General features: G+C 32.4%; 94 protein-coding genes, 1 other RNA gene and 1 riboswitch. Of the genes, 14 read left to right on the top strand and 81 right to left on the bottom strand.

Annotated elements, in window-relative coordinates; all coding sequences use genetic code 11:
- Positions 1-241: 241 nt before the first annotated feature.
- The 5 genes from LQ686_RS05570 to LQ686_RS05550 all read right to left on the bottom strand — a co-directional run bounded on the left by LQ686_RS05570 (position 242) and on the right by LQ686_RS05550 (position 3082).
- The gene (locus LQ686_RS05570; protein ID WP_025905496.1) at positions 242-1366 is read right to left on the bottom strand and encodes a THUMP domain-containing class I SAM-dependent RNA methyltransferase; all 1125 of its coding nucleotides are present in this window, start codon (positions 1364-1366) and stop codon (positions 242-244) included.
- 84 nt (positions 1367-1450) lie between these two features.
- Positions 1451-1820, bottom strand: an RNA gene (rnpB, locus tag LQ686_RS05565) — RNase P RNA component class B.
- A 47-nt stretch (positions 1821-1867) separates the two neighbouring features.
- Positions 1868-2182 (bottom strand): cell division regulator GpsB, encoded by a 315-nt coding sequence (gene gpsB, locus LQ686_RS05560; protein WP_025905495.1) that lies wholly within the window; start codon positions 2180-2182, stop codon positions 1868-1870.
- A gap of 13 nt (positions 2183-2195) precedes the next feature.
- Positions 2196-2759: an SLOG family protein gene (locus LQ686_RS05555; protein ID WP_182461918.1), complete on the bottom strand. Its 564-nt coding sequence runs from the start codon at positions 2757-2759 to the stop codon at positions 2196-2198.
- Positions 2753-3082, bottom strand: a complete 330-nt coding sequence (locus LQ686_RS05550; protein WP_107566021.1) for a DUF1798 family protein — start codon at positions 3080-3082, stop codon at positions 2753-2755. The genes LQ686_RS05555 and LQ686_RS05550 overlap by 7 nt, the downstream gene beginning before the upstream one ends.
- 168 nt (positions 3083-3250) lie before the next feature.
- Between LQ686_RS05550 and recU the strand changes: the two genes are divergently transcribed.
- Together recU and LQ686_RS05540 are read left to right on the top strand one after the other, a co-directional pair.
- The gene (gene recU / locus LQ686_RS05545; RefSeq protein ID WP_037588134.1) at positions 3251-3877 is read left to right on the top strand and encodes a Holliday junction resolvase RecU; all 627 of its coding nucleotides are present in this window, start codon (positions 3251-3253) and stop codon (positions 3875-3877) included.
- On the top strand, positions 3874-6204 hold the full coding sequence (locus LQ686_RS05540; RefSeq protein WP_107566020.1) for a transglycosylase domain-containing protein: 2331 nt from the start codon (positions 3874-3876) through the stop codon (positions 6202-6204). The genes recU and LQ686_RS05540 overlap by 4 nt, the downstream gene beginning before the upstream one ends.
- Positions 6205-6264: 60 nt before the next feature.
- Here LQ686_RS05540 and LQ686_RS05535 read toward each other — a convergent pair whose 3' ends face one another.
- The 32 genes from LQ686_RS05535 to cmk form a co-directional block, all read right to left on the bottom strand.
- Complete coding sequence (locus tag LQ686_RS05535; RefSeq protein ID WP_107591060.1) at positions 6265-6612, bottom strand: YpoC family protein; 348 nt, start codon at positions 6610-6612, stop codon at positions 6265-6267.
- Positions 6609-7277 carry an endonuclease III gene (gene nth / locus LQ686_RS05530; protein ID WP_025905489.1) on the bottom strand — a complete coding sequence of 223 codons (669 nt, stop codon included), beginning with the start codon at positions 7275-7277 and terminating at the stop codon, positions 6609-6611. The genes LQ686_RS05535 and nth overlap by 4 nt, the downstream gene beginning before the upstream one ends.
- Positions 7267-7959, bottom strand: a complete 693-nt coding sequence (locus LQ686_RS05525) for a DnaD domain-containing protein (protein ID WP_103361640.1) — start codon at positions 7957-7959, stop codon at positions 7267-7269. Before LQ686_RS05525 ends, nth begins: the two co-directional genes overlap by 11 nt.
- Before the next feature lie 69 nt (positions 7960-8028).
- Positions 8029-9321: an asparagine--tRNA ligase gene (gene asnS, locus LQ686_RS05520; protein ID WP_025905487.1), complete on the bottom strand. Its 1293-nt coding sequence runs from the start codon at positions 9319-9321 to the stop codon at positions 8029-8031.
- 62 nt (positions 9322-9383) lie between these two features.
- Positions 9384-12077 carry a helicase C-terminal domain-containing protein gene (locus LQ686_RS05515; protein WP_103361639.1) on the bottom strand — a complete coding sequence of 898 codons (2694 nt, stop codon included), beginning with the start codon at positions 12075-12077 and terminating at the stop codon, positions 9384-9386.
- 10 nt (positions 12078-12087) lie between these two features.
- A complete protein-coding gene (locus LQ686_RS05510; RefSeq protein WP_239733201.1) occupies positions 12088-13056 on the bottom strand; it encodes a biotin--[acetyl-CoA-carboxylase] ligase in 969 nt (322 codons plus the stop codon).
- The gene (locus tag LQ686_RS05505; RefSeq protein ID WP_107565216.1) at positions 13043-14254 is read right to left on the bottom strand and encodes a CCA tRNA nucleotidyltransferase; all 1212 of its coding nucleotides are present in this window, start codon (positions 14252-14254) and stop codon (positions 13043-13045) included. The genes LQ686_RS05510 and LQ686_RS05505 overlap by 14 nt, the downstream gene beginning before the upstream one ends.
- A 1-nt stretch (position 14255) precedes the next feature.
- Positions 14256-15377, bottom strand: coding sequence for an N-acetyl-alpha-D-glucosaminyl L-malate synthase BshA (bshA, locus tag LQ686_RS05500; protein ID WP_049318836.1), 1122 nt, complete (start codon positions 15375-15377; stop codon positions 14256-14258).
- 19 nt (positions 15378-15396) lie between these two features.
- Positions 15397-15711, bottom strand: a complete 315-nt coding sequence (locus LQ686_RS05495; RefSeq protein ID WP_025905482.1) for a nucleotide pyrophosphohydrolase — start codon at positions 15709-15711, stop codon at positions 15397-15399.
- 180 nt (positions 15712-15891) lie between these two features.
- Positions 15892-16578 carry a zinc metallopeptidase gene (locus LQ686_RS05490; RefSeq protein WP_037588148.1) on the bottom strand — a complete coding sequence of 229 codons (687 nt, stop codon included), beginning with the start codon at positions 16576-16578 and terminating at the stop codon, positions 15892-15894.
- Positions 16579-16631: 53 nt separating this feature from the next.
- Positions 16632-17225: a DUF1405 domain-containing protein gene (locus LQ686_RS05485; protein ID WP_025905480.1), complete on the bottom strand. Its 594-nt coding sequence runs from the start codon at positions 17223-17225 to the stop codon at positions 16632-16634.
- 57 nt (positions 17226-17282) lie between these two features.
- Positions 17283-18071 (bottom strand): menaquinol-cytochrome c reductase cytochrome b/c subunit, encoded by a 789-nt coding sequence (locus tag LQ686_RS05480; RefSeq protein ID WP_119594268.1) that lies wholly within the window; start codon positions 18069-18071, stop codon positions 17283-17285.
- A 37-nt stretch (positions 18072-18108) separates the two neighbouring features.
- Positions 18109-18783 (bottom strand): menaquinol-cytochrome c reductase cytochrome b subunit, encoded by a 675-nt coding sequence (gene qcrB, locus LQ686_RS05475; protein ID WP_016912349.1) that lies wholly within the window; start codon positions 18781-18783, stop codon positions 18109-18111.
- Between the two features lie 13 nt (positions 18784-18796).
- Entirely contained in the window at positions 18797-19300 is a 504-nt protein-coding gene (locus LQ686_RS05470; protein ID WP_025905478.1) for a Rieske (2Fe-2S) protein, read from the bottom strand.
- A gap of 376 nt (positions 19301-19676) precedes the next feature.
- On the bottom strand, positions 19677-19925 hold the full coding sequence (locus tag LQ686_RS14340; RefSeq protein WP_080690523.1) for an IS3 family transposase: 249 nt from the start codon (positions 19923-19925) through the stop codon (positions 19677-19679).
- Positions 19926-19984: 59 nt separating this feature from the next.
- Positions 19985-20311, bottom strand: a complete 327-nt coding sequence (locus LQ686_RS05465) for a helix-turn-helix domain-containing protein (protein ID WP_107565214.1) — start codon at positions 20309-20311, stop codon at positions 19985-19987.
- 263 nt (positions 20312-20574) lie between these two features.
- Positions 20575-21006, bottom strand: coding sequence for a DUF2487 family protein (locus tag LQ686_RS05460; RefSeq protein WP_025905476.1), 432 nt, complete (start codon positions 21004-21006; stop codon positions 20575-20577).
- On the bottom strand, positions 21006-21542 hold the full coding sequence (locus LQ686_RS05455; RefSeq protein ID WP_103361590.1) for a YpiB family protein: 537 nt from the start codon (positions 21540-21542) through the stop codon (positions 21006-21008). The genes LQ686_RS05460 and LQ686_RS05455 overlap by 1 nt, the downstream gene beginning before the upstream one ends.
- 12 nt (positions 21543-21554) lie before the next feature.
- Positions 21555-22793 (bottom strand): tetratricopeptide repeat protein, encoded by a 1239-nt coding sequence (locus tag LQ686_RS05450; protein ID WP_025905474.1) that lies wholly within the window; start codon positions 22791-22793, stop codon positions 21555-21557.
- 15 nt (positions 22794-22808) lie between these two features.
- Entirely contained in the window at positions 22809-23882 is a 1074-nt protein-coding gene (gene aroB, locus LQ686_RS05445; RefSeq protein ID WP_345772674.1) for a 3-dehydroquinate synthase, read from the bottom strand.
- A gap of 8 nt (positions 23883-23890) precedes the next feature.
- Positions 23891-25057 carry a chorismate synthase gene (gene aroC, locus LQ686_RS05440; protein ID WP_037588158.1) on the bottom strand — a complete coding sequence of 389 codons (1167 nt, stop codon included), beginning with the start codon at positions 25055-25057 and terminating at the stop codon, positions 23891-23893.
- A 598-nt stretch (positions 25058-25655) separates the two neighbouring features.
- Entirely contained in the window at positions 25656-26108 is a 453-nt protein-coding gene (gene ndk, locus LQ686_RS05435) for a nucleoside-diphosphate kinase (protein WP_025907103.1), read from the bottom strand.
- Positions 26109-26183: 75 nt separating this feature from the next.
- A complete protein-coding gene (locus tag LQ686_RS05430) occupies positions 26184-27146 on the bottom strand; it encodes a polyprenyl synthetase family protein (protein WP_025907101.1) in 963 nt (320 codons plus the stop codon).
- A 12-nt stretch (positions 27147-27158) separates the two neighbouring features.
- Entirely contained in the window at positions 27159-27863 is a 705-nt protein-coding gene (locus LQ686_RS05425; RefSeq protein WP_025907099.1) for a demethylmenaquinone methyltransferase, read from the bottom strand.
- A 40-nt stretch (positions 27864-27903) separates the two neighbouring features.
- On the bottom strand, positions 27904-28374 hold the full coding sequence (locus LQ686_RS05420) for a hypothetical protein (protein WP_025907097.1): 471 nt from the start codon (positions 28372-28374) through the stop codon (positions 27904-27906).
- Positions 28375-28505: 131 nt separating this feature from the next.
- Entirely contained in the window at positions 28506-28778 is a 273-nt protein-coding gene (locus LQ686_RS05415) for an HU family DNA-binding protein (protein ID WP_016912122.1), read from the bottom strand.
- A 127-nt stretch (positions 28779-28905) separates the two neighbouring features.
- Complete coding sequence (locus tag LQ686_RS05410) at positions 28906-29631, bottom strand: hypothetical protein (RefSeq protein WP_103361591.1); 726 nt, start codon at positions 29629-29631, stop codon at positions 28906-28908.
- Positions 29624-29830: a DUF2768 domain-containing protein gene (locus LQ686_RS05405; protein ID WP_025907089.1), complete on the bottom strand. Its 207-nt coding sequence runs from the start codon at positions 29828-29830 to the stop codon at positions 29624-29626. Before LQ686_RS05405 ends, LQ686_RS05410 begins: the two co-directional genes overlap by 8 nt.
- Positions 29831-29847: 17 nt before the next feature.
- Positions 29848-30852 carry an NAD(P)H-dependent glycerol-3-phosphate dehydrogenase gene (locus LQ686_RS05400; RefSeq protein ID WP_107565212.1) on the bottom strand — a complete coding sequence of 335 codons (1005 nt, stop codon included), beginning with the start codon at positions 30850-30852 and terminating at the stop codon, positions 29848-29850.
- Between the two features lie 19 nt (positions 30853-30871).
- Entirely contained in the window at positions 30872-32182 is a 1311-nt protein-coding gene (der, locus tag LQ686_RS05395) for a ribosome biogenesis GTPase Der (RefSeq protein ID WP_025907085.1), read from the bottom strand.
- A gap of 127 nt (positions 32183-32309) precedes the next feature.
- Positions 32310-33467 (bottom strand): 30S ribosomal protein S1, encoded by a 1158-nt coding sequence (gene rpsA, locus LQ686_RS05390; protein ID WP_107565211.1) that lies wholly within the window; start codon positions 33465-33467, stop codon positions 32310-32312.
- A 78-nt stretch (positions 33468-33545) separates the two neighbouring features.
- Positions 33546-34199, bottom strand: a complete 654-nt coding sequence (gene cmk / locus LQ686_RS05385; protein WP_025907081.1) for a (d)CMP kinase — start codon at positions 34197-34199, stop codon at positions 33546-33548.
- Between the two features lie 74 nt (positions 34200-34273).
- On the opposite strand from cmk, the gene LQ686_RS05380 reads away from it, so the two are divergent.
- Positions 34274-35242, top strand: a complete 969-nt coding sequence (locus LQ686_RS05380) for an asparaginase (RefSeq protein WP_025907079.1) — start codon at positions 34274-34276, stop codon at positions 35240-35242.
- 45 nt (positions 35243-35287) lie between these two features.
- Here LQ686_RS05380 and LQ686_RS05375 read toward each other — a convergent pair whose 3' ends face one another.
- The 5 genes from LQ686_RS05375 to LQ686_RS05355 form a co-directional block, all read right to left on the bottom strand.
- Positions 35288-36274, bottom strand: a complete 987-nt coding sequence (locus LQ686_RS05375; protein ID WP_025907077.1) for a YpdA family putative bacillithiol disulfide reductase — start codon at positions 36272-36274, stop codon at positions 35288-35290.
- Between the two features lie 301 nt (positions 36275-36575).
- Positions 36576-37214: a CBS domain-containing protein gene (locus LQ686_RS05370; RefSeq protein WP_103361594.1), complete on the bottom strand. Its 639-nt coding sequence runs from the start codon at positions 37212-37214 to the stop codon at positions 36576-36578.
- Positions 37215-37238: 24 nt separating this feature from the next.
- Complete coding sequence (locus tag LQ686_RS05365) at positions 37239-38720, bottom strand: LysM peptidoglycan-binding domain-containing protein (protein ID WP_239733200.1); 1482 nt, start codon at positions 38718-38720, stop codon at positions 37239-37241.
- Between the two features lie 86 nt (positions 38721-38806).
- Positions 38807-40180: a RecQ family ATP-dependent DNA helicase gene (locus LQ686_RS05360; RefSeq protein WP_025907072.1), complete on the bottom strand. Its 1374-nt coding sequence runs from the start codon at positions 40178-40180 to the stop codon at positions 38807-38809.
- A complete protein-coding gene (locus LQ686_RS05355; RefSeq protein ID WP_119594326.1) occupies positions 40161-41117 on the bottom strand; it encodes a helix-turn-helix domain-containing protein in 957 nt (318 codons plus the stop codon). The genes LQ686_RS05360 and LQ686_RS05355 overlap by 20 nt, the downstream gene beginning before the upstream one ends.
- Positions 41118-41221: 104 nt before the next feature.
- Between LQ686_RS05355 and LQ686_RS05350 the strand changes: the two genes are divergently transcribed.
- Positions 41222-41470, top strand: a complete 249-nt coding sequence (locus tag LQ686_RS05350; RefSeq protein ID WP_016913182.1) for a ferredoxin — start codon at positions 41222-41224, stop codon at positions 41468-41470.
- Between the two features lie 41 nt (positions 41471-41511).
- Here LQ686_RS05350 and LQ686_RS05345 read toward each other — a convergent pair whose 3' ends face one another.
- The 9 genes from LQ686_RS05345 to LQ686_RS05305 form a co-directional block, all read right to left on the bottom strand.
- Positions 41512-42060 carry an ECF transporter S component gene (locus LQ686_RS05345; RefSeq protein WP_025907065.1) on the bottom strand — a complete coding sequence of 183 codons (549 nt, stop codon included), beginning with the start codon at positions 42058-42060 and terminating at the stop codon, positions 41512-41514.
- A 79-nt stretch (positions 42061-42139) separates the two neighbouring features.
- Positions 42140-42269, bottom strand: a riboswitch (FMN riboswitch).
- A gap of 75 nt (positions 42270-42344) precedes the next feature.
- Positions 42345-44087 (bottom strand): ATP-binding protein, encoded by a 1743-nt coding sequence (locus LQ686_RS05340; RefSeq protein ID WP_107565210.1) that lies wholly within the window; start codon positions 44085-44087, stop codon positions 42345-42347.
- Positions 44087-44794: a response regulator transcription factor gene (locus LQ686_RS05335; protein WP_025907062.1), complete on the bottom strand. Its 708-nt coding sequence runs from the start codon at positions 44792-44794 to the stop codon at positions 44087-44089. Before LQ686_RS05335 ends, LQ686_RS05340 begins: the two co-directional genes overlap by 1 nt.
- A 27-nt stretch (positions 44795-44821) precedes the next feature.
- Entirely contained in the window at positions 44822-46039 is a 1218-nt protein-coding gene (ccsB, locus tag LQ686_RS05330; protein ID WP_037588178.1) for a c-type cytochrome biogenesis protein CcsB, read from the bottom strand.
- The gene (gene resB / locus LQ686_RS05325) at positions 46032-47675 is read right to left on the bottom strand and encodes a cytochrome c biogenesis protein ResB (protein WP_107565209.1); all 1644 of its coding nucleotides are present in this window, start codon (positions 47673-47675) and stop codon (positions 46032-46034) included. Before resB ends, ccsB begins: the two co-directional genes overlap by 8 nt.
- A gap of 13 nt (positions 47676-47688) precedes the next feature.
- Entirely contained in the window at positions 47689-48225 is a 537-nt protein-coding gene (gene resA, locus LQ686_RS05320; RefSeq protein ID WP_107565208.1) for a thiol-disulfide oxidoreductase ResA, read from the bottom strand.
- 114 nt (positions 48226-48339) lie between these two features.
- Positions 48340-49077 carry a pseudouridine synthase gene (locus tag LQ686_RS05315; protein WP_025907054.1) on the bottom strand — a complete coding sequence of 246 codons (738 nt, stop codon included), beginning with the start codon at positions 49075-49077 and terminating at the stop codon, positions 48340-48342.
- Positions 49077-49637, bottom strand: coding sequence for an SMC-Scp complex subunit ScpB (gene scpB / locus LQ686_RS05310; RefSeq protein WP_037588190.1), 561 nt, complete (start codon positions 49635-49637; stop codon positions 49077-49079). Before scpB ends, LQ686_RS05315 begins: the two co-directional genes overlap by 1 nt.
- Positions 49624-50358, bottom strand: coding sequence for a segregation and condensation protein A (locus tag LQ686_RS05305; RefSeq protein WP_103362137.1), 735 nt, complete (start codon positions 50356-50358; stop codon positions 49624-49626). Before LQ686_RS05305 ends, scpB begins: the two co-directional genes overlap by 14 nt.
- Positions 50359-50455: 97 nt before the next feature.
- On the opposite strand from LQ686_RS05305, the gene LQ686_RS05300 reads away from it, so the two are divergent.
- Positions 50456-50959: a DUF309 domain-containing protein gene (locus LQ686_RS05300; protein WP_107572749.1), complete on the top strand. Its 504-nt coding sequence runs from the start codon at positions 50456-50458 to the stop codon at positions 50957-50959.
- Between the two features lie 86 nt (positions 50960-51045).
- On the opposite strand, the gene xerD is transcribed toward LQ686_RS05300, so the two are convergent.
- The 3 genes from xerD to LQ686_RS05285 all read right to left on the bottom strand — a co-directional run bounded on the left by xerD (position 51046) and on the right by LQ686_RS05285 (position 53135).
- A complete protein-coding gene (gene xerD / locus LQ686_RS05295) occupies positions 51046-51960 on the bottom strand; it encodes a site-specific tyrosine recombinase XerD (protein ID WP_107565206.1) in 915 nt (304 codons plus the stop codon).
- Between the two features lie 91 nt (positions 51961-52051).
- Entirely contained in the window at positions 52052-52492 is a 441-nt protein-coding gene (gene fur, locus LQ686_RS05290) for a ferric iron uptake transcriptional regulator (RefSeq protein WP_025907044.1), read from the bottom strand.
- Between the two features lie 100 nt (positions 52493-52592).
- Entirely contained in the window at positions 52593-53135 is a 543-nt protein-coding gene (locus LQ686_RS05285) for an NUDIX hydrolase (RefSeq protein WP_107565205.1), read from the bottom strand.
- 77 nt (positions 53136-53212) lie between these two features.
- On the opposite strand from LQ686_RS05285, the gene LQ686_RS05280 reads away from it, so the two are divergent.
- Positions 53213-54124 (top strand): aldo/keto reductase, encoded by a 912-nt coding sequence (locus tag LQ686_RS05280; protein ID WP_103362134.1) that lies wholly within the window; start codon positions 53213-53215, stop codon positions 54122-54124.
- A gap of 42 nt (positions 54125-54166) precedes the next feature.
- Here LQ686_RS05280 and LQ686_RS05275 read toward each other — a convergent pair whose 3' ends face one another.
- Complete coding sequence (locus LQ686_RS05275) at positions 54167-54922, bottom strand: SDR family NAD(P)-dependent oxidoreductase (RefSeq protein ID WP_103362133.1); 756 nt, start codon at positions 54920-54922, stop codon at positions 54167-54169.
- Positions 54923-55061: 139 nt separating this feature from the next.
- On the opposite strand from LQ686_RS05275, the gene proC reads away from it, so the two are divergent.
- Positions 55062-55877 (top strand): pyrroline-5-carboxylate reductase, encoded by an 816-nt coding sequence (proC, locus tag LQ686_RS05270; RefSeq protein ID WP_025907039.1) that lies wholly within the window; start codon positions 55062-55064, stop codon positions 55875-55877.
- 56 nt (positions 55878-55933) lie between these two features.
- Here proC and rnz read toward each other — a convergent pair whose 3' ends face one another.
- Positions 55934-56851, bottom strand: coding sequence for a ribonuclease Z (gene rnz / locus LQ686_RS05265; RefSeq protein ID WP_119594015.1), 918 nt, complete (start codon positions 56849-56851; stop codon positions 55934-55936).
- A gap of 195 nt (positions 56852-57046) precedes the next feature.
- Here rnz and zwf point away from each other — a divergent pair, with 195 nt between their 5' ends.
- Both zwf and LQ686_RS05255 read left to right on the top strand, forming a co-directional pair.
- A complete protein-coding gene (zwf, locus tag LQ686_RS05260; RefSeq protein WP_025907035.1) occupies positions 57047-58531 on the top strand; it encodes a glucose-6-phosphate dehydrogenase in 1485 nt (494 codons plus the stop codon).
- A gap of 28 nt (positions 58532-58559) precedes the next feature.
- Positions 58560-59420 (top strand): effector binding domain-containing protein, encoded by an 861-nt coding sequence (locus LQ686_RS05255; RefSeq protein WP_107572748.1) that lies wholly within the window; start codon positions 58560-58562, stop codon positions 59418-59420.
- 50 nt (positions 59421-59470) lie between these two features.
- Here LQ686_RS05255 and gndA read toward each other — a convergent pair whose 3' ends face one another.
- Together gndA and LQ686_RS05245 are read right to left on the bottom strand one after the other, a co-directional pair.
- Positions 59471-60874, bottom strand: a complete 1404-nt coding sequence (gene gndA, locus LQ686_RS05250; protein WP_037588204.1) for an NADP-dependent phosphogluconate dehydrogenase — start codon at positions 60872-60874, stop codon at positions 59471-59473.
- Between the two features lie 110 nt (positions 60875-60984).
- Positions 60985-62100: a M20/M25/M40 family metallo-hydrolase gene (locus LQ686_RS05245; protein WP_103362130.1), complete on the bottom strand. Its 1116-nt coding sequence runs from the start codon at positions 62098-62100 to the stop codon at positions 60985-60987.
- 95 nt (positions 62101-62195) lie between these two features.
- On the opposite strand from LQ686_RS05245, the gene prli42 reads away from it, so the two are divergent.
- Positions 62196-62297 (top strand): stressosome-associated protein Prli42, encoded by a 102-nt coding sequence (prli42, locus tag LQ686_RS05240; protein ID WP_150527395.1) that lies wholly within the window; start codon positions 62196-62198, stop codon positions 62295-62297.
- 213 nt (positions 62298-62510) lie between these two features.
- Here prli42 and LQ686_RS05235 read toward each other — a convergent pair whose 3' ends face one another.
- From LQ686_RS05235 to LQ686_RS05195, 9 genes are all read right to left on the bottom strand, one after another.
- Entirely contained in the window at positions 62511-63476 is a 966-nt protein-coding gene (locus tag LQ686_RS05235; protein WP_103362029.1) for an aromatic acid exporter family protein, read from the bottom strand.
- Between the two features lie 18 nt (positions 63477-63494).
- Positions 63495-63932, bottom strand: coding sequence for a BrxA/BrxB family bacilliredoxin (locus LQ686_RS05230; protein ID WP_025904925.1), 438 nt, complete (start codon positions 63930-63932; stop codon positions 63495-63497).
- Positions 63933-64006: 74 nt separating this feature from the next.
- Entirely contained in the window at positions 64007-65281 is a 1275-nt protein-coding gene (locus LQ686_RS05225; RefSeq protein WP_103362031.1) for a dihydrolipoamide acetyltransferase family protein, read from the bottom strand.
- Positions 65282-65292: 11 nt separating this feature from the next.
- Entirely contained in the window at positions 65293-66276 is a 984-nt protein-coding gene (locus LQ686_RS05220) for an alpha-ketoacid dehydrogenase subunit beta (RefSeq protein WP_025904927.1), read from the bottom strand.
- Positions 66269-67267, bottom strand: coding sequence for a thiamine pyrophosphate-dependent dehydrogenase E1 component subunit alpha (locus LQ686_RS05215; protein WP_025904928.1), 999 nt, complete (start codon positions 67265-67267; stop codon positions 66269-66271). The genes LQ686_RS05220 and LQ686_RS05215 overlap by 8 nt, the downstream gene beginning before the upstream one ends.
- A gap of 14 nt (positions 67268-67281) precedes the next feature.
- Entirely contained in the window at positions 67282-68694 is a 1413-nt protein-coding gene (gene lpdA / locus LQ686_RS05210; protein ID WP_103362032.1) for a dihydrolipoyl dehydrogenase, read from the bottom strand.
- 11 nt (positions 68695-68705) lie between these two features.
- On the bottom strand, positions 68706-69767 hold the full coding sequence (gene buk / locus LQ686_RS05205) for a butyrate kinase (RefSeq protein ID WP_103362033.1): 1062 nt from the start codon (positions 69765-69767) through the stop codon (positions 68706-68708).
- Positions 69767-70867 (bottom strand): Glu/Leu/Phe/Val dehydrogenase dimerization domain-containing protein, encoded by a 1101-nt coding sequence (locus LQ686_RS05200; protein ID WP_103362034.1) that lies wholly within the window; start codon positions 70865-70867, stop codon positions 69767-69769. Before LQ686_RS05200 ends, buk begins: the two co-directional genes overlap by 1 nt.
- A 209-nt stretch (positions 70868-71076) precedes the next feature.
- The gene (locus LQ686_RS05195; protein WP_107565201.1) at positions 71077-71967 is read right to left on the bottom strand and encodes a phosphate acyltransferase; all 891 of its coding nucleotides are present in this window, start codon (positions 71965-71967) and stop codon (positions 71077-71079) included.
- Between the two features lie 120 nt (positions 71968-72087).
- On the opposite strand from LQ686_RS05195, the gene LQ686_RS05190 reads away from it, so the two are divergent.
- Positions 72088-72345 (top strand): DUF2627 family protein, encoded by a 258-nt coding sequence (locus LQ686_RS05190; RefSeq protein WP_025904933.1) that lies wholly within the window; start codon positions 72088-72090, stop codon positions 72343-72345.
- 2 nt (positions 72346-72347) lie between these two features.
- Here the strand turns inward: LQ686_RS05190 and LQ686_RS05185 are convergent, their stop codons facing one another.
- From LQ686_RS05185 to LQ686_RS05125, 13 genes are all read right to left on the bottom strand, one after another.
- Positions 72348-73052 carry a response regulator gene (locus LQ686_RS05185; RefSeq protein WP_119594279.1) on the bottom strand — a complete coding sequence of 235 codons (705 nt, stop codon included), beginning with the start codon at positions 73050-73052 and terminating at the stop codon, positions 72348-72350.
- A 23-nt stretch (positions 73053-73075) separates the two neighbouring features.
- A complete protein-coding gene (recN, locus tag LQ686_RS05180; RefSeq protein WP_103361411.1) occupies positions 73076-74752 on the bottom strand; it encodes a DNA repair protein RecN in 1677 nt (558 codons plus the stop codon).
- A 17-nt stretch (positions 74753-74769) separates the two neighbouring features.
- Positions 74770-75222, bottom strand: coding sequence for a transcriptional regulator AhrC/ArgR (gene ahrC, locus LQ686_RS05175; protein ID WP_025904936.1), 453 nt, complete (start codon positions 75220-75222; stop codon positions 74770-74772).
- 148 nt (positions 75223-75370) lie between these two features.
- Positions 75371-77239, bottom strand: a complete 1869-nt coding sequence (dxs, locus tag LQ686_RS05170) for a 1-deoxy-D-xylulose-5-phosphate synthase (RefSeq protein WP_239703077.1) — start codon at positions 77237-77239, stop codon at positions 75371-75373.
- 56 nt (positions 77240-77295) lie between these two features.
- Positions 77296-78174, bottom strand: a complete 879-nt coding sequence (locus tag LQ686_RS05165; RefSeq protein WP_107565200.1) for a polyprenyl synthetase family protein — start codon at positions 78172-78174, stop codon at positions 77296-77298.
- Positions 78167-78346: an exodeoxyribonuclease VII small subunit gene (xseB, locus tag LQ686_RS05160; protein ID WP_267919497.1), complete on the bottom strand. Its 180-nt coding sequence runs from the start codon at positions 78344-78346 to the stop codon at positions 78167-78169. Before xseB ends, LQ686_RS05165 begins: the two co-directional genes overlap by 8 nt.
- Positions 78347-78378: 32 nt before the next feature.
- On the bottom strand, positions 78379-79704 hold the full coding sequence (xseA, locus tag LQ686_RS05155; RefSeq protein WP_025904940.1) for an exodeoxyribonuclease VII large subunit: 1326 nt from the start codon (positions 79702-79704) through the stop codon (positions 78379-78381).
- A 12-nt stretch (positions 79705-79716) separates the two neighbouring features.
- Positions 79717-80109, bottom strand: a complete 393-nt coding sequence (nusB, locus tag LQ686_RS05150) for a transcription antitermination factor NusB (RefSeq protein WP_025904941.1) — start codon at positions 80107-80109, stop codon at positions 79717-79719.
- A gap of 56 nt (positions 80110-80165) precedes the next feature.
- Positions 80166-80525 (bottom strand): Asp23/Gls24 family envelope stress response protein, encoded by a 360-nt coding sequence (locus LQ686_RS05145; protein ID WP_025904942.1) that lies wholly within the window; start codon positions 80523-80525, stop codon positions 80166-80168.
- Positions 80526-80537: 12 nt separating this feature from the next.
- Positions 80538-81896, bottom strand: a complete 1359-nt coding sequence (gene accC / locus LQ686_RS05140) for an acetyl-CoA carboxylase biotin carboxylase subunit (RefSeq protein ID WP_103361416.1) — start codon at positions 81894-81896, stop codon at positions 80538-80540.
- A 1-nt stretch (position 81897) separates the two neighbouring features.
- Entirely contained in the window at positions 81898-82347 is a 450-nt protein-coding gene (accB, locus tag LQ686_RS05135) for an acetyl-CoA carboxylase biotin carboxyl carrier protein (protein WP_103361417.1), read from the bottom strand.
- A gap of 181 nt (positions 82348-82528) precedes the next feature.
- Positions 82529-83086, bottom strand: coding sequence for an elongation factor P (gene efp, locus LQ686_RS05130; RefSeq protein WP_025904945.1), 558 nt, complete (start codon positions 83084-83086; stop codon positions 82529-82531).
- 25 nt (positions 83087-83111) lie between these two features.
- Positions 83112-84167: a M24 family metallopeptidase gene (locus tag LQ686_RS05125; RefSeq protein WP_107565199.1), complete on the bottom strand. Its 1056-nt coding sequence runs from the start codon at positions 84165-84167 to the stop codon at positions 83112-83114.
- 99 nt (positions 84168-84266) lie between these two features.
- On the opposite strand from LQ686_RS05125, the gene LQ686_RS05120 reads away from it, so the two are divergent.
- Positions 84267-84857, top strand: a complete 591-nt coding sequence (locus LQ686_RS05120) for a hypothetical protein (RefSeq protein WP_103361419.1) — start codon at positions 84267-84269, stop codon at positions 84855-84857.
- Positions 84858-84912: 55 nt separating this feature from the next.
- Entirely contained in the window at positions 84913-85125 is a 213-nt protein-coding gene (locus LQ686_RS05115) for an SA1362 family protein (RefSeq protein ID WP_025904948.1), read from the top strand.
- 26 nt (positions 85126-85151) lie between these two features.
- Here the strand turns inward: LQ686_RS05115 and LQ686_RS05110 are convergent, their stop codons facing one another.
- Positions 85152-85982, bottom strand: coding sequence for a lipoate--protein ligase family protein (locus tag LQ686_RS05110; RefSeq protein ID WP_103361420.1), 831 nt, complete (start codon positions 85980-85982; stop codon positions 85152-85154).
- A gap of 120 nt (positions 85983-86102) precedes the next feature.
- Here LQ686_RS05110 and LQ686_RS05105 point away from each other — a divergent pair, with 120 nt between their 5' ends.
- Positions 86103-86483, top strand: a complete 381-nt coding sequence (locus LQ686_RS05105) for a rhodanese-like domain-containing protein (protein ID WP_025904950.1) — start codon at positions 86103-86105, stop codon at positions 86481-86483.
- The last annotated feature ends 335 nt before the right edge of the window (positions 86484-86818 follow it).

Genomic DNA, 86818 nt, shown 5'->3' with positions numbered 1-86818 from the left:
GCTTATCTCCCAAAAATTACAGGAGACAAACCTTTGAAATAATATACTAATTAAGGTTTAGATTTTTGGGTTCAGTACAGTCATGGCTTAACGCTCTAATTAAGCCGAGAGATTGTCCAAGTCATAGCTTAACTCCCTACTTAAGCCAAGAGATATTAGATCTAGTCCAAACCATACATCCCCACCTTTCTCCAAACCAAAAAACCACCTGCTCTGCAGGTGGTTTCCTCTTTCCTACTATCTATTTATTTCGTTTGCCCCAATATTGATAGTACGTACATTCGATATAGCCGTTAAAGAGTTTTCTTCTTTTTGTGGCTTTCTTACCTACTAATGGTTCAAATTCTTTATAGCTTGTAAGCATATATAATGATGCTTGGTCGTTTTGTTTCATGATTTCGCCTAAGTGTTTGTACATTGCTTCTACTTCACTTCGTTCACCGATACGTTCGCCATATGGTGGGTTCCCGATTATTGAAACGGGTCCTTCTGGTACTTCTAGGTTATGAACATCTTGGACTTTAAATTGAATGATGTCCCCTAACCCAACTTCTGTTGCGTTGTCTTTCGCAATTTCAACCATTTTAGGATCGATATCACTTGCTATGATATTAATTTCTTTATCATATAATGCCGCATCATCTGCTTCTTGTCTTAATTGGTCATATAATCCTTCTGGTATGATATCCCAATCTTCACTCGCAAAATCACGGTTAAATCCTGGTGCAATATTTTGAGCGATGAGTGCTGCTTCTATTGCAAGTGTACCTGAACCACAGAATGGATCGATAAATGGTGTTTCACCGCTCCAGTTTGTTAATCTTACAAGTGCTGCAGCTAATGTTTCTTTCATTGGTGCGTCACCTTGTGCTAAACGGTAACCTCTTTTATGAAGTCCTGAACCTGAAGTGTCGATTGTTAATAAAGCTTCGTCTTTCAGCAATGATACTTCAACTTGGTATTTACTACCTGTTTCATCGATCCAACCTTTAATTTGATACGCATGTTTCAATCTCTCAACTATCGCTTTTTTAACGATTGCTTGACAGTCGGATACGCTGAATAATTTAGATTTAACACTTTTACCTTGAACTGGGAACATACCTTGAGCGCCAATTACATCTTCCCATGGTAATGATTTCGTCTTTTCGAATAATTCGTCAAAAGTTGTTGCATGGAAACGTCCTACTACGATTTTGACTCTGTCAGCAGTTCTTAACCATAAATTTGATTTAACGATTGCTGTTTCATCACCTTCAAAAAGTACGCGACCGTTTTCTACTTTTGTTTCATATCCTAATTCTTGAACTTCTCTAGCAACAATTGATTCTAATCCCATTGGACTAGTAGCGAGTAATTGATACATGCATATACTCCTTTATATTTAAATTATAATTATTTACAAATAAAAAGCTCTCCTACTTGGGAGAGCGACACTAGTAAGTGATAAATCTGTAAGCCATGTTTTGTCCTTTAGTACTGCTAACGTGTACTAGTTACACTCGTACGCCAGTGATAATCATCTGTCTGTATGATTACATACCTTCTTATTCCGTTCATTTCCGTCAAAGAAGTGCTCCTACCAATTTTGGATTGCTCACTCGAGGGGTTTACCGCGTTCCACCTTTTACATTTCTGTAAAAGCTACGTCACTGTGGCACTTTCAAACTACTTTAACCATATTATTACTAACTTAGGTTATTTCGTTGCCGTCAATTAATTGCCCTGGCTTATTGTTTCGCCAAGCACGAACACTACATTCATCTCAGAATGTGTGAGCATGGACTTTCCTCTACTTAACGTAGCGATTATCCGAAATACCACTCAACAAAGAATTATAGCATAAACAGCGTTAAATAACTATCATTTATTCGCCAAATACTGCTTTTTCAAGATTAGAAATTCGTTTCAAGATATCTACATTATTAGAATTGTATTGTTGAGAACCTTGTGGTCTGCCTGACGCGACACGGATTCTTAACTGTTCGATTTCTTTTTTAAGTTTAGAATTTTCTTCTGTTAATTTGATGACTTCGTTATTTAATTCAGCCATTTTTTGATAGTCTGAAATAATGTCATCTAAAAAAGCATCTACTTCTTCAGTTTTGAAACCTCTTAAACCTCTTTCAAATTCCTTTTCATAAATATCTTTTGCAGATAGCTTTAATGTTACATCAGCCATTTTTACACCTCATTTAATATGATTCGTTGTCATTATTATAATTAAATTCCATAAAGTCTTGTAAATCCATGAATGTAATAACATTATAAGTATAGTTTGTCTTTTCAGCAAAATCAACTAACTTACTTTTGAAGTATTTAGGTGATGCTTCTTGTTCATCATCATAAAATAATATCGTCTTATCCGTATTATCGAGTATAAATTCATTGGCTTGTTGAAATTGGAACCCACCTTGATACTCACTTTGATGAATCGCATTGACATAGTCTGCATGTGTAACAATATTTTGGTAAGCTTGTTGGTTTGTTTCGTTCCATTTATTATAATGGTTTAAAAATGGTGTCAATATCGCAAGTTTCAATTGAGGGAATTTATTTTTCATTTCAATTGTCACTTCTGCTGCCCAAAGCTCAAATCCTAATTGACCTGAAATGATGACCCACTCCATACCTTCTTCTATTTCTTGCTCAATGATTTCTTTAAGATATGCTTTGATGACTTTTACTTCAGCCTGATCATTTTTGAAAATATTCAGTTCGAACGGTTTGTATCCTGTAAAATATACAGACGTCATGATAAATCACCTATATGGGTATAAATATAATTTAAATCATGTTGTACGGCTTTATGCTTTTCAAAGAAGAGTTTCTTACTTGTACGTTTATAATGGCATTCTACAGACAATTCTTTGTAGTTACTAATTAAGAGTTGGAATTTCTGTTCATTCATATATTGTAATTTCAATACGGCATCTTGATGTACAGCAAGTTTGTCTAGCAGAACATCGACTTGTTCTACAAATGGTACGACATCTTTATAAAAGTCGTATTCATGATCGTCCTTCGCATGTTGGAAAATATCTAGCATGTCATTTAATTTATTTAAAAGTTCTTGTATCATCGCTACACCTACTATTAATGAAGTTTGTATTTTAAATGTGCTCACGATAAAATGATAACATAACTAGAAAAGTTCTAGAATATTTATGTATCATAAAAAACTTTTGTAACTTATAATGAAATAAGGTATAATATTTAGAGTTTTATGATATGAAGCTAGGTGATGAATTTGAATTATCCAAACGGAAAAAAAGTAACAAAAAATACTTCTAAAGTCTCAATCCAAGATGACCCTAAATATAGTAGAATACAATATGGTAAACGGGGTATGAGATTAGAGGAGGAAATTGATAAATCCAATGAATACTTCAGATTAGAAAATATAGCAGTTATTCATAAGAAACCGACACCTATTCAAATTGTTGATGTTGACTACCCTAAAAGACAAAAAGCTGTCATTAAAGAAGCTTATTTTAGAAAGCCTTCAACAACAGATTATAACGGTGTTTATAATGGATACTATATTGATTTTGAAGCTAAGGAAACGAAAAATAAAACAAGTTTCCCTTTAAATAATATCCACGATCACCAAGTATCACATATGGAACAAGTATTAAACCAAAAAGGTATATGTTTTTTGTTGATAAAATTTAGCTATCATGATAGCGTATTTTTATTGCCTTTTAGGAAGTTTATGGTATATTGGGACAGATATAAATCTGGAGGCAAGAAGTCCATCACGCTTAAAGAGATTGAAACTGATGGTTACTTAATACCAATCCAATTTAAACCAAGAATTAACTACATAACAATAGTTGATCAATTGATAAAAACAGAAAGTGAGGCGCTCAAATGAGTCAATCAAAAGCTTCTAATAGTAAAAATGGTAAAGAACAACCTAAGAAGAAGAGGAATATCAAAAGGACGATAATTAAGGTGTTCGGTATTCTCGTGCTAGCATTCTTAGCAATGGTAATCATAGGTGTTCTCGTATTTGCATATTATGCTTGGAAAGCTCCTGCTTTCAATGAAAGTGCGCTTAAAGACCAATTACCAACTAAAATTTATGACAAAAATAATAAACTTGTCACGACCCTCTATATGGGACAAAAGAGAGAACATGTTAAATTTGACGATGTTCCAGACCAAATGAAAGATGCTGTACTCGCAACTGAAGATAATCGCTTCTACGATCATGGTGCATTAGACTACAAACGTTTATCTGGAGCAGTTATGAAGAACTTTACAGGTGGCTTTGGTTCACAAGGTGCATCTACATTAACACAACAAGTTGTAAAACGTTCATTCTTAACAGATAAGAAATCCATCGAAAGAAAAGCTCAAGAAGCTTACCTTTCTTATAGATTAGAACAAGAATATTCAAAAGATGAAATCTTTGAAATGTACTTAAACAAAATCTATTACTCAGATGGTATTTACGGTTCTCAAACAGCAGCTAAATATTACTTCAATAAGAAATTAAAAGATTTAAACTTAGCTGAAACAGCTTACTTAGCAGGTTTACCACAAGTGCCAAACCAATATAACATTTATGATAATCCTGAAGCGGCTGAAAAACGTAAAGACACTGTTCTTTATTTAATGGAAAGACACGGTAGAATTACTAAGAAAGAAATGAAAGAAGCACAAGATACACCTATCGATAAGAACTTAGTTAAACGTACAGTTGAAGAAAGAAACGATGCAATGACTGATACGCCTGACAATGAGTACGCTTCTTATATTAACTACGTTAAACAAGAAATTACTCAGAACAAAGCGTTCAAAGGTCAATCATTAAATGATATTATGACAAGCGGTCTTAAAATCTACACAAACATGGATAAAGATGTTCAAAAAACATTACAAGAGTCAGTTGATAACGGTACATTCTACAAGAATAAAGACCAAATTACTGGTTCATCTATAGTAGATACGAAGACTGGTAAATTAGTCGGTATCAGTGGTGGTAAAGATTACAAAGATGTAGTTGATAGAAACCAAGCAACAGACGTTCATCCTACAGGTTCATCACTTAAACCGATATTAGCCTATGGTCCAGCAATTGAGAATATGCAATATGCGACAAACCATAAGTTCCAAGATGAAAGCGAGTATAATATCAATGGTAGTATCTTCAAGAACTATGATGGTCAAGGTCACGGCTCAGTTACAATGGCTGATGCATTAGCAAGATCATATAACATTCCAGCATTGAAATCTTGGCAAGAAACAAACCAAAACGCTGGTGAAAAAGCAGTTAAAGACTTTGCTTCTAAAGTGAATTTAAATTATAAAGATGAAATTGGACCTTCAGAAGTACTGGGTGGGTCACAATCAGAATTCTCCCCTACTCAATTAGCGTCAGCATTTGCGACTATGGGTAATGGTGGTACTTATAACGAAGCAAAATCAATTAGAAAAGTTGTCACTCAAGATGATGAAACAATCAAATTCTCAAGCGAAAGCCATAAAGCTATGGAAGATTACACAGCATACATGTTAACTGAAATGCTGAAAGGAACATTCCAAGCATACGGTTCAGCTTATGGATATGGCATTAACGGTGTGAACGTAGCAGCTAAAACAGGTACTGGTACTTATGGTGATGAAGTATATACTGAATATCAATTACCTGAAAATGCAGCGAAAGACGTTTGGATTACAGGTTATACACCACAATACACTATGTCAGTATGGATGGGCTTCAACAAAGTTAAAGAATACGGTGAGAACTCATTCTTAGGACATGATGAACAAATTAAACCACAAATATTATTCAATGAAGTTATGTCAGAAATCTCTAATTATGACGGTGCAGACTTCGAAAAACCAGATTCAGTAACAGGAAGCGGTAAAAGCTTAAGTGTTGCAGGTAATGAAGACAATAATACAACATCAAGCTCAGCACCTAGCTCTGGTAATAGTAGTAATCAGCAAAATAACTATAACTTCTCAAATAATAATAATAATGTAACAACAAATGAACCACAGACGAATTCAAATTCATCTACAACACAACAAAATAATACACAACAACAGTCATCTACTAATCAGAACGTAACAACTGAAGAACAAACGACAGAAACACCAACATCCGAAGATTCAGATTCAGACTCTGACAATAGTAGTTCAACCTCAGATGCAGCAAAACAAGCTGCGAAAGAAGAGAAAGATGACTAAGATATAGAAAAAGCATCACATCCCGCAAAGGATGTGATGCTTTTTTGATTATAATATTTTCTATTCTCCGCTTTCACGTTGTGCGGCTCTTTTAAGTTGAATCTGATATCTCGCGTTCATTCTAATTAATTCTTCTTTCAATGTTACCATTTGTCTATATCCCATAAAGTGATATATTCTCTCGTTTATATAGTGGTAGCGTTCTTCAAAATTCATTGGTATAACTGGATATTCTTCGATATGCGCTATATCAAACGTTTCTATTTGATTGATTTGTTCTATATAAGCAATGATCAAATGATAATATTGATCTAACAATTGATGTGCTTCATTTGTTTTAAGCTTTTTATTTTTAACAAGTGGTTCTATTTGTTGTTCAAGTTCTATGAAATCATTTTTTTGTATCATGCGCCTTCAACCTTTACTAACCCAGCTTTTAATCGTTTTTGCCCTTCTCTACAATCTGCAAATAATGGACATACTTCACATTTCGGTTTACGTGCTACACAGTGATAGCGTCCAAAGAATATAAGCTGATGGTGACTTTTTGTCCATCTTTCTCTTGGAATGATACTACATAAACGATCTTCAACTTGGCGCACATTGTCTTTAATTCTACATATTGCAAGACGTTTAGATACGCGTTCTACATGTGTGTCTACTGCTAATGATGGTTCCCCGAATGCTACACTCATCACAACATTCGCTGTTTTACGCCCTACACCAGCTAATGATTCTAATTCTTGATGTGTACTTGGTACGACACCATTAAAATTATCTAACAATGACTGACAAAGTTTTTGAATATTTTTAGCTTTATTGCGGTATAAACCGATTGAGCGAATGTCATTTTGAAGTTCTTCTAAACTTACATTTAAATAGTCTTCAGGAGTTTTATACTTTTCAAAAAGCGATTTCGTCACTTTGTTGACGAGTACGTCTGTACACTGTGCAGAAAGTAATACTGCGATTGTTAGTTCAAATGGATTATCATGAACGAGTTCACATTCAGCATCTGGAAACATTTCATCAATAACATCCATCATTTCTAATGCTTTCTTTTTACTTATCATAAGGATTCTCCCCATTTACCCAATCAAAAGTCGGGATTAAATTAACATTTTGCTTTACTTTTTTAGTTTGATTAAACTTTTCACTTTCTTCTTTGGAAGATTCAACAGTCGTGATGTTCTTCTTCTTCCAGTTCAATAAGATACGGTCGATATATTTGATGCTGAGTTTATCTAAACTATGCGCTTCGTTAAGTGCGCTCATAATGAGTTCGTTTGAATGTTTATCAGTATCAATCCAGTGGTTTAATGTTTGCACTTCTAATGGTGTTAATGGTCGACCGAAAGTGGATTCGAATTCTTGGAATAGTTTCTTGAATTGTAAGTTTTGATCTTCTACTGTACCTTGTTGCATTACTTCGTTTTTGATTAATGCGAGTTGTTCATACATAGGATCAAATGATATGAATTCATTATATTTATGTTGGTCATCTTTTTCAATTTTAATGTCTATAATTTTTAATTGAGAAAGTTGATTAATGATATGACTTACTTCTTGTATAGATAATGTCGTGCCACGTTGGATATCTTCTAATGGAGGTTGTAAGTTACGATCATTCTCTTGATCCAACAATTTAATAAGGATAACGAATTGTTTTTCATTTAATCCTAAATTGGCATAATGATCAAACAAAGCTCTTTGAACAACGACTGGCTTTTCTTTTAACATAGCACTTGTATACATTTTTTCACCTACTTCATTATAAAAATATAGAGTCTGGGATCACTATTCAGCTCCCAGACTCGCATATTATTATGGATATAATCGATTTAATAAACGTGGGAATGGTGCAGTTTCTCTAACGTGTTCTACGCCACTTAACCATGCTACTGTTCTTTCAAGTCCTAAGCCAAATCCACTATGTGGTACACTTCCGTATTTTCTTAAGTCAGTGTAATAACTATATGCTTCAGGATCTAAACCATGTTCATTAATTCTTTGATTAATTAAATCTAAATCACTAATTCTTTCAGAACCACCAATGATCTCTCCGTAACCTTCTGGTGCGATTAAATCTGCACATAATACAGTGTCTGGATTTTCAGGGTTTGGTTCCATATAGAATGGTTTAATTTTTGTTGGATAATTAATGATAAATACTGGTTTATCATAATGGTTTGCAATTGCAGTTTCATGAGGAGAACCGAAATCGTCGCCCCATTCAATATCATCGAATCCTTCTTGATGTAAGAATTTAATGGCATCATCGTAAGTGATTCTTGGGAATGGTGTTGAAACTTGTTCTAACTTAGAAGTATCTCTTTCAAGAAGTTCTAATTCTAATTTACAATTTGCCAACACAGCTTTAACGATGTGGTGTACGTAATTTTCTTGAACTTCTAAGCTTTGGTCATGTTTCATAAATGCCATTTCGCCTTCGATCATCCAGAATTCAATTAAATGTCTTCTTGTTTTTGATTTTTCAGCTCTGAAAGTTGGACCGAAACTAAATACTCTATTATGCGCCATAGCTGCAGCTTCTAAGTATAATTGACCACTTTGAGATAAGAATGCATCTTCATCGAAATATTTCGTATGGAACAATTCACTTGTACCTTCAGGTGCACTACCTGTTAAAATTGGTGGATCAATTTTAGTGAATCCACTTTCGTTAAAGAATTCATATGTCGCACGAATAATTTCGTTTCTAATTTTCATAACGGCATGTTGACGTTTAGAACGTAACCATAAATGTCTGTGATCCATTAAGAATTCTGTACCATGATTTTTCGGTGTGATTGGATAATCATGTGATTCTGAAATGACTTCTACACCACTTACTTGCATTTCATAGCCAAATTTAGAACGGTCATCTTCTGTAATTGTACCCGTAACATAAACAGATGTTTCTTGTGTTAATGATTTAGCTAATTGGAAGATGTCTTCTGATACTTCAGCTTTTACAACGACACCTTGCATAAATCCTGTTCCGTCTCTTAATTGTAAAAATGCTATTTTCCCACTTGATCGCTTGTTTGCAATCCAAGCACCGATTGTCACTTCTTGATTGACATAATCTTTAGCTTGTTTAATCGTAATATTCATTATTATTTCTCCTATTCAAATAAATTACCTATAGTTATTTTATCAAATTATGCATACAACTGCTATCTGTTTGGATATTTTCTTAGTTTATCTTGGAATTTATTTAAATCGCCTTCGATAACAGGTATTTCACCTAATGCATTAATAAAGTATTTACTGTAATTACTATCTAATATTCGTCTATCAAAGCAAATTAATAAACCTTGGTCATGTTTGTTTCGAATTAATCGACCGATGCCTTGTCTAAATTTAGTTACAGCGTCTGGCAAGACAAAGTCTTTAAATGGATTGTCAAATTCATCTTTCATTAAATGGTATCGTGGATCATCTTGATGTATAAACGGTAACTTCGTCATCATGACACATTTAATACCTGAAGATTGATAATCAAATCCTTCAAAGAATGATAAAGTACCTAGTAAAATCGTCTTATCAAATTGATTAAACTGTTGTACGAGTTTGTATACGTGTGAATGTTGTTGCTGCATTAATACGACATAATCATCAAAGATTTCAAGTTCTTCCATGTATCGATATGCTTGATACAACATCGCATAGTTCGTAAACAGTACTAAACATTTTTGATTTGTTTCACTTACAAATGTAGATAAATAACTAACAATCGTTTCTATATAGTCATCTTGTTGATGATATTGATAAGTCGGCATATTTTCCGGTACAAAACATGTTGCTTGATTTTTCAAGTCGTAAATATCATTTAAATAATAAGTGTTAAATTGAATGTCTTCAGGAAACATAGATTTAAATGATGTAAATGAATGATTAACGGTTAATGTCCCAGAAATGAAAATATTGCTATTGAATTGCTCTATAAACACTTCATTCAGTAAATCTTTAACTTCTGCTTTTTTAACAAATAGTGAAAGTGTAGATTTCTGAGATATTTTCTTAATGGATACGAATGGCACTTGACCAGACTTAATCATGTTATAAATTTTAGTATATTGATGATAAATATAAATTAACTCTTTCTTGAACGCTTTAACATGTGCGTGTGAGTAAGATTTAAATCTAGATAATATTTGATTGATTGTACTAATTTGTCGTTTAAATATTTCAGATATATTCGCGACATCAATATCATAGAAGTAATGAATTTGTTTATCATCTTCATGTGATTCTTGATGCTTATCTGAAATTTGAGCCATTAAATCATCAAATAATTGTTCGTTTTGTTCGTGCAGTAAATCAATATCACGTTTCAGTTGATAAATATCGATTGGTTCAATAGGATATTGTTCAATGACTCTTCTATTTTCTAATTTATCTAATCGCTTAAATAATTTTTCTTGCTCATTTTTACCTAATAAACCGAGATGATATTTAATATGTTGGTAACTTAAATCATCTGTTACTTGATTAAGTGCGTAATCTTGAATACGATGTGCTTCATCAACAATGATATGTTTGAACAATTGATATACGGTATCTTCTGTACTATGTTGTAACAAATGCGCGTGGTTTGTTATACCGATCTCTACATGCTGCGCACTCTCTTTAATAAATTGATAGTAATGTATATCATTTTTAAACGGTACATAAGTCGTGCGTTTTTGTTCAAAGAAGACTTTTTGACCACCTTTAAGATGAAGCTCTTCAATGTCACCTGTTTCCGTTTCAAGAATCCATACAAGCAACTGCATTTTTAAAATAGTCGCTTCATAGTTGTCTGTATCATCTTGTAATATATTTAAGATTAAACCAAGCGAAATATAATGATCTTTACTTTTAATAATCATCGCTTTTAAATCTAAATCTAATGCATTTAAGACTTTATTAAATTCTTGTTCTAGCAGTTGATTTTGAAGTAACTTCGTATGTGTTGAAACGAGAATATGTTCACCAGTTTCTAAATAATACAACAATGCAGCGAGCACAAAGCTCATCGATTTCCCACTACCAAGCGGTGCTTCAATTAAAGCATTCTCATTGTGCATTAATGAATCGAACAATTGTTGAACGAGTTGATATTGTTCTTTACGATAATCGAAATTAAACGTTTTAAGTATTCTATCATAAGCTTCATCGAGTGTAATTGATGTACGATCACTAGAATGTCGTATTGGCATTTGCTTTAAATAATGGATGTTCTGGTACTTTTTAATATTGCGATTATGCGTTTCGGCACCTTGATGTGTTCTTACAATTTCAAATAGAACGTCCTTTAAATCATGCTTTAAAGATTTAGATAAATAATAAAGTTGTTTAATGGTATCAATCGGAAGACCATTTATTTTTTGAATGGCTTTGATAAATAATAATGCAGTTGCTTTAGCATCCTCATAAGCACTATGCGCTTGGTTTAAATCAACTTTTAACGATTGACTCAATTCACTTAACTGATAACTTTCTTCGTTTGGAAATGCGATTTTAAACAATTCCATCGTATCAATTGTTAATTTAGGTTCGAATTGTATTTGATGCTTTTCGAAATGGGATTTGAGAAAGTTTAAATCAAATAGAACATTATGCGCGACAAATACACAATCTTTCAACAAGTTAAACAATGATTGACTGATCTCTTCGAAGTATGGAGCTTCTTCTAAGTCTAATTCATTGATATTGGTTAATGCTTGAATGAAAGATGGAATTTCCAAATCCGTTTTGACATATGAATGATATGTATCGGTAATTTGGTTATTTTCTATAAATGTTATCCCAATTTGAATGATTTCATCATATTGAATTTGGTTTCCGGTTGTTTCTAAATCTACAACAGCGTATCTTTGCGCCATATTATCTCTCCTATATTTCGATATCTGCACTCATAAATTGGTGTAATTGACCATCATCAGATATCACGGTTAAGAACCCATTATCTTGTATATCAATTGCTCGACCAAATACTTGCTTTTTACCCTCTGTATAAGTTAGTTTTTTGTCCCAAATCATACTTTTACTTTTATATAACTCTTTAATGTCACTGAATGGTAATTCTAAAAATTGATCATATCTCAGTTCAATAGCCTCTATTAATAATTTCAAAAATTGATAAGGTTCTATAGATTGTTCATTCTCTATTTTTAAACTTGTCGCACGTGATTGACCAGCTCGATCGAAATCTTCTTGTGTTTGGTTTAAATTTATACCAATGCCACAAGTAATCGCATTAACGCCATCTGTATCTGCAATCATTTCTGTTAAAAAGCCACAAACTTTTTTATCGCCTATATAAATATCATTAGGCCATTTAATTCTACTTTGAATGCCATAATGCTGTTCAATCACTTCTTGAATAGCAAGGCTTATAAATAGATTAAATGTCGACATTCTTTGAATTGGAATATCTGGGCGTAATACAACTGACATCCAAAGCCCTTTACTTTTAAGAGATGACCATTCTCTTTGGAAACGCCCTCTCCCATTTGTTTGTTCATCACTCAAAACAATAAAGTCATGATCAATGTCATTAACACGAGACTTGGCTAACAATTGTGTTGAATCTACTTGTGTTTGAACAATTGCGTGATTCAATATACTTTGATCTTGAAGTGTAATATTCACAATGCCTTCTTGCCAAGTTGTGGGGATTTCTGAGATTTTATATCCCTTATTTGAAATAGACTCAATTTCAAAGCCTTCTTTTCTCAATTGATCGATGACTTTTTTAACTGTTACACGTGAACAATTTAACGTTTCAGCTATATGTTGTCCTGACAAATATTCATTATTTTGATATAAATATTTAATAATTTCACGTTTATATTTTGACATTCTCTCGCACCCATTCTATTAAATCATTTTCTGTATTATCCACTTTAAGGTTAATAACAGCTTGTTCAACTTTATTTAAAATATCTTTGATCCATGGTCCACCTTTTTTATTAAATGTAGCCATCAATATTTGACCGTTAATTTGTAATTCTGATTTATCATATATAGGTAGTTTATCATATATTTCATCAATTACACGGTCATTCATAATTGTAGGATGGATAGAGATATTCAGTTGTGCATTATGCTCAGAAATAAAGTGAATGATTTCTTTCATTTTATCACGATGATACGTATATACGAGATGAATCATATCTTGCTTTGAAATATTATTTTCAGAAAGTGTTATCAATGATTGAACGTAAGATGAGATATCACGCTTTTCTTGATTACTGATTTTCAAACTGTTCAAGCTTGTTAAATCTAATTCGTATAAATAACATAATGCAGCCACCCATAAATCGAAATGGGCATGTTCCGGCATGAAGATACTAGTTTGATTAATTTCTTTGAAAAATGGAATATATTTAAATATTTCTAGTTCATGAGCAGTCTTTTTTGTATCATGAATATATTGACCTTGAATCATTTTTTTAAGTTCAACAACAATTCTTTCAATTGCAATGGCACTTAAAGAATGTGCTGTTTGATGCATGGCGTCTTTAGTATCGTGATCAAGTGCAAAGCCTGTCTGAGCTTGGAATCTTACACCTCTCATAATACGTAATGCGTCTTCTTCCATGCGATCAATAGGTGTTCCGACAGCTTTTATAATTTTGGATTGTATATCGTTTAACCCGTTGAAATAATCATGGAGTTGATACGACTTATCCATAGCGATAGCATTCATTGTGAAATCTCTTCTTGCTACATCTTCATATAAATCCGTTACAAACTGAACAGATGTAGGTCTTCTATGATCAACATAATCCCCATCTTTTCTAAATGTTGTCACTTCATACTGTTGATTTTCACCCATCACAATCATCGTGCCGTGCTCTTTGCCTATTGGTAAAGTCTTATCAAATAATTGTTCAACTTCATCAGGTAAAGCACTTGTTGTAATATCAACGTCTGAAATTTCTTTCTCCATTAAATAGTCTCTTACTGAACCACCAACAAAATATGCTTGATGCCCATTACGTTCAAGTGTTTCAATTATCCATTTCGCATCTTCAAATACTTGATATTCACGCATATTATTCTCCTAACATATCGTTGTAGCAAGATTCGTACTGATCAGCAATCACTTTAGATGAGAATCTTTCACGTACATCTTGAATCATAGCGTTTTGCATTTTGCGATAAAGTTCTGAATCTGTTAATAATTTGACCGCATATTCACTCGCTTTATCTGTATCACCGACATCAACCGTATAACCCGTTTCACCGTTTTTGATGACTTCTTTAATGCCACCTGCATTTGTACCAATCGGCACAACACCTGTAAGCATAGCTTCAAGTAATACAAGTCCAAAGCTTTCTTTTTCACTTAATAACAACGTTAAATCAGACATTTGATAGAAGATATTCACTTCATCTTGTTTACCTAAAAATAGAACTTGGTCTTCTATATTAAGCTGTTTAATTTGTTCTCTGGCCACTTGTAACTCTGGACCATCACCGATCAGTAATAGTTTAGATTTAATTTGTTTGTTAATTTTGTAAAACGTATCTACGACATCAGGCACGCGCTTAACTTTTCTAAAATTTGATACAAACGTGATGACTTTTTCATCTTCTTCTATGCCATAACGGCTTCTTAAATCTGTATTATAAATTTGTGGGAAACTTTCTTCTTGTACAAAATTGTATATAGTTTTGATTTCTTTATCAGGTTCTATAATGTCATATGTTTCTTGTTTTAGACTATCACTGACACTTGTTACAACGTCACTCTTTTCAATTCCGAATCGAATGGCACTTTGTAATGATGTATCATAACCTAATACTGTAATATCTGTTCCATGCAAAGTCGTCATGATTTTGACATCTTTTCCGGATATTTGACGCGCTAAAATACCACAAATTGCATGCGGTACCGCGTAGTGCATATGTAATATATCTAAGTCGTAATCGTTAATGACGTCTGCAATTTTAGCACTTAATGTAATATCATATGGTGGATATTGGAATACAGAATATTGATTTACGTCAACTTGATGAAATGTTACGTTTGGAACAGGCTCTCTCATTCTAAAAGGCATATTAGAAGTTATAAAGTGAATTTCATGCCCTCTTTTCGCCATCTCCAAACCAAGCTCAGTTGCAACGATACCTGAGCCCCCCATTGATGGATAACAAGTTATACCGATTTTCATATTAATCCTCCATTATGACTTATTTACGTTCAAATCTATCTTTATCTCTTACATTGAATTTATTCATTGTATCTTGGAAACTTTTATTTAAATCTATGTCTAAAGAATTTGCTAAACAAATTAAGACGAATAAATTATCGCCTAATTCAGCTTCAATTGTATTGTCTTCTTCTGTTGGTTTCTTTTTCTTTTCACCATGACTATGATTAATTTCTCTAGCTAGTTCTCCAACTTCTTCTGTTAATCTCGCTAAATTTGCTAAGGGCGAAAAATAACCTGCTTTAAACTGAGAAATATATTGATCAACTTCATGTTGCATCTCTTTCATGTCCATAAAATTTCCTCCCTACATATCTTTTATATCTCTATATAAAAGAACTCACATAATAAAATTATATATGATAATCATGCATAATGACAACGTAATAAGCTTATATCTACAAACCTCATAAATATTTAAAAATAAAAAATACCAACAAAGTCAAAAGACTTTATTGGTATTAAAATGATTTCATTAATTATTACGTGCCATTAGAATAAATCTTGCTAATTCAGCTACCGCTACAGCTGTTGCTGCAACGTATGTCATAGCAGCTGCAGATAATACTTTTTTAGCATGTCTATATTCTTGTTGGTTAACGATATTTAATTTTTCAATTTGTCGCATTGCCCGTTTACTTGCATCGAATTCAACTGGTAATGTGATGATTGAGAATAATACAGCGAATGACATAAATACGATACCAACCCATAATAATGTTGTACCGAATGTACTACTCATTGCTGTTAATACGATACCAGCTAAAATGATAATGTATGATAACGAACTTCCTAAATTAGCAAGCGGTAAAAGCGCTGATCTAAATTTAAGGAATCCATATCCTTGAGCATGTTGAATAGCATGTCCTACTTCATGTGCTGCAATTGCTGTACCCGCAACACTTGGTTGTTGATAGTTTGCCGGTGATAATACAACACGTTTCTTAGTTGGATCAAAATGATCTGATAAGAATCCTTCACCTTGTAACACTTCTACATCATGAATTCCATTTGCAGCTAAAATTTCTTCTGCAACTTGTTTACCCGTCTTCCCACTTGTTGAACGTACTCTTGAGTATTTATTGTATGTTGATTTTACTCTAAATTGGAAGTACATAGGGACAATCATAATGATAATAAAATATATGATATATGAAAACAAATAACTTCCTCCTTTTTATCCCTGTTATTTATTATATTACGGAGTGACGGCTCTTACGTCAAATATTTTGAACGTAATTCGATGTTTTTTTGGAAATATAGTAATAACAGAAAAGCGATAACACTTAGCCAAAAAGCAAAGTATCCTATATGTGACTCATACTGACTTAACATACTATAAACAGGATATTGATGATACACATAATCAATAACATCATTGTGAAATACCCAAATCATAGTTACGACAATGTGCCACTTTTTAATATTGAATAAAGGATAAAACATCAATGCTTGAATAGCCATAATGCCGTGTGAAGTCATCAGCATAATTGCCATTGGAACAAGTTGATCATAATGAATCATTACAAATATATTCATAACAACCGCCCATACACCATATTTAATTAATGTAATAAATGCTAAACATTCAAACAAACCTAAATGCTTATTGAAAATGATTGCAGCTATCGCAATCACTAAGAATAATGTTGCTGTTGGACTGTCGGGTATAAATGGCCAAAAGTACCATTTGCTATCAAGTAATTGACTACCATACCATATGTATCCATAAATGGTGCCGAGAAGATTTGCAATAAATAGCGTAATGAGAATAGATTTCTGCCCCATTACATATCTCCAAAATTCCATTTTATTACTCCTTTGAAAAGAGCCCAGGGCACGCATATGCCCCAGGCTCAAATTTAATTATTTTTTCAATTCTTTACCGCTTGCATCTGTTTCATGTAAATCTGCAACGTATTTAGCAACTTTGTCAATTTCATCTTTAGAAAGTGTGTCTTTGAAGCTAGGCATTTTACCTGCACCATTTTCTACGAATCCTTTAACGCCATCTTTAGGTAGTTTCGATTCAACTAAGTTTGGACCTTGTCCACCTGTTAACTCACCACCGTGACAACTTGTACAGTTTGACTTGATGATGTCAGTATAAACTGGGTCTGACTTGTCTAAGTTAGAGAAGACGATTTCACCTTGTTTAGCTTGTTGCTTCCAATCATGGTAATAACTTGATTCCCATGTTGTATAGAATAAGATTGCAATTGCGATTAACATAAATCCAGAAGCAAATGGTCTCTTTGTCCATTTACGTTCAGGGCCTCTATCTAACCAAGGTGCTAATAATAAAGCACCGAATGCGATACCTGGTAAGATAATTGCTCCGAATGTGTTATAAGGACCAGATGCGAATGAATATTTAAGTATTTGATATAAGAATAAGAAATACCAGTCTGGTAATGGTGTATAACCAGTATCAGATGGATCTGCCACACGTTCAAGTGGCGATGGATGAGCAACTGTTAAACATAAGTACGCGATTAAGAATACCGCACCAGTCATCCATTCTTTTAGTAGAAAGTCAGGCCAGAAACTTTCTGTACGACCTGGAAATTCTGAATAATCTCGATTTAATTTCGGTTTGTCGTATGACTTTATTCTTGAATCACCAACAAACTTCATCCCTTTACCGCGATGCATGTCGCATGACCTCCTTTTTCATTTATTCACGTTAATTTTATAGTGGACCTGAAATACCTTGTTTTCTGATCATTATAAAGTGTGCTGCTAATAACGCGAATAGTGCAGCTGGTAGGAAGAATACATGTATCGCAAAGAAACGAGTTAGAGTTTGTGCACCAACTATCTCTGCATCCCCTGCTAGTAATGTCTTAACCCACGGCCCAATGATAGGAACAGATTCTGCAATTTGTAAACCTACTTTTGTTGCGAATAGTGCTTTCATATCCCATGGTAATAAATAACCAGTAAAACTTAATCCAAGCATTACGAAGAATATTAATACACCGACAACCCAGTTTAATTCTCTAGGTTGTTTATAAGATCCTGTAAAGAATACACGAAGTGTATGTAAAAACATCATTACTACTACTAAACTTGCTCCCCAATGGTGCATACCACGTACGATAACACCAGCAGCTACATCGTGTTGTAGATAGTAAACTGATTTCCATGCATTAACGATATCTGGAACATAGTACATCGTTAAAAACATACCTGATAAAACTTGTATTACTGTAATGAAAAACGTTAGACCACCAAAACAATAAACGAAAGCTGAAAAGTGATAAGCAGGGTTAACATGCTCTGGCACCTCATGATCAGCAATATCTCGCCAAATTGGTGTAATATCAAGTCTGTCATCGACCCAATCATAGATTTTATCTATCATTGTTAATCCCTCCTTATTTAGCTAATTCGTTCTCGTGCTTTTTACCGATTTGAATAATGCCACCTTTAACTTTTACTTCGTATTGATCAAGTGGTGCTAATGGCGGCGTACCTGGAATATTCTTACCGTTCTTTTCATAACGACCGTTATGACATGGACAAAAGAATTGATTTGGATTTGATTTATCGCCATTCCACTGTACTGTACATCCTAAATGTTTACAGACCGGTGATAATGCTACGATTTCATTTCCATCTTTGTACACCCAAGCAAATTCTGTAACTTCACTTGTGTACCAAGCATCTTCTTGCTCGAATTTAAAGTCCACTTTAATAGGCTCTTTACCAAGTTCTGACTCCTTTACGCCTGTAGCAATCATATCGCCTTGTGCATCAGCTTTGAATACAGGATCAAGCGCAAATCTACCCATAGGTAAAATCATACCAGCAGCCATAAATGACCCAACACCCATCAATGAATAGTTTAAAAATTGGCGTCGTGTGACACGTTGGCTCATTTAGATTCCCCCCTCTATTAATCGTTCTTTTATAACTAGGACAACTTAATTTTAGCCTATTATTTCAAGACGGTCAACGCTTTGTCACAATTTAAATGTTTATTTATTAACCTTTTATCTAGGAATTTTTAAAAAAATGAAAAGGCTTTATTATAAAGGCGAAAATATTGATGAAAAACTGTGAAAATAAGCCTATTTTCCACATAGAAAGGACAATTGTATTTTGGAAATAAAAAAAACGTAACAAATCTTATTTAGTTAAGATTTGTTACGGATATTATGATGTGAAGTTATCTAGAAGTTGGTTATTATCGCACGAAGACTCAAAGATATCGTGCATCTACCAACTATTTATTCCATGTTCTAATGATAAACTTCATAAATTGTTTGAGGCAATTAATCCATATTTTTTCATGATTCTATAGACACGCTTATGATTAACCTGGAATTTAGTATGTGCCCTCAAATACTTATGTATTCTTCTAGATCCATATTTGCCATCATGTTCATGGTAAATTCTGAATATCTCATCTTTTAATTCATTATTGAATCTCTCGGATTGTGATTCTTCTCTGTTTTTCCATTTATAATAACTTGCCCTTGATATTCCAAGAATGGTACACATTTGATTCGTTGAATATTTATCTTTTAATGATTCAATTGTCTGATATTCTACTATTTGTCTTACTTTCGATTCATCAACTGCCTCTCTATTTCTTCCTGCTTTTTTAATACCTCATTCTCCATTTGGAGAAATTTATTTCTTTGTTCAAGTGCTTTTATTTTTAATTCAAGTTCTTCTTCTCTAGTTAAAGCTTCAACTGGTTTTCCTTTACCTCTACCATCTACTAAACCAATATCACCATGTTTTTCATATTTTTTTATCCAATTATAGACTTGTGAATAGTTAACTTGGTACTTTTCAGCTGTCTTATTAAAGTCTCTATTATTTTCAATACAATATTTAGCTATTTCAATTCTCTCTTCAAATGTTGTTTTTCTAGTATTCATAGTGTCTACCTCTAGATATGGAAAATAAGATTTATTTTACTTTCCTTCAGTATACTTTACCACCCAATTTTTTAAAGTAGCATGATGTAAAATAATATATTAAGACACTATATCTGAATAAGTTTTTTAAAGTTATTGAATTTGCCTTGTTTAAGTTCGACAGGTAGTCTAGCTTTATGTATAAAAATATCCCTATAGAGTTTTAGTTTTTAAATACTTACTCTATAGGGATAATACACTATAATCTATCGTGCATCTACCTACTATTTATTCCATGTTCTTATGATAAACTTCATAAATTGTTTGACTTCGTCTTCGATGAGTGTGCGTTTCATATCATCGTCTAAGTCACCCATTGGAATCGTGTTTACTTTATACAATTCGTGATCAACGTTCAGTTCTACTTGATCACTGCTTAAAATAATTATATTGTTCAAGCCATACTCTTTTAAACTTTGTATAAAAGATACGACGTGATCGTATTGATTACCACTTGTGAAAAATGTTGGTGTAAGTAGTAATCTACCTTTAAATTGTTTTTCTGCTAACATGCCAACAAGTTGAACTGTTTCATTTTGATCGCATGATGTTAATAATTGATGATTCATATCAATATTAGATACAGGTATGATGGCTGTATCGATATATTCTAAGTTGTTTTTTAATTCTTTTAAGTCAACATGATTAAATAACATTATCGATGTTCCTCCAACTCATTAATGAATTGTAATATTTTAGACATTTCTATAAACATGTCTTGATCGTTATTATCTAAAGATTTATCTATTTCATTACTGATGAGTTTACGCCAATGTCCTAGTCCATGTGTATTGTTATTATTTAAAGCACGAATATCTTTATCATCTCCATAATAATCAACAAGCATTTGCAACAACAGTAACTTATTTAGTCGATCATCATTTTTGTTCAAATATAAAAGTACATTTAAATGTGTATTATCTAGTCGAATATCGTGGAAGATTTGTCGACCATCTTCTATACAGAAGCGATCTTTACAATAAAGTAAAGGCAGTTGTTTAGATTGCTCGGTACTTATGGACAATATGCGTTCATCTGAAAATTCATTGACGAATGAAATGTTAGATAAATATTTAGGGCTGCTTTTTAATAAATTTAATATCCATACACTTTCAGCAATTTTAAAATCGTATTGATATAGAATATATTCAATAAATCGCTGTTTTTCATAGTTTAACCATGTATGATTCATAATTAACCCTACTTATAATAATCTTTCGTATTCTTGGTCCCAATATGGATTTTCAGGATCAAGTTTGCGAACAGATTCTAATATATTTTTAGCGTTATCGACATGACCGATTTCAATTAAGTAATGGTAATAGTCGTTTAAGAAATCAATATTTTGTGTTAAATCTGGATATGCTAATTCATAGAAGTGTTGAGCTTCTTTATCTCTTTCTTCTTCACCGAATGCATATGCAACGTGCCAAGCTACTACTGGGTCTATATCTTCATGATCAACATACGTTAATAAATTAATAAGACCTGTTATGTTATCTTTTTCTCGATAATAATCAGCAAGTATAATGGCAGCTTCAGTATAAGAAGGATCAACTGTTAATGCATCTTGTAACAGAATTGCACCATGCTCATCGTTAGTTGTTAACATTAGTCTAGCAGTATCTGTCATAAGTTCTTTATAATATGCGTTTAAGCGTAGCCCTTCTTTACCGATTTCTATTGCTTTTTCATAATCTTTTTCTGATTCATAAATTTGCAATAAGTAATGGTAAGCTTGCATAAAGTCTGGGTCTTTTTGTAATAACTTTTCAAGTTGCTTAATTGCTTCTCTTGTTAAGTCATTTTTTTGGTAACTAATTGCTTGTTTGAAATAATCTTCAGCTGTCATATCCATTTCTGATACATTTTCATAATATTTGATTGCTTCTTCGTATGCACCACTTTGTAAACTTGCGTCTGCCATTCGTGCATAAATCGAAATACCATTAATAATATCTTCACCAGTTTGCGTGATTGTTTCATAGTTAGAAATCGCTTTTAAATATTGACCATCGTAATAGTACATTTCAGCTAAAGCGAATGTAATCACAATATCATCTGGTTCCATTTCTTTTGCTTCAATTAATTTCTCTATTCCAACTTCGAATAAGCCTTGTTGTTGGTATAAATCAGCCTCAAGCATTAATTTCTCTGTAGAATGTGGGCTGTTATACAATACTTCATGCGCTTTATCTAAGTCGTTTTGGTCAATTAGCCCTTCTATATAATAAACAAGCAATTCATTTTCATCAGGATAAAGTAAATAAAGTTCTTCGAATATTTTAACGCCTTGATCGACAATACCGTATTTATATAATGTTTCGCCTAACATAAATAAAGCGTCGTGATCGTCAGATTGTAGAACTCTGTTTACTTTCTCATCTAAATGTTCGATATTCTTCATGTGAATATCGTCAATTACTTTATATACATCTTCCATGTTAAAGGACTCCTTCTATTCATTTATTAGAGATTTAAGTTCTTTAAATGCATCTAATACTTCTTCTTTAGAAACGGATTCAATTGTAAATGAAGCTTCACCATTTTGTAAAACCATTTGAATCGTTTGTCCAATATTCTTTTTGTCTTTTTTCATATATTCAAAAATTTGTTCAATATCAGCATGATTTAAGACATTTAAAGGGTAACCTAATTCTTTTAAATAATTAATGAACAGATGCACACTTGAAGTGCTATCGTACATATTTCTATTTTTATTTATCACTTTCTGGAAAAGAATACCGATCATCACAGCTTCACCGTGAGCAATTTTTGTTAAGTATTCAAGTCCGTGTCCAAAAGTGTGTCCTAAATTTAAATGTTTACGTACGCCACCTTCAAATTCATCTTCAATCACAATTTTCAATTTAGTTTCAATGCCCATTTTTAAATAATCTTCTATATTTTTCAATTGCGCTAATTCTTTAATTGAAGGATAAACATCCATTAAATGAAGTGTGTCGGCTTCACTATTTAAAATGGCATGTTTAAATATTTCACCATAACCACTACGTATTTCAATATGTGGCAATGTTTCTAGGAAATTTATATCATATATAACAGCGCGTGGTCTATGAAATGCACCGATTAAATTTTTACCGACCGATGCATTAATGCCCACTTTTCCACCGATTGCTGAATCGTGTGCCAAAAGTGTTGTAGGAACTTGTATAAAATCAATGCCACGTAACAAAGTTGCAGCTAGAAAACCAACAAAGTCTCCAGTTGCGCCACCACCGATAGCGATGAGTTGAGATTGTCTTGTGATATTCATTGATAAGAGCTTTTCGCTGAGCGATTCAAAATATGACATTTGCTTACAAGCTTCACCACTCATAACCGTTAAAAATTTAATATCTTGGTCTTGAAGATGTGACTTAATATAGTCTTTATGATATCTATAAACATCTTGGTCAATTAACACAATATTTTGTTCATCTGCTTTAAGATATTGATTAAGTTCAGCTAGTGCGTTCTGCTTTAATATTATCGGATAGTTGTTGTTAGTATATGCTGTTTCAAAAATCATTTCATCACCTAGAAGTTTAAGTTCCAATTACGATGATTCTTAATAGCTTCTTGTAATTGGTCAATGTGATTAGATTGGTATTCTTCAGTTAAAGCTTTTGCAACTTCAAATGCGATAACATTTTCACAAACAACACTTGCAGCAGGAACAGCACAACTATCTGATCTTTCAATTGTCGCTTTAAAGCTATCTTTAGAATCGATATCTACAGAGTTTAATGGTTTATATAATGTTGGTATTGGTTTCATAACACCATTGATGACGATTGGCATTCCATTTGACATACCGCCTTCAAGACCACCTAAGTGATTTGATAAACGATGGTAGCCGATTTCGCTATCGTAAGCAATCTCGTCTTGTATTTCACTACCTGGTTTTTCAGCAGCTTTAAAGCCTTCACCGAAACTAACACCTTTAAATGCGTTAATACTTACGACTGCTTGTGCTAAACGACCATCAAGTTTACGGTCATAATGAACATAACTTCCAATTCCAGCAGGCATATTTTCAACGACTACTTCAACGATACCACCGATTGAATCACCATCTTTTTTAGCTTCATCAATACGATTTCTCATTTTTTCAGCAACGTCATCATTTATACAACGTACGTCATTATGGTCAATATTTTGTTTGACTTCTTCAAGCGTGTATTCATAATCGTCTTTAACGCCACCGATTTCAATAACTCTTGAATAAATTTCAATGTCTAAAGCTTTTAATAAAATTTTAGAAACTGCACCAACAGCAACTCTTGCAGCTGTTTCACGAGCAGACGAACGTTCAAGTACATTTCTTAAATCTCTATGATTATATTTCATACCACCAACAAGATCGGCATGGCCAGGTCTAGGTTTAGTGATAACTCGTTTCATATTTTCTAATTCTTCTTCAGTTAATGGGTCTGCACCCATAATTTTTCTCCAATGTTTAAAATCATCATTCTTAACGATGAGTGTAATAGGGCTACCTAATGTATAACCATGTCTCACACCTGAAACGATTTCTACAGAATCTTTTTCAATTTGCATACGACGACCGCGTCCATATCCACCTTGACGTTTAAACATTTCTTCATTAATCTCGTTTACGTCAATTTTCAAGTTTGCTGGTACACCTTCTATAATGACAGTTAGTTGTGGTCCATGTGATTCACCAGATGTTAAGTAACGCATATTATCTCTCCCTACTGTTAATTAAATATAAAATTAATCATATCATATTTAGCGCGTTAAATTAACAAAAACAGACGAATAGTTTAACAAAGTTTTAGATTTTTTTGATTTTAAATAAGTGTGAATTATATGTTGTTATTAGCAGTTTTGGTGAGAAGTGCAAATACTGAGGTCGTTATTTGCAAGTTTGGCAAGAAGTGCAAATAAGGAGACCAGTAATTACAATTCTCGGTAGTATTGTAACTAAAGCTATCCATAGTAACAATTTCGCTGACTTTTGTAATTAAGGCAGTCCATAGTAACACTTCGGCCGAGTTTTGTAACTAAGGCGGTCCATAGTAACACTTCAGCCGAGTTTTGTAATTAACGCCCTCATTACGAACAAGTTTGGCCAGAAGTGTTTACAAGCCCCCCGTTATGAACAAGTTTGACCAGAAGTGTTCACAAGACCCTCGTTACGAACAAGTTTGGGCGAAAGTGTTCGTAACGACCTGAGAATACCCCCGAATACTCGTGTAACCCCCCGAAAATACCCACTTCCGCCTCTTAACAAAAAAGTAGTTCAACAAATTATCGTTGAACTACTTCTCTATTGTATTTATTTTTCGTAAACCCAATTTTCATTGTTTAATTTATAATCATTTAGTTCTGATTGATCAAACCAGAGACCAATTTCACGTTCTGCTGATTCGTTTGAATCTGATCCATGAATAATGTTTCTGCCTAAATCGATACCATAATCCCCTCTTATCGTACCTGGCGCTGCTTTAGTAGGGTTTGTTTCACCAACAAGTGTTCTTGTTACTTCTACTACATTCTTACCTTCTACTACCATTGCAAATACTGGTCCTGATGTAATAAAGCTTACTAAATCGTTGAAGAAAGGTTTCTCAACATGTTCAGCATAATGTTCTTTAGCTAATTCTTCATTAGCTTGGAATAATTTAGCTGCAACTAATTTTAAGCCTTTTCTTTCTAATCGTGAAACAACTTCACCGATTAAGTTTCTTTGTACTGCATCAGGTTTAATCATTAAAAAAGTTCTTTCCATTGCGTAATCCCTACCTTTGTTTTATGTAAATCCAAGATAAGTTTATCATTGACTACGCATACTTGCAAGCGCTTTCTAGTGGTTTCTATCTCTTATTTTCACAATTATTTCCAAGAGCATTTTTTTACCTGATTCATTATTTAATGTATCAATTAAATTTTCTGCTTTTTGTAAATAATGATTGCTTACTTCTTTAGATTTTTGTAATTCTGGTGATGTAATAATTTCTTGAACTAATCCGTCAAATACTTCTGAAGGACTATCTGGTTGTAGTTCATTGATGCTTGCTTTAAAATCTTTAGAATTTTTCATTCTTAATAAGACTGGTAAAGTTAAATGTCCGTTTCTTAAATCAGATCCAACTGGTTTACCGAGTTTCTTTTCAGTACTTGTGAAATCTAAAATGTCATCTACTATTTGATAACTCATACCAATGTAATATCCAATTTTAGTTAACTTCTTCACAGTTTCATCATCTGCACGTGCCGCGTACGCACCTAATTCTGTAGATAGTGAAATAAGCAATGCGGTCTTACGTTTAATTCTACGTAGATAATTTGTTATCGATTGATTTGATACGAATTGATCTTCGAATTGGAATAGTTCTCCACGACATACTTCGATAATACCATTTGCTAATTGTTCATGAAGCTTTGGATGTTCTATTTGGCTAACTGCATTTAAAGATTGAGATAATAAATAGTTACCCGTAATAACTGCAGTTTGCACATCCCACTTCTTTGCTATAGTTGGTTTACCTCTTCTTTTGTCACTTTTATCAATGACATCATCATGAACTAAACTGGCCATATGTATAAGTTCTAATGTAGTTGCTACAGTGATTACATCTCTTGAATAATGCTCGCCAAATTGACTTGCAATTAAAGTGAATAATGGTCGTATACGTTTACCACCAGAAGTTAATAAATATTGGCAAGCTTCGTTTATAGTGTTTTGGTCACTATTTATATAACTATTCAATTGTTTTTCTATTTCTTTTACTTCTTTATTTATATGAATTTTAGTTTTGTCATACATGTAATCACCTTGTTATTTAGGTTTGTAAGCTAAATGCATTGCTGAAACGCCGCCAGTGAAGCTTTTCACTTTAATTCTTTCGTATCCTACATCAGCAAACATTTCTGCTAATTCTTTTTTGCCAGGGAAGTTTCCAGCAGATTCTTGTAACCAGTTGTATTCTTTTAAAGATTTCGCAAAAATTTTACCGAATAGTGGCATGATATTTTTGAAATAAAATCTATATAATTGTTTGAATACTGGCATTGTTGGCTGACTTGTTTCTAGACATACAACCATGCCGCCTGGTTTAACGACTCTTTTAAGTTCGCTTAAGACATGTTTATAATCGGGTACGTTTCGTAAGCCGAATCCGATTGTTACATAATCAAATTCATTATCTTCGAATGGTAAGTTCATAGCATCACCATGAATTAAATGTATATTTGCCATGTTATCTGTTTTTTTCTTACCGACTTCTAACATATTCTCACTAAAGTCGATACCAACTACTTCACCATATGGTCCCACAGCGTGACTTAATTGAATTGTCCAATCTGCAGTTCCGCAGCAAACATCTAAAGCTTTTGAACCTGGTTTAACATCCATTTGTTTCATTGTATATTTACGCCATCTTTTATGTTGCTCGAAGCTGATGATATTATTTAATGTATCATATTTACCTGATATATTTTGGAAAACTTCATGTACGTGTTCTGATTTCGATTTATTATCCACTAGTTATTCATTCCTTTAAGTTTAAAAATGTAGTTATTCATTAATAATAATATGCATAAATTTGATCTTTCAAAGTTTCTTTATCCATATTAATTTTGTAGTAATCAATCACTGTTGTAATAAAGATTGATTCTATTTCTTTTATAATAGCTGTATCTTGATTTATTTTATCATGAGCCAACGTTTGTTTTAATTCATTTTGTTTACTAATTGCTTGAGTCATAATATCTAAAAATACGAGGTCTTTATTTAATGTAGCACATTTATAAAAATATGCACTAACAAGATCACCTATTAAGATATCTTGATTAGAAACATTTGGCTCGCCTATTCTATTTAAAAAGCGCATTGAGGCATCAATAGATAATGTAGCTAACTTAGCATTAGTATCGATGTTCATTTCATCTAGTACGTCAGCTATGATTGGATTAACTACAGGTACATTACTATTCTCTACACCTTTTAACAAATTAGAAATATCTTTTTTATAAATTTTTTCAATTTTATCCATCTTATCACCTCAACAATATCACCTATATATCTTAACACTAAGTTAAATGAATTGAAAATGCATATATTCATTTCATATAAAGAAATAAGACAAATAAAAAAAGCCCTTAAAAAGGGCTTTGATACAATCAATTATTTAACTGCATCTTTTAATGCTTTACCTGCTTTAAAAGCTGGAACTTTGCTTGCAGGGATATCAATTTCTTTACCAGTTTGTGGGTTACGTCCTTTACGAGCAGCTCTTTCGCGTACTTCAAAGTTACCGAAACCAATTAATTGTACTTTTTCACCGTCAGATAAAGATTTTTGAATTGATTCGAACACTGCATCTACAGCAAGACCAGCTTCTTTTTTAGTTAAATTAGCTTTTTCACTTACTGAGTTGATTAATTCTGTTTTGTTCATTTCAATTTCACCTCCCAAAAGGTTATCTAATGATATGTATAAATACCATTATGATAAGACTTTAACACAACAACCTGTGCCACTGCAACGATTTACAAGCTATAAATGCATAATTTCTATATTTTTATTAATATTTTTTCACTTTTGATTTAAAAACAGGCTCATTTTTACTATTTATTGTAAATTCAGGCGAATAAGCCGGTAATATCGGCGAATCTTTGTATAATAAATATCGAATATCTTCACCTGGTTTAGGAAGTGATTTTTCTTTTTTAATTGCTTTTGCTAAATCTAATCTATAATCAATAACAAAATCATTTCCGCCGTTCATATAAACAGGTAATCGCTCATTACTATATGGACTTGGTACAGTTGGTTGTTTCTTGAAACCATATTTTTTGTATTCAATTTCATATACATTAGGTGCAACTTTTTTACCTAATTGTAATGGTTTACCTGATGCATCTATTCGAATTCGAATATCTTTTAAGACTTCTGACGTTCTTAAATCGATTAAATGCACTTTAGGGTCTTTGTCGACATCCATGATTACATATTGATAAATACCGCCGTTCTCAAATGAATTACCTGGTAATTGTGATAAGAACTTTGGTTTTAATTTATTAAAGTCAACTGGGTGTTTTAAGTATAATGAATAACTATCATCTCTATCTTTGATAGGTAATAATCCACCACTTGCCTTTTTGTATTCATCTACCGCTGTTTGAACCATACTTAATTGGTCTTTCGCTGGCACTTGGTTTTCTGTTTTCTCTTTATTAGGAAAAGCGCATGCTGACAAAATTAAAGTACTCAATATTAATAAGATCGATATTTTTTTGTAATTATGCATGGCTCGATCCACCTAATACAACAATCATAAAGATACCAGCAATAATAAGAGAAATGACTGCTAAAAACATTGTTATACTACTGATGATTTTATTTTTTAATTTAAATCTTGATAAATATACGAGTATAATTGCCAAAATCATAAAACCAATAGAATAAAATGACACCCACATTAAATCCATTCTTGATATATCAAACATTTAAATACCCCTCTTGCTTAAATATTCTCTGACTTTTTGTCACGTTCCATAAGATCTTTAACACCTTCAGAAACTGGATAATCTTCGAATAACACTTTATACAAACCTGAAGTTATTGGCATTTCAACATCATATTCTTTTGCTAAGTTGTAAGCAGCTTCTGTTGTTCTTACGCCTTCAACGACCATATTCATTTCTTCTAATGCTTCGTCTAATGTAGCCCCTTTACCAAGCATATTTCCGCATTTCCAGTTTCGTGAATGTACAGATGTACAAGTAACGATTAAGTCACCGATACCACCAAGACCTAGGAATGTCATAGGATCAGCACCCATTTTAACACCTAAACGTGTAATTTCAGCTAAACCTCTCGTCATAAGTGCTGCTTTCGCATTGTCACCATATCCAATTCCGTCAGTAATACCTGCAGCAAGTGCAATGATATTTTTTAACGCGCCACCTATTTCAATACCGACAAGATCATTGTTCGTATATACACGGAAATAATCCGTCATAAATAAATCTTGAGCTAAACGAGCAACTTCTTCGTTTTCAGATGATACTGAAACTGTTGTTGGATGTTTTATCGCAACTTCTTCTGCATGACTTGGTCCTGATAATACAGCGATACCGCCATTGATTTTGCTATCGATTGATTCATCAATCATTTCAGAAATACGTTTGAAAGTGCCAGGTTCGATACCTTTAGACACATGGATGAATACTTTTTTACCATAAGCGATTTCATTAATATTTTCACATACTTCGCGAATGGCTTTTGTCGGAACAGCAATAATAAAGATAGACGCATGATGAACAGCATCCTTTAAATCAGTTGTTGCTTTAATATTTTCATTTAAAATATTTTCTTTTAAATATTTTGTATTCTTATGTTCTTTGTTGATTTCGTTAATAGTTGTTTCAGTTTTACCCCACATTAATACATTATGTTGGTTGTCTGCTAATACGTTTGCTAAAGCAGTTCCCCAACTACCTGTACCAAATACAGTTATATTTGTCATAGTTATCAATCCTTTAATATTAGTTTCTTTTTCTTGAGATTAAATGAACTGGTGTACCTTCATAACCGAACGCATCTCTTATACGATTTTCTAAGAAACGTTTGTAAGAGAAATGCATTAATTCAACATCATTAACAAATATTACGAATGTTGGCGGTTGAATCGCTACTTGTGTTGCATAGAAAATGTTTAATCTTCTACCATTATCAGTAGGCGTTGGATTCATCGCTACAGCATCTGTAATAACTTCATTAAGTGTAGAACTTTGTACACGTTTACGGTGGTTTTCATCTGCCATCGTAATTAATGGGAATAATGTTTTTAAGCGTGATTTTTCTAATGCTGATACGAACGCAATTGGCGCATAGTCTAAGAATTGGAAGTTATCTCTAACTTTTTCTTCAAACTTCTTCATTGTTTTCGAATCTTTTTCAACGGTATCCCACTTGTTAACAACAATAACAATTGCTTTACCGGCTTCATGCGCATATCCAGCAACTTTTTTGTCTTGTTCAATAATGCCTTCTTCAGCATCAATCACAACAAGTACGACATTAGAACGTTCGATGGCTTTTAAAGCACGTAATACTGAATATTTTTCAGTACTTTCGTATACTTTACCTTTCTTTCTCATACCTGCAGTATCAATTAATACATATTCTTGATCATCATATGTGTATATTGTATCAATCGCATCTCTTGTTGTACCAGCAATTGGTGAAACGATAACACGTTCTTCTCCAAGAATGGCGTTGATTAAACTTGATTTACCCACGTTTGGTCTACCAATCAGTGATAGTCTAATTGTTTCATCATCATAATCTGGTTCGTCATCTTCAGGGAAATGTTTAGCCGCTTCATCTAATAAGTCACCTAAACCTAGACCATGTGAACCTGAGATTGGGAATGGCTCACCAAATCCTAATGAATAAAAGTCATAAATTTCACTACGCATTTCTGGATTATCAATTTTATTAACTGCTAATACGACAGGTTTATTTGATTTGTATAATATTTTAGCGACCATTTCATCAGCTTGTGTTACACCTTCACGTCCATTAACCATAAAGATGATAACATCCGCTTCATCAATTGCAACTTCTGCTTGTGCTCTTATTTGTTGTTGGAAAGGTTCATCACCTAAATCTATTCCGCCTGTATCTATTAAGTTGAAGTCATGTGTTAACCATTCTCCACTTGAATATATTCTATCTCTTGTTATACCAGGTGTATCTTCAACGATAGATACCCTCTCGCCTATAATTCTATTAAAAATTGTAGATTTCCCTACATTTGGTTTACCTACAATTGCTATAATGGGTTTCGTCATAAACCTACTTCCTCTCTTTCATAATCCTTTCTATTTTAACATATGATGACTATTTAGCCTATCGAATTAAAAAACTAAAAAAGACTGAAACATTTCATTATGTTCCAGTCTCTTATATATACACATATTATAATTTAAAATCTTTTAATTTATCTCCGAAGACATCTCCTAAAGTAGGATTGTCATCATCTGTATCTTGTTGGTTTAAATATGATTCATCAAAATCAGTTTCTTGTTCAATTGTATCTTTAATAGATAAAGAAATTCTTTCTTCATCTTTATCGACAGCAAGAATTTTCACTTGTACATCTTGTCCTTTTTCTAATACTTCTTCAGGATTACCGATGTGTTCGTGGCTGATTTGAGAAATATGAACTAAACCTTGTAAGCCAGGTGCGATTTCTACAAATGCTCCGAATTGAGCTAAACGCACGACTTTACCTGGTACGATATCACCAACAGTGAATTGTGACTCGATTTGTTCAAATGGGCTTGGTAACGTATCTTTAATTGATAAAGAAATTCTTTCTGCTTCTCTATCAACAGCACGTACTTTAACTTTAACCGTATCGCCAACTTTTACAACTTCGTCAGGTGATTTAACATGATCATGAGATAACTCAGATACATGTACAAGTCCATCTACGCCACCTAAGTCAATGAATGCACCAAAGTTCGCAATTCTAGCGACAGTACCTTCTAATACATCACCTTGTGAAATATTATTGAGTAAGTCTTCTTTTTTAGAACTTAATGCTTCTTGTTCAACTTTCTTGTGACTTAAAATGACTCTGTTATTTGTTTGATCTAATTCTTCAACTTTAAGTGTTAATACTTTACCTAAGTAGTCAGAGAAATCATCAATATAGTTTACAGAGATTAATGAAGCTGGAATAAAGCCTCTAATACCAGCATCAACAACTAAACCGCCTTTCACTACTTCAGTTACTTCAGCTTCGATTGTTGCGTCATCTTCTAAAATCTTTTGTAACTTTTCGTATGAAAGATTTTCATCTAATTTACGTTTCGATAATATATAATGTCCGCTTTCATCATTTTGTTCGATTTTAGTTACGAATGCTTCGATTTCATCACCAATATTGACGACTTCGTTAGCTGTTTCGATGTGTTGAGTTGACAGTTGGCTAATTGGAATGATGCCATCAAATTTACCACCCACTATATGCACAACTACGTGTTTATCTTCTACTTGTTGTACAGTACCCTTAACTTTGTCACCTTCTTGCACTTCATTTATCATGGATTCGTTGAATTCTTCCGTCATCAAAATTGCCTCCTTTAAATAAATATCATAATAATAACTTCTTATAAAGCGGCTAAATTGTCAAGAAATTCGAACTATTTAGACCATTTTACTTTTTGCAAGTTCGACTATCTTATTTGTCACTTCTTCAATTGACAATCCAGTCGTATCGATACTAATAGCATCTTCTGCTTTCACTAAAGGTGAGATTTCACGATTCATATCATATTGGTCACGACGTTCAATATCAATCTTTAATGATTCGATATCAGATTCGATGCCACGTAATTCATTATCTTTAAATCTTCTAATAGCACGTTCTTCAACTGATGCTATCATGTATACTTTTAATTCTGCATCCGGTAACACTGTTGTACCGACATCTCTACCATCCATTACGACATTTTTCTCATCTGCTAATCTTTGTTGTTCTTCTACTAAAAATGTTCTAACAGGTTCTTTAGAGGCCACATATGAAACTTTTTCGGTTACATCATTTTCTCTGATTCTTTCTGAAACATCTTTACCGTTTAAAATAACACGTTGCCCGTTATCTAATACGATTTTTAAGTCAATTTCTTTAACAAGATGGTCAAAGTCTTCTGAGCCTTGCTCAATATAATAAAGTGTAATCGCTCTATACATAGCGCCTGTATCCACATAAATCATATTAAAATGTTGCGCTACAAGTTTAGCGATTGTACTTTTACCAGCTGCTGCTGGACCATCTATTGCTATATTTATTTTTTTCATTTGTATACCCTCTCTTGTTCTTTAATCTTATATATTTTATCATAAATTATAATCATATGAATAGGAGGAAAGAAATGAAGAGAATATTAGTTATACATACTGGTGGAACAATTAGTATGTCTGAAGATAAAGATACAGGTAAAGTAGAAACAAATGCTGAACATCCGATGCATAGACATCAAGCATTTATACAATCTCTAGGTGATATTACAGAAATAAATCCATTCCAAGTACCTTCCCCACATATGAATAATCAATATATTAATCAATTGAAAGATATTATTACAGAATCAATTGATAAAGATGAATATGATGCGTTTGTGATTACTCATGGAACAGATACTTTAGAAGAAACGGCGTATTTATTAGATTTAACAATAGATACGAAGTTACCTATTATTTTAACAGGTGCCATGAGATCTTCAAATGAAATAGGTTCGGATGGCTTATACAATTATGTTTCAGCTTTAAAAGTAGCATCAACAGATGATGCGCAAAATAAAGGGGTAATGGTTGTATTCAATGATGAAATTCATACAGCTAAAAATGTAACAAAAACACATACGTCAAACACGAGTACTTTCCAAAGTCCAAACTATGGACCAATTGGCAGTGTTACAAAGACGCATGTTATATTCCATCATCAACCTTTTCCATATAAAAAATATCCAAACATCAATCCAAATATCAAAATAGGTATTGTAAAAGCTCACATGGACCTATCAAGTGATTTATTAGATTTCTTTGTAGAAAAACAATATGATGGTCTAATTATAGAAGCCCTTGGTCAAGGCAACATGCCACCTACTGCATTACAAGGTATTCAGAACTTGCTCGATGCTGATATTCCAGTTGTAATGGTTTCGCGTTCATTCAATGGCATTGTAGGCGGTATTTACGCATATGAAGGTGGCGGATACCAACTTCAACAAATGGGCATTATTTTATCAAACGGATTAAATGGACAAAAAGCACGTCTTAAACTACTTGTTGGTTTAAGTAATCATTTATCTAAAGAAGATTTAGTTGAATATTTCGCATAAAAAATAACCATGTTACTGGCTAATTGTCCAATAACATGGTTGTTTTTATGATTCTAAAGGTGTTTGCTTTTTTCTTTCAATATCTTGTGCAATTGTACCGCCGTGGAATTTACCATTTTCGATAAATATCGTGTTAGCATCGTTACCAGCAGCTATAACACCAGCGATATATAAATTCTCAACATTTGATTCCATTGTATCTCTATTATATGAAGGTGCAGTTCCAAATTCATTTGTAATTGTTTCTACACCACAAGATTCTAGGAATTTGTAATCAGGGTGATAACCGATCATTGCAAAGACAAAGTCATTTTTAATTGTATATGACTTACCTTCTTTATTAAATGTAAGAGTGTCTTCATCGATACGTTCTACTTCACTGTTAAAATGCATCGTGATTTTTTCGTGTTTTGCTAATGATTCAAAGTTAGGCAATATCCATGGTTTAATACTTTTAGAGTATTCTGATCCACGGTATAAGACTGTTACATTTGCGCCAGCTTTTTCTAATTCAATTGCTGCATCGACAGCTGAATTTTTGCCGCCAATAATCACAACATCTTGATTAAAATATGGATGTGCTTCTTTGAAATAATGCATCACTTTACTTAACTCTTGACCTTGTACTTCTAATTCGTTTGGTTGACCGTAGTAACCAGTAGCAATTGTTAAGAATCTCACTTTATACGTTTGTTTAGTTGTTGATACTAAAAATCTATTATCAACCTTTTTAACAGCTAACACTTCTTCAAAAGTTCTTACATCAAGTTGGTGATGTTTCACGACTTCTCTATAATAAACGAGTGCTTGATTTCTTTTAGGTTTTAAATCTTCAACGATAAATGGTACATCACCAATACCAAGTTTATCACTAGAAGAAAAGAATGTTTGATGAGTAGGATAATGATAAATAGCATCTACAACATTACCTTTTTCAATCACGACAGCATTAATACCTTTTCTCTTCTGTTCGATTGCTGCACTCAATCCACAAGGGCCACCACCGATTATTAAGCTTTCATATTCTTGCATGTACTTTCACTCCTTATAATATCCTCAATCATTATATCAATAATGCGAGATTAGTAAAATAAAATGAAACTGAATATATGAAAAGATTGGGATTGTAGCGTGGCTAGGTGTTATTAGCAGTTTTGGTGAGAAGTGCAAATAAGGAGACCAGTAATTACAATTCTCAGTAGTTTTGTAACTAACAACCACGTTATGAACAAGTTTGGCCGAAAGTGTTCAAAACAGCTGCCACAACACCATATTCAACACCCTTAAAATGAAAAGAACCTGAACACATTTCGTGTTCAGGTTCTTTCTTAATTTATTCTTCTGATACATCAAGTACTTTGAATCCATTTTTTCCTAAATACTTAATGAATTTTTCTAAGTTGTTTGTTTTCTCAACTTTGATGATCATTCTGCGATACATTTTATCTGTTTCATCAAATGTTACAAATGATATTGTGTTGAGTTTGAATTTCGCAATGATACTTGATAATCGTTTAATTCTGCCTTCAGCTTCTACAGAAGTAATCGCAATACGGATTCCTTTTTGTTTCATACCGAATGCTGATTTAAATTGTTCCATTACATCATATCTTGTTACGATACCAAGAAAATCTTTATCGTCATTTACAACTGCTAATATTGGAAAGTCTTGCAAGTTAAGTAGTGATTCTTCTACTACATGGTTTGCATTTAATGAATGTAAATCTAACGTTAAGATTTCTTCAATTTTAGTACTTTCAATAAATTCATCCCTTGAGACATTTTCTTTTTTGAAGAAGTAATGTCTAAAAATACTATATCTTGTGATCATGCCAATATACTTTCCATCAGCAACAACTGGTAACCCATCAATACCATGATGTTCTAATTTATCAAGTGCTGAGTGAATCGTATCTTTCGGATTCGCGATATAACATTTTTCCTTTGGTATCATAATGTTCGTTAAATACATAAAGCCATCCCCTTTTGTTTATGTCTATGGTATTACTAAATTCTGACCTTGAGATATTTCATTGCCAGAAATACCATTTGCTTGTCTAATTTTTTCTACATTTTCTGGTGATCCACTACCATAATATTGAATCGCAATACGGTATAAGTTTTCTTTACCAGTTACAGTATGTGATTCTTGAGACTGATTTTGGTTTTGATTACTTTGTGTATTTTGATTTGTTTGGTTGTTAGCTGCATCATCAGCTGCATTTTGTACATCTTCATTACTTGCGCTATCACTATATTGATTTACGCTATCGTCACTGTTTTGATCTTGGTTGCTTTGGCTATCTTCATTGCTATTTGCATTTGAGTCTGAATCTGAATTACTTTCGTCTGAGCTATTTTCAGAAGAATTATTTGAGTCGCTTGAATCACTGTTTTTGTCAGAGTCTTCATTTGATTCTTTAGCTTTGTCATTTGCTTTATCTTCGTCTTCTTTTTTAGCTCTATCTTTTTCAGCTTGTTCATCAGCTTTTTTCTTAGCGTCACTATTTGTTTGCTCTGTTTTTTCAGCAATTTCTTTACCGTTATCTTTATTTGCACCATTTAAGTACATACCTAAGAATAAGGCAAGTGCGCCAAGTATAAGAATTGCAGCTATTATAGGAACAAGTGCTTTCTTGAATTTATTTGAGTTGCCATCATCGCCGTTTTGTCCACCACTACCATTACTTGGTGGTGTACCTCCACCGGCTGAACCGCCTCCTACAGCTCCTGCTGCACCAGCGCCAACAGCTCCGGCACCCGCTGCTGCGGCTGCACCTTTTTTGTTTTTAGATTGCTTTTCTTTGTTATCTTTGCTGTTAGATTCTTGCTTGTTGTTTTTATTTGATGCGGCAGATGCTGCTGCACCTTTTTTACCTTTTGACTTGTCTTTTTGAGACTCATTTTTGTTTTGATCTTTAGCATTATTCTGATTTGCAGAATTATTTGCGGCACTAGCGCCTGCACCAGTAGCAGCGGCAGCACCTGCAGCTTTTTTATAATCATTTTGATCTTTAGGTTGCTGATCCTTAGTTTCAGGTTTGTCTGTTAAAGATCTTTTTTGTTTTGATTTATTATTTTGAGTGTTTTTATTGGCATTAGCAGCACTTGCGCCTGCTGCTCCAGCACCAACTGCACCTGCAGCACCAATTGCTCCAGCCTTTTTAGACGACTTATCTTCGTTATTTGGTGTTTCTGAAGCTTTAGGTGTTTCTTGTTTAGGTTGTTCTTCTTTTGCTTTCTGTTTGTTAGCTTCTTCTTTTCTACGTTGTCTTCTTAATGCGCCTCTTGGTGGATATTGTTGTTCTTGTTTACTTTGTTGTTTTTCTTCTTTTTTGTCGTTTGTTTCTTTTCGATTTGGCTGACTTTTATCGTTTACCTCTTCGTTGTTGTTTTCTACTTCTTGTGTCTTGTCTTCAGGTCGTTCTATCTTTTGACGACTTTTTTCGAATTCGTCTTTAAAATTATCTTTAGACAATAAACTCACCTCATCATTATCTTTTTGTATATATTGAATTATACTTTATTATATCCTTGTTGAACTTATCAAGTAAAGCAATCCTATTAAAATATTGCATTTAATCTATTTTTATAAGAAGTTTTGAATTTGACTTCTTTTATATTTGGTAATTTTAATAAATTTGCATTCTTACAATTGTCACAACAATGATTATCTTGTGTAACATGTTCATTAAAATAGTTCATTAAATACGTACGTCTACATGTATCGATTTGAATATAATTTCTCATAAAACTAAATGCATATTGTTTTTGATTCTGCTCAGCTTGAATTTTCTCTTTTAATTGATTAAGTGGATATAATTCAAGAAGATATAGGATATTTTTAGATATCTCCTCATTTAGTTGATACCCTTGTTCAAATAAATTAAGCATATCTATATCAATTCCATGCTCATTAGCTAAATGGCTTAAAATATGAATATCACTTGCTGTAAATAAACTAATTGCTTGGGATGGTTCGCCATCACGTCCTGCACGTCCCACTTCTTGAACATATTTAGAAGGTGACGTAGGTAAATGATAATGAATAACGGTTCTTACATCTTGTTTATTAATCCCCATACCAAATGCACTTGTGGCAACAATGATTTTAATATCGTTATTGATAAACTGAGTTTGTACAGTTGTTCTTTCTTGATAATTTAAATCTCCATGATAAATCCCTGTTAAAAAGCCTTCTTTATAAATCGTTTCAGCTAATTCATGACATTTCTTCTTAGATGACACATAAATAATGGTTGGTCCTGAGTCTTTTATGGTGTCTAATAGGTAATGATCTTTTTCTTCTTCGCTATCAAAATTAACATGATGATACATAATATTTGAACGATTGAGACCTTCTTTATGTATTTTAAATCGGCGCTTTGTAATCACTTCTATATCTTGCATCATTTTATTTGTCAGAGTAGCTGATAGTGCAATAACTTGTGCTTGATTAAAGTATTGTGTGACTTTTGAAATCAGTGCATAATGCGGTCTAAAATCAAAGCCCCATTCACTTAAACAATGTGCTTCATCTAAGACAATATATTTAAAACCAATAGATTTAAAGCGTTTAAAATTATGTTCTTCATATATGAATTCCGGGCTACAAAATATAAATTGATAGTTCGATAAATTTCTAAATATGTCTGACCGTTCATTTGGATCAATAGCAGAATGGATTGCAACAGCATTCTTCTCGCCATTTAATTTCATCTGAACGACTTGATCATCCATTAAAGAAATAAGTGGAGAAATAATGAGCACTCTGCCACCAGTTATATATGCTGGCAATTGGTAACACAAACTTTTCCCAGCTCCAGTTGAAAGGATACTCAACACATCATAGCCGTCTAATATGTTTTGGACGGTTTCCTCTTGCCCACTTCTAAAATAATCATATCCAAAATACTTTTTAAGTTCTTGTTGTAGCATTTAATCCCTCCATTGCATAGCAAACATACATGAGTTTGATTTCGAAATACGTAAAATCATTTAACGCTTCATAATAAAATTTCAAATTTTGATTAGGTGTTTGTTGAATAACTTCTACAAATCTAGCGTATTGTTCATCACTTACGTATAAATTCTTATCCTTTAAATAACCTTTAATAAACATTTCAATAATATGATCATGAATGGTATGTGTCTTAACACGTTTAATGTTTGCAAGTTGATCCATATCATAAGTGCGCTTTAATAATTCAAATGTTGTGAACGTTTGTTGGTTTAACAATGGTTGATAGTTAATCTGAGACAATATTGGATAACGTTCTTTATTTTGTATCGCAACTTGGATAAATTGATATTCTTCTACTAACTGTTCCCTTAAATCCAGTATACCAATGTCTTCAATCATTGAAATTTGTTCAATTGTATAAGGCGTTTCACGAAAACCTGCTAATAAATAATGCATATAAATTGTTTGAAAGTATGTATTTATATCTTCAAATAGCTGATATATTTCTTCTATAAATTGATCTTCGCCTACTTCTTTAATGTGTACGTAAATTTCTTTAGCTTTAAATTGTATCTCTTTATCATTAATGATCGGTTGATACGTTAAATGGTTATGCTTTTTTTGACTAATCATCTGAGTTAATAATAAGATTGTATTAACAGATTGAATAGCCTGACTATAGAAAAAGTCGCCTATAATTGGTTCATTAATATGTTCTACTGATTCGTTAATGATTTGTTCGAATTGTTCAAATTTCAAATTTGGCAAACAGCCATAATACAATTTTAAATGTTCTATCGTTGCATCAAAATATGTTTGATGAGTCTTTTTACCTATTAAAATATTATAAATACTTTTATCAGTTTTGTTTTCATGCTTCATGGAAAGGGTTTTCAGTATAATCTGTTTCAAATAAGTCACCTCAAATAACATAAAAATGTTGAAATCTCTAAGTCTTATCACTAAAATAAGTATGTATAATAAGTGTAGCATGTTTTTTAAAGGAGGCGAAAATTTTGGCTAAATACACAATAGTAGATATGGATACATGTATAGCATGTGGCGCATGTGGAGCAGCTGCCCCTGACATATACGATTATGATGATGAGGGAATCGCCTACGTAATACTAGACGACAATAAGGGAATCGAAGCTGTCCCAGAAGAATTATTAGAAGATATGGAAGATGCTTTCGAAGGTTGTCCGACAGATTCAATTAAAATAGCAGATGAATCATTCGACGGAGATGCACTTAAATTCGAATAATATATATGAGAAAGGCTAGGACGTGAGGTCCTAGCCTTTCTTTATTTTATAATAGACTTAAGTTTATCAAATATTAAAATGTATATGACGGAAATGACAATACCTTTAATTAAATTAAATGGAATAATACCGGCAGATACGATTAATTTTAAATTATTTGCGATATCTGCAAGATTCATAATTTGTCCGTATAAAGGTAATAGAACAAAATAATTCATTAAACTCATTAGAATTGTCATTAAGATTGTACCAACTGCTAATCCATATCCCATAAATAATTTTGATTTTTTCATGCGATAGAAATAATAAGTTGGAATGACGAGACATATTGACGCTAAAAAGTTAGCCGTATTTCCAATTGGTTCGTGTGACACAATTAAGAAATTCAATACGTTTTTAAATAATGCGACTAATATACCTGAAACTGGACCGAACGCAAATGTTGCGACAAGCACAGGAATATCACTGAAATCCATTGTTAAATATGGTGGTAAAAATGGCAATGGAAATTTCAAAAACATTAAAATAAAGCTGATTGCGATGAGCATACTTACAGTGAGTAAGCGTTTTGTTTTGTTATCGTTAGACATATAAACTCCTCCTATTCATCTCGTAAGAATAGGAGGAAAAATTATCGCAAAATAAACCTAGTTAAGACTAGATTTTTTCCTCCATCTTCTCCCATCCAGACTTTAACTGTCGGCCTTAGAATTTCACTAAGTCAGCCAATATACATACATATATTGGGTCGCGGGCTTTAACTGCCGGTATGGAATTTCACCAAACCCCGAAGATGAATTTTTTTATTTAGTTTTAATTACAAAATATATATTAGCACATTGGTCAGGTATTTTCATCTAAATAACTCAACAATTTAAACTTTTGGTAAAGTTATTGTAAATTGAGTGCCTTCACCCTCTTTACTATCGACTTTAATCGTACCATGATGTGCATCTATAATTTTTTGAACGATAAAGAGACCAAGTCCTGTTCCGTGTTTACCTCTCGTGCGAGAAGCATCAACTTTATAAAAACGATCAAATATTTGATCTAAATGTTCTTTAGCAATACCTACGCCACTATCTTGAACGTTTATAACAAAGTCTTCTTCATCCGTATCATCAAAGACAACATTAATAGCATCATTTTGATGTGTGTATCTAATCGCGTTATCGATTAAATTCGTTAAAATTTGCTCAACACGATCGCTATCACCATACCAATTTGTAAGATTCCCAATATGTTTAACGGATAAATTCAAACCATTTTCTCGTGCTTGTGGTAAGAATTTAGTATCAATTTTGTTCATTAATGTAGAAATATTAAAGTCATCTAAATGAACTTTAATGCCTTCAGCGTCCATTTTGGCAACTTCTAATAATTCATTAATCAATCTACTTAATCTCTTAGATTCATCTAAAATAATATATAAGAAATCATCAACGTCTTTCTTCTCAGTTACAATACCGTCAACAATTGCTTCAGTATAACCTTGTAACATAGAAATTGGTGTTCTTAATTCGTGTGAAACACTTGCGATAAAGTCTTTTTTCATTTGATCCATATGATGTTCATCGGTCATATCACGAATGATTACAACTATACCTGATGAACCATCATTTTGAATGCTATCGATATACGTAGATATTACGACATAATATTTATGGCCCAATTCGTATTCGAAAAACTGCGTATTCTTTTCTTTAAATGTGTCGTTTCTTTGTGTAGATATATCAACATGATCAAATTCTCTTACTTCTTTTAAGAATGTATCTGCTTTGGAGTTAGAAATAATGATTTCATTCTTATCATTAATACCTAGCACACCATCGATCATCGAATTAATAAGTTTTTCTTGTATATTATTTTTTGATTTAACATCATCTATGTTTGTACGGATATCTTTACTCATTTTATTAAATGCTAAACCGAGTTCGCCAATTTCATCACGCGTATAAATCGGTACTTTTTCAGTATAATGACCTTTAGCAACTTTAAAGGCTGCATGTTTCAATTGAATTAAAGGTTTCGTAATTCTGTTTGAAAGAAAGAAGGCAAAGATCGTACTCACGATTAATAATATAATGGCTGAAACAAGTATACTCAATGTAACAACGTTTTGAGCTTCTTTAATGGAGTTGATATCTTGGAATAAAAAGATACCTGCATCATCTTCAGGAAAAGCTTGAGAAGGATAGCCTAATAAAATATATTGATGTTTCTCACCGTTATAAGTTAAATTGATTTCTTTTAATACGTGCTTATCTTCATTAAAGACTTTATCGAATGCATGATTAGTTCTGATCTCATTAAGCATGACTTCTTTTAACGGATCTTCAGATCTTGCTGTCAAATCCTCACTATTTTTAACGATAATGAGTCCAGCAGGGTCTTCAACAAGTGCTCTTGCATAATCGATTGCTGACTCTTTTTCGTGTGAACTCAGTAATAATCGTTCTATTTTACTTGCATTATTATATAAATTTTCACCTGTGGTAGATGTATTATTAGATTGTAAAAAAGTTATAAGAAATCCGCTTAATAAAAGTAAAACTGTCGTTACTATTAAAATAATAGATAACCACAGTTTTACAACAACACTATTTAATCGATTCATTATTCAGGAACCTCAAATTTATAACCGACGCCCCATACAGTATGAATCATTTGTGCAGCATCTTCAGAAACTCTATTTAACTTTTCACGCAATCTTTTAACATGCGTATCAACTGTTCTTAAATCACCATAAAATTCATAGTGCCAAACTTCTTTCAACAGTTGTTCTCTATCAAATACTTTATCAGGTGATTTTGCTAAATATAATAATAATTCATACTCTTTAGGTGTTAAATTTACTTCTTTTTGATCTGCTAATACGCGATGTGCGTCATTATCAATGACTAAGTTTTCAAATACAATTAAATCTTTAGCTGTATTTGTTTGATTAACCATTGAATGATTCGTTGTACGTCTTAGTAATGCTTTTACGCGTAAGACAACTTCTCTAGGTGAAAATGGTTTGACGATATAATCATCTGCCCCAATTTCAAATCCTTCAACGCGATTATTTTCTTCACCTTTAGCTGTTAACATAATAATAGGTGTTGATTTTGTTTCTCTTACTCTCTTACATACTTCGATTCCATCTATTTCAGGTAACATTAAGTCTAACAATATGCAGTCATAATCTTCGTTTAAAGCTTTATCTAAGGCATCTTGGCCATTATCCGCTTCATCAGTCTCATAACCTTCTCTTTCGAGATACATTTTAACTAATTTTCGAATTCTATCTTCATCATCTACTACTAAAATACGATCTGTCATGCTTCGTTGACTCCCTTCTAGCATTTTTTAAGCATAAGAATGTAAACCAGCTACTATTAAGTTAACGGCAATAACATTAAATAGTATGATTGCAAGTCCACCAACAGCTAACCATGCTGATTTTCTGCCTTCCCAACCTTTACCTAATCTTAAATGTAAGAATATCGCATAATATAAGAATGTTATAAGCGCCCATACTTCTTTAGGATCCCAGCCCCAATATCTACTCCAAGCCATTTGTGCCCAGATACTCGCGAATAATATACCGCCAAGTGCAAATAATGGGAAACCAATGATTACTGAACGATATCCTATTTCATCCATTAAGGATAGATTGACTTTTTTCGTAAGTGGTTTGATAAGACTAAATAAAGTCTTGCCTTTCAAAATCAATCTTAGTATACCATATAAGACTGTACCAACTACAATTGACCAAACGACTGTGTTTAGTTTTTGAGCGTTGATAACAGCAGGTAATTCAATCTTGCTCCATTTTAAGATATCTGTTCTTTCTTTTGGTTCATAATCGCTACCTGAAACATGATCTACAAGTAAACTATCTTGTTGTGTCACAAATGCTGGAAGATGATAATGTTGCACAGAGTTATTATCGTTTTTATCAATAAAGAAATAAGTGTCATCGTAACCAACGATATCTTTCATAATGATCGTTGTTAATATAAATCCAATGACAATAACGATGAAATACATAATGACTTCTACAAAGAAACTATGTATCGATTTTTCCTCTGGACTAACAGCTGCGAATAAATAAATTAATCCTGCTATACAGCTGATTGATAAAATACCATATGAAATCGTTACGGTTATAACGTGAATTGCTAACCAACTAGATTGTAACGCAGGAATTAACGGCGAAACATCTCTAGAGAACATACTTGCATATGCAATTAACAACATCGCAATTGGTAATACGAATAACGCTAAAATAGGTGTCTTATAAATAGAGTAAATAACAAGGAAGCCACCTACCATCATAATGCCAAACATTGTTAAGAATTCATACATATTACTTACTGGTGCATGTCCCGCAGCAATCCATCTTGTAATAAAGTATAGAATTTGTAATACAAAGCCAATGACAGTTAATGTCACCCCTACTTTTTCTGCTCTTTTCTTAGGTGAACGGATTGAGAATGAATATGGCACAATCGCAACTAAGTACAAAATAAAAGCAGAATATAAACTGATATTACTAATATTTAAAAACATATCTTTATCCATTGTTTGCCTCCTTACTTTCGTGAATGTCTTGTTTAGTATCTTCAATATGTGAAATTTGATGTTTATCTAAGACTTGGTTAATCTCTTTTAAGAAACCATAATAATTCTTATTTGTATGAGCAGCGATATTAAACTCACCGTTATCAGTATTAATCCAAATACGTCTATGGTTAATATATGATCCGACTGCTAAACCTAATAAGAAAATAACGAAACCAGTAAATAATATTGGAAGTGTTAAGTCTTTCTTCACTGCCAACACTGTTGCCCATTGATTTGTTGCATTGGCAAATTTCACATCGTATTTATTATCTTTAGATATATCTTGTGATTCTTTAATTCTTAAGAAACTAAATTCTGATTGTTTGCCTTTATCAGTTACTTCAAACACAAAAGCTGGATTATTTGGATTTGGTGATTTAGTTGCAAGTACACCATTTTCTATTTTTTCGTAATCTGGCGCATAACTTCTTAACTTAACTGTTAAATCATCTGTAATTTTATAAGTCTTCTTAGGACTTTCCAAATTAACTGTAAATGGTTTCCCAAGTGCTTTACCGTCTTTTGTTTTTAAGTTAAATGTCATATCTTTTAACAACGAGTTGTCGAAGCTGCTTTGGTAAAATTGTAAGTGATCATATTTCAAAGGATGATTGACTTTAATTGAATCTGAAGCCACTTCTTTTAGATTAGCATCTGACCCAATTACTTCTTCTTGACTGTTTTTATACAAAGTAGCTTTTGTTTCGTAGTTCTTAGCAATTTTGTTTAAACTTGGGTCAATTGATTCAGGGTTTGTATTAGATTGAGATTTTTGATCATACTCTTCATATATAAAGTCGTTATTTTTTATATAATAGCCTCTATCTGTACCTGGTACTGGCTTCGTTTCCCCTTCTTTTACATAGACCATATCATCTAAGTAAAAGCCTGGTAAGAATCTTAACATTGCCCCAAATAAAAGTATGATTAAACCAGTATGGTTAATATAAGGACCGTATCTCGATAAACGTCCTTTTTCAAGTAAGATATGATTCCCATCTTGTTTAACTTTATATCTTTTTTCTTTAAAAGATTGACTCAATTCATCAAGATTAACTTGGTCTTCTGAATGTAAGTTTAATCTTTGGCGTTTATAGAATGAACTGTGCTTTTTCGTTCTTTGATTTTTCAAAGATTTATGTAAAGGTATCCCTCTATCAATGCTTGAAGTAATAATAGAGAACGCTACTAAACCTAACAGAATTAAGAACCACCATGAACTATATAAATTGTGGAATCCAAGTTTATAATATAGTAAACCGAGAGAACCATAATGTTCATAATAATATTGTTCCGGATTCACATTCATTGGAATAAAATATTCTTGCGGGAATATTGTCCCAATTGAAGCTGCAATGACCGTTAATACAAGTAAAGTAACACCTGTTTTGACTGAAGCGAAGAAATTCCAAATACGATCTAATATTGTTCTGTTTTTTGTTTTCGAACGTATCGCTTGCCCATCGTAACGCATAACGTCGGTTGTCTTTTTCTTATCATAGTCGTCATTTATTAAGCGACCACAGTTTAAGCATAATTGAGTTCCTTCTGGGTTCTTATGCCCGCACTCACAAACAATTTGCTTGTTGCTCACTTTAAATCCCCCTCTATTTCACTTTGACCTTTTCCATTTCTTCTATGATTTGCTTTTTAGAAAGTTCACCAGTATGCTTTGTTTTTATTTCACCATCTTTATCAACTGTTATCGTAGTTGGTAATGGATTGATACCGTATGCATCTGTAACTAAATTATCGTTATCCATCGCAACTGTGAAAGTTGGTGATTCTTTTAATGAACTTAAATATTGTTTGATTTGTTGAGGATTATTTCTGACATGTATCGCAACGACTTCAACACCTTTGTCTTTGTAGTTTTGATATTGTCTTTCTAACTCAGGCATTTCACGTTTACAAGGTTCACACCAAGTCCCCCAAAAGTTAATTAAAACACCTTTCCCACGTAAATCTTTTAAATTAACTTTTTTCCCATCAATCGTTTGGAGTTCGAAAAGTGGCGCATCATCTCCAACTTGCGCTACTTTATCCTTATCTTTCGTAAGACTGGACCATACTGTAAATACAATTGCAATTAAAATAATTGCCGTTATAACAATTTGGAGTACAGTCTTCTGTTTTTTCTTCATTTAAAATCCTCCCTAACACAATAAAAAAACCATACATATGCAATGTTATGGTGTTTTGTCTAGTATATCATGACTATAAAGCAGATTAGTGGCATTATTGTGAACGTTTACAGATTATTTACCATCTTGTGCCAAATGTCTTAAAACTTTGATTTCATGAGGTGATAACGTTCTGCCCTGTCCAGCATTTAAGCCTTTTAAATTAAGTGGACCATATTCTACTCTCGTAAGTTTAACGACTTCATGACCAAAATGACTAAACATTCTTCTAACTTGTCTATTTCTACCTTCTGTAATTGTAATCTCCACATGTGTTACATTACGCTCTCTGTCTTGACTTTTTACTTTTACAATTGCAGGTTGTGTCAATCCATCTTCTAGCTGTATACCTTTTTCTAATTGTTTAACTTCTTCTCTTAGTAAATAGCCTTTTAATTTTGCTACATATTTCTTTTGAATTTTATAACGAGGATGCGTCATTAAGTTTGTAAACTCACCATCATTCGTTAAAATTAATAAACCTGATGTATCATAATCTAATCTACCAACTGGGAAAATTCTCGTCTTAATATCTTTAAAATAATCCGTTACAACCGCTCTTCCTTTATCGTCAGATACACTTGTAATTACTTTTGTTGGTTTATGGAATAGAATATATAGTTTATCCGGCATTTCTAATGGAATACCTTCTACTTCGATATAATCAGAATCTTTCACTTTAGTGCCAAGTTCTGTCACTTGTTTATGATTAACATATACAAGCCCTTCTTCGATTAATTTTTCTGCTTTTCTACGTGACGTATAGCCACTTTTCGCAATAACTTTTTGTAATCTCTCTAATTCTTCACTCATTATGATTGCTCCTCATTGTTTTGTTTTTCGTTCATGCTACTAAAAAACAAATCCATTTCTTCTTGTTCATTTTCTTCATTTGTTGATTTCGGTAATTCGTCTAAAGAAGTCAGTCCAAATACATTTAAAAAGTAATCTGTCGTATATAATAATTGGCTTCTAGATTGATCGTTATGTTTCGATTCAACGACACCTTTCGCAATTAAAGTCTTAACAGAAGCATCTGAATTTACACCACGAATCACTTCTATATCACTTCTCGTAACAGGTTGATTATATGCAATAATAGATAATGTTTCTAACGCAGCTTGTGATAATTTAGTATTCATATTATCTATCATTAATTTTTCTAGATATTGATGCATAATTGGCTTTGCTGTAAGAATGCATTTATTACCGTAAAAAATAATTTGTAATGTTTCGCGATCATATTCATTTGCTAAATCTTTTAATTGTGATGGCGTTAATTCTAATAACTCACATAACTGATTAACTTCAATGCCTTCATCACCTAATGAATATAATAATCCTTCTAATAATCCTAATTTACTCACTGACATAATTCACGCCTCGATTTATAGTTATTTCTCCAAATTGATATTGTTGGAATACATCAATTTGTCTTAATTTCATCATTTCCAATATTGCTAAGAACAACGTCACTAATACATTCGTAGATAAATCAGATGGCAATGTCTCGAAAAATTTATAACTCTTATGTTCGGCAAGTCGTGCTTGTATTGAAGCAGTTGCCATTTCAATCGTATAACTATCTTCGTTAACGGTAACATTCTGTGGTTTATTAAATCTCTGTCTACGTTTAGTACGTTGGTATGCAATAATTAAATCCGTCATATCTAAATCTAAAGGTGCACGTTTGTCATGAACGGCTTCAAATTTGGATAAATCTGCTGGCTTTTTGATGAATATTTGTTCTCTGTCTTGTTTTTTATGATTTAATAATTCAGCATATTCTTTATAATTTTGGTATTCGATTAATTGTCTAACTAAATCGTCCCTTGGATCATCTTCAAATTCATCAATATCTGATGGTTGTGTAGGTAGTAATAATTTACTTTTGATCATCAATAACTCAGATGCCATCACTAAATATTCACTCGCTACATTTATTTCTAATATTTTCATTTGATGTATATAACTTAAGTATTGCTCGGTTAGTTCCTTCATTGGAATATCATAAATATCTATTTCGTATTTTTGTATTAAATGAAGTAATAAATCCAAAGGTCCTTCAAAGGCATCAAGTTTTACTTCATACATTTAAAACTTCCTCATTTCTATTCCTTTTACGTGCATAAACCTAAAAATTATTATACCATGATTACGTATAAATATTCTATGCTGAGAGGGATTTTAAATGGAAACACAAATAATGTCATTTCACTATCATTTCCATGTCTTAAGACATTATTTTGAATGTCACGATATATTAGAAGATCATTGGAAAGATCAAACTCAATTTAGTAAACATGATGCAATTGTAAGTTTAATATTGTTCTCTACGGCGTGTTACCACTATAGACGTGATAATACGAAAGGCGCGCTAAAAACTTATAAAAAAGCACTACAAATTGCTGAATTAAATGATGACTTTAGCCATTTAGGTATTGAAAAAGCATCTTTTCAATCTTTAATTCATTCACAAATCATGCGCATTGAGCAAGGTCATCCTTATGAAAATATTCAACTCCCTTTAACAGATGCAAGCTATCGTGCTTTAGAAAGTACTTTTGATGATTTTGAATTTAACTATAATACAGATGTATCAGATTATATTAAACATTATCATCTACTAAGAGATCGTACTGAAGTGATAGAAAGTCGTATTTCAGCATATAAGCAACGTCACGCTAGACAATAAATAACCAATAAATAAGACCCCAAGCAACAGCAAATGTTAATAAAATTGCTAAAGTGACATATTTTTTTGATTCATTTTGTTGTTGTTTATTGTTCTTCATTTTTCTTCTCCTTCTTGGCTCTAGGGTGATACGTTAAATACATCTCACGTATTTGTTTTTTAGAGATGTGTGTGTAAAGTTGTGTTGTAGAAATGTCGGAATGTCCGAGCATTTCTTGCACTGCCCTCAAGTCCGCACCATTTTCAAGCAAATGCGTCGCAAAAGAATGCCTTAAAGTATGAGGTGTTAAAGTTTTCGTTATCCCTTTTTCTAAGCCGATTTTTTTTAATATTTTCCAAAATCCTTGTCGCGTTAAAGCTGTGCCACGTGCATTTAAGAATAATATATCTGTAACATGTTTCTTCAATAAATTTGGACGAACTTCCTGGATGTAGTTTCTTAATATGCCCATTAAATGTTCACCAAGCGGTACGATTCGTTCTTTATTTCCTTTACCAAACACTCTAATAAATCCCATCGTCAAATTGACGTCTTCTACATTTAATTGAATCAATTCACTTACACGAACGCCCGTACCATATAAAAGTTCAAGCATCGTTCGGTCTCGTTCATCTCTAGGATTTGTAATATGTGTAAATGTTAAGAGTTGATTCACTTCATCTTCACTCAATACATCTGGAAGTTTCTGTTCGTATTTAGGTGTTTCAATCAATATGGTTGGATCTTTAACGGCGTATTTTTCTCTAATCGCAAATTGATGAAAGCTTCTAATCGTCGCTGCAAGTCTCGCAATTGTTTTAGCTGACTTTCCTTCTTGTTTAAGATGCGCAAAATATTTTTGTATCACAATACGATCAATATTGTCTATATGACTAATTTTATGTTCAGTTATGTATTGGTTATATTGTTTTAAATCTCTTTGATACGATTGGATTGTATTTTGACTCAAACCTTTTTCTAATCTTATAAAATCTATAAACTCCTTTATGATTTGTTCCATGAATTCACCTCATTGTTGTCATTATTTTACCATAAAAAAAGACATCACTAAAATCAGTATAAAACTTCATTTAGTAACGTCCATTATAGATTTATTCTTCGTGACATCTATGACAAATACCATGAAAAGTTAATCGATGGTCTAAAATTTTAAAGTTAAATTCTTTTTCAACACGACGTTCTACGTCTTCTAATAAATCTTCTTCGATTTCATCAACTGCGCCACATTCCATGCATACCATATGGTGGTGAAAATGTTTTGCCCCTTCTTTTCTTAAATCGAATCTAGCAACACCATCGCCAAAGTTTATTTTGTCGACTACTTTTAATTCTGCTAATAGTTCTAACGTACGATAGACAGTTGCGAGACCAATCTCAGGTGCCTTATCTTTAACTTTTAGGTAAACGTCCTCTGCACTTAAATGATCGGCTTCATTCTCAAGTAACACTCTAACTGTCGCTTCTCTTTGCGGAGTTAGTTTGTAGGAAGCTTTGTGTAATTGTTCTTTCACACGTTGTATGCGTTCTTCCAACTTGACACCTTCTTTCTAAAAAATAATCATTATCAATTAGTAATGTATTCGTATACTAAAATACCAATAATCTTCTCAAAAAGCAAGAAAAAATATCTTTTTATTTAGAATGATTATAATTTAATAATAAGTATTGGAAGGCTATCATTGTTTTGGCATCTTCAATTTTATGTTCTGATAATAATGACTGTATTTGATCGATTGGAATTTTAGTTAAATTTAAGAATTCATCTTCATCTAAATTCACTTTTCCTTCTTTTAAATCTTTCGCGATATAAATACTTACTTTCTCGTTACAGAAGCCTGGACATCCATATACTTCACCGATGAGTTCGAGTTTATCTGCAACGTATCCTGTTTCTTCTTCTAATTCTCTCAGTGCAGCTGACTCTCGTTCCTCCCCTATTTCTAATTTACCAGCAGGAATTTCGATTAATGTCTTTTCCATTGCTTTTCTATATTGTTCCACCACTAATACTTCATTTTCTGGTGTTATAGCTAATACAGATACTGCACCATTATGTAATACGACTTCGCGTTCGCTCGTTTGGCCATCTGGAAGTGTAACTTGATGTTTTTCTAGCTTAATTATACGACCATCATATATCGTTTCTTTCGAAATCGTTTCTTCAGTTAGTTTCATTATAAGTGTGCCTCTTTTCATTAAAATAATTTATCTGGTAAACTTAATAAATAAAGTGTAGCGAAAGGAGCTTCAATATGCAAAAGAATACATTGAAAAGTGGCATTGAAATTTCAGAAGTCGGATTAGGTTGTATGAGTCTAGGAACTGATATCAACCATGCAGAAACAATTGTTGATGAAGCAATCAAACAAGGTATCACATATTTTGATACAGCTGATTTATATGATTATGGTGAAAATGAAAAAATCGTAGGACAACTTTTGAAAAAATATCAAGATCAACAAGATATTGTCATTGGATCAAAAGTCGGTAATCATTTTGATAAAGATAAACAAGAACACTTTTGGGATCCTTCTAAAGAACACATTATGAAAAGCATTAAAGAATCATTACAAAGATTGGATCTTGAACAATTAGATTTATATATGTTACATGGCGGTACGATTGAAGATAACAAAGATGAAACAATAGAAGCATTCGAAAGATTAAAAGAACAAGGTCTTATAAAAGCATATGGTATTTCGTCAATTAGACCTAATGTGATCGATTATTACTTGAAAAACAGCAACATTGAAACAATTATGATGCAATTTAGTATTTTAGATAATCGCCCTGAAAGTCTTATTGAAAAAATTAACGAACATGGTGTCAAAATATTAGCGAGAGGTCCAGTTTCTAAAGGTTTATTAACTCATAAATCAAACGAAGTATTAGATCGTAAATTTAAAGATGGCTTACTAGAATATAATTATAATGATTTATCGGATACCATTTCTCAACTGAATAAAGAATATGATGACTTATCAAGTGTTACATTTAATTATTTGAAATCATTTGACGCACTTGGATCTATTATTACAGGTGCAAGTTCACCAGAGCAATTAGCTGAGAGTATCCAAAGTTATAATGGAACATTATCAGAAGCTCAAATTAAGCACGCTCGTTCAATCGTAAAAAATATTGAATACACAAATCACTTAGTTTAAAAAAATAGAGTCTGGGAGAAGATTAATTTTCCCAGACTCTATTTATATCTTTTTACTCAAAAAACTTTGTTTAAATAATTTTTCAAATGTACGAGGTGCCAATTGATAAAATCTCAATCCTAAATCCATCCATTTTGGTTCGTTTATTTCTATTTTTCTTTTAATCATACTTTTAACAATTTGTTCACTTAAATCTTCTACATTAAGTTGTATTTGAGATGTGAGCTTTTCAAAGTGGCCTGAAGGGTCTGCTTTAGCATGAAATTGTGATTTGAAAGGACCTGGATTGACATTAAGTACATGTAAATCTTCGCGTTCAAGTCTTAAAGCATTTGTGAAACTACTCAAAGCTGCTTTTGACGCTGCATAATGGCTACCATATGGCGTTGTTACTTTAGAAGAAATAGATGATATATTAACGATTGATGCCCCTCTTTTTAAATAAGGTAATATACGGTTCAAAAGAATAATTAAATTGACGAGATTCGTATGATAAATGTCCTTAATTTCCTCATTCGTATGTGCCTCGTTAGATTTAAAGTAACCAAACCCAGCATTATTAATAATCCCATCATACATATTGTTCTGTGCAAGATTAAATTGTTCGACTTGCGCAGTGTCATTCATATCTAATATAAATACTTCTTTAATATTTTTATAGGTCGTCATTAAATGATTGGCTTTATCCTTATTTCTTACAATTATAGAAACGTAAGCACCATGATTATTCAATGATTGTATCAAGCTCTCCCCTAGTGAACCTGTGGCACCAGTTAATAAATAATGTTTACCGATCATTTAACTCATCCTTTATTCATTGTTATGTATAATGTATCATAACACTTCAAAAAAACTAAATACGATACAAGTAATTTTGACATAAGATTATATTTCTTTATAATTAAAATGAATTCATATGGAAGTGAGTGATTTTATTATGAAAATTGTGTTTTATGGATCTGGTAATATGGCAAACGCGATATTCACTGGAATTGTTAACAGTAAGTCGATTGAACCTGAAAATATTTATTTAACAAATAAGTCGAACCAAGAAGCATTGGAAAGTTATCATGAAGCTTTAGGCGTTAGCTATAGTTATGATGATGAAGAATTGTTGAAAGATGCAGATTATGTATTCTTAAGTACAAAACCTTATGATTTCTTAAAATTAGCTGAACGCATTAAACCTTTCATAACGAGTGATAATAAATTCATTTCAATTATGGCTGGTTTACCGATTAGTTATATTAGAGATAATTTACAAGTCGATAATCCAATTGCTAGAATTATGCCGAATACGAATGCGCACGTTGGGCATTCAGTAACGGGGATTAGTTTCTCTACAAACTTCGATCCTAATTCTAAGCAAGAAGTATTAACGCTTATTGAAGCTTTCGGTACAGCATTAGAAGTTAAAGAAGATCATTTACATCAAGTGACAGCTATTACTGGTAGTGGACCTGCATTCTTATATCATGTATTTGAACAATATGTAAATGCTGGTACTAAATTAGGCATTGAACAATCTCAAGTTGAAGAGTCTATTAAAGAGTTAATTATTGGTACTGGTAAAATGATCGAACGCTCTGATTTAAAAATGGATCAATTACGAAAAAATATTACGTCTAAAGGTGGTACAACGCAAGCTGGTTTAAATGCGTTAAGTAACCATGACATAGAAGCTATTTTCTTAGATTGTTTAAACGCAGCTGTTAAGAGAAGTATCGAACTTGCAGAAGCGGATGAAGATTAATTGAATAAGTTACAAAAAACATCTCATCTTAAAATACATATAAGATGAGATGTTTTTTAGATTTGAAATTGGTCATAATCTTTTACAAATTTAAAGTCATAATTTACAGCTGAACGTAATGTGGCTTCAACTGTTTGAATATCTTCTAATTCATATCGATTAGATAAATGTGTGAATAGACCTTTTTTTACATTAACATCAGTCATTAATTGAAAGACATCTTCAATATGACTATGATAATAAGAATTTGCTAATTTTTTATCGCCTTCGATATACGTTGTTTCATGAACAATAACATCTGCATCTTGTGCAAGGATATGTTCATTTTGACATGGCATCGTATCACCAAAGATTGTAATCACTTTCCCCTTTTTCTTTGGACCTTTGAAATCTTTAGATTGATAAGTTTGATTTTCGTATTCAAAAGTTTCGTTTGCTTTTACTTCTTGATATTTTGGTCCAGGTTCAATACCGATTCCTTTAAGTTTTTCAACATCAAGCTTCCCTTCAATATCAGGTGCTGTAATGCGATAACCGACAGATAATATACCATGTTTTAAAGGTAAAGCTTTAATATGAAAGCCATCAATATTAAGTTCGGTTTCTGTGTTGAATTCATTTACAGTTATCGGATAATTTAAATTTGATTGAGAAATTTCTAATGCCGTTTGTATAAACTTTGCTATACCTTTAGGGCCAATTATTGTTAAAGGTTTATCTTTACCACCTTGGAAGGAACGACTTGTTAATAATCCAGGTAATCCAAATATATGATCACCATGTAAGTGCGTAATAAATATATGACTTATTTTGCCAAGTTTGATGCCAGTATGTAATATTCGATGTTGAGTTGCTTCACCAACATCAAATAACCATAGTTGATTGACATGAGGTAGGCAATTAAAGGCAATTGATTGTGTATTTCTTTCTTTAGTCGGTAATCCGGCGCTTGTGCCTAAAAATGTGAGTTCCATCGTCTTCCTCCTTACGTTATTATTATAACATGTATCGTACAATGATTTATAAAAATACATAAAAATGATGATGATTATACAACTTACTGAATAAATTGAAAATTTAACAGTTCAAATGGAAGAATATCAATCACTAACATGTTATAATAATTAATATTGTAAATTGTGAAAAAGTTAGAGAATCGAGGTAAATAAATGACAACCGAAACTAGAAATATTCCATGCTTAATTACAATATTTGGGGCTACAGGTGATTTAAGTCACCGTAAATTATTCCCATCTATTTTTCATTTATATCAACAAAATCAATTAGACGAGCACATCGCAATAATTGGTGTTGGTCGAAGAGATTGGACTACTGAAAAGTTCAGAAATGAAATTAAAGCTTCAGTAGAGAAACATGTACAGAATACAGACAAGTTAGATGAATTTATGGAACATGTATTTTATCAATCGCACGATGTTAGTGACCCTTCTAGTTATGAAGAATTATTAGCTTTTTCAAATGAGTTAAATGAACAATATCAATTAGAAGGTAATCGATTATTTTATTTAGCAATGGCACCTCAATTCTTTGGAACTGTTACAGATTTCTTAAAATCTTCAGGTCTAACAGATACTGACGGTTTCAAACGTTTAATTATTGAAAAACCTTTCGGCACAGATTTAGCATCTGCTGAAGAATTAAATGAACAAATTAGACGTTCATTTAAAGAAGAAGAAATTTACAGAATCGACCATTATTTAGGTAAAGATATGGTACAGAATATCGAAGTGTTAAGATTTGCGAATGCGATGTTCGAACCATTATGGAATAATAAATATATTTCTAATATTCAAGTAACATCATCTGAAATATTAGGTGTAGAAGATCGTGGTGGATACTATGAAAATAGTGGCGCATTAAAAGATATGTTCCAAAACCATATGTTACAAATGGTTGCTTTATTAGCAATGGAACCACCTATTAGTTTAAACAGTGAAGATGTTAGAAATGAAAAAGTAAAAGTATTGCGTTCAATTAGAGCTTTAGATGAGTCTGAAGTTAAACAGAACTTTGTTAGAGGACAATATGATAAAGGTCAAATTGAAGGCGAAGAAGTTAAAAGCTATAGAGAAGAAGATAAAGTAGCAGATGACTCTAATACCCCTACTTTCGTTGCAGGTAAAGTATTGATAGATAATTTCAGATGGGCTGGCGTACCATTCTTTATTAGAACTGGTAAAAGAATGAAGAAAAAAGGTATTCAAGTAGTTGTTGAATTCAAAGAAGTACCAATGAATTTATATTATCAACGTGATTCAGAATTAGAATCTAATTTACTTGTCATTAATATTCAACCTAATGAAGGTCTTTCACTACATTTAAATGCTAAAAAACAAGTTCAAGGTATAGAAACAGAACCTGTTCAATTATCATACGCAATGAGTGCACAAGATAAAATGAATACAGTTGATGCATATGAGAACTTAATCTTCGACTGTCTTAAAGGTGATTCAACAAACTTTACGCATTGGGAAGAATTAAAAGCAACATGGAAATATGTAGATGTGATACAAAATGTGTGGGACAACGATAAAGCACCGTTCCCTAATTATAGAGCGGGTACTAATGGACCGATTAAGAGTCAATTATTATTGTCTATTGATGGATTTAAATGGTGGGACGATATTAATTAATCTTTCTGCCAACAGGAGTGACTGAACATTGGAAGTAATTAAAGATTTACAAAGAGCAATTGTGTACATTGAAGATCATCTATTGAGCGATATCGATTTACAAACTTTGAGCGATCACGTTGAAATGTCCCCTTTTCACTTGAATCAATCATTTACGATGGTTATTGGTATGACGCCTCTTGAATATCAACTTGCTAGAAGAATGACTGAAGCGGCGTTTGATATTTTAAGTGGTCATTCACGTATTTTAGATATCGCCTTAAAGTATGGATACAGAGATGCACATGCATTCGCTCATGATTTTAATGCATATCATGGCATAAGTCCGCTACAAACGAAGACACATCAATCTATGCTTAAAATTAAAAAAAGAGTCTCTATTAAATTAACTTCTACAGAAACAGAACCGTTAAATTATTCATTACAATACAAAGATGATTTAAAGTTAGTAGGAAAGAATCATCATTATCATTCAAATGAACTAGATAATCATTTTTTAATACCTGACTTATTAGAAATGTTATTAGAGAATAATTACATAGAAGACTTTATTAAATATAATGATGTTAAACCTAATCAACTATTCGTTATTCGAAGACCACTTGTAGATGGACTCGAAGTATTTGTAGGTGTTCCTAGTGAAAGATATCCAGGTCATTTAGATAATTACTATTTACCTGGACATCATTTTGCGACGTTTAATTTACAAGGTGAATTAGATTTTGTAGTGAGTGAAGCTTGGCACCATATTGAAAATCAATGGCAACTTAAAATGCCTTATTTACATGATGATTTTTATGTTGAGGTTTACCCTCTTGATGTTAATTTTGATCAAGAAACTTCTAAAGTACAACTTTGGATTCCTATTGATCATAAAAGAATGAATTAAAAAACAACCCGCTATCTCTTGGAGATAACGGGTTGTCTTGTTATATCAAATTATTTAGTCCATTCAGTATGGAAAATACCTTCTTTGTCTTTACGTTCATAAGTATGCGCACCAAAGTAATCGCGTTGTGCTTGAATTAAGTTGGCAGGTAAATCTTCTGAACGGTAACTATCAAAGTAATTGATTGCTGAAGAGAAACCAGGTGTTGCAATTCCTGCTTTGATTGCAGTCGCTGATACTTCTCTTAATGAACCTTGATATTTTGCAACGATATCGTTGAAGTAAGGATCTAATAATAAGTTTGTTAATGATGAATCATTATCGTAAGCGTCTTTGATTTTTTGTAAGAATTGCGCACGGATGATACAACCCTCTCTCCAAATCATAGCTAACTCACCTAATTTTAAGTTCCAGTTGTTTGTTTCACTAGCAGTTTTCATTTGAGCAAATCCTTGTGCATAACTACAGATTTTACTCATATAAAGTGCTTGTCTGATTTGTTCTAAGAATGCATCTTTGTCACCATCAAATTCAGTTACTTCTGGATTAAACGCTGTGCTTGCTTTAACTCTTTCATCTTTGAATGAAGAAATAAATCTAGCAAATACAGACTCAGTAATAATTGTTAATGGAATACCTAATTCTAAAGCATTAATTGAAGTCCATTTACCAGTACCTTTTTGTCCAGCTTTATCCATAATTTTTTCAACTAATGGTGTACCATCTTCGTCTAATTTATTAAAGATTTCGCCTGTGATTTCAATTAAATAACTTTCTAATTCACCAGCGTTCCATGATTTAAACGTTTCAGCTATTTCTTTATGATCCATGTGTAATACACGTTTCATTAAGTCATAACTTTCTGCGATTAATTGCATATCTGCGTATTCAATACCGTTATGCACCATTTTTACATAGTGACCAGCACCGTCTGGACCAACATATGTTACACATGGAGAACCATCGCTTGCTTTTGCAGAAATGCTTTCTAAAATTGGAGCTACCAATTCATAAGCTTCTTTCTGACCACCAGGCATAATTGAAGGACCAGTTAAAGCACCTTCTTCTCCACCTGAAACACCTGTTCCAATGAAGTTTATTCCACTTTCATCTAAGTATTGATTTCTACGAATCGTATCTAAATAGTTAGTGTTTCCGCCATCGATTAGGATGTCGCCTTTATCTAATAATGGTAATAAGCTATCGATTGTTTTATCTGTTGCTTCACCAGCTTTTACCATAAGTAAAATCTTTCTTGGTTTTTCTAATGAATCTACAAACTCTTCGATTGAATAGTTTGGATGTATATTTTTACCTTGTGATTCTTCAACCATTTGGTCGACTTTCTCTTTTGAACGGTTATACACTGAAACTGAGTAACCACGTGATTCAATATTCCAAGCTAAGTTTTTACCCATTACAGCTAAACCAACTACACCTATTTGTTGTGTCATGAAATTAACCTCACTTTTTTTCATTTTCTAGTACATTTTAACATAGTTTGAATACGTTTTTCGTCTATAAAGTCTTTAATTTCAAATGAATACGTTTACATACTGAATTTTTATGCAAGTTCAGCAATTGCAACGATTTGTTCTGTAATTTTTTGTAATTCTTCAACTGGCATACGTTCATTTGTTGTATGAATATATTCATATCCAACACCTAAAATAACAGTAGGAATTCCGAATCCACTAATAACATTTCCGTCAGATCCGCCACCTAGTTTTACAAGGTCTGCTTTACGTCCAATTTTTTCAGAAGATTTAACGGCTAATTGAACAACGTCGTCTTCTTCAGTTAAATTAAAGCTTGGGTACATAATTTGTACATTAACTTCTGCACTACATCCGAATTCTTCAGCAGTTTTCTCGAATGCTTCTTTCATATGTGTTACTTGTTGGTTCATTTTTTCATCATCTAAAGATCTTGCTTCTGCTAAAATATATACATGATCACTTACGATATTTGTTGCTGTTCCACCTTCGAATCTACCGATATTAGCAGTTGTTTCTTCATCGATACGCCCTAAGTTCATATGACTAACAGCTTTAGCAGCAATATTAATAGCAGAAACACCTTTTTCAGGTTCTAATCCAGCGTGTGCTGTTTTACCTTTAATAATAGCCTCTATTTTAGCTTGTGTAGGAGCTGCTACAACTGTTGTACCTACTTTACCAGGCGCATCAATAGCAAAACCATATTTCGCTTGAATATCATCAGGATTTAAAGCTTTAGCACCAACTAAACCAGATTCTTCACCTACTGTAATGATAAATTCGATATCACCATGTTGAATATTGTTATCTTTAATAACTTGAATAGCTTCTAAAATTGCAGCTAAACCAGCTTTATCATCAGAACCTAAGATTGTTTCACCTTTAGAATAAATGTAACCATCTTCACGTAATTCTGGTTCAATATTATTACCAGGCGTAACAGTATCCATATGGCTTGTAAAATAAATCGGCGTCTTGCTAGAATCTTCACCTTTTAATTTACAAATTAAATTACCAGCACCATAACCAGTTTCACTTTGAGAGTCATCCTCTTTAACATCTAAACCTAAATCCGTAAACTTTTGCTTTAATAAATCAGCAATCTTTCTTTCATTTTTAGATTCAGAATCTACCTTTACAAGTTCCATAAAAGTATTTAATAATCTTTCTTCATTAATCATGATTGTCCCTCTTTTCATTTATTTAAATATCTCATAATCTAGTGTATAATAGTTGATAAATATATACAAAACTAATGTTTAAAGAGAGGGTTATCATGGGAAATAAGAATGTACGTAAAATCATAATCATCGTAATGTTAGTAGCTATAGTAGCTGCACTTGTATTATCAGGTATCTTACCATTCCTATTAAATTAATAATATAATTCAAAAGCGCTAGCTCATGATGAGTAGCGCTTTTTTTGGGTGAGAGATACAAATTTTAATTAGGTATTATTAGAATATGTGGAACTGGTGAGTTAAAGACAATATTAACTCACGAGATTAGAAAAGATGTGAGTTAAAGGCAAAGTAAACTCACATCTCCCCACTATATACACAAAAAACGCAATGCCGTATAGCATTGCGTTTTTACTTCTTAAGGCTACCGAATTGTGATTTGATTAGTAAGTATTCTTCTACTTCGTTTAATAGTTGAAATAGTGCTGCGATACTTTCTAATTCTTGATGTGATTTTGGTAGCTCGATAGACTGTAATTTTATTTTAATGTCATATAGGTTATGCAATCTCATAAGAGAGTAATCGTTACCTTGTACGTTTTGTGATACTTCTAATAACAATTGACTACATAAATGATGTGCATGATGACTGTGTTGCATGGATTCGATTAATTTTTTCATTCTTTTTAATAAAGTTAATTGTTCTTCTCTCATATCAAAATAATGATAGTAAGAGTTTTCATTTCTCACAAAATGATTTTTAACTTCTCTAAATGCTAATGATTTAGCTTTTCTAATATTTTCTGAAACGATATCGAATGAAGGTACATTAATTTTTTTATTTGGATCTTGTAAGCATTGACTATAAATAAAGGTTATTAATATAAAGTCGTCTTCTATTTTGCGTTTATAATTGTTAAGTTTATAATCTAAACTTGGCATAAACATATTCATGATTAAAGCAATACCAATACCAATTATAAGTAATAAAATTTCATTTATGACAACATTCATATCTATCGTTTTAGCCATATACAGATGAAGTATAATAACACAGCTTGTTACAATTCCTTCTTGCACACCAATCATGACTGTTACGGGTATAAATAAAAGCACCATAATACCAAGAATAATAGGCGTACTTCCTAAATAAGTGAAAAATACTGAACCTATCAAAATTGCAATAAAACACGCTACAAATCTATATATTGCAGCTTCAAATGATTTAACTCTTGTATCCTTAATACATAATACAACAAGAATAGCACTGGATGCATAATTATCTAAGCCGATTAACCTAGAAAGGATGACAGCTAATGTCATCCCTAGGGCAGTTTTTAATGTTCTATATCCTATTCTGTACGGTTTTATTTGCATAAGAAATGAACCGTTCCTTTACACTTCTTCGCAATACTCTTCGAATAGTGCTTGAATGTTTGTAATAACACTCATTGGATCGTGACCTTCGATTTCATGTCTTTCAATCATTTTGACAATTTTGCCATCTTTAAGAAAAGCAAATGATGGACTTGATGGTGGATAACCTTCAAAATAATCACGTGCTGTTTCTGTTGCTTCTTTGTCTTGACCAGCAAATACAGTTACTAATTGATCTGGTAATTTATCATAGTGTAACGCATGTTGTGCTGCTGGTCTTGCGATTCCGCCTGCACATCCACAAACTGAATTAACCATAACAAACGTTGTACCTGGTTTGTTGAATGTTTCTTCAACTTCTTCTTTAGTTGTTAATTGTTTGTATCCAGCCGCTTCTATTTCATTTCTCGCAGAATTAACTACATCATTCATATATAAATTGAAATCCATTTCCATAAAAAAAGCCTCCTGTAATAATAGATAAGTCTATTTTACAGGAGATTTAAGGGTAAAACAATGACAAGGTTTTATTAATATATAGAAGTGTTCTCGATTGTCATACTTTGTAATCTTTCTTTTACATATTTTAAGAATTCACCGGCCATTAAACCATCCAATATTCTATGATCAATGGATAATGATAAATTAACCATATCACGAATACCGATCATATCATTGACAACTACAGGTCGTTTCACAATTGATTCAACTTGTAAAATAGCAGCTTGTGGATGATTGATAATACCCATTGATGATACTGAGCCAAATGAACCCGTGTTATTGACTGTGAATGTACCACCTTGCATATCTTGAGAAGTTAACTTATGCTTTCTTCCTCTAGTTGCAAGATCATTAATTTCACGAGCGATACCTTTGATTGATTTATCATCAGCATTTTTAATAACAGGTACATATAATTTATCTTCACTTGCTACTGCGATTGAAATATTAATATCTTTATGAATTTTAATTTCATCGCCTGCCCAAGTACTATTTAACATCGGATATTTTTTCAATCCTTCTGCAACAGCTTTTACGAAAAATGCGAAGAATGTTAAGTTATATCCTTCACTTTGTTTAAAAGATGACTTATGATGTTGTCTTGTTTTAACAAGATCTGTAGCATCAACTTCGACCATCATCCAAGCATGTGGAATTTCATGAACACTTTGCAACATTTTATTCGCAATTGCTCTTCTTACACCATTGACTGGGATTGAATCGCCAGGTAAAGAAGTCGTTTCTGGTTGAACTGTATTTTCAGCAACTTCTTGAACTGGTGCATCTACTTGTTTAGATAATGCATCTTCAGTTGGTACACCATTTTCAATCGCATTTAAAATGTCTTTTTTAGTTACCCTTCCTAAATTACCGGTACCTTTAACTTTATTTAAATCAATATTATTTTCACTTGCTAATTTAAATACAACAGGTGAATATTGACCGTTATTCATTGGGCCTTCTTGTGGTTCATTAGAAACAGGTGTTTCAGCTTTTGCAGGTTGGTCTTCTTTAGTTACTTCTGGTTCAGTTTGTTCATCAGCACTATTATTTTTATCCTCTGATGTTTCACCTTCAACGTCCATTGTACAAATAACTGTTCCAACATCTACAGTTTCACCAGCTTCGACAACGATTTCTTTAATTGTTCCATTAAATGTTGAAGGGACTTCAGCTGTTACTTTATCTGTTATCACTTCGCACAGTGCATCGTACTCTTCAATTGTGTCACCTGGTTTAACAAGCCACTGTTCGATTGTACCTTCATGAACACTTTCTCCAAGTTTCGGCATCTTTACGTCCATAATTTAACCTCCTAAAATTCAGCTAATGTTCTCATTTTTTCTTCTATTTTCACAGGATTCATCATAAAGAAATCTTCCATAGGTGGTGAAAATGGCATAGCTGGTACGTCTGGACCTGCAAGTCTTGCAATTGGTGCGTCTAAATCAAATAAGCAATTTTCAGCTATTATGGCAGATACTTCACTCATAACACTACCTTCTAGATTATCTTCAGTTACAACCAATACTTTGCCAGTCTTTTTCGCACAATTAATAATTGTTTCTTTATCTAGTGGATATAATGAACGTAAATCTACTATTTCTGCATCTATACCTTCAGTTGATAATATTTCAGCTGCTTGAAGTGCGTAATTTACACATAATCCATAAGTGAATACTGTAATATCTGAACCTTCTCGTTTAACATCTGCTTTATCGATTGGTACAGTATAATATTCTTCAGGAACTTCTTCTTTTAATAGTCTGTATGCTTTTTTATGTTCAAAGTATAATACAGGGTCATTATCTTCAATTGCCGCAAGAAGTAATCCTTTAGCATCGTATGGTGATGATGGAATAACGACTCTTAAGCCTGGTGTTGAACAGAATATACTCTCAATACTTTGAGAATGATATAATGCGCCATGAATTCCGCCACCAAATGGACTTCTAATTGTTAAAGGACAATCCCAATCATTATTAGAACGGTATCTTATTTTAGCTGCTTCATTGATAATTTGGTTTGTTGCCGGAACGATGTACTCTGCAAATTGAATTTCAGATACAGGTCTTTTACCCATCATAGCTGCACCAATTGAAGCACCAACGATATTTGATTCTGCTAAGGGTGAATCAATCACGCGTCCTTCACCATACTTGTTGTATAAATTTTTAGTTGCGCCAAATACGCCGCCTTTTAGACCAACATCTTCGCCGATAACAAATACGTTATTATCTTTTTCCATCGCTTGGTCCATTGCTTGATTTATCGCGTCAAGATAGGATAACTTAGGCATTCTTTTCGCCTCCTTGATCATATACATGTGTTAAAGCTTCTTCCGGTAATGGATAAGGTGCTTTTTCTGCATTTTTAGTAGCAGTATTGATTTCTTGTTTAATTTCATCTTCAATTTGGCTGAACCATTCATCGTTTGTAACTTGATGTTCAACTAAATATTCTTTGAATTTAATCATACAATCATTTTCTTTTTCTTCTTTCATTTCTTCTGCCGGACGATAATTATCATCATCATCTGAAGAATGAGGTGTTAAACGGCTACATAATGCTTCAATAAGTGTTGGTCCTTCACCATTTATTGCACGTTCTCTTGCGCGTTTTACTGCTTCATAAACAGCTATAGGATCATTACCATCAACTTGTTCACCAAATGCACCGTAACCTGCAGCTCTAGATGATAAATCATCTGTTGCGTACTGTAAGTGACTTGGTACCGAAATGGCATATTTATTGTTTTCGATAATACAAATAAATGGCAACTTATGAACACCAGCAAAGTTCATTGCTTCGTGGAAATCACCTTGACTGGTACTACCTTCACCTAATGTAGCAAGTGCAATCGCTTCTTTGCCGTCCATTTTAAGTGATAAACTTGCGCCAACTGCATGTAACACTTGAGTTGTTACACAAGAACCTTGCGTTAAAATAGATAAATCCTTTTTACTAAAGTGAGATGGCATTTGCTTACCACCACTTGAAGTATCACCTTGTTTAGCAAATGCAGCTAACATAGATTCTTCTGCAGAAATACCACGTGCTGTAACTAAAGCTAAATCTCTATAGTAAGGTGCTAATACGTCTTCGTCTTTTAGTGCATAATATGTGCCAATTTGTGTTGCTTCTTGACCTTGACAACTTATAACAAACGGTAGTTTACCTGCTCGGTTAAGTAGCCACATTCTTTCGTCAATTTTTCTACCTAATAACATCCATTTATAAATTTCTTTTAAGTCTTCATGCGTTAATCCGACAGTCTTATAATCTAACATCTAATCTCTCCTCTTTAGACGTGAATAGCACGATTCTCAGATTTTAACCCTAGTTCCATGAGCACTTCTCCAATTGAAGGATGTGCATGTACAGTAGTTGCTAGTTCTTCAGTAGAGCCATTCATAAATGTAAATAGAGCTGCTTCATTAATTAATTCAGTCACTTTTGCACCAATCATATGAATGCCAAGCACTTTTTCATTGTCTATATCTTTAATTAAAATGCATTCACCAAGTCCATTATTTTCTATGACGGATTTGCCAATCGCTTTAAATGGTACTTTAAATTTTTTGAAATTAATATTTTGCGCTTTAGCATCTTGTTCAGTCATCCCTATCGAAGCAATTTCAGGGTTTGTATATATACATCTTGGTACTGTTAAGTAATCTAATTTGATAGGATTTTGATCAAACATGTGCTCTACAGCAATTGTGCCTTCTTTTGTTGCAACATGTGCTAATTGATAATTGCCGATGACATCTCCAACCGCGTAAATATGTTTATCATCTGTTTGATAAACATCATTTGTTAGTATATAGCCTTTTTCATCGGTCTTTATTTTTGTGTTGTTCAATCCTAAATCTTCAGTATTCGGTGTTCTACCAACTGCGACTAATACTTTTTCAAAAGTTTGTTGCTCATTTTGAAGTGTTACATCTACATGTTGATCATGTATGTTGACATCTTGTTCAGATAAAGGACAATTCTCATGAATGGTTATGCCATTTTCTTCAAAGCTACGTTTAATCGTTTTACTGATTTCTCGTTGTTCGTTAGGGATAATGGATTGCCCTGCTTCAACAACTGTTACTTTTACACCTAAATCATTTAATAAAGATGCAAACTCAAGTCCAATCACACCGCCACCGATAATTAACATGCTTTCAGGCAACGTTTGTAATTGCATCATATCATCACTTGAAATGATGGTTTGATGGTTAAACTTTAAGAATGGTAATTCAATTGGTCTTGATCCTGTTGCAATTAATACATGTTGATTAACGAGTAGTTCTGATTCGCCATTTTCAAATTCAACAGAAACTGTTCCAGCTTGAGGCGAGAACAATGAAGGTCCGAGAATTCTGCCATTACCTTCGTAAATGTCAATTTTGTATTTTTTCATCAAGCTTTGTACACCATTGTACATCGTAGCTACTGTTTCATCTTTCTTAGCAACAACATCCGTCATTTCAAAATCAGCTGAAGCAGTTTTAATACCATATTCGTTTGAATGTTGTATGTATCTTAAAATTTCTGCAGTTTTTAAATATGATTTTGTAGGTATACAACCTTTATGTAAACAAGTTCCACCTAACTTAAATTTCTCTACAATTGCGACTTTTTTTCCTAGTTGTGAAGCACGAATTGCTGATACATAGCCTGCCGTACCGCCACCTAGAATGACTAAATCATATTCTTTAGACATAGTATTACTCCTTATTCATATGACTTGGTACTAATTTTACCGTGTAAGAGGTCCATTACGCCAATATTTAAAGCGTGCATTTCTTTTTCTCCTTTATATATAGTAACATTTTGTAGCCAAGATACATATTGTTTTACTTTATTTGTGATATATTTTGAATAACTTAATCCGCCAGTTATGATAATTTGATCGATTTGACCTTCTAAAACGACCGCGCAAGACCCTATAGATTTAGCAATTTGATAACACATGGCATCTAAGACAAGTTTAGCAGTTTTATCGCCATTTTCCATCATTTGTTCTACTTTTAAACAATCATTTGTACCAAAATATGATAATAACCCAGAATTTTTACTTAATTCATTATTAGCTTCTTTAGCATTTAAATCGTGATCAATAACCCATTTAATTAACGCATCATTTGGAATGGAACCAGCTCTTTCAGGACTAAATGGACCCTCGCCTAATAAGCCGTCATTAACTTCGATGACTCTTCCTTTTCTATGAGCACCTACACTTATACCGCCTCCAAGATGTGCGACGATGACATTAATATCTTCATATGCTTTGTCAGTATCAGCTGCATATTGTTTAGCGACTGATTTCTGGTTTAATGCATGGAAGATACTGCGTCTTTCAATTCCTTTAATCCCCGTAATTCTTGCTTCAGGTATTAATTCATCTACGACGACTGGATCAACAATATAAGCCTGTATATTTAATTCTTTAGCAAATGTATAGCCGATAATACCACTTAAATTTGAGGCATGAAATCCATATTTAAAAGATTTCAAGTCTTGATACATGATGTTATTAACAAGATATGTTCCACCTTGTATAGGCTTTAAAACACCACCCCTACAAGCAATAGCATCTATTGCTTGTAGTGAGATATGATGTTGGTTTAATGAGTTCTTGATACTTTCAAGTCGAAATGGGACTTGATCAATTAATGGAAGATTAGTTTGATCGATATCATGTCTGATAACATCTTCAAATAACATATCATAGTTATTAAATACTGCAACTTTAGATGATGTGCTTCCTAAATTAAGTACAAGAATTTTTTTCATTATTTTTTACCTCTAGAAATGATAGATCTTTCAGTTTTTAAGAAATTACTTCTTACATTCTTAAGTTGTTCAATACGTTCTTCAGCTAAAATTTCAGCTGCACGTGCAGAAGTAATTTGATCACGCTTACTAATTTCAAACACTTTATCCATTTGGTCATAGATTTTTTCAATATTTGAGATAGCACGTACTTCATTGTATCCATCTAATTCATCCGCAACATTGATAACACCACCAGAGTTAGCAACGAAGTCAGGCGCATATACAATACCTTTATCTTCTAATTGAGCACCGTGAACATCTATGTCTTGTAATTGGTTGTTTGCACTACCACATACGACTTTAACTTTTAAACGTGCGATAGTATCATCATTTAATACGCCACCTAAAGCACAAGGTGCAAAGATATCAGCATCTACATCATAAATATCATTAATTCCTACACTTTTAGCGTTGAAGTCATTTACAACTCTATCAACTGCTTCTTGGTTAATATCTGTTACAACTAATTGAGCACCTGCTTCATGTAAATAACGACATAGTTCGTAAGCAACGTGTCCAACACCTTGAACAGCAACAGTTTTCCCGTTTAAGTCATCTGTTCCAAAAGCTTCTTTAGCTGCGCGTTTCATAGAAACAAATACACCTAATGAAGTTTTAGGACTTGGGTTACCACTAGATTGGTGACTTTCAGATAAACCAACTACGTAATCTGTCTCTTCAAAGATAATATCCATATCGTCTTCAGTCGTTCCTACATCTTCAGCAGTAATATAACGACCATTTAAACTTTCTACATATCTACCTAAAGCTCTAAATAAAGTTTCTGATTTATCTTTTTTAGGATCTCCGATAATAACTGTTTTACCGCCGCCTAAGTTTAAACCAGCTGCAGCATTTTTATATGTCATACCTCTTGATAGACGTAATGCGTCATTAATAGCTTCTTCTTCACTTTCGTATGGCCACATTCTACAACCGCCAAGTGCTGGTCCTAATGTTGTATCATGAATCGCAATGATTGCTTTTAATCCTGAACTTTTATCGTGACAAAATACTATTTGCTCATAGTCATATTTTTCTATCGTTTCAAATAACATAATAATCCCCTTTTCAACTTTTATATAATAACTTCATTTCTAATTTTACATGAAATGTTTTATTTATCAAATAAATTGACGAAAAATGATAGCGCTTACAAAAAGTAAAAATTTTTAGAAAATTCAATCTTTATTGATATAAAAGCATTGTAAGCTCTTTCAATACTTTGAAATAAAGAGTATAGTTATTAATTTGTTATTATAATATACTAAATAAGCATTAACGCACTACATATTGAATGAAATTTATCTCGTGATGAATCTGATCTAGAGGTTAAAATTATGGGTATTTTTGCACCAATTATAACAGATGCTACATCCGCGTTCGATAAATATACGAGAGATTTATATAAAATATTGCCACTTTCAATTTGAGGGACGATTAAACCATCAACATTACCTGATATTTTTGAATCTATTTTTTTAATAATGGATGCCTTTTTATTAATTGCAGCATCAAATGCAATTGGACCTTCTATTTCAAGATCTGGTTTTTCTTGATTGAAATAAGATACGACTTCTTTCGCATCAACCGACGACTGCATTTTCGGATTCACATTTTCAATTGCAGAAATCACCCCAATTTTAGGTGAATCGATACCAATTTTTTTAAGAGAATAAACTAAATTCGATGTGATTTCAATTTTTTGTTCGATATTTGGTGCTATGTTCATCGCAACATCTGATACGGTTAACATCTTGTGATACTCAGGTATATTAAATATTGCGATATGACTCATTCTATAGTTGGTCTTCAAGTTATATTTATCTTTTAATACTTCTTTAAACAATTCTGATGTTGAAATTAACCCTTTCATAATTAAGTCAGCTTTTCCGTCCGCTACAGCTTGTACACATTGCGATACAGTATGTTCTTCGTTAAGTGTTTGAATAATTTCTATTCTATTTAATTCTTCATGTGTTAAATTAAATGATCTAATCAACTCATCTTGTGGTCGCTCATCAAACAACATGAACCTGGCTTTTGTATGTTTAATCGCTTTAACAATTGCTTTAATGACACCTTCATCATTTGATTTACATACAGCAATTGTAGCTGATATATTTTGACCGTTTTTTATCATATCTTTAAAAAGCATTTAATCCCCTCCTATTACTATCATAATCAAATTGTATCGTTTATTCCATTTTTTCAATGTTTACTTTTACTCATTATCTCATATATAATATAAGTTATTAATTAATAGGAGTTTTAACTTATGCAAAAGTATATTGCATTACTCATTTTGGTGATACCAGGTATCATTGCAGGACTAGGTATTAAATGGATGAGAGATGCTGTTTTCGGACAACTTGTTCCACAATTACATTTTATTTGGTTACAGTTTTTATTAGGCTTTATCTTCTTTGTATTTGGTGTAGTGTTCATTGGGGGTTATATACTACATCGTGAAAAGAAAAATAAACGTGCACAAGAACATTTTATGAAGAAACAAAATGCCAAAAAAAGAGACTAGGCTTACCTAGTCTCTTTTTTAAACTTTTCATATAGATGTAATAAAATCTCACCATTTGTAGGTCGTACATACAATTTTTCACTATTATACCAATAGGACTTTAATTCTTTATCCCAAGCTAATTTAATAGCATGCCTGATAGACCTTTCAACGTTATTCGCTTGTATATTATAATTTTGAGAAATTAAAGGATATAGTTCTTTAGTTAACGGCATCTTGCGATTATATTGAAGCATAAGGTGTACACCATACTTAATATATTCGTACCCGTTTAAATTTGATGAAAATCCAATCTTCTCTAGTAATAAATCTAAAGCATCCATTTCTTCTATATTAGAATCTGTTGTCGTTAATACACGTTGTATCGTATCTAACAAGACATCAAACTCAACAGGTTTAATTAAGAAGTAATCTACTCCTAATGAAACAGATTCTTTCAAGACATCATCACTCACAAAAGCACTCATACATATCACTTTAAATTGCTTATTTTGTTTTATATATTTTTTAAGCAAAGTCATGCCATCTATGTGTGGCAAGATTAAGTCTAATAAAAGAACATCGAAAACTTCTCCATTTAAAATGTCGAGTGCCTCTTTACCGTTGTATCCAATATTAACAATTTCAATATCGTGTTTCTTTAAATATTGTGCCATCTCACTAACATATGCTTTCGAGTCTTCTATTATTGCTACCTTAATTACCATGCTTAACACCCTAACGAATCATTCTATTTTAAATTTTTGTTTTGTATAATCATTTCTTTAGCGTGTTGTCGAGTTAATTCTGTAACTTCAACACCTGATATCATTCTTGCTATTTCATCTATCTTATCTTCACCATCTAATTGTTTTATAGAAGTCGTAGTTCTATCATTTACGGTTTCTTTAGCAATATACAAATGATTATCACTAATTGCAGCGACTTGAGGTAAATGCGAAATACATATCACTTGAAGTGTTTGCGCAATTTGATGCATTTTTTCAGCCATTTTTTGTGCGACTCTTCCAGATACACCTGTATCTACTTCATCGAATAAAATTGCTGTTTGTCCTTTTGAAGAAACAAATATACTTTTCAACGCAAGCATTATTCTGGATAGTTCACCACCAGAAGCTATTTTATTTAAGCTTTTTAATGGTTCGCCTTTATTGGGGCTGATTAAGAATTCTACTTCTTCTAAGCCATATTGAGTAGGTTTCGTTTTAGTGAAAGTAATTTCTATATTCGCATCTTGCATGTGCAAATTCTGTACTTCTTCAACTAATCTATCTCTAAGATCCAACGCAACTTGTCTTCTTTTAGTCGATAGTGCTTCACCGTATTTTACAACGTTTGTATAAAGATCATTAATTTCTTCACGTAATTGAGAAGTACTTTGTTCGTAGTTCTCAATTTTATAAATTTCATCGTCGATTTTATCTCTATATTTGATTAATTCAGGTATGCTTTTGCCATATTTACGATTGAGGTCTGTGAGTACATTTAATCTAGACTCATACTCATTTAGTAAAGATTCATCAAAGTCATTAGACGTTAACTCATTATATAGTTCATGTTTGTAGTCTTCTAAAGTGTAATACATTTGATCTAATTCTTCACTAAAAGCAGTGTATTTATCCGGAATTATATCGTTGATATGTTGAATTTCTTGATTAAGCTCATAAATTTTATCAGTAATGTTTTCTTCACTACTCAATAACATATGTGCTTTATTAAGACTTTCGTTTATTTTTTCGTGATTTTGAAGTTTCTTAATTTCTTGATTTAAAAAATCAATTTCGTCTTCTTTTAAATTCGCATCTTGTAATTCATCTCGTTGGAATTTTATTAAATCTAATCTTTGTAATAATGCTTGGTCTTGAGATTCTAACTTTTCAAGTTCTTGTTTCTTTAAGCGATAAGATTGAAAAGTCTCGTCGTATTGATCAATTTCAGCTTGATAAGTACCATCAGCATAATCATCTAACAATGATAAATGATATTTAGGTTTAAGTAATATTTGTGTTTCATGTTGCCCATGAATATCAAGTAATTCTTGCATGACAATTTTTAAATCAGATAGCGTTACATTCTGATTATTTAATTTACATATGCTTTTCCCTGAAGCAAAGATTTCTCTTTTTACAAACAAGAAATCTTCGTCAAAGTCGATATCTAACTCACTTAAGATCTTATTGACGTTAGGTACATTATCAATATCAAATACGCCTTCAATTGTCGCCTTCTGTTCGCCATGTCTCACGAAACTTTGTGAGGCTCTTGCACCTACTAACTGACCAATAGCATCTATAATAATAGATTTACCAGCACCAGTTTCACCGCTTAAAACAGTTAGTCCACCTGAAAAATTAATTTCTAAAGATTCAATTATAGCGAATTGTTTAATTGTAAGTGCTTGTAACATTGTATATTAAATCTCCTTTAAAGCATATTAAAAATTCTATCCGTAATAACTTCAGCTGCTTCAGTATCTTTACAAATAATTAGGCATGTGTCATCACCGCATATCGTGCCAATTACTTCCGTCCAATCGATTTGGTCAATTATTGCACCAATTGATTGCGCATTACCTGGTAATGTTTTAAGGACTAATAAATTATCTGCTCCGTCAATTTTTACAAATGAATCCATTAAATATCTACCTAATTTATCAATCGGGTGATATTTACGATCTCTAGGTAAACTATAGATATACTGACCAGAAGGTGCTGGAACTTTAATTAACTGAAGTTCTTTAATATCACGAGAGATTGTAGCTTGTGTGATATTCAAATCATATTCATTTAGTCTTTTGACTAATTCTTCTTGTGTTTCAATTTGTTCGTTAGAAATTATTTCTCTTATCTTAATCTGACGCATTGTTTTGTTCGCCATTACATACACCTCTGTTAATGAATATTTATACACTTATAATAGCATAAAATTGAAAAAAATAGTAATGTAAGCGCTATAAACATTTAAATGACGCTTTAGATATACTAAAGCGCCTTTTTCAACATAAATATTCATATATTTCTCTTAACTACTTTATTAAAGATTTGACGGTAGATATAATATTTGATTTAGAGATACCAATATCTTCTAATAATAAACCTACGTCACCATGCTCAATGTATGTATCATTAATGCCTATTCTACGTATAGTATTATGATAATCATTGTCTTTCATAAAAGTAGCAATTTGGCTTCCTAAACCACCAGTCAACATAGCTTCTTCAACTGTCAGGATCGGTTTAGACGCTTTACCGAGATTATGAAGCATTTCATAGTCCATAGGTTTTATAAACCGAGCATTAATGATATTGATATGGATGTCCTCTTTTAATAATTCATCTGCTACCTCTGTTACAAGTGAAACTGTTGGTCCATAACTTATGATCGTTAAATCATCGCCGTTTCTTTCAACATTCCAAGATCCTATTTTAAGTCGTTCACTATCTTTAGAATCATCAAGTAATGGCGCATTACCTCTTGGGTATCTAATCGCCATTGGACCATGGTCAGTTTCAAAAGCAGTTTTGATCATATTTTTCGCTTCATTACCGTCTTTAGGCATCATAATTGTAAAGTTAGGAAATTGACTTAAAAAGCCAACATCAAAGACACCTTGGTGTGTCTCTCCATCAGCTCCAACAAGGCCTGCTCGATCAACACCAAATAATACGTTTAAGTTTTGACGATCTACATCATGTAACAACTGATCGTAAGCACGTTGCATAAAAGTTGAATAGATTGCGACATATGGTTTCATGCCTTGTGTTGCTAATCCTGCTGCCATCGTAACAGCATGCTGTTCAGCAATACCTACATCAAAAAATTGTTCAGGTAACGTTTGTTGAAATTTTGTTAATTTTGATCCTACAGGCATAGCTGGCGTGATTGCAACAATTCGTTTGTCTTGTTGCGCATATGCTAATACTTCATCACTCATTAAAGTACTCCATGCAGGACCTTCAGCATTTCCTTTTATCACTTCACCAGTTTCAAGCTTATATGGTCCTAAACCATGCCAAGTCCCAATTATATCTTTCTCAGCAGGTTTATAACCTTTCCCTTTCTTAGTGACAACGTGTATGAGAACAGGTTTGTCCATTTGTTTAGAAACGGTGATCGCTTCATCTAATGCTTTAAAATTATGGCCATCTACAGGACCAATATATTTAATGCCAAGTTCTTCAAAGAAAATGCCATCTACGACTAAATATTTCAAACTGTCTTTAATTTTATCCGCAGAGTCTTTTAACAAATCTCCACCAGGCAATCTGTTAATCAAACTTTCAGCATCAAATTTAAAGCGATTATAATTTTGATTAGATCGTATTCTTGCAAACATATTGTGCATTGCACCAACATTTGGCGCGATACTCATTTCGTTATCATTTAAAATAATCGTTAAATTCGTTTTGTCATGTCCTATGTGGTTTAACGCTTCTAGTGCCATACCACCTGTTAGAGCACCATCACCAATTACAGGTACAACATGATGATCTTGTCCTAATATATCTCTCGCTTTTGCCATCCCCACAGCAGCAGATAAAGAAGTTGAACTATGTCCCGCTTCCCATACATCATGTTCAGATTCTTTCATTTTAGGAAAACCACATAATCCTTTATATTGTCGCAAAGAATTAAATTCGTGACCTCTTCCGGTTAATATTTTATGAATGTATGTTTGATGTCCAACATCCCATAATATCTTATCTACAGGGCTATTAAAATGTTTATGTAGACTCAATGTTAATTCAACCACACCTAAATTTGCCCCAATATGTCCGCCAGTTACTGAACAAGTTTCAATTAAAAATTTCCTAATGTCACTGCTCAGTTGTTCAAGTTCTTGATGAGATAAATCTTTGAGGAAGGATGGGTTTTTTATTTTTGAAACATCCATTTTTTAACCACCTTTAGCCCGATTCTTGTGACTAGTCATCTAAATTATTAGATAGATTAATTTTCTCTATTTGCAAATAATTTTGTGAGAGACTTGAGTTCTTCAGTGTTATATTGATCTTCTAGTTGATCTAGTAAATATAACGCTTGATTCACATGTTGTTCTAAAGCAACCTTAGTATTGGTCTTACCTAATAAAGACACATAAGTACTCTTATGATTCGCGACGTCACTACCAACTGACTTACCTATTTTATCGAAATCCCCTTCAATATCTAGTAAATCGTCTTTAATTTGGAATATTAATCCTAATTCTTGGCTAAATGAATCAAGTAATATAAATGTCTTACTATTAACTTTAGCGATCGTACAAGCTGCAACGACAGAAAAACGTATCAGTGCGCCAGTTTTATATCTGTGAATTTTGCGTAAAGTATCTAGCGAAATTTCTTTGTTTTCACTTTCCATATCTAACACTTGTCCACCAACCATACCTTGATGTCCTGCTGATTCAGAAAGCAATCTGATCAATTTCACTTTGTCGTCAGCTTCTAAATATGTATCTTTAGTAATCAGTTCAAAAGCCTTTGTTAATAATGCATCACCAGCTAAAATTGCAGTCGCATCACCATAGATTTTATGATTCGTTTTCATTCCTCGTCTGTAATCATCGTTATCCATAGCTGGTAAATCATCATGTATAAGGGAATATGTATGTATCATTTCAAGTGCTTTTGCCGTTTCCATTCCTTTATTAATATCTGTCTTTAACATCGATAACGTCATTAATAATAGTACAGGACGAATACGCTTACCACCTGCTAATAAAGAATAGCGCATACTTTCTTCTAATTGTGTATTTACAACTGAATCTAGTTTCGTTTGTTTAAGTGATTCAGTGAACTTATCTACATAACTATTCATGATTTCACTCATCTGAATCACCTTCTTTTTGAACAAGTTTATTTACTTTATCTTCAGCTGCTTTAAGTTTCGTTTCACATTTACTACTTAATTCAATACCTCTTTGATAAAGTTCAATTGATTCCTCAAGAGAAATATTTTCTTCGTCTAATTTACCGACGACTTTTTCTAATTCTTCCATCATTTCTTCAAAAGTTTGTTCTTTAGCCACATTTGTCACCTAATTTCCTTAACATTAGCATTTATTTTACCATCTTTTAAATTGATTGTAATATCATCGTCAATCTTTAAATCATTTTTGCTTGTAATGATTTTATCATCTTTTTCGATGATTGAATAACCTCTTAACATGATTTGAGTCGGACTTAACGCATCTAATTGCGCTAACTTGCTTGTCAGTGCTTGTCTTTTTTGACTTATAATACGATTAACGAGCTGTGTTTGAAGCATATTTAAACGATCAAAGTCTTGTCTAAATTGAAAAGTCTTATTATAAATTGGTGTGATTCGCAATTTATTTTGTAAGATATCTAGCTTATGATTATTACGCGTAACAGTCTGTTCTAAATTTCTAGATAATTGTTTTTGTAATTCATCTAACTTCTGTGTTTCTTGATCATATAGCAACGAAGGCGTCTTCAATTTATAATATGATGAAAGTTGTTTTAATTTATGTTTATCTTGCTGTATAGATTGCGTGATATGTTTTGTTAAATACTGTCTAGCATTTGAAATCAGTTGATACAGCGCATTAATATCTGGTGTCGCAATAACTGCAGCTTGAGTCGGTGTTGCAGCTCTTACATCACTGACAAAATCACTTAATGTCGTATCAGTTTCATGACCAACTGCTGAAATAACAGGCGTCTTACAATGATAAATGGCTTCTACAACTTCTCTTTCATTGAAGCTCCATAAATCTTCAATAGATCCACCACCACGACCAACGATAATAACATCAACGCCCATGGAATCAGCTTCTTTGATATTGTTAATGATATTATCCTTAGCTCCTTTACCTTGAACTAACGTGCTCATTAACACTTGTTCTGCAAGTGGATATCGCTTATCTAAAGTAGAACATATATCTCTTATTGCAGCGCCAGTCGATGCCGTCAACACAGCGATTTTCTTAGGATATTTAGGTATGCTTAATTTATGTTCTTGGTCAAAGTAACCTTTTTCTGCTAATTCTTTTTTGAGTGCTTCAAATTTTTCATATAGAAGACCAACACCATCTAATTGCATAGATTGAACATAAATTTGGTAAGCACCTCTTGATTCATAAACCCCAATTCTACCTTCAACAAGTACTTGGTCACCTTCTTTAGGATTAAACGACAATTGATTTGCGCTCGATTTAAACATCATAGCACTAAGTACACCTTTATCGTCTTTTAAGGCAAAGTAAAGATGACCACTTGAATGTCTTTTAAAGTTTGAAATTTCACCTTTAATAAAGACATTAAGTAGATGTGGATCTTGATCAAATTTATATTTGATATATTTAGTTATTGCTGTAACTGATAAATACTTATCCATTTATATCACTCTTTAACTTTTTGATAAACTGCTTAATACACCATTAATAAATTTATAGTGATCATCATCACTGTATACTTTCGCAATTTCTACTGCTTCATTAAATATAACTTTCTCTGGTGTATCTGTATATTTCAATTCATAAGTTGCCATTCTTAAGATGATTCTATCAGTCTTAAGTAAACGGTCTAATGTCCAGTTTTTTAAATGTGGACTTACAATTTCATCTAGTTCGTCTTTTTTCTCTATAACTTCTTTAACAAAGTTTTTCACGTATAAATATTGTTCACCTTTAAAATCTTCTACTAAATATTGAATCGCTTCTTCTACTGTTAAATCAGTTTTGTTATTTTCTAATTGATATAGTGATTTAAAGACAATCTCTCTTAGTTCTGTTCTTTTCATATTCTTCTCCTTCAAAGAATAAGAGGATGCACGCATCCTCTTAATTAATCATTTTATTATTGGAAATGTATATTAACGATATGTACATTAACTTCTTTTGGTGTTAATGCCGTCATCGTATTTAATGCTTGTTTAATTTCTGATTGTACTTTACGTGCTGTTTCAGAAATTTTTGTACCGTAGTCAAATGTACAGTAGACATTAATGTAGATGCCGTCTTCTTTAATATCGACTTTAATACCTTTACCAAAATTCTTTTTCCCGAATTTTTCTAAGGAATTCTTATTAAAAACGGATTGCATATGAGATACACCTTTAATGTCAGTAGTCGCAATGCTCGCAATGACCTCAATAACTTCTGGCGCAATCTCTATTTTACCTAAAGAAGGCTTTTTATTTTCAATTGTTTTAGCCATTTGAATCCCTCCCTATTTGTCTTCATTATTTATAATATCATGAATCTCTAGGAAATTGGTATTAAAATCACCTGATTCAAATACATCATTTTCTAACAATCTTAAATGGAATGGGATCGTAGTATCTATGCCAGCAACTAAAAATTCTGATAAAGCTCTTTTACCGATTTGAATTGCATCTGTTCTATCTTTACCATGAACAATTAGCTTCGCAACCATTGAATCGTAATAAGGCGGAATCGTATATCCTGTATAACAAGCTGAATCAATACGCACACCAAATCCACCTGGTGTTAAATATTGATTAATTTTACCTGGTGATGGCATGAAATTCTTAAATGGGCTTTCTGCGTTGATTCTAAATTCAATCGCATGTCCACTCAAGTCAACTTCATCTTGTGTAACAGGTAATGTTTCACCACTTGCTACTTTAAGTTGAAGTTTAACTAAATCCATTCCAGTAACCATCTCAGTAACAGGATGTTCTACTTGAATACGCGTATTCATTTCCATGAAATAGAACGTTTCAGCATCTAAATCATAAATAAATTCAATTGTACCAGCATTTTCATAATTAACGGCTTTAGCAGCTCTAATGGCCGCTTCACCCATTTCTTTACGCATTTCTTCAGAAAGGACTGGTGATGGCGATTCTTCTACTAATTTTTGCATACGTCTTTGGATCGTACAATCACGTTCACCAAGATGTATAACATTACCTTCTGAATCACCCATTACTTGAATTTCAATATGTCTAAAGTTTTCGATGAACTTTTCTAAGTATAAACCTTTATTACCAAATGCTGTTTCAGCTTCTTGTTGTGTCATTCTAAAACCTGTTACAAGTTCTTCTTCATTACGTGCAATTCGGATACCTTTACCACCACCACCGGCAGTAGCTTTAATAATAACGGGATAACCAATTTTCTTCGCACATTTCTTAGCAATTCTTACTGTATCTACTAGACCATCACTACCAGGAACAACAGGTACGTTCGCTTTGATCATTTCTTCTTTCGCAACGTCTTTAATACCCATCTTCTGAATAGATTGATAACTAGGTCCAATAAATTTAATTTGGCATGCTTCACACATTTCAGCAAAATCACTGTTTTCAGCTAAGAATCCATATCCAGGATGGATACCGTCACAACCTGTTGATTTTGCAATTGAAATAATATTAGGAACATGAAGGTATGAATCTTTAGATTGTGTCGGTCCAACACAATAAGCTTCATCTGCTATTTGAGTATGTAATGCATCTTTATCAGCTTCTGAATAAATTGCGACCGTTTGTATGTCTAATTCTCTACAAGCTCTAATGATTCTTACTGCAATTTCCCCTCTATTTGCAATTAATACTTTTTTCATATTACTTCACCTTGAATAACGGTTGGCCATACTCTACCATTTGTCCGTCTTCAACTAATATTTCAGTGATTTCACCAGAAACTTCTGCTTGAATTTCATTAAATAATTTCATTGCTTCTAAAATACATACAGTTGTATCAGCTTCTACACGTGAACCTACTTGAACGTATGGACCTTCATCAGGAGATGGTGATTTATAGAATGTACCAACCATTGGCGCATTAATTGTTAAACCACTTGGTGCTTCTTGTTCAACATTTTGTTGTGGTGTAGCTTGAGTTGCTTGTTGGGGTTGTTCTGCAACGACATTTGTTGCACCTTGGCTATAAATGATTTCTTGTTTAATATCTTTTTTTAAAGTTAGTTTAAAATCTTTATCATTAATATCAATTTCAGTTAAAGAAGAATTATCTAACACATCAACTAGTTCTTTAATTTGTTTTAAGTTCATTTGAAAAACTCCTTTTAAATTCTAATACGTTACACTTCATACATTTTACTTTAGTGGTCATACCAATTCAAGAGATTTTAATATTTAATTATAAATGTAAATAAGATACATTTATAATTTAACTAAAATGATTAAGGCCAGGACACAAGTTACTGTCCCGGCCTCATTTTAATGTTTAATATTAACCTCTTGATACGTAGCTTCCGTCAGTAGTGTTAATGACAAGTAAATCACCTTCATTAACAAATAACGGTACGTTTAAACTATAACCTGTTTCAACTGTAGCTTGTTTAGTTGCACCAGTTGCTGTATCACCTTTAATACCAGGTTCAGTTTCTGTTACTTGAAGTGTAACTGTATTTGGTAATTCAATACCAATTGTTTCACCTTCGTAAGATTGGATTTGAACTTCCATGTTTTCTTTAATAAATTTAAGTTCATATTCTAGTTTATCACCAGGTAATTCTAGTTGATCGTAAGTTTCGTTATCCATGAACACATGGCTATCACCATTAGCATATAGATATTGCATACGACGATTATCGATTTGAGCTTTTTCAACTTTTTCACCGGCTCTAAAAGTTTTCTCTTGGATTGCACCAGTTCTTAAGTTTCTTAATTTAGAACGTACGAATGCCGCACCTTTACCTGGTTTTACGTGTTGGAAGTCCATAACTTTCCAAATACCATTATCAACTTTAATTGTTAAACCTGTTTTAAAATCATTAACTGAAATCATTCATTTTCCTCCTATTTATACCTTCTTATAAAATAATAAGGTCTTTTGAAGATTTAGTAAAGCGCTGTAAGCCATTTTTTGTAACTAATACGTCATCTTCTATTCTAACGCCACCTAAACCATCTACATAAATACCTGGTTCTAATGTGATACACATATTTTCTTCAAGTACGATATCAGATTTTTGAGACAATGCTGGACCTTCATGTACTTCTAACCCAATGCCATGTCCTAATGAGTGACCAAATTGTTCACCGTAGCCATAACTTTTAATAACATCTCTTGCAATTGTATCTGCCTCTTTACCAGTCATCCCCGGTTTAATTTGTTCTAAAGCAGCTAATTGTGCTTCTAAAACTATATTATAAATTTTCTTCATTTCTTCTTTAGGTTCACCAATTGCGAATGTTCTCGTAACATCACTAACGTATCCTTCATAAAGTGCACCGAAGTCTAATGTAATCATATCTCCTTCTTCGATAACTTTATTACTTGCTACACCATGCGGTAATGCACCACGGTGGCCAGAAGCAACAATCGTATCAAATGAAGAACATGTTGCACCTTTACTTCTCATGAACATTTCCATTTCATTATTCACTTCATTTTCAGTCATGCCTGGTTTAACCCATTTTAAAATGTGCTCATATGTTTCATCTACAATGTCAGCTGCTTTTTGAATTTGTTTAATTTCAAATTCGTTCTTAATCATTCTGATTGTTTCAATGACACCTTCAATAGAAGAAAGTTCAACTGCATCTGTATTTAATGCTTGATATTCATTATAAGTAATTAAATGTGTTTCAACGCCAACGTTTTTATATTGACCTTCTTTTATCAGTTCATTAATCTTACCTAACATTGGTCCTTCTTGATTAATAACTTCAAAATCTTGAGCTTGATCATTCGCTTGTTGAATGTATCTAAAGTCTGTAATTAAAAGGGATTTATCTTGTGTAATTAGTAGACTACCACTTGTCCCTGTAAATCCAGAAAGATATCTTCTGTTATACGGTGATAGAATTACAACTGCTTCAAGACCTTTTTGATTCATGACTTCTCTTAATTTATTAATTTTCATAATTATCCCCTTTCTATTTGTACAATAAATCTATATACATTAAAATAATATCATACATATCGAAATTTTTTCACAGTAAAACATTGGGAGTAAATAAACATGAGAAAAACAATTATAACAATCATGGCAAGTACAGTTGTCTTATCTGCGTGTGGAAATGATAAAGTTCAACAACTTGAAGAAAAGAAGTCATCATTAAAAAGTGATAATCGAAAATTAAAACAAGAAGTATTAGATTTAGAAGATAAAAACAAAACATATAAACAAAAAGAAAATAGTGTTAAAAGTAAAATTAAACAAAATGAACAAGAATCGTCTAGCCAGTTTACAACTCAATATTTAAAGTCATCTACAAAATTTGTAAATGAAACGAAAACGAATATAGCGAGTTATAACAAAATTAAGAAAAATGTAACTTCAAAATTCGATGATGAACATACTAAAAATGAATTAGAAAATATTTATCACGATCAAGAAAATATTACAGATAGATATAAAGATGAAATGAAAGGTAAAACTATTCCTAAAGATTATAAATCTCTTCATAAAAGCATGTTAAAGCTATCAACAAGTTTTGAAAAAGTGTTTAAAGATTTAAATGATGCCTACAATAAAAAGGATAAAAAAGATATTCAAAAAGCTATTGATGAGCTTCATGGATTAGACAAAGAGATAGGTCAAATTGAGTGAGATTATACATAAAATGTGCTATATTAAATAGACTAATAATTTAAGGTGAGATTTTATGAAAAATGTTTTATTCTATTTAATTATTGCTATAGCAGTTTTTGGATTAATTATGAATCTTGATTTCTTTATCATGGGCTTCATTCGTATGATTGTCTCATTTATCATATTCGGATTAATCATCTATCTAATTTACTATTTCTTCTTTTTAACGCCAGATCAACGAAAATATAAAAAAGCCATGCGCAAACAAAAGCGTAGAAATAGATAAAAAAGAGACTTCAATAGTCTCTTTTTTTACTTTCTATAAGTCCATTCTTCTGATTTATATTTTTCTTCTAATTGTTTAATTTCAGCAAGCTGTTCTTCAGTAAATTCAAGTGGTTTATATTCAATATCTAAACCTTTTTTGAATCCTTCATAAAATGCTGTTTCCATTTCTTCTATAGTGATGTATTTATCTGATAAATCATTGATAGCAACTGCTTTATCTGTAAATGCAGCTTTCATTTTATCTTTTAGTCGATCATTTCTATATATAAACATATCAAACAATTCATCAACATCTATATCTTGTAATATTGAACCGTGTTGTAAGATAACGCCTTTTTGACGTGTTTGGGCACTTCCTGCTATTTTTCTATCTTCTACAACAAGTTCATACCAACTTGGCGCATCAAAACAAACTGAACTACGTGGTGTCTTAAGTTTATCTCTTTCTTCTTTTGTCTTTGGAATTGAAAAGTATGCATCAAACCCTAACGACTTGAATCCTTCTAATAATCCTTCTGAAATGACTCTATATGCTTCAGTTACCGTTTTAGGCATATTGGGATGCGATTCTGGAACGATGACGCTATAAGTTAACTCTTTATCGTGTAAGACACCTCTACCTCCTGTAGCACGTCTTACAAGTCCAAAACCTTTTTCTTTTACTTTTTCAATATCAATTTCTTTAGATAGTTTTTGAAAATATCCAATTGATAACGTAGCTGGATCCCATGTGTAAAATCTAATAACCGGATCTATTTCTCCTCTACTCACAAAATTCATAAGTGCTTCATCAACTGCCATATTATAATATGGATTATTCGATTTCGTGTTTATAAAGTGCCAAGTTTCTTTCACAATTAAAACTCCTATTCAATTAATTCTTATGTACTTTTCTATTTTAGCAAAAAAATTTTGATAAATCTCACAAGAAATCTTATAATAAGGGTATCGACTTGAATTGGGAGGAATCAGACCATGAATTATTGGTATATCGCGCTCATAGTCCTAGTCTTGATTATCATTTATATGGCAATTAACTATTCATTAAATAAGCGCGCAGTAAAAGAATTAGATCAAAATGAATTCCATAAGGGATTAAGAAAGGCACAAGTTATAGACTTGCGTGAAAAGGCTGATTTTGACTATGGTCATATTATCGGGGCAAGAAATATACCGATGAGTGTATTTCGTACAAGATATCAAGGTTTACGTAAAGACCAACCTATATATTTTTGTGACGCAAATGGCGTAGCAAGTTATAGAGCTGCTAGAATGATGAAGAAAAAAGGTTACACTGAATTATTCATGCTTAAAGGCGGCTATAAAAAATGGACTGGTAAAGTTAAATCTAAATAAAATTAAAGCGTCTTGATCGTTTAATGCGACCAAGACGCTTTTTAATTTATAAAAGATTAATCTCGTGAGTTAATGTGGGCTTTAACTCACATGTTTTGTAATCTCGTGGGTTAATGTTGGATTTAACCCACATGTTTCTCAATCTTGTGTGTTTATGTTGGCTTTAACTCACATGTTTCCTAATCTCGTGAGTTAATGTTGCCTTTAACTCACATGTTTCCCAATCTCGTGAGTTAATGTTGTCTGGAAATGATAGTTTAAGAATGTACACTTTTGCTTGTTTAAGTATGTACAACACTTATAAATTAGCGATAATTTTATTGAGGTGATTATTA

The organism is Mammaliicoccus sp. J-M41, assembly GCF_022385935.1.
In the GTDB taxonomy this organism is placed as follows: Bacteria; Bacillota; Bacilli; order Staphylococcales; family Staphylococcaceae; genus Mammaliicoccus; species Mammaliicoccus sciuri_A.
The sequence above is the reverse complement of the archived record's forward strand: the minus strand, read 5'-3'. Positions and strand labels throughout refer to the sequence as shown.

Excerpts from the sequence above, each read along its gene's own strand:
- LQ686_RS05570 (WP_025905496.1), bottom strand. The coding sequence starts at position 1,366 with ATGTATCAATTACTCGCTACTAGTCCAATGGGATTAGAATCAATTGTT.
- gpsB (WP_025905495.1), bottom strand. The coding sequence starts at position 2,182 with ATGGCTGATGTAACATTAAAGCTATCTGCAAAAGATATTTATGAAAAG.
- LQ686_RS05550 (WP_107566021.1), bottom strand. The coding sequence starts at position 3,082 with ATGATACAAGAACTTTTAAATAAATTAAATGACATGCTAGATATTTTC.
- LQ686_RS05540 (WP_107566020.1), top strand. The coding sequence starts at position 3,874 with ATGAGTCAATCAAAAGCTTCTAATAGTAAAAATGGTAAAGAACAACCT.
- LQ686_RS05535 (WP_107591060.1), bottom strand. The coding sequence starts at position 6,612 with ATGATACAAAAAAATGATTTCATAGAACTTGAACAACAAATAGAACCA.
- nth (WP_025905489.1), bottom strand. The coding sequence starts at position 7,277 with ATGATAAGTAAAAAGAAAGCATTAGAAATGATGGATGTTATTGATGAA.
- LQ686_RS05525 (WP_103361640.1), bottom strand. The coding sequence starts at position 7,959 with ATGTATACAAGTGCTATGTTAAAAGAAAAGCCAGTCGTTGTTCAAAGA.
- asnS (WP_025905487.1), bottom strand. The coding sequence starts at position 9,321 with ATGAATATTACGATTAAACAAGCTAAAGATTATGTCAATCAAGAAGTG.
- LQ686_RS05515 (WP_103361639.1), bottom strand. The coding sequence starts at position 12,077 with ATGGCGCAAAGATACGCTGTTGTAGATTTAGAAACAACCGGAAACCAA.
- LQ686_RS05510 (WP_239733201.1), bottom strand. The coding sequence starts at position 13,056 with ATGTCAAAATATAAACGTGAAATTATTAAATATTTATATCAAAATAAT.
- LQ686_RS05505 (WP_107565216.1), bottom strand. The coding sequence starts at position 14,254 with ATGCGTGAATATCAAGTATTTGAAGATGCGAAATGGATAATTGAAACA.
- bshA (WP_049318836.1), bottom strand. The coding sequence starts at position 15,377 with ATGAAAATCGGTATAACTTGTTATCCATCAATGGGGGGCTCAGGTATC.
- LQ686_RS05495 (WP_025905482.1), bottom strand. The coding sequence starts at position 15,711 with ATGGACATGAAAGAGATGCAACATGAAGTTGATCAATATATTTCTCAG.
- LQ686_RS05485 (WP_025905480.1), bottom strand. The coding sequence starts at position 17,225 with ATGGAATTTTGGAGATATGTAATGGGGCAGAAATCTATTCTCATTACG.
- LQ686_RS05480 (WP_119594268.1), bottom strand. The coding sequence starts at position 18,071 with ATGCATCGCGGTAAAGGGATGAAGTTTGTTGGTGATTCAAGAATAAAG.
- qcrB (WP_016912349.1), bottom strand. The coding sequence starts at position 18,783 with ATGATAGATAAAATCTATGATTGGGTCGATGACAGACTTGATATTACA.
- LQ686_RS05470 (WP_025905478.1), bottom strand. The coding sequence starts at position 19,300 with ATGAGCCAACGTGTCACACGACGCCAATTTTTAAACTATTCATTGATG.
- LQ686_RS14340 (WP_080690523.1), bottom strand. The coding sequence starts at position 19,925 with ATGTGTACCATTCTTGGAATATCAAGGGCAAGTTATTATAAATGGAAA.
- LQ686_RS05465 (WP_107565214.1), bottom strand. The coding sequence starts at position 20,311 with ATGAATACTAGAAAAACAACATTTGAAGAGAGAATTGAAATAGCTAAA.
- LQ686_RS05460 (WP_025905476.1), bottom strand. The coding sequence starts at position 21,006 with ATGTTATTTAATCATGTTGACTTAAAAGAATTAAAAAACAACTTAGAA.
- LQ686_RS05455 (WP_103361590.1), bottom strand. The coding sequence starts at position 21,542 with ATGAATCATACATGGTTAAACTATGAAAAACAGCGATTTATTGAATAT.
- LQ686_RS05450 (WP_025905474.1), bottom strand. The coding sequence starts at position 22,793 with ATGGAAGATGTATATAAAGTAATTGACGATATTCACATGAAGAATATC.
- aroB (WP_345772674.1), bottom strand. The coding sequence starts at position 23,882 with ATGATTTTTGAAACAGCATATACTAACAACAACTATCCGATAATATTA.
- aroC (WP_037588158.1), bottom strand. The coding sequence starts at position 25,057 with ATGCGTTACTTAACATCTGGTGAATCACATGGACCACAACTAACTGTC.
- ndk (WP_025907103.1), bottom strand. The coding sequence starts at position 26,108 with ATGGAAAGAACTTTTTTAATGATTAAACCTGATGCAGTACAAAGAAAC.
- LQ686_RS05430 (WP_025907101.1), bottom strand. The coding sequence starts at position 27,146 with ATGTATGACAAAACTAAAATTCATATAAATAAAGAAGTAAAAGAAATA.
- LQ686_RS05420 (WP_025907097.1), bottom strand. The coding sequence starts at position 28,374 with ATGGATAAAATTGAAAAAATTTATAAAAAAGATATTTCTAATTTGTTA.
- LQ686_RS05415 (WP_016912122.1), bottom strand. The coding sequence starts at position 28,778 with ATGAACAAAACAGAATTAATCAACTCAGTAAGTGAAAAAGCTAATTTA.
- LQ686_RS05410 (WP_103361591.1), bottom strand. The coding sequence starts at position 29,631 with ATGCATAATTACAAAAAAATATCGATCTTATTAATATTGAGTACTTTA.
- LQ686_RS05405 (WP_025907089.1), bottom strand. The coding sequence starts at position 29,830 with ATGTTTGATATATCAAGAATGGATTTAATGTGGGTGTCATTTTATTCT.
- LQ686_RS05400 (WP_107565212.1), bottom strand. The coding sequence starts at position 30,852 with ATGACAAATATAACTGTATTTGGTACAGGTAGTTGGGGAACTGCTTTA.
- der (WP_025907085.1), bottom strand. The coding sequence starts at position 32,182 with ATGACGAAACCCATTATAGCAATTGTAGGTAAACCAAATGTAGGGAAA.
- rpsA (WP_107565211.1), bottom strand. The coding sequence starts at position 33,467 with ATGACGGAAGAATTCAACGAATCCATGATAAATGAAGTGCAAGAAGGT.
- cmk (WP_025907081.1), bottom strand. The coding sequence starts at position 34,199 with ATGAAAAAAATAAATATAGCAATAGATGGTCCAGCAGCAGCTGGTAAA.
- LQ686_RS05380 (WP_025907079.1), top strand. The coding sequence starts at position 34,274 with ATGAAGAGAATATTAGTTATACATACTGGTGGAACAATTAGTATGTCT.
- LQ686_RS05375 (WP_025907077.1), bottom strand. The coding sequence starts at position 36,274 with ATGCAAGAATATGAAAGCTTAATAATCGGTGGTGGCCCTTGTGGATTG.
- LQ686_RS05370 (WP_103361594.1), bottom strand. The coding sequence starts at position 37,214 with ATGTATTTAACGAACATTATGATACCAAAGGAAAAATGTTATATCGCG.
- LQ686_RS05360 (WP_025907072.1), bottom strand. The coding sequence starts at position 40,180 with ATGCTACAACAAGAACTTAAAAAGTATTTTGGATATGATTATTTTAGA.
- LQ686_RS05345 (WP_025907065.1), bottom strand. The coding sequence starts at position 42,060 with ATGTCTAACGATAACAAAACAAAACGCTTACTCACTGTAAGTATGCTC.
- LQ686_RS05340 (WP_107565210.1), bottom strand. The coding sequence starts at position 44,087 with ATGAATCGATTAAATAGTGTTGTTGTAAAACTGTGGTTATCTATTATT.
- LQ686_RS05335 (WP_025907062.1), bottom strand. The coding sequence starts at position 44,794 with ATGACAGATCGTATTTTAGTAGTAGATGATGAAGATAGAATTCGAAAA.
- ccsB (WP_037588178.1), bottom strand. The coding sequence starts at position 46,039 with ATGGATAAAGATATGTTTTTAAATATTAGTAATATCAGTTTATATTCT.
- resA (WP_107565208.1), bottom strand. The coding sequence starts at position 48,225 with ATGAAGAAAAAACAGAAGACTGTACTCCAAATTGTTATAACGGCAATT.
- LQ686_RS05315 (WP_025907054.1), bottom strand. The coding sequence starts at position 49,077 with ATGAGTGAAGAATTAGAGAGATTACAAAAAGTTATTGCGAAAAGTGGC.
- scpB (WP_037588190.1), bottom strand. The coding sequence starts at position 49,637 with ATGTCAGTGAGTAAATTAGGATTATTAGAAGGATTATTATATTCATTA.
- LQ686_RS05305 (WP_103362137.1), bottom strand. The coding sequence starts at position 50,358 with ATGTATGAAGTAAAACTTGATGCCTTTGAAGGACCTTTGGATTTATTA.
- LQ686_RS05300 (WP_107572749.1), top strand. The coding sequence starts at position 50,456 with ATGGAAACACAAATAATGTCATTTCACTATCATTTCCATGTCTTAAGA.
- xerD (WP_107565206.1), bottom strand. The coding sequence starts at position 51,960 with ATGGAACAAATCATAAAGGAGTTTATAGATTTTATAAGATTAGAAAAA.
- LQ686_RS05285 (WP_107565205.1), bottom strand. The coding sequence starts at position 53,135 with ATGAAACTAACTGAAGAAACGATTTCGAAAGAAACGATATATGATGGT.
- LQ686_RS05280 (WP_103362134.1), top strand. The coding sequence starts at position 53,213 with ATGCAAAAGAATACATTGAAAAGTGGCATTGAAATTTCAGAAGTCGGA.
- LQ686_RS05275 (WP_103362133.1), bottom strand. The coding sequence starts at position 54,922 with ATGATCGGTAAACATTATTTATTAACTGGTGCCACAGGTTCACTAGGG.
- proC (WP_025907039.1), top strand. The coding sequence starts at position 55,062 with ATGAAAATTGTGTTTTATGGATCTGGTAATATGGCAAACGCGATATTC.
- rnz (WP_119594015.1), bottom strand. The coding sequence starts at position 56,851 with ATGGAACTCACATTTTTAGGCACAAGCGCCGGATTACCGACTAAAGAA.
- zwf (WP_025907035.1), top strand. The coding sequence starts at position 57,047 with ATGACAACCGAAACTAGAAATATTCCATGCTTAATTACAATATTTGGG.
- gndA (WP_037588204.1), bottom strand. The coding sequence starts at position 60,874 with ATGACACAACAAATAGGTGTAGTTGGTTTAGCTGTAATGGGTAAAAAC.
- LQ686_RS05245 (WP_103362130.1), bottom strand. The coding sequence starts at position 62,100 with ATGATTAATGAAGAAAGATTATTAAATACTTTTATGGAACTTGTAAAG.
- prli42 (WP_150527395.1), top strand. The coding sequence starts at position 62,196 with ATGGGAAATAAGAATGTACGTAAAATCATAATCATCGTAATGTTAGTA.
- LQ686_RS05235 (WP_103362029.1), bottom strand. The coding sequence starts at position 63,476 with ATGCAAATAAAACCGTACAGAATAGGATATAGAACATTAAAAACTGCC.
- LQ686_RS05230 (WP_025904925.1), bottom strand. The coding sequence starts at position 63,932 with ATGGAAATGGATTTCAATTTATATATGAATGATGTAGTTAATTCTGCG.
- LQ686_RS05225 (WP_103362031.1), bottom strand. The coding sequence starts at position 65,281 with ATGGACGTAAAGATGCCGAAACTTGGAGAAAGTGTTCATGAAGGTACA.
- LQ686_RS05220 (WP_025904927.1), bottom strand. The coding sequence starts at position 66,276 with ATGCCTAAGTTATCCTATCTTGACGCGATAAATCAAGCAATGGACCAA.
- LQ686_RS05215 (WP_025904928.1), bottom strand. The coding sequence starts at position 67,267 with ATGTTAGATTATAAGACTGTCGGATTAACGCATGAAGACTTAAAAGAA.
- lpdA (WP_103362032.1), bottom strand. The coding sequence starts at position 68,694 with ATGTCTAAAGAATATGATTTAGTCATTCTAGGTGGCGGTACGGCAGGC.
- buk (WP_103362033.1), bottom strand. The coding sequence starts at position 69,767 with ATGAAAAAAATTCTTGTACTTAATTTAGGAAGCACATCATCTAAAGTT.
- LQ686_RS05200 (WP_103362034.1), bottom strand. The coding sequence starts at position 70,867 with ATGTTATTTGAAACGATAGAAAAATATGACTATGAGCAAATAGTATTT.
- LQ686_RS05195 (WP_107565201.1), bottom strand. The coding sequence starts at position 71,967 with ATGCTTTTTAAAGATATGATAAAAAACGGTCAAAATATATCAGCTACA.
- LQ686_RS05190 (WP_025904933.1), top strand. The coding sequence starts at position 72,088 with ATGCAAAAGTATATTGCATTACTCATTTTGGTGATACCAGGTATCATT.
- LQ686_RS05185 (WP_119594279.1), bottom strand. The coding sequence starts at position 73,052 with ATGGTAATTAAGGTAGCAATAATAGAAGACTCGAAAGCATATGTTAGT.
- recN (WP_103361411.1), bottom strand. The coding sequence starts at position 74,752 with ATGTTACAAGCACTTACAATTAAACAATTCGCTATAATTGAATCTTTA.
- ahrC (WP_025904936.1), bottom strand. The coding sequence starts at position 75,222 with ATGGCGAACAAAACAATGCGTCAGATTAAGATAAGAGAAATAATTTCT.
- dxs (WP_239703077.1), bottom strand. The coding sequence starts at position 77,239 with ATGGATGTTTCAAAAATAAAAAACCCATCCTTCCTCAAAGATTTATCT.
- LQ686_RS05165 (WP_107565200.1), bottom strand. The coding sequence starts at position 78,174 with ATGAGTGAAATCATGAATAGTTATGTAGATAAGTTCACTGAATCACTT.
- xseB (WP_267919497.1), bottom strand. The coding sequence starts at position 78,346 with ATGATGGAAGAATTAGAAAAAGTCGTCGGTAAATTAGACGAAGAAAAT.
- xseA (WP_025904940.1), bottom strand. The coding sequence starts at position 79,704 with ATGGATAAGTATTTATCAGTTACAGCAATAACTAAATATATCAAATAT.
- nusB (WP_025904941.1), bottom strand. The coding sequence starts at position 80,109 with ATGAAAAGAACAGAACTAAGAGAGATTGTCTTTAAATCACTATATCAA.
- LQ686_RS05145 (WP_025904942.1), bottom strand. The coding sequence starts at position 80,525 with ATGGCTAAAACAATTGAAAATAAAAAGCCTTCTTTAGGTAAAATAGAG.
- accC (WP_103361416.1), bottom strand. The coding sequence starts at position 81,896 with ATGAAAAAAGTATTAATTGCAAATAGAGGGGAAATTGCAGTAAGAATC.
- accB (WP_103361417.1), bottom strand. The coding sequence starts at position 82,347 with ATGAACTTAAAACAAATTAAAGAACTAGTTGATGTGTTAGATAATTCT.
- efp (WP_025904945.1), bottom strand. The coding sequence starts at position 83,086 with ATGATTTCAGTTAATGATTTTAAAACAGGTTTAACAATTAAAGTTGAT.
- LQ686_RS05125 (WP_107565199.1), bottom strand. The coding sequence starts at position 84,167 with ATGAAAATTAATAAATTAAGAGAAGTCATGAATCAAAAAGGTCTTGAA.
- LQ686_RS05120 (WP_103361419.1), top strand. The coding sequence starts at position 84,267 with ATGAGAAAAACAATTATAACAATCATGGCAAGTACAGTTGTCTTATCT.
- LQ686_RS05115 (WP_025904948.1), top strand. The coding sequence starts at position 84,913 with ATGAAAAATGTTTTATTCTATTTAATTATTGCTATAGCAGTTTTTGGA.
- LQ686_RS05105 (WP_025904950.1), top strand. The coding sequence starts at position 86,103 with ATGAATTATTGGTATATCGCGCTCATAGTCCTAGTCTTGATTATCATT.